This is a genomic window from Nostoc sp. DSM 114167, assembly GCF_052692655.1.
The window spans coordinates 749,731-865,073 of the sequence record NZ_CP195116.1 but is presented as its reverse complement, the minus strand read 5'-3'; the positions used below and the strand labels follow the sequence as shown (position 1 = coordinate 865,073).

Genomic DNA, 115,343 nt, shown 5'->3' with positions numbered 1-115,343 from the left:
GATTTCTGGAAATTTATCAACTATAGGTAACAATGATGCTTTTGTATTTGAACCGAGTAGTAACATAACTCTTGATTCAAATCAGACTACTATTGATAAATCTTTTGGCGGAACACAGGAATATGCTTTGACTAGCTTTAAGGGTAAATATTCCCGTACTTTCGATAAGTTAACTCGTTTAACCTTAATAGAATCTAAAAGTAATCAGGTGAGCGTCTATACTGTCCCAGAACCCTCAACAATTCTAGGTTCGCTGTTTACTTGCACTATGTTTGGTGCTGTCTCGATACGCAAGCGTAAAAGAGCTTCTTCGCTTGCGTTGTTGGTTAATAAGGATTGATTTAAGGTCTGTAAAACTTTCTTTTGTCACTCCGGGAACAGTAAAATCAGAAAGAAGGACTCAAAGCCAGGAGGGGAGAATGACACAGCTAAGAAGCCCCAAACCCAGCATCAAAAGCCAGAATAAACTGCCAGTCCTCGCTCATATAACAATACGGTTCAGTTAAGCCCAAGATCCAGATGTAGAGACGCGATTATCGCGTCTTCAAAGACCAATAATTCTTAACTGAATCGTATTGGACTATATCCGAAAGCGTCCAGAACGCGATCGCTCTTAGTATTTGTTGAACTATATTTCTACAAGAGAGTATGTTGGTCAACTCTAGTATCCTTCCCAGAAATTACCTCAACTGTGCGGAATCCAAGCACCGCCAACAGATTATTTTCAGGGAGCTTGACGGGAGCAGGTTGATCGCCGTGACCTGGAGCGGGGAGGGGATAAGCGGTCGTCGTAGCACTATGGAAGCGAATATTGCCTTCGCTGTGCTCGATCACTTGATGGATGTGCCCCGTTAACACTGTTACCGATGCAAAGCGAGATAGCAGTGAGAGCAACTTAGCAGAATCAGCAGTTGCCCATCCCCATTTGGGATAAAGGTCATATAGAGGAATATGGCTGAAAACAACCAGAGGCGTATCCTGTTTCTGCGCTGCCAAATCTTTGGAGAGCAAGTCCAGTTGCGCCTCACCTAGTTTGCCTGTGCCGGTTGCCCCAAAGTCCAGCACATTGGTTAAGGAGACAAAGTGGATTCCCGCCCAATCCCAAACCTGTAAGCCTTCTTTGGCATCCTTGCGGTTAAAGGCTTCCTCGTAGGCTTTGCCGCGATCGCCAATCGTATCGTGTTCCCCTGGTAAAGTAAACAGTGGGACTTTCAATTGAGAAAGCAGTTGTTTGGCCAGATCGAATTCTTCTGGTTTAGATAAATGGGAGATGTCTCCCGTGTGAATGACAAAGGCGGGTGGAGTGGGTAAGGCATTGATTGCATCGATGGTTTTCTGAAGCGTATCGGTGACATGTTCATTTGCAGGTTTTTTGAAACCGATGTGCGTATCGCTAATTTGAACGAAGGAAAACGGTGAAGTCGTGGATGATTTTTGAGCATTTGGTTCTCCCACCTTACAGGCAGTTAATAAACCATTTGCACCAACAGTCCATACAATGCCGAGTCCTGTCCAGCCCACGTGTTCAAGAAATTTTCTGCGTTGCATTGGTATTCCTCTGGTTAGTTTTTCTTATTTGTTACTGTCAGCGTCCCTTTCATAAAGGGATGAACTGAGCAAATATAGGGATAGGTTCCCGGTTTAGTGGCGGTGTAGTTCCAGGTTTGATTGGTATCCAGTGCTTTAGAGTTGAAAGTACCATCCGTAGCCGTAGCCGTATGGGGTTCTTCATCGACATTGATAAATTGCACAGTTTTACCAACAGCAAGAGCTAAATTTGCTGGCTCAAATTTGAAATTACGAATTTTGACAGTAACATCGGCAGGCTGTTGGCTAATTTGGGGCTGTTCCTTGGGTTGTTTCATCATCATTGGTTGCATAGTCGTTGCCTTATGGTTTGGACTACAGGATGACAACGACAATAGGATTACCAAGAAGGCACTGGCGATCGCGATGAAAAAATAAGAAATGTATTTCATGAGCGTTCTTTTATCCGCTTTGGTTGATGACGTTTAGCAAACAGTCCAGTCATGCTCACTCCGGTAGCCACTAAGCCAATTAGACCTAGCCCATTTAAAACTGGCACAATGGCATCGAGTTTGAAGATTTGCATAGTGTGAACAGCGATCAAAAATCCAGCCAACTCTTCTTGATGCAACCATGTGTCGGCGATCGCAACGCTAATGCCAGTCAGAGCCGTAAAGAGCAACGGCAAACAAAAGAGTGTGGCAATTAGCCGATGGTACTTGCGAAATGTGTTTTTCATCGTTTGAGTATTCTTGTAAGGATATTACTGGAAGGCATCAATATATATTTGATTGGTAGAAGCAAAGCATTGGCTAATCAAGTGCCTGAAAGGATGCTCCCGATGAATTCCCGAATGCTTTGCCATGCCAGTTGAATCGCGGCGTTGTTTCATACCTTGGTCATGATTGATTCAGCAACGCCAGTTTTTTAGTCTGCTGTAAATCCTTGCAGTTGATCTTCAAGGTTATGGCGATAGCCTCGATCGCTTAACGTTTGCTCAGATAGTCGATTCGCTTTGACAGCAGCTTGAATAATGTCTTGAGCCGTGATTGTTCCAGACGCGATCGCATCGATCAATGCACCATTGCTGGGAATACCTTGGTCTTTTAAGTAGCCTTGATATGCAAGAGTTGCCAGATTAAAAGAACCGATCTGGTTTGCCCTGTGTTGATTTCCCACGTATGGATTAAGGCTGATTGGTGCGGTTTGAGCCTGCGCCGCAGCAGGCAAAATGGTGGCAGACAGCAGCAATGTTGTTAACAGCACAGAAATAGAGCGTCGCATAGAATTACCTCTAAGATTGGTTGTTTGGCTACAGCGGTTTTACTGACCTTTAATGCATGGATGCAGCACAAACTTTCAGACAATTTGGTTGAATCCAAACTGCCAAAAAAGAGCGTTACAAATTGACGATATAAATTTCGTCGGGACATTGCAGTGCAATGGCCAGTATTAAAAGCTGTAGGAGTGGGTAGGTAAGCAATTAGCGTGATTTCAGGAATTTAGTTACAACTTATGCCTGCAAAGAATGCTAACTGGGTTACTTACTTGTCTCTACCTTTAAGACGACTGAGAAGCAATTTTGGATTTAAACTTTTCAAATGCCTTTGCTAGACTGATGTTCGCGGTGCGTTCGGTTTGGGGTGCGAGTTAATCAGAACAAAATAACCGACTTCTACAAAATTTCGACACTAGACTCATCCAATTAGCTTCACCAATCGTTTTAGAAATGAAAGTAAGTTTGCTCTATACTCAAAAGTTGTGAAATCAGGATTGGCACTCACGCTGCAAGATACATTAGGCATTTTTGCAGAGAAATTAGCCTCGGTCTATTCACCTGAATCTATGGATCTAAGTTCTCGCGATCGCCATTCATCAGAACCTTCATCGAAGAGCGATGCTGCACTTTTGGATGACCTGAAGGCACATCTGCCAACGGCGTTAAGGTGTCTCTACGAGCGCTACGGCAGCGTGGTGTATGGAGTGGCGCTGAAAGTTTTGCAAAGCCAGCCGGAAGCCGAAGACCTAACCCAGGAAATTTTTCTGTCATTATGGCAGCGTCCGGTTGACCCGGCTCACCACGATCATTTGATGCGCTACCTGATTGTCATGACTCGATCGCGGGCGATCGACAAACTACGATCGCGCAGTCGCACCCTTAATTTGGTGCAACGTTGGGGGCAGAACGTTACTGCTGCACCCCCTGCGCCTACTCCGGTTGAGCAGGCTGTTTTCAATGAGCGATCGCAGCAAGTGCGGCAGGCTTTGGCCCAGCTTTCAGATCGGCAACGACAGGTGATCGAACTGGCGTATGATGCCGGACTGAGCCAATCAGAAATTGCCCAACAACTGCATAAACCCCTGGGAAGCGTCAAAAGCTGGACTCGCCAGGGACTCTTGAAACTGAAGCAACTTTTACAACACTCCATTGACTAAGGTTATGACTGAACCCCTTACTCCTCAAGCAATCGAAACCTTGGCAGCAGGCTATGTTGTGGGCGACCTCGATCGCGCCGAACTAGAAGTTTTCGAGCAACTGCTGGCAGAAAATCCAGCATTAGTGGCAGAAGTGAAGCGGCTTCAGGCAACCTTAGATCGGGTTGTTTACAGCTTAAATAGCGTTGAACCGCCTCCCCATCTCCAATCTGCCATTCTGGCTGCCGCTACCACGACTTTCCAATCCTCCCAGCCCAAACCGTCTCGGCTTTTCTGGTACAACATCATGGGTAGTGTCGCGGCACTCCTAATTCTGTATTTAGGAATGGATAACTATCGCTTGCGACAGGATTTCCGTATGGCTAGTGACATCAATACCCTACTGCAACAGTCACAGACACAACTTTTCTCTCTCAAGGCTGTGAATGCGTCGGATACCGCTACGGGTAGCTTTGTGGTGAATCTAGGACAAAGACAGGGGATTCTAGCCGTGCAAAATCTGCCAGCTCCCCCCACAGGAAAAGTATATCGACTTTGGGCGATCGCTGATGGCGAAAAAATTCCCTGTGGCACTCTGAAAATTAATGCTCAAGGAAAGGTGCTAGATAAATTCTGGATGCCTGCCGACTTTTATGACACAGGTATCTCTGGATTATTCGTGACGTTGGAATTGTCTGAAACTAGTCGTTATCCAACCGGAACTATCGTGATGCAGAGTAACTCATCGACCAATATCTAACCTCAGTAACTCACCCTCTATCCCTAGCCCAAATACTATTACCACAATTAGATCGGATTTTCTCCAAAATCAAAAATCTGCGTTAAAGTCAAGCCATTCGCGCCTATTGGCCTGGAGTGGTAATTAATCCCACACAATACTTGTCGGGTTTTGGGGAAAAGGGGAAGGTGGGGCCCCCTCTGGGGATAAGGGGCGGGGAAAAGGGGAAAGACAAAACCTTTAACCTAAACCCAGTAACCTTTTCCCAAAACCCAATTCCAAGTTAAAAATCCACAAAGCGTGCAGTATTGTAATCCTACACAATTACCCAATCCAGCACTGATAATTGCAGAGGTAGGAGCAAGAGTTGGTTATTTACCAGAGCAATAGCTATTAATTTCATTGACTATTGAACTTTCTTCGTTACTACTCTTTTGCAGAGATACCAGAAAGCCCTTTGCTGCTGGTAGATTCTTTTTATCTATGGCTGTTGCTGCATTATTCAATTCTTTGCTAATGTTCTGATAGAGTGTGATAAAGCGTCCTTGGAAACCTTGCAATTTTTCATCTTTAATTTCTAGTGTTTTCATCTCTTTCGCAAGTGGATCTATCTTAGCCGAAAGTTCAGTTAGAGCTTTGGAACCTTTTGCAGGATTGGGATTTTTAGCGAATTCCTGACCGAGAGTAGATGTCTGATTGGCAACCTTTATGATTTTGTTACATTGAGCAACTTTACTTTCGCCACAACCTGCAAATAATAAAGCGATCGCAGTAGTGGCTGAAAGTATAAAACTTTGCTTAAATACGTGCTGCATAGGTTCTATGATCTCCAACTATGTTTCGTGAAAGTTGGGCAGTAGAAATGAAGGATAGCGAAAATACTTTTTCTAAAAAGAATCTTTATTTTTATTTTTAACTTTCTTGCTGCCCTGTTACTTTATACTTCATTTTTTCGATAATGCGTATGTAATTATACGTAAATCAACATAAATATGGGGAATTCCCCATTTAAGTAAGTCGGTGCAGTAAAACCAAACTGTGTCAACAAAAGTAAATCTGTCCATTTAAAATATGCTTGAGTACACAGCTAAAATTTTGTTTAGCTCCCAGTAGAACAATAGTATCGCTCTCCTATTTTCCAAAGCTGGAGCGCAACTATTAGAAAGATAATCCCTGCGATTGGCGATACATAGCAAAACCACAAAGGCACTAAAAAAGCATCTTCTTTTTCAAGTACTGCAAGCAAAGGAAAATAACTAACGCAAGCAAGTGGTATCAAGAAAGTAAAGAATCGCTGAAACCACTTGCTATAAATTGCAAGAGGGTACTGAGCCGTTTCGACTCCTCCATAAGTGAGGATATTCATAATTTCGAGAGATTCAATAGTCCAGAAGGTGATGGTTGCTTGTATAATAACAATGCCAACAAAGAGCGCAACCCCACCAATAAATGAAGTGCCTAAAAGCCATAAACTTTTAAAAGTTAAAGGGATGTGGAGAGATGAAAGTGACCACCACGTAACAACAATTCCTTGAAAAAGTCTTCCGATTCGTTTTAAAGTAAACTCTTTACCTAACAGTTGAAGTGCTGTGGTGCGTGGACGAACAAGTAAACGGTCAAAGTCTCCACTTTTAATTATTGTTGTAAATGAGTCAAATCCTTTTCCAAGGGCATCAGCACAAGCGAAAGAAATATTAACTATTCCATAAAAGAGAGCAACTTCATTTAAAGTCCACGTACCAATACTATTAAAACGACTAAAAAGTGCCCAGATTCCAAAAAATTCAACAGCAGTTCCTACAAGCTGCCCTATGACTTGCAGCCAGAAAGAAATTTTGTACTGCATTTGCGACTTGAAAGATACAGAAATATATCGAAGGTAAAGCAAAAAATCATTCATAATCGCGTTGTAATTTTCCTATAAAATAAATTACTTAACTTATCTCCTACTTAAAAAATTACGAATTACGTTAGCGTAGCAGTAGCGAGTCCACGTACCCCTACGGGGAAGCAAGCTACGCTTTTAGCGTGTCGTAGAGAGCGTCATTACGAATTACGAATTATTGACCGACATTCCTTGATGGTACAAGCCCCTAGATTTATCTATGGGGGTCAATCCAAAATCCAAAATCTCAAATCCAAAATTGTCTGACCGACATTCCTTGATGGTACAAGTCCCTAGATTCATCTATGGAGTTAATCTAAAATCTAAAATCTAAAATTCCCAAGCCCTAGATTTATCTATGGGGTCAATCCAAAATCCAAAATCTCAAATCCAAAATTGTCTGACTTATCCTCCCTGAATGACAAGCTTTCTGATGCCATATTTCACAAGAACACGCCCAATGATAATAATGACAACTATCCAAAAAGCTTGATGCAGTAATATATTAAACAGGGAATTTGGTTGAAGATTTCCAGTAAAAAGACGAAAAGGTTTGTCGATTAGTCCTGAAAAAGGAAGTGCATTCAAAAAAGGCTTGCTCCACTCAGGGAAAAGTGGCAACGGAACAATCATGCCAGAGAAGATACTAACAAGAGTAGGTAGAATACTATTAATTCCCTCCCCCGAAATTGTCCACATCATTGATACAGTCAGAAGCATAGTTAATGCAGACGAAAGTAAAATTGCACCAATAAAAGAGAGAAAAAAGGCAACAAAAGAAGCAAAGGAGGGTGAAAAAGAAAGCGACCATTCATCAAGCCCCAAAAAGGGAAAAAGAAAAATTGTGACTCCAAGAAGCGGAATGCTACGAAGTATCAGGGGCGTTGTGCGAAGTGCCAAAGCGCGAGTAAACCAAAAATTATAAAGGTCTGTGGGTCGAAGAAGATCGTATCCTACAGCACCAGTTCGGATGAGTTCTTGAATATCTCTATCACCTCCCCAAGGGACAATTGCCATCAAAAACGCCTGTCCCAGCCACACATATCCTACAGCTTGTTGAAAAGTCATAGGTTGAGCAGAGGTTGTATGAGTAAAGAATGCCTGTAAAACCATTACTTTTACTAACCCCCAGAAAAGCTGAGTTCCAATGCCAGCCAAAGCAGCAGCACGGTATTGCAACAGCAGTGTAAATCTAGCAACAAACAGTGACCAATATGCTTTCATGGGATAATTCCTGCTGAAATTGCATAAAGTTCCGCAATTATCTCTTCAATAGGTGGATTTTCTACAAAAAGATCCTCTACTTCGTGTTGTGAGGTAACTTGGCTAATTAAAGACGCAGCAGAAAGCTTTGTGGGATCGAAGGCGAGAGTTACGGTGCGACCTTCTTTAGAGATAATACTGACTCCTTCTAGTTCAAAAAAGAAATCATCGTTTGCTAGGTCGATTCTTAAGTATCGACGCGAGGAAACTTGAGAACGCAGTGCTGCTAGAGTTCCATCACAAAGGATTTCACCTCCACCAATAATAATTATGCGATCGCACAATGCCTCGATATCATCCATATCATGAGTAGTCAGGATGGTGGTTACTTGATGAGTTTTATTTAGCACTTTGATAAATTTTCTGACTGCAAGCTTGGAAACTGCATCAAGCCCAATAGTAGGTTCATCAAGAAAAAGAATTTCCGGTCTGTGAAGCATGGCGGCTGCAAAATCACATCGCATCCTTTGACCAAGGCTTAACTGTCTCACCGGAGTCGAGAGTAAGCTTTCAAGACCAAGCAAATCAATCATTTCTTCGCGTGTCTGGCGATATTCTGATTGGGGAACGCGATAAATATCCCGCAGCAAATCGAAAGACTCAATCACTGGTAAATCCCACCAGAGTTGTGTTCTTTGACCAAACACTACACCGATACGATTAACGTGCTTAATTCGATCTTTCCAAGGAGTTCGTCCGCCAATTAGGCATTTTCCACTAGAAGGTACGAGAATACCGCTTAAAATTTTAATCGTAGTCGATTTCCCGGCTCCATTTGGACCAATGTATCCTACAAGTTCTCCACGTTCTAGGGAGAACGAAACTCCTTTGAGGGCATAAACTTCTTTAGTTTTTCGCTGCACAAGTCCTCGTATTGAACCGAAAAGCCCAGAGGAACGTTCAGACACAAAGAAAGTCTTCCTGAGATTTTCGACCAGAATGTGAGACATATTTGGGCAGGAGGCAAAAAATGAGCTTGGCTGGAGTAAGAATTGTCTTGCTAGAGGTAGCTGGGGCAATCAATGTCGGAGCGATCGCTAGGGGATGAAAAATTTCGAGATATATCATTTAATAATAAGTAAATTGCCAATGCAATCCCCATGCCAAGAATCACCTTAGAAGTATCAGAGGAATTATCTCAACAACTAGCACAAGTAGGCGATCGCTTACCTGAACTACTTGCTTTGAGTCTCCAACAACCAGCTGTACCAGCACAAGTTTATCGATATATCCTAGATTTTTTGGCTAGCAACCCTACTCCTGAACAAATTGCTGAATTTAAACCTACTCCCCAAATGCAAGAACGGTTGCGTACCTTGTTAACACGCAGTAACGCAGGTGAACTCACACCCACGGAGTTGAAAGAACTAGATGAATACGAACGTATTGAACACTTAGTTGTGATAATTAAAGCTGGTAACTTATCTTATTTGACCAGCTGACCGTGAGTGTAACCTATATTCCGATTGTTCTTCGCCGACTTGTAGAAGAACGCGCAAACTACAGATGCGAATATTGCCAGTTACCCGCAGGAGTTGCTTTTTTTGCCCATGAGATCGATCATGTTATTACTCAAAAGCACGGTGGCGCAACAAATGCTGATAATTTAGCCCTCACCTGCTGGCGATGTAACCGTCATAAAGGCACTGACTTAGGATCTTTTGATCCAGAAACAGGGGCTTTTAGCTTTCTCTTTAACCCACGCACCCAGAAATGGGCTGAACACTTCACATTTTCAGAACTGAATCTAGTGGGATTAACACCTATGGGACGTACAACGATTAGATTACTACAAATAAATAGTGACGAACGACTAGCTGAACGGCAAAGATTGCGCTGAACTCTTCAGAACTGACGCAGGCATTCACTTACACCGCTAAAATAATTTCAAGGAAACTCTTCAGCAGAAGCATAACGCTGAAAATTAGCCTGTAAGGATTATCTGGTGCGATCGCAGGAGGCAAAAAATGGGCTTGGCTGGATTAAGAATTGTGTTGGTAGAACCAGCTGGGCCGATCAATATCGGCGCGATCGCCAGAGTAATGAAAAATTTCGGGCTGTATAATTTAGTATTAGTGAACCCCCAATGCGATCCTCTATCGACGGAAGCTTTGATGATGGCTGTTCACGCTCAGGAAATTTTAGAATCTGCGGTATTCGTGGCGACCTTACCAGAAGCATTACATGGATGTGTCAGGGCGATCGCTACTACTGGTCGCGTTCGTAGTTTAGAAACACCTTTAGAAAATCCTCGCACTGCACTACCCTGGTTAGTGGAGGAACCAGAAAAACCCACAGCCCTGATTTTTGGCAGAGAAGACCGGGGATTAAGTAATGAAGAATTAAATTATGCACAGCGGTTTGTTGGCATTCCCACAAGTCAAGATTATGTCGCCCTCAATTTGGCTACTGCTGTCGCAATTTGTTGTTATGAATTGTCACAATCTGCCCAAAAACTTGACACTCAAACTTTACCTCAAACTGAACTCGCACCCTTAGATGTTGTGGAAGGATACTACCAGCAATTAGAATCACTATTACTGAAAATTGGTTATGTATATCCCCATACGGCAGCTAGTCGGATGAGAAAATTTCGCCAATTGTATAATCGCGCTCACTTGAAAACTGGGGAGGTGGCCATGCTACGAGGAATTTTGCAGCAGGTAGAATGGGCCCTGAAAAACCAGAAGAATAGTGAAAACTTGTAATTATTCGTTTAATATATACGCAATCATCTCCCCAAAATAATTAATATGGCTTAAACTAAACACAAAAATGCTACTTAGTGGCAAAGTGGAATTTGAGTATTAATATTGCTTAAAGATTAAGTTTGGGGTCAAGAGTCTGCAAGAAAACACTCAAGTGGGTCACAAGGAGTAACGGTGTCAGAATCAAGTGGCGAACTAACAGCTTTCTCGCGGCGTCAACCCTTAAATCGCCGCCAGCAGCCACAAAAAGTTCAAAAAGTGGTAAAGAAGAAAGTTAAAGCTAACAGTCAGCAGCAAACTACAAATGGACAAGAAGGGGCACTAACACGCCCAAAAAATCAAATTAGTCCTTCCTCCCCAATCTCTGGCGCTACACGTAGGGTAAAATCGGGGTTAGTTATGCCAACGGCAGTAAAACCAATACCTAGTGTCAAGGGAAATCCTCCCTTCCGGCCGGGTGCTGTGATGGTTAAAACAGTGCGGATGGAAAAGCCAAAAACAGGCAGACGCTCATCGCGAAAAACCCAGTTAAAGCCAATGGCCAAAACCGTATTGTATGTTTTGCGGTTATTGATTGTGGGTATTGGCATGGGTGCAATTGTGGGCACTGTATTGTCAGTATTAGACCCAGCCAATCGCATTAGCACGAATTCGGCGTCGCAATCTAATAGTAATGTTAGTAATGTGGCGCGATCGCAGCCACAACCTACCCCAACTCCCCCAGCCGCAGCTTCGAGTCTATACCTATCTCAGGAAATTACCTCTTTGAAAAATGCCGTGCAAAATTTGGCGGCGACCAACCCAAATCTCACACCTGGAATTTTCTTAGTAGATTTAGATACTGGTAATTATGTAGATATCAATGCCTCTACCAGTTTTCCGGCGGCTAGCACGATTAAATTACCGATTTTGATTGCCTTTTTCCAGGATGTGGACGCGGGAAAGATTCGCCTAGATGATATGCTGACCATGCAACAAGATATGGTCGCTGGCGGTTCAGGAAATCTGCAATACAAACCACCAGGAACTCAGTACGCCGCTTTGGAAGTAGTCACTAAAATGATTACAATCAGCGATAACACGGCGACAAATATGCTGATTGCCCGACTAGGAGGAATAGACGCTTTAAACCAGCGTTTCCGTAGTTGGGGATTGACAACCACAACAATTCGTAATCAACTCCCAGATTTGCAAGGGACAAATACCACTAGTCCCAAAGAACTAGGAAATTTGATGGCGATTGTAAGTCAAGGAAATTTAGTCAGTATGCCATCACGCGATCTCATGCTTGATATCTTGCGTCGCACCCAAAAAGACACTCTGCTGCCAGCAGGTTTGGGAACAGGTGCCAGAGCATACCACAAAACGGGTGATATCGGCACAATGTTGGCAGATACAGGTTTAATTGTGGTTCCAACTGGCAAGCGCTACATAGCCTCTGTAATGGTACAACGTCCAGCAAACGATCCCCGCGCCGAAAAATTGATTAGCTCAATTTCTCGTGCAGCCTACCAAGAGTTTAGCCAAAATCCTGTCACACCCAACACGACTACAAACATACCCGCAAATGGTTATCAGCCCCAGGTTGCGAATCCTGCTTTACCTAACAGTACAATAGGCACTGCGCCCATGAGCATTTATCAGCCTCCTGTTGCCACTCCTGTACCTAACGGCATGGGAAGTACAATACCCACAAACGTTTATCAGCCCCAAGTTGCGAATCCTCAATATTATCCTCAAAGATAATTTGTAATTCGTAATACTTTTCAAACAAGTGAAACTATTAAGATTTGATGATATGATTAAGGTCTAAATTACCATTCAAATCTTAAGAGTTCCTATTCCTAATAGCTAGTTTTCCACACCAAACGCAATTTATTTTGAATATTTATAGTCAATTAAATTGTTCTAACAATGTCTCAACACTAGCATTACGATCCAAAAAAGAAAATAAATGCCAGTAACGCAATTTTCCTTCTTTATCTAATACAAACTGCGCTGGCAAAGGCGCTCCCAGTGCTTGTCCTACTTGATATGTACGAAATACTCGACAACTAGGATCGCTCAAGAGTGGCATTTTTAAGCTTAAATCTTTGACAACTATTTGACTTTGCTTTTCATCAGTACTAGTAATCATCAAAACTTCTATTCCGCGATTTTTGAATTGCTCGTAGTTTTTATTCAAAGCTTTGATGTGAGGAAAACAAAGAGGGCAATATTGCTTTTCGGTAAAGATGCGAGTAAAGGCGAGTAACACTGGTTGTTTGCCTTTATAATCAGACAACTTTACTAAAGTTCCGTTGGTAATATCTGGCAATTGAAAATCAGGTGTTCCTACTCCCAATCTGAGTTGATTGCTAGCTGGAACTGGTAAAAAATTACGGAAGAATCGCTCATTTAATAAGCCACTAAAGTCAGTTGAAGTCAACATATTTTTAGCCTTGATTATTTAAATACTATTTTATAAAAAACCACAGATATTGACTGAGGTTGACATTGTTTAATGTGTATCTCTGTTTATCTGTGGTTTTCATTGATTTTGCTTTCAACTCTAAAAGGCTGGATTAGAGTTTTTTAGCTAGCGAAATTTAGACAGCAGAGAAGTAGACTTTAGACTTCACTGGGTCCGGATTCATGGTCTTGTCACCAGGTTGCCAACCAGCTGGGCAAACTTCGTCAGGGTGAGACTGAACATACTGAATTGCTTGTAATGTTCGCAAGGTTTCATCAACGCTACGACCAAAAGCTAGATTGTTAATGGTGGCGTGCTGTATGATACCATCTTTATCGATGATGAATAGACCACGCAAGGCTATGCCTGCTGCTGGGTCAAGAACGTTGTAAGCGGCGCTGATCTCTTTCTTGATGTCGGAGACTAGAGGATAATTCAGGTCGCCGACCCCACCAGATTTACGATCTGTTTGAATCCAAGCGAGGTGAGAAAATTCACTGTCAACGGAAGCCCCAAGGACTTCAGTATTGATTTTCTTGAATTCTTCGTAGCGATCGCTAAATGCTGTAATTTCAGTAGGACAAACAAAGGTAAAGTCTAGTGGGTAGAAAAACAGGATGACATACTTACCGCGATAATCGGAAAGTTTGATTGTCTTAAATTCCTGATCTACCACAGCTGTTGCTGTGAAATCGGGAGCTTGTTGACCAACGCGGAGGCTTCCTTCGGTTCCGTAAGTAAGGGACATTAACCTAATTCTCCTTTATCGGTTTAGTAGCGTTGGAATTTGGGTCAAGTAAAATTTACCCATCCACGCTCTCACAGTTTAATTACGATCTGTTACGACTATATCATACTCATAACGATTTTGAGTAGCAAATGTCTGATTTAGATACAAGAGAATGGTTACTTACCAACGGCTTAGGAAGTTTTGCCAGCGGTACAATTTCTGATGTCCGCACGCGCACATATCATGGTTGGCTGTTTGCCGCGACAAACCCACCTTCTGGAAGGACTCTGCTGCTTTCGCACTTAGAAGCTAGCTTGGAAATATTAGGGCGCGTTGTGGCACTGGGGACAAATGTTTGGGGTAACGGTCAGATTGAGCGAACAGGCTACGAACAGCTACGCTGTTTTGATATTAACCCAGTTCCTAAATGGACTTGGGGTCAAGATAACTGGCAATTAACCAGACAATTGGTGATGCCTTATGGTTTGGTGGGGACTGGAGGATGGGGAGCAGGGGAGCATACAACTCTTGGAGAGGCTACGCCAACGACTACGCTCAGTAACCGAGGAGAAGTTGCAGAAAGTTTTTCCCCTCTGCCTCTTATGCCCAATGCCCAATTTTGCCATCGAATTTTAATCCAGTATCGCTATGAAGGAACTGAAACAGCGATTTTACGGTTGCGACTGTTGATAGCAGAACGTGACTTTCATCACCAGCAGATTGCTAGTCAAGAATTACAGTTTTCACAATTGCTAGGGGAACAGCAAGTCTGTTTACAAGCAATCAATTCTGGGCGCTTCGGCATACCTTGGCACTTGCGTTGGACACAAGGAAATTATCAACCAGATGCAGTTTGGTATTGGGATTATAGATTGTCTGAGGAGACAAAACGCGGATTAGGCGACAAGGAAGACCTCCACAGTCCTGGTTACTTGATAGTCACACTTCAACCAGGAGATACGGTAACTTTAGAAGCACGAGTAGGTTTTCCCGACTCAGTGCCAGGTGTTCTCACCGTCAAAACCTTCACAGAAGCTGTGGAGGCAGAGCAAGAAAGGCTCTCCCAAATTTTTGGATGGAGAGAGGGAGATAGAGGGGCAGGGGGACAGGGGGGCAGAGGAGCAGGGGAGCAGGGGAGAAGTTGCAGTAAGTTTTTCCCCTCTGCCCCTTTTCCCCTTAGCACCTCTGCCTCTTATGCCCAATTCTCAATCTGGCAACAACTACTCAAAGCAAGCGATCGCTTTATCGTCTATCGAGCCTCAATTGCCGGCCCTACGGTTATTGCTGGTTATCACTGGTTTAATGACTGGGGACGCGATACATTAATCGCTTTACCGGGGTTGGCACTAGTTCCACAGCGTTTTGACCTCGCAAAAGGAGTATTGCGAACTTTTGGGCATTATTGTCGCCACGGTTTGATTGCGAATGCATTTCCCGATCTCAATAGCGAACCAATTTATAACAGTATTGATGCGGCATTGTGGTGGATTGAAACTTTAGGACTTTATTTAGAAGCTACCCAAGACTGGGATTTTTTGGCAGAGCAATTTCCTGTAGTACAACAAATCTATAAAGCGTTTGTCGGTGGTACACATTTCAATATCCAGGTGGATGCTACCGATGGGCTAGTTAGTTGGGATGCTCGTGGTGTAGCTCTCACTTGGATGGATGTGATAATTGGGACACACCCCGTCACACCCCGTTATGGGAAGCCGGTGGAAATCAATGCACTGTGGTATTCTGCTTTATGTTGGCTGAGTCAGTGGGCAGAGCGCTTGAGCCAAATGGAATATGGCTCACCAGTGCGTCTTACTAAGCAAGCACAGCGTTATGCTAACCAAGCACAACACGTGAAAACCTCACTGCAAAAATTCTGGAATCCTCAGCTAGGTTATCTGTACGATACTATTGAGCCAGACGATCGCCGGAATTTTCAAATTCGTCCGAATGCCGTTTTGGCGCTGTCGTTACACCATTGTGGGTTTTTTGAACAGCAAGGGTGTCAGATATTAGATTTGGCAACTACCAGCTTGCTCACACCTTATGGTCTTCGCAGTCTCGATCCAGGAGATCCAGAATATCAAGGAAAATATGAGGGCGATCAACAGCAACGCGATCGCGCTTATCATCAAGGCACTGTTTGGACTTGGCTAATTGGGCCGTATATTCGGGCTTGGCAACGTTTTTATCCACAACAATCGTTGCCTTTTGATTGGCAACCCTTGCTAGATCACTTTTTCTTTGATGCTTGTCTTGGTTCTATTTCTGAGATTTTTGATGGCGATTCACCTCACACACCCAGAGGAGCGATCGCTCAGGCTTGGTCAGTTGCCGAAGTAATCCGCTACATTAAATAGTTGTACCGATATAGATGGTCTTGGATAATTATTCTTGATTAATATACATTCACAAATTAACGTTGCTAGTTGGAACCAACAAAACCACTGCTATACAAGCTTTTTATTAATTTATCTGATTATCCAAAAGTTACTAAACATTTTTGATGATTTCACAAATTGAGGCAGCAAAACCAAAAATGTTTATTTTCTTCTGTGAGGAAATATTTTATAAGAAAACTTCGTGAATCAGATGTAGTTTTATTGTATAGTAGCAATGTAGTTAAGGCTTAATTTAGATACTCTACAGGATGTATAATTAATAGCCCAATTACTATTGATCGCATCTAATTTTATATTTCCTTATTATGAAAAGCATCATATTTTAACCTTAAATAAGCCTAAAGAAGTATAGATATAAATTGAGAAATCAATTAATAAAATAAAGTACAAAAAATGAAGTTCACGTAGGAATAATTGTAAATAAAGTGACTCAACCTAATAACAACACTAACCTTCAAGAAGTAACAGATTTAGGGACTTCCATTGCTCTAGCTACTACTACAGATAAATGGCAAGTACTGTCATACAAGGCTCCAATCCTACCTATACATGCCGCTCTACTTCGTACTGGTAAGATATTCTTTTTCTGTGGCTCAGGTAACGATCCCAATCGGTTAAATACTCCCTATGACAGTGTGGTTTGGGATATAAACAAGGGAACCTTTTCGCGTCAAGCGCCTCCATTGGATAGTAACAATCAACCTATGGATCTTTTCTGTGCTGGTCACTCCTTCCGGCCTGATGGTCTGTTATTGGTTGCAGGTGGAACTTTGCGCTATGACCCATTTTATGGTTCCCCCTATGCTCTGATGTTTGATCCCATTGCTGAAAAATGGATCAAGATCCTATCAATGAATAATGGTCGCTGGTATCCTACTGTGTTAACACTAGGCAGCGGTCGAGTCTTAGCAGTGTCCGGGCCAGATAAAGATGGCAAGCTCAATAGACAACCAGAAATTTATTCTGCTTTCTTTCCAAATGGTTGGAACGCTTTTCCAACAACTAGTGCTTTACCGGCATACGCACATCTGTTTCTACTAAGTAGTGGTAAAATTTTTTATTCAGGTGCTCAGATGGGTGTTACTGGAGTGACACCAAGGATATTAACCCTGCCAGAGAAATTTACACAATCCATTACAGAAACAGTGGTTACAGGGCTGCAAGATATAGCTTTTGGCGATCAAGCTGCCAGTGTGCTTTTACCACCTGCACAAGATCAAAAGGTGATGATTCTCGGTGGGGGTAGTGGTAAGACAGCAACAAAGAGAGTAAATATTGTCGATTTAAAAGCTAGTAATCCAACTTACGTAGCAGCAAAGCCTTTAAACTATGCTCGGATGCATCACAGTGCAGTTTTGTTGCCCGATCGCACAGTGTTTGTTTGCAATGGTAGCAAAATGAATGAGGACACAACACAAGCAATGCTGCCAGCAGAAATCTACAATCCAGCGACAAATACCTGGACAGTAGTAGCTAAACAAACTGTCCCCCGCGTATATCACTCGGTGGCTTTGCTGCTACCAGATGGTAGGGTTGCAGCAGCTGGAGGGAACCCTCAACGGACGGTCAATGAACTGCGATTAGAAATCTATAGTCCTGCGTATATGTCGCGATCGCGTCCAGTTATTCAGAGCGCTCCTCAAACAGTGACCTACGGGCAGCAATTTACGATTCAGACACGCCAAGCTGCGAATATTAAATGGGTTAGTTTTATTAGACCAATGGCAACTACCCATTCTTGCGATACGGAACAAAGGTTAGTCGATGCACCGATTATTTCTAGAAACGCTACTTCTCTTAAGGTCACGGTCATAAACAATCGAAATATCGCACCCCCAGGCTGGTACATGCTTTTTATTAGTGACAACAATGGAACACCCTCAGTAGCAACCTGGACGCAAATATATTAGCCTTATCTGTTTAAGTAAGTCGGTGCAATAAAACCAAACTGTGTCAAGAAAAATAAATAAGGCTCAAACTCTTTCTCCCCTGCTCCCTGCTCCCAGCAAGAACTGCCTTAGCCCAACAATAATTATTTAGGCCGACCTACTTATGTTCGCACTGCTACCTAATAAAAGTCATTAATTCTAGGAAGGAAAATATGAATTACAAGCTATCACGTCGACGGTTTGGACAATTGGCACTTGCTGGAACTGTAGTATCTGGACTTAGTTATCTAACCAAGAAAGCCTTGGCAGAAACACCAACTGTAAATATTGTCGGTATAGGTTCTAGCCCGATCGTTACTATTGACCAAACGGCTATTACAGAGGTAAACACCACTGAATTAGTAGAGAACACTGCCCTAAATAATGTAAGCACAGATATTAAGCCTGTAGGACTAGTTTTGCAATCCTTAATGACAGGCAAGGCTCAGGTACTTACGGATAAAACTACACCTCTATTAGAGCCTAATGAGATATTGAGTGGTTTTACCTCTTTAAGCGATGGCACACTTGTTGTAGCCATTACTCCGGTTGCGCTTAGTCGGAGACAGGCGACACCTACTCGCATTACATTTTTGGGTACGCCTGTAAAAACTTTGATCGTCTCAGGACTTAAACCAAATCAACAGCTTGGGAGCTTGCTAGGTACTAATGATGGGCGACTTCTTGGTTTAGTAGGTAAGAAGAACGGTACACCACCAATCAGATTGGTAGATATTAACCTTCAAACAGGAGAGATAAGTTCTATTAGTAAGGTTAAATTCCTGGACGATGAGCGGATCAGCAATCTAGCTGAGTCCCCAGATGGAGTACTTTATAGCTCTGTAGTTGGTGCGTATGGTGAGACAACTCTGGTGCAGCTAGATCCAAATCAAAAAAAGCCCATCAGACTAGGACAATTGAAAGTTAATGGTCAAGCATGGAATAATGGCTTACAGAGCTTAGTTTGCTCTGCAACAGGTCAACTCCTCGCCTTTGGGGCTATGAGATATGAGACACCTAATGCTGTATTTATTGTTGATAAGAACAGCGGAAATATGACTCGGTTACAAGACTTTGATACTGCTCAGATTACGCGTGCTCGTGCTTAGTCAGTTCGGGAAAAGTCGGGTTTATTCACCTCTAGCTAGCTGAAACGACACAAGCACGTTAATATATCCCAAAATAAAGCAACGGTTTCAGAAGGCAGAAGGCAGGAGGCAGAAGGCAGAAGGCAACCCACCCTTAAAAGAGCGGGATTGAAACAAGGACGTTTTATACCTCGCTGCAAGCAGTCTCGGTATAATTATCAGTTTTAACTGGGCTTTATACCCTGCAACTTTAGTTTTAATTGATACTCCTGAACTTCAGCATAGCTGCCCTCTGCCCTCTGCCTTTCTTGTAATGAGGGTTTCAGCTTATCCCGAACTCAGGTTACTTAATTGGTACTGGGCAATTAAAATTATCCAGTAGACCGAAGCGCAAAAAGGGCAGATAATGATTCTGCCCTTTAGACGTTAAAACTTAATTTTTGATCTTAAAGCTTAGTAGCGCGATCTATTGTATCCACCGCCACCGCCGCCGCGACGATCGCCACCACCAAAAGAACCACCTCTATCTTCCTTTGGTTTGGCTTTATTCACTTTGAGATCGCGTCCCATCCATTCAGCTCCATCAAGAGCATCAATGGCAGCTGTTTCTTCAGCTTCTGTGCTCATCTCTACAAAGGCAAAGCCGCGTGGCCGTCCTGTTTCACGGTCAGTAGGTAACTGAACCCGCTTTACAGTACCGTGTTCGGCAAACACAGAATTGAGGTCATCTTGTGTGACTTGGTAGGATAAATTACCTACATAAATTGACATCCATTATCTCCAAAATCATAGGTGTGTAGAGATTTAGATTTCGGAGGCAAGCTTGTTAAGACCAAAAGGAAAAAGCCTGTCAATACTAAAAACAAAGAATGTAACCGAATTTTCTTCTCACTTGATTATCTTAGCATATCATTGAGTTCTTACCCACTGTAACCAAGATTGGGCATGGGGCAGAGGGGAAAAACTTACTGCAACTTCTCCCCTGCTCCCCTGCTCCCCCGGTTACTGAGCGTAGTCGTTGGCGTAGCCTCTCCAAGAGTTGTATGCTCCCCTGCTCCCCCTACCGCTCATGGGCGAACTCCGATACATTAAGTAGCAGAAATTCCCCAAATAATTGCAAAATAAATGCAGTTCGTCATTGTTACTAATTGGAAATGCCGACTACACTTGCTGAGGCACAAAATTTACTTTCTGACCTGATCGCTCGCTATTCTAAGCGTGTAGATTATCTGATGATTCGCCTGGAAGAAGCAGAAGGGACTGATATCTTGTTGCGTGGCGACAAGGTGGAAACTCTCAGTGAAGGCATCTCCATTGGTGGACATATTCGCGCTTGTTATAAAGGCGGATGGGGGTTGAGCTGCTTTAACCAACTGGCAACAATCGAAGAGCGCATAGAAGAAGCGATCGCAGCTGCGCGGATGGTTGGTAATGAAGAAACTTTACTTGCACCCATTGACCCAGTGCAAGCAGTATGCATTCTACCCCTAAAAGGTACCGATCCCCGAAATATCCCACTCTCGCAGAAAAAACAATTGTGCGATCGCTATGCCCAATTGCTTAAAAGCGTCGATCGCCGAATTACCACTACCTCGGTGCGTTACGGTGATAGCGCCCAAAAAGTAATCATTGCTACTTCTGAAGGTACTTTAATCGAGCAATCTTGGGTAGATATGGAAATGCGCTTTGCCGCCACCGCCAGAAATGGCGAAACCGTACAAACTGGACGGGAAACTACTGGCTCTCGCAAAGCTTACGAAGATTTAACTAGTTTGGATGAACAGGTAAAAGATGCTGCTCAAAGAGCGATCGCCGCTTTATCTCTACCACCGGTCAAAGGCAATACTTACACTGTAGTCATTGACCCAATTCTCACGGGTTTATTCGTCCACGAAGCCTTCGGACATCTTTCTGAGGCTGATATGGCTTACGAAAACCCCGATCTGCTGGAAGTTATGACCATCGGACGGCGGTTTGGGCCAGAAGAACTGCAAATTTTTGATGGTGCAGCTCCAGAGGGACATCGCGGTAGCTATTTTTACGACGATGAAGGCACACCAGCTACTACGACTCAACTAATTAAAGATGGAGTTTTAGTAGGACGTTTACATTCTCGTGAAACTGCTGGCAAATTGGAGGAAGCGCCTACGGGTAACGCCCGCTGTCTCAACTATCACTTTACTCCCATTGTGCGGATGACAAATACCTGGATTGAACGGGGTAAAACACCAGTTGCAGACTTATTTACCGATATCAAAGAAGGAGTTTATGCCCGTAATTGGTTGGGTGGGATGACCAATGGAGAAATGTTCACCTTTAGCGCTGGGGAAGCGTGGATGATTAGGAACGGCAAAATTGCTGAACCTGTCCGGGATGTGACGCTTTCGGGAAATGTATTCCAAACTTTAGCGGATATTGAGGCACTTGGTGATGATTTTTATTGGGATGAATCTGGCGGTTGTGGTAAAGGAGGGCAAAATGGCTTGTCAGTGGGTTGTGGTGGCCCTAGCCTCCGAATTCGAGACGTAGTGGTTGGTGGGGAAACATGAACTATCTACTTCAGTCGTAAGAATCATAATCTGTAAAAGAATAGGAATTGGTTTTGCCATAACCTTTAGCAGATGAACACCACAATTGAGTATAGCGATCGCTTTGCACTAATGCTTAACGTGAGTTCGACAGACCTCTCTCGGACAGCCTCCCTCTCCTTACCCAGACGAACGCGAGTGCGTCTAGGTAAGGAGAGGGAAAAGTAACGAGTAAGGAGGGTTTTTGCTCCCCTCTTCTGGTAGGAGAGGGGCTGGGGGAGAGGTCAAAATAGCACTCGTCGAACTCACGTTAATGCTTAACGTGAGCCTCCATTGCAGACTCACGTTAATGCTTAAACTTTTAAGTTGAGCAACATCCCTCCCAAGTATGAAATTAACTCACAACTCTAGGTAGTAGCGCTAGTAGTTAAAAATAGCTAGTCTAGACAAAGTTGATTCATCATACTAATCCTCCGTGGCGCTTGCTGAAGATTTACAATTAGTCTAAATAGTTCAAAATTATTTATAATAGTTTGCTTGCAGACTCGCTACTACTGCGCTAACGTAATTCGTAATTAAAGACTATTTCAGACTCTTATTTAAACACCCAAACTGAAACAAAGCCACGTATATATAAATGGCAATTACATTCAATAATTACGAATTACGAATTACGAATTAGTTAAACGTTCCTTAGCACAGCGACAGATATGAAAGCAGATCAACTCCTGAAAAACTATGCCGCAGGTGTCAGAGACTTTACTGGTGTCAACTTGAGCGAGGCCAACTTAAGGGAAGCCGATCTCAGTGGCGTAATTTTAGATCGAGCAATTTTAGATGGAGCTAATCTAAGTCACGCTAATTTAGCGCACGCCAGTTTAATTGAAGCAGACTTAAATGGAGCAGATTTGAGCAATGCGGATCTCAGTAATAGCAACTTAAGCGGAGCAATTTTGGATGGAGCAATTTTGGATGGAGCAGCTTTGGATGGAGCTAATTTGAGTCAGGCCGATCTGACGGTTGCTAAATTGATTGAAACTAAATTGAGTGAGGCGGATTTGCAGGAAGCAAACTTGATAGCGGCGAATCTAGATGGAGCAGATTTAAGTGGTGCAGATTTAACTGTAGCTGACTTATCCCAGGCAAATCTCACTCAAGCAGATTTGAGCCAGACAAATTTGAGTGGAGCAAATTTGGATGGAGCCAATATAGAAGGAACTATTCTAGATGAGAATGTTTAATCTCGTTTCCATACAGAGCAAGGGTTCTAGGTTGCTGACTCAATACATTAACCAAAACAGTACCTCGGAACACCGAGATTAAAACTCGAAACTTGAGCTTGATTTTATGTTTGTTTGATTACTGAATTAAGCCCGGAGAACCTCACACGCCAGATGCTCCTCTACTTGGGGAAACTCCAGACGCTCGCGGACTCGCTTGCCGTCAGCGCTATCGCTTTTGGAGTCTTCTCTTCTCCCAAAGGGAGATGCTAGCGCCTTTCCTTCGGAACGCTCCGCGAACGCAAAGCGTCTCGTAGAGAAGAGAGAAGACCTCACTGGTTCCCTTAATCTCCTCTTTGCAGACGCGACAGCTTACACACAAGTTTTTTAGAGTTGCAATACGATTGTTTCGACTGACAATGCGATTGTTTCGACTGACAATGCGATTGTTCTGGCTGACAATGCAATTGTTTCGACTGACAATGCGATTGTTCTGGCTAACAATGCTATTGAGATGAGAACTTAGTATATTGCACAAGAGTTTATGACTTTTGTGTACACACGATCTGCTTGCCCGAAAAAGTCAGGTGGATATATTTTCTATACACAAGGATATTACTGTGAAAAAGTTTGCTACAAGTAGTGTTATTTACGATTGTCATAATTAAAACAATTGACCTCAACTATCAATGGTGAACTCTACCCTCGTCGTCACACTTTATGTCAACCCTATGACAGGGAATGATACCAATACTGGTTCACGGTTGAGTCCTTTTAAAAGCCTCACCCGTGCTTTAAAAGTAACCAAAATCCCGACGATAATTCATCTGGAGTCGGGGACTTACAATGCCGCTAGTGGTGAGGTGTTTCCACTAATCATTCTTGGAGGGGTGACAGTGGTGGGTAATGAAGCTAACAAAGGTGTAGGGATTGTAATTTCCGGGAGTGGTGAGTATCAAAGTCCCAGTTTTGGTATACAAAATATTACGCTGCTCTTGGTAGATAATGCCAGTCTTTTAGGTGTAACTGTCACCAATCCCTCAGCTAAAGGTACTGGTATCTGGATTGAATCGGCTGCACCTACTTTAAGTAACAATACTTTGAGCAACTGTGGGCGGGAAGGTGTGTTTACCACTGGTACTGCCAAACCCGCAATTTTAGATAACATATTTGTACAAAATACTGCTAGCGGGTTAGTAATGGCAGGTCATAGCCAGGGAGAAGTACGGCGGAATGTATTTCAAAGAAACCCTTTAGGTATAGCAATTAGTGACTTTGCCGTTCCAACGATCGCCAATAACAAATTATTAGAAAATCGCACGGCGATCGCACTTTCTCGCAACGCCCAACCTGTGCTGCGTCAAAATCTGCTTACTAAAAATACCCAAGGTGGTTTATTAGTCAATGGCAATGCAGTCCCAGATTTAGGTAATACCGAAGATCCAGGCGATAATATTTTTCGCGATCATAGTGAATTTGATTTATATAATGCCACTACACAAAAGCTGATTTCCGTAGGTAATCAATTAAATCCGTCTCTAGTCAAGGGTTTGGTAGAATTACTCCCAACCAATCGACCAGAGGCTTTGACACAATCCCCATCTCCCGAACTAAAGGGACATTGGGCAGAACCATTTATTCAGGCATTAGCGAGGATGGATTTAACTCATGCTTTTGCCGATGGTAGCTATCAGCCAGATAAACCCATGACTCGCGCCCAGTATGCAGCAATGGTTGCGATCGCTTTTAACCCATTTCCCAAAATCCCATCTCCTGATTTTACGGATGTACCCAAGGATTTTTGGGCTTATAGCGCTATCCAAATCGCGGCTAGCGGTGGCTTTGTTGGCGGATTTAGCGATCGCACTTTCCGCCCCGATCGAAGTGTGCAGCGGCTACAGGTGATTGTCTCCTTAGTAAACGGACTGGGATTACCAGCTGTTGATAGCGGTGTTGTAGAAGTATATAGCGATCGTCATACCATTCCCGACTATGCCCGAACAGCCGTTGCTACTGCTACACAAAGGGGAATAGTTGTCAACTATCCAGATCCGAAAGTACTTGCACCTTTACGTTTTGCAACACGCGCCGAAGTTGCAGCGATGGTTTATCAGGCATTAGTTGCCATTGGGCGAACATCTGCGATAAAAATAATTCGTAATACAACTCTTGGAGAGGCTGCGCCAACGGCTACGCTCAGTACAAGTTCGTAATTCGTAATTAAGTTTTGCAAGGAGGATAAAGACAAGAGCCACAAAACTTGCTGCGACTCGACGGCTCGACTGAACATTCGCCGAACGTCTTGTCAGTTGCTATGCAACTTAAACCCTTAGAATTTGTTAAATCAGTCTATGTGGGGTTGCATTCTAGAAGTTGACAAGTAAAATAAGGAACACTGCCTATCGGCTCGGCAACTCTTGGAAAAATAAACCATGTAGTTAAAAGCACGCTAGGCTAATATGCGATGGGTGACAAATCTTAGACCTATTGCCTAAAGCTAATAGCCCCATGTTAACAACACTTCCAGACACCTCTGCCAACTTGGCGATCGCCTTATTAATTAACTATAGTTTCGATCTTGGTGGGTATAGTGCCAATGAGCTAGTTGAGCGTTGGCAAACGCAATACCCCCTTAATTGGCTACACCTGGCAGTGATTGAGGCACTATATCAAGGTCGTTATAAAGCGGTTTCTGTGCAGCAAATTTTAGTATTTTGGCAACGCCGGGATCAGGCTACATATCATTTCAACATGGAATTTGAACGGATGATTTGTAGCAAGTTTCCTCAAAACTTAACGTCATCGACTGCGCCAGCTCTACCGCCAGCCAAGAAAAAACCCACTGTAGAGCAAGTTACGAGTCCTCAATTACCACCAGCTAAGATTCGCAACGGCTATCAACACAGCAATACTGCAATTCTCCAACTGAAAAGTTATCAACCAAAGACATCTTTGAGTGAAGAAGAAGGAAAGCAGGAAGATAGAGACAATAAAACCGTCTTAAAATCTCCCCTTCCTGCGAAATTTACCTCTTCAGCAACCCTTGAGCGATTATCTGCTGTCAGCCAAAAGCAAACTTCACAAGAAAGTCCAGTGCCTTTCGCGTCACCAAACCATCATCAACGACAGCCAAAACTGCTCCCGCCTGCTCCTATTCATGCCCCAATTGGGCAATTTACCCCCGAAACAAGCGATCGCCCTGATTCTTTTACATCTAAACTCAAAGCCATGTCTAGCGAACATAACCCAGGTGTGGGGAGCAGGGGAGCAGGGGAGCATACAACTCTTGGAGAGGCTACGCCAACGACTACGCTCAGTAACCAGGGGAGCAGGGAGCAGGAGAGCAGAGGAGCAGGGGAGCAGGGAGCAGGGAGCAGGGGAGCAGAGGAGCAGAGGAGCAGGGAGCAGGGAGCAGGTGGTCACTGAGCGTAGCCGAAGTGGGAGCAGGGAGCAGGTGGTCACTGAGCGTAGCCGAAGTGGGAGCAGGGAGAGAATACTAATGACAAACGACAAACGACAAATGACAAATGACATTTTATTCTGCAACTAATAGCTTGAAGCGTTCATCGTCGGCAATATCATCAAAATCGAGGTCGGTTGCTGCGTCTTCTTTATACCTGGGATTAAGTTCAATCGCTTGTTGTAGAGTTAACAGAGATCGGTCAACTTGTCTTTGCAGTGCGTAACAGGCTGCTTTGTTGTAATAGGCACTGGCATAATCTGGCTTAATTTCTAAGGCTTTGTTAAAACTAGCGATCGCTTCATCATCGCGTCCTAATCTTACTAATGTATAACCATGTTTATCCCAGATTTTGGGAGAATTGGGTTGGAATTCCAACGCTTTCTCAAAGGAGACTATTGCCTCTTCGTATTGTTCTAATGCTACTAGGGAAAGGCCGCGATTTAACCAGGCAATGGGATCATCAGGTTTGATTTGTGTAGCTTTATCAAATGAGGCAAAGGCTTGCTGATGTTGTTGTAAGTTACCAAAAGCAACGCCGCGATCGCACCAAGCTTGATGATAATCTGGCTGAATCGCAATTGCTCGATCGTAAGATGCGATCGCATCTTGGTAACGTTTCAATCTTCCCAGAGTTAGACCACGTTTTAACCAAGTTACAGGTTCATCAGGTTGGATTTTAACTGCTTGGTTGTAAGCTGCGATCGCATCTTCATAGCGCCTTTGAGAAAACAGATCGTCTCCCTGTTTTACATACTCATCAGCAGTGAATTCCGGTTGTTGCGGCTGTTCCTGTATTTCTTCTTGAACTTCAGAATTTACCATCTCTATAATCGATTCCGGCGTAATTTCAGTTAGTTCTTGAAGAATTAGATCCTTTCTTTCTTCGGCATCCAATTGTAACTCAGAGAGTTGAGAGGCAAACTCAGTTTCTAATCTTTCTAACTTTTCTAAAATGAGAATCTTTTGTTGTTGAGCATTCCATTGGAATTCTGAGAATTGCGAACTAAACTCAGAGCCAGATTTTTCTAAATTCTCAATGATTAGCTCTTTGGATTTTTGAGCATCTGACTGTAATTGAGATAATTGAAATTTAAATTCTGACTGTAATACTTCTAAACTGGCAATAATTTTCTTTTTTTGTTCTTGAGCATCTAGCTGCAATTCAGATAATTGGGATTTAAGTTCCTGCTCAAATATACCTAAACCGTCAACGGCAATCTCTTTTTGCCTTTGAGCATCAACCTGTAATTCGGATAACTTTTCTACAAATTCTGACTGTAATTTTGTTAAACTTTCAAAAATTATATCTTTTTCTTGTTGAGCATCAGACTGCCATCCAAAAAGTTGAGATGTGAACTCAGACTTTGATATTTCTAAATCAGCAACGGCCAGTTCTTGCTGTTGTTGCACACCTAACTTGAACTTAGACAGTTCTTCTGCGATCGCAGATGCTAATTTTCCTAAATTTTCCAGTGCTATATCTTTTTGTTGTTGGGCATCAAACTCTAATTTAGATAACCCCGAAGCAAATTTCAACTCTAAATTTTTTATATTTTCTTGAGATTTTTTTAGTTCCGCTTCCAATCTAGTTAATACCTGCGCCTTCGCTAAATCTAGATCGGATATCAGAATAGATACATTTTCTTGTTCGTTTTTAATTTTTTGTTGCAAAGCAGTCGTTTGCTGTTCTAATTCATAATTTATTTTTTTCGCATCTTGAATAACATTTTCAGCTTCTTGTTTAACAGTGGTTAGCTGATTTTGTAATTTTTCCATTCCCTGGACTTGTTGCATTGCCCTATCAACAATTTCCCTAATTATCACCCGTCGCAACAGCCACAACAAAGCAATGACTGCGACTGGAAAAAGACTTAGTATAACTAGCCAAACATCGAGTAATATGGTTGTGCGACTAAAAGTATTCTTAAAATCAGATTGGACTTGCTGTTGAATTCGTTTTTCTGCTCGTAGTCGTGTTAATTCTTCCCGTTCTGAATTCGATAACACCGGAGTCGGAGTTAGTGCTGGGTTGGATGATGGTGCAGATTGTCCACTGGCGATTCCAACGGATAACAATAAGGGTAAAAATACAATCGTGCTTTTTACAATTAAAGCGAAAACAGCTTGATTTTTGCTCTGCATAACAACCATCTCAGTCTGTTGGTCAGTTTTTGAAGCGGCTTGCCTCTCTCCAATCTATAACAGAATTAAGTAGTTAAATGTTGTAAAGGCAGTGTAAAATTCTGAGCAATCCTTAACTAATCCGTTTTCCCGTCCTGAGTGTACGTACAACTTTAGTTAGAGAGCGCAGTCAAGTTTGTGACGCTTTTTGATGAGATACGTACTATAATATTACTACGTTGTGATTACTGCTAAATATGTTGAAAGTCAAGCAGTACAAATAATAATTTATCAACCAGTAGAAGACAAAATGCGAAAGCATTGAGGCTTTGTTAGACCATCCACCAAACAAGGTTCAGACTTTGTTTTTACAGATAACAGGGCGTTGAAACTGGAAGTTCTACCTGTATGGGAAGTGCCATGTGTGGTTAGTTCAGATTAACATTAGATTATCTCCAGTAAGTAAATTACTTGTTCTCAAATTAACTTAACAAAGGCGGTAGAAAATGGGTCGCATAAATCCTTACACACTACAATTGCAGATTACCCGAATGTTTGAGCAAGGGCAATCATTTTTTGCCACAACCAAGGTACAGGAATGGTTGAAAGAACATAAACACAATCCAGAAGATTATGATATTATTTTCCATAAAAAACCTGCACCTCCTGGTTCCAAAGAAGTGATGGTTGTGGAAATTGAATTACGCCGCAAAGATGGACAACCTGTAGATCCTTGGTTGCAGGAACAAGCAAATCTCCACGCCTGATTTTCGCAACCATAGCAGTCCTAAATTAACCCCAGATTATATCTTGATTAATTGAGATTTATTCTGTAATTAACTAAAGCCTTTATTGTCTATGAAATTTCACAATAATAAGTCACGTTGCATCTCTAAGAGATGCAACGCCTAGCTTTTTCGTTCAAAATTTAACTCGGAATTCTGTCTTGTTAAATAAACTTAGTGCGAGAATTTTTCGGGCAGATACCAATTACAGATGGTCGGGGAACACCTGTTGCTTGCTCCTTACCACCATCAGTTTTCGATATATTACTCGGCCAACTACTGCCACGAGGTAAACTTCGAGTTTGATTGAATGTAGTACCATTCAAATCTAGTAATTCAATGCTGCGACTCAGCATTGTGCCATCGTTAATTGGACAATCTTCACCAGGATGCTGTACTGAAATAATCAGTGTATTTCCGACAAAACTTGGCCCGGTCATTTCGCAACGCACTGGGCCATGAGCAAACGGTATTACCTGTCCAGCATTTGCACCACTGGTAGGGATATAAAACAGCCAGTTATTACCGAATACTCCGGTAAAATCAGAAACATTACCACTAACTGTATGATCGATTTTGGTTTGCTTACCTTCAGCACCTACATTAAAACCGTTGTGAGTGTCGGTAGACATATCCGTGACACCCCAAACATTTCCTTGGTTGTCAAAAACTAGATTATCAACGTTGGCAAAACCAGCACCATTAACTGAACCGGCTTCGCCACCTTGGACAAATCTCTGCCACCGGAAGGTTAAACCTGTAGCATCGGCACTATCTTCAATAATTTTGTACAGTCCTCCTGATTGCTGAGTCGCATTGGCATCTGTGCTTAACTTAGCAACTTGAAAAATCCGCGAATCAGGATAACCATCACTTCCGGGCGCACCATCAGTATAGGCAATGAATACTTCTTTGGTGGTTGGATGCACTTCTATATCTTCGGGACGCGCTGTGGGAGTTCCCCCGACTAAATTTGCAGCTAAAAAGGCGTCAGTGAGTACAGCACCTTGGCTAGAGTAGAAGTCAGAGAGTTTCTTATTTTGATAATCAGGTAGTGCTTTTGCTTCGTTAGTGCGATCGCATTTAAATGTACCACCATTTTTGGTTTCACCTGCAATGCCACTACGTCTCGGTAATGGTAAAAGACCTTCTTTTTGAACTTTCTGCAATGCAGCAAATTCTACAGAAGATAGAACTGTCGGCGTAATTGGATTGGTAGCAGTAGTTAAAAGTAACGGTATCCATTTACCTGTACCATCTGGATTGTAACGGGCAACATACAAAGTTCCCTTTTCCCATAAACTGCTGTTAGTTTTACTGGTGGGTGAAGAAATCGTGTTTGCGCTGACAAATTTCCAAGTGTGTCCCCCACGTCTGTCATCACCCAAGTAAGCAACCAATTTCTTACCTTTTTCAACGCGCAGGGCAACATTTTCATGGCGAAAACGACCTAACGAAGTGTGTTTGCGGGGGCGAAATTTCGGATTTTTGGGGTCAATCTCTACAATCCAGCCGTATTTTTCGCCAACTAATCCAAAAGTCTTGCCAATCGTTTTGTCTGTATAATCTATCTGAGTACCATTAGCTTTGACTCCTTCTGTGAAGCTATTTTGGAAGTTCTCTTCCGCAGATAAAATCGTTCCCCAAGGAGTTTTACCGCCAGAACAATTGAAAGCAGTACCAATAATTTTGTTGCCCAATTCATCAGAGGATAGATTAAAAACTTGGGTTGCAGCTGGCCCAGTTCCAATTAAATAATTTTTGTCACCTTTTTGATGATTGCGACTTCCCCAAGCTGTGATACTTTTGTAGTCATCATTGCGTTGGCTATTGATACCCAACCCAGAAAGACCATGAAGCCGGCGATTTTTAGCATCTTTGACTACAGCAAAACGTTTACTTGCATTTTGGCGAGAGATACGAACGATTGAGCCGCCTTGATTATATAAAAATTCACCTTCAACTTCAATATTTCTGCTGGAGGGTAAAGCCCAACCAATTACGTTTTCAAATGCGTCGGGCAGTCCTTTTAGATCGGATGAATCTTCTACGACTAAACTAGAAAATGGAAAACTAATGTATTCATGATTCACCCATAAATACCCGACATCATTAGTTTTACCAAGGGGAATAAATCCAGTGAAATCGTTGTTGTAACCGAAATAATCATCTTTGTTAGGAAATACGCGATCGCCCCAACTGACAATTACATAACGTTCGTACTCTGGCGGTACTATCACATCATCAATAACGTTATAGTTACTTAACTTAATATCAGCAGATGGATAAACAACTTCTCCCTGATCGATTCTTTTTGGCAAGAAATTTTTATGCTGTTGATAAATTGGTAGGGGATGTGGTAAGCGTACAGGTGTAAAGCTGATACTAGACGTTTTTGCATCTGCCCCACTAGCAAAACTATTTAGAAGTTTGTCTCCCAAAATAGCAGCACCAGCACTGCCAGCAAGAAATATTAAAATTTCTCTACGACTTAATTTAGACATTCAACTTTCCTCTGTGTGGCAGAAAAAATTAGTAAAAATAAACTCTAATTTCTGAAAAATTACTGTATTTGAAATACTTAATAAGTTATTAATAATAAAAGGATATTATTTTATAATTTACTTTAGTTGATAATGATTAAGCTGAGGTTATAAGTTAATTAACTAAAAATTATCACCTCTGACTATTTCCTTAGCTCAAATCAAGTAAGGAACAGTGTCAGCGCCCTATCTGTCCTATCCTGGAGATGGATAAATCAATAGTGTTGTGGGTGAGACTGTGTTTTTCAGCGTTGTGATACCGACTTATAATCGCCAACCGATTTTAGAAAAGTGCCTCCGCGCTTTGGAGTTGCAGGAGTTAAGTCAGCCAAGTGTGGTTACTGATTACGAGATTGTCTTGGTAGATGATGGTTCTACTGATGGCACATTGGAGTGGTTAGCAGCACACAAAGAAGAGTTTCCCCATGTGCGCTGGTTTGAGCAAGATCATGCTGGCCCAGCTGCAGCGCGGAATTTGGGGGTAAAAGAGGCGCTGGGAGACACAATTATCTTTATTGACAGCGATTTAGTAGTGCTGAAGAATTTCCTGCAAGCTCATGCTACTGCATTATTGCAGGGAAAAGAGAAATTGGGGAGCGATCGCTTGTTTACTTACGGCGCAGTTATTAATACTTGCAATTTCGACAATCCAACTGCTGAACCCTACAAAGTCACAGATTTTTCCGCAGCTTTTTTTGCTACCGGAAATGTAGCAATTCCTAAACATTGGTTAGATAAAGCCGGACTTTTTGACACCAGTTTTCAACTCTATGGCTGGGAAGATTTAGAGTTAGGTGTGCGACTAAAAAAACTAGGTTTGACACTAATTAAATGTCCAGAAGCCGTAGGATATCACTGGCATCCAGCATTTAACTTAGAGCAAATTCCCCGATTAATTGACCAAGAAATTCAACGCGGACGTATGGGAGTTTTGTTTTATCAGAAGCATCCCACATGGGAGGTACGAATGATGATTCAAATGACTTGGCTGCATCGCTTACTTTGGGGGATTTTGTCACTTAACGGCACACTGAATGAACGGACAATGGCTCCGTTATTGCAATGGCTAATTAATTTAGGTAAACCACAATTGGCTTTAGAAATTGCCCGAATTTTTCTCAACTGGTACAACGTGAAGGGTGTCTATGAAGCCTATGCTCAAATTCAGTAAAGATCGTAATTTAAACACTTTGAGAAGTAGCACCGTGTAATCAACCTGTTAAAACTTTGTTGGTTATGTCGCGCATTTCAACTCAATACCTGATTCTCTGATAATGAATAGATGCAGGATGTCGGGAAATAGAGGGTTATGCGACATAGGGTAAAAAACTTCTACTTTAAGGTATTTAGCGCTAGATTAAGTTACAAGCGATAGAGTCAGGTAATTTTCGGGAAACATATTTAGGACTTACGCACAGGTAACGGAAAACGAACCACAGAGGCCGCAAAGGTCACGGAGAAATGAGAGTTTGAGAGGGTTTTTGCGTAACTCCTAATATTAACAGACGACTCGTTACACCGGGGAGCCTGACCAATTCTGACGGGGGCGGGTTTCTCCTTTGAAGGGCTTAGTCATGAATCGATTAATTTGTCATACATCAAAATACTGCTAGTGTTTTATTCAAACCCTACCCCTTTCTCCATACACTTGTCTAGACATAAAGAACTGAGAAATTTTTACTTAGTATCCAAAGATAAGGCAATAAACTGTTGTCAACACTTTTGAACAAGTGCTAAAATCTTCCCTATACAGGGAATAATTTATTTTTGTAAGAATTCAGGAGTCAGAATAGTTAAACGATCTGGAGAAAATTTGATTAATCAATATACCAATCATATTAAATTATTTCTAAATTATTATAAGTGCTGAATTCTTACTTATTTAATTAAAATATATGTCAAAAAAAGTTTAAAAAGTAACAACCTGTCTATATTTTTTCTAGGTTAATGTAGAGTTGAAACCTTGGAGTTAATGCGTATGTATATAGAAACTTTTACCCCTACTGAAGCTGCTGCATTTGTTGAATTACCAACAAAGAAGATTTATAAGGAAGTAGAATATAGAATTCTTCCTGAATATAATCCTCCAAGACTTAATTTCGCCGCATTAGTTTATCTACGTTTAATTAAAGAGATAGACTTTATTACTGTTGATTTTCGCTCATCTCTTTATCAAAGCTTAGTTAGAGCTTTGGAGCAAAAGTTACCAACTATTGAAATAGCAAGATTTGTAAAAATAGAAGTTGAGTCTATTGCCAAGGAAGTATTAGAATTTATCAAACGTTTTCAGGCGTGGAAAGAAAATTTAGTTTCCGATCCGAACATAATGGGCGGAGAAACAGTGTTTCCTAATTCTCGGCTTACGGTTCGTCATATTGGGTCAATGCTTGATAGAGGCGAGTCACTAGAGGTTATACACGAAGACTATCCTTATTTGACTGAAGAAGATATAAAATTTGCTCAAGTCTACGTGAAAGCTTACCCAAGTGTTGGACGACCTAAAAAGAATTAAATTCCTAATTGATGAGGATATTTCACCAGCCGTTGCACGTTACTTGTGTAACGAGCTTTTTATTGATGCAATTGCTGTTAGAGATCGGGGGTTACTTGGTGCAAAAGATTATCAAGTTTTAGAATACGCTTTTAATCAAGAGCGTATTCTTGTAACAGCAAATGTTCGGGATTTTGAAAAGTTTGCTCGTACTACAGAAATCCACGCTGGTATTGTATTCATTTGCCAGGGAGATTTATCTCGAAATGAGCAAATTACTATTGTCAAAGAAGCTGTGAATGCAATAAATGCTGAATTAGAAAATGGACGCGATATATTAAATCGTGTCCTATACATGGAAGAAGATGGTACTAAAAGGTTTGAGAATTTGCGGTAAAACTAGCAAAAGTATTAGGCGAGCAAGGTTTATTCGCCCGTCAAACGTCTAATATAACTAAAAAATAAGTCCACTGCTCTGTCAGACTTCAAGGAGAGTTTGTATGACGAATGTATGACAAAATCAGTAACCTTTAGAGGGAGCAACGCGATTTTGTGAGGTCAGACAAAAAAGGTGCGATGCCTGCGGCGGCGTAGCGATCGCTTCCAACCATCTCAAACTACTCAAGCAGCAGAAGCTTCTCAACCAAAACTTTCTGCCCACGGTGAAAATGAGAACAGTCTAATTTAGTCTTCAACCGGAAGTTCAACAAGTCATAGCGAGGTTCACCATCTGGATGACTAGCCCTTGGTGGAATATCGAGTGCTTCGATTGGACAACCGCCAATTGTGGAATCTGGAGTTACCCTAAAACTCAAGCCTGGTAACTCAAGGCGCTTGACTACAATATTCCGCAACCGACGAGAATGGTGAATAACAAGCTCCACCTCAACTTGAAGAGAAATTAGCAACTCCATTATTGTATTTTTTAATATTTTCAACAGCTTTTATCTCTCTTCTATTAGTCTCCGTAAGGGCGATCGCTATTTGTAGAGACGCGATGAATCGCGTCTTTACCCAAAGATATGTTGCAATCATTAATTGAATTGGTATGAGATATATTACGTCAAAATCGCCCCACCCATCAACCGCTCATATCGATACTTCAACTCTTCTTTCATTAAATACCAACGCTCTAAAGTAACATCCATCTCTATTATTTTCTCGGCTGCTTGCCGTGCTAAAAGTAAGACTTCCTCATCATCAACCAAACTCGCTAAGGTAAAATCTGGCACTCCTGATTGACGAGTTCCCAGTACTTGCCCTGGCCCACGAAAACGCATATCCATCTCGGAAATAAAAAAACCATCCTGAGATTGTTCCAACACCTTTAATCGTTGTTGAGCATCAGGACTCCTAGAACTGCTCATCAATAAACAGTAAGACTGAGCCGCGCCACGACCAACACGCCCCCGCAGTTGGTGCAGTTGTGATAAACCAAATCGCTCTGCATTTTCAATGAGCATTACTGTAGCGTTAGGTACGTCTACACCAACCTCAACAACAGTAGTAGAAACCAAAATTTGCGTTTGGTTATCACGGAATTTGGTAATAGATTCATCCTTTTCGGCTGAACTCATACGACCGTGCAGCAGCCCCACCTGAAAGTCGGGAAAAACGCTTTCTTGTAGCTTTTGATGCTCGTCAACAGCCGATCGCAAATCTAATTTTTCTGACTCTTCCACCAATGGCAAAACCACATAAACTTGTCTACCTTGGACAATTTCTCGGCGAATGAGGTCGTAAGCATGGTTGCGTTGCTGACCCGATAGCACTGTTGTCTGAATTTTTTGCCGTCCCGGCGGTAACTCATCAATTTGGCTGACATCCAAATCCCCGTGTATTGTTAGTGCCAACGTTCGGGGAATCGGGGTAGCTGTCATAGTTAACACATGAGGTTGATTGCCTTTTTGCTGCAAACGTGCCCGTTGTTCTACCCCAAAGCGATGCTGTTCATCTATGACTACTAACCCTAATTGCTGAAAGTTTACAGGGTCTTGAATCAACGCATGGGTTCCTACTAACAAAGGTAATTCACCAGTTCCCAACTGAGAATGTATTTGTCTTCGTTTAGCAGCTTTAGTCGAACCTGTAAGTAATTCCACTGGTAAATGCAGCAAGTTAAACCAACTAACTAACTTGCGATAATGTTGTTCTGCCAAAACTTCTGTGGGAGCCATCAGCGCCGCTTGGTAGCCAGATTGAATTGCTGCAAGGATAGCCAGCACGGCGACGACTGTTTTACCAGAACCGACATCACCTTGCACCAAACGATTCATTGGTACAGGTTTTTGTAAATCGTTGAGAATATCGTTGAGAACTCGTTGCTGTGCGCCAGTGAGTTGAAAAGGCAGTATTTCGTGAAATTTCTCTACAAGTTGACCGCGTGGGACAAGGATGGCGCTGGTTTGAATCGCTCTTGCTTGCTGTTGACGTTGCAGTAACCCAAGTTGCAGGTAGAAAAATTCGTCAAAAACTAGGCGACGACGGGCAACTTGTAAGACGGCGCTATCACTAGGAAAATGGATATTAGCGATCGCATCTTTCAATTCCATCAAACCATACTTCTGCCGCAAACCACTTGGCAAAGGGTCTTTCAGGTTAGCCGCAGCAGGCAAAGCAGCAATTACCGCCTGTCGCACTGTATTCGCCACCACACCCTCAGTTAGTCCATAAATTGGCACTACCCGCCCAATATTTAGCGACTCAATCGTATCTCCTGGACTTGCCAAAACCTCTAATTCTGGATTATCCAATGTCAAGCCGTATTTACTTTCTTTCACCAATCCACAGGCTGCCAGAATGCTACCTACTGGATAACGGCGTTTTAAACTTTCTTGCCAAGCGCGACTGCTAAAGCGCGTACCTGCGTAAAAACGGCCAATTTTGATTTGACCGCTGTTATCTTTTACTACCAATTCTAAAATTGATAATTTCTGATTTTTAGGGCTAGTAAAGCAGTTGCAACGCTTTACCGTTGCCACTATTGTCACCGTCTCACCCGCTTGTAACTCGCGGATATTCACCTGACGCGCATAATCAATATGGTCGCGAGGATAGTAGAAAAGCAAGTCACGGACGGTATATAAACCAAGCCGTGCCAAATTATCAGCTTTTTTAAAACCTATTTCTGGTAAATCACTAAGTTTTTGTTCAATTTTTGGTGCAAGTCTCCGACTTACCTCAGTAACAATTGGAGATTTGGGATTTTTAATTTTGGATTTATAAATTCTCCCTTGCTCCTCTGCTCCTCGGTCACTGAGCGACTTGCCTTGAGCGAAGTCGAAAGGAGCCGAAGTGCTGCTCCCCTGCTCGTCCTTCCGCTGCTCCTCTTGCTGTAATTGGGAAAGATACCTACGAGTCTCTGCTACTAAATGCTGCCTTTCTTCCAGTGCTAGATGTGGATAACTAGCAAATTGCACCGCTAATCCTTGCCAACGGCGGCGTTCAGTATGGGGTAAGCCTGTTGGGAATTTGCCCAAAGTTAGGCTCAGAAATTCACTGAAACGGTATTCTCTGCCCATCAAGTCTGTAAAGCCACGTTCAGCTTCTATTGCCAAGGCTTTGTGCAATCGTATCCAATCTGGTTTTTCATTAGTCATTGGTCATTGGTCATTGGTCATTAGTCATTGGTGAGCCAGTGCGGTCTTCTCCCAAAGGGAGAGGCTAGCGCCAAGGGGGTTTCCCCCATGAGCAACTGGCGTTAGCGCAGCGTTAGCGACGCAGGAGCGTCACCCGAAGGGTCATTGGTCATTAGTCATTGGTCATTTGACTCTCGACAAATGACTAATCCTCAAACCAACTAGCGCGCCATGCAGCTTCAGCTTCAGCGATCGCCTTTTCTTTATATCTTTTTTTATACTCTCGTCCTAGTTTGTTTAGCTGAACTAAAATACTGCGGATTCGCTTGCGATCGGAGGAAAGGGTAACATCAGCAAATTCAATTTCTCCTAGCCGCAGGTTAATAGCCATGATTTGAGTCAGTCCCGAATCTTCTGACTGTTGCTCATTTTCAATTTCAATTACTAAGTTTAATAAATTGGGTGGCCCTGGCATGACCTCAGCAGATGCTTCTGATGCTGCCGCCGCTGCTGCTAAAATCGGCTCTGGTAATTTTTTCGGCAATACTCCAGCTTTTTGTAACAAAAGATTAGCATCGTGCGAAAGTTTTTTCAGGATATCTTGCGCAACCTCTTCTAATTTTTGTTGCCATTTTGCCAGTTCTATAGGATCGGAGGTGTTGGCAGTGAGATACTGAGAATTGGAAGTGTCAAGAAATAGTGAAGATGAAGAGGGTGTTACTTCCTCATCCACTTCATGCATTTCATCTCCTTCATCCATCTCATCTACCTCATTTTCCCCTGATTCTTCACTTGTAAGATAAATGAGCAATTGTTCAGCTGCGAGTTCACCCAACTTGCGGATGGCTTGTTGCAATTGTTGGCGCTGATTCAATGATAAATGCAAAAAGTTTTCGGGATATCCTTGAGTGCAGAGGTGGTAACTCGCGAGAATCAATTGTTTGCGTACAGCTAGCCCCAAGGTGTTTAGATAACTAGCATAAGCGCTTTGTAGTTCGATTGCGATCGCCCGGATCGCTTCTTGGAGTGCTGCAATATCCTGCTCAATTCGCTCGATTGCTCTTGCCATATTTTTTCGCTCTTGCCCATCTGAACCATTACATAGTACAAATGTACAAATTTATTTTAAGATAACTTTTCAGAGAATTTTAGATTTTAAATTAAATGCGATATTTCACGTCTTTTACTAAATAAAAGACAGGTCAAGCAAATAACCTGACCTGTTTTTTAAAGAGTCATTAGTCATTCGTCATTTGTCCTTGGTAAAGACTAATGACTAATGACCAATGACCAACGACTAATATTACTTAGTACCCATTTGTGCAGCGACTTCATCGGCAAAGCTGATTTCTTGCTTTTCAATGCCTTCGCCCAGTATATAACGGACAAAGCGAGTCACTTGAATCTCTTCACCTAATTGAGCCTTGACTTGTTTGATCAGGTCTTCTACGGAAATACTCTGATCGCGAATGTAGGGCTGATCGAGCAAAGTTAATTCTTTCAGGCGTTTTTCAATCCGTCCCTGAACAATCTTTTCTTTGATGTTTTCAGGCTTGTTCGCCAAATCATCCTTGCCCATTTCAATGTCTTTTTCCTTTTGGGCAATTTCGGCGGGGATTTGGTCTACGCTCACATACTCGACATTGGGACAAGCCGCAACTTGCATTGCAGTGTTCCGTGCCAAGGTTTGGAACTCTGAATTAGCAGCCACTGACTCAGTTTGGGAACCCAGTTCTACTAATACACCAACTCGACCGCCAGTGTGAATGTAGCTGTCTACTACACCTTGTGTCCCTTCTGCTATTGCAAAATTAACAAAGCGGCGCACTTGGATGTTTTCACCAAGGGTGGCAATGGTTTGCTTGATAAATTCTTCTACAGTCGCACTTTCATTATCAATATAGGGTTGAGCCAGCAAAGACTCAACACTATTAGCTGTCGCTGCTTGCTTTGCTAGATTCTTAACTAAAGCTTTAAAAGCCTCGTTACGAGCAACAAAGTCGGTTTGGCAGTTGACCTCTATGAGTACACCCACTCGACCTTCAGGCTGAATGTAAGTGTCTACTAAACCTTCTGCCGCAATGCGATCGCTTTTTCCCCCCGCCTTAGAGATGCCCTTTTTCCGTAGCCAGTCTATGGCTTCTTCTATATTGCCATTAGTCTCTATCAGCGCTTTTTTGCAGTCCATCATGCCAGCACCAGTTTTTTGGCGTAGCTCTTGGACGAGTTTTGCAGATATTTCCGCCATGTTGCCTCAATTCCTAACTTGACCTCGAGTTGTAATCACTTAATTTAGTACTGAGTACTGAGTTTTGTTAGCGTTAGCGGGGCGTTTAGCCCGTGCTGAGTTTTGAGCGTTCAGTTATCAATTTTATTCTTCATTGACAAATCACAACTTACAACTTCAAAAATCAAGACTCAGCACTATTCAATTTGCTGAGTCTTTCTATCTTACTCAGGACTTAGCACTCAAGACTCAGCACTATTCTTCTGTTTCCTCGTCGGGAATTACGGCATCAGTATATTCGCTTTCTTCGTAGTCATCGTCATACTCACTACCGTCGTAATCTTCGTAATCATCCTCAACATCCAGCTGACCATGACGACCTTCATAAATGGCATCTGCCAATTTTCCGACTATCAGCTTAATTGACCTGATAGCATCGTCGTTTGCGGGGATGGGGATATCTACTACATCGGGGTCACAGTTTGTATCCAACATGGACACAATGGGAATATTCAGCTTTTGGCATTCTTGAACTGCGTTATATTCCCGGCGTTGGTCTACGATTACCACGATATCGGGCACTTTTCGCATTGTCTTAATACCGCCCAAGTATTTCTGAAGCTTCGTCATTTCCCGACGTAGCATTGATGCTTCTTTTTTCGGTAATAAATCTAGTGCGCCAGTTTCCTCACGGCGTTCTAAATCTTTCAGACGGTCAACCCGTGTTTTGATGGTTGCCCAGTTGGTCAACATTCCGCCCAACCAGCGTTGGTTAATGTAGTGGGAACCACAACGGCTAGCTTCTTGGGCAATAATTCCAGCTGCTTGGCGCTTAGTACCGACAAAAAGAAATTTCTTCCCTTGTTCTGCGTGCGATCGCATGTAGTTGTAAGCATTATCCATCAACTGGGCAGTTTGCACCAAGTCGATAATATGTACACCATTGCGGGAAGTATAAATGTAAGGAGACATTTTTGGGTTCCAACGCCGGGTCTGATGCCCAAAGTGAACCCCTGACTCCATCATTTGAGCCAATGAAACTACTGGCATATATTTTTCAACTCCGATTCGGGTTAAACCTCCATCCAAGTGTATTTCCCAATCGGGAAACACCCGAATTCTTAGATGTGCGAGATTAGTTAACCATACTAGGTTAACATATTCTGAAGAGTTGTAGTTGCTGGATCGAGTGAGTCCAAGAAAATAGCGCTGCCTACTCAACAATTGGGCAGCACTATTAATGAAAATCTTGCTGTTTTAAAGGTCTACTAGCGGTCTTCTCAATCTTCGGGTTTAGGTTTTTGTCGCCGTTGTTCGATCTGATCGTCGATGGTTTCTCTCATTTTGCGATCGGCAGCGTCCATCGCAGAATACTTAAAGCGGTTGATTATGCCACTGAACAAGTTGCCAAAGAATCTTTCAATTTCTTGCATAATTTTATACCTCAATATTTAAAGGTAAATTCTTGACTTGACATTGGTCTTGGACTTTTTAGTGGAAGTTAGAAATAAAACACCAATCTCTGCTTCAAGTATCTATTAGTCTCTTAGCGTCTCAGGGTTCTTAAAAGGCTGGCGGTTTATTTATCCTTTGATTCAGTTTTGCTTGCGAATGACTGTATAAAACAGTCTTCTCTATAAAATCAGTATTGTTGAGACTTGCTAGATTGAAACGCGCTAGAGATTCATCTATTGTATTCTGTCTCAAGTAATAAATGTGGCAAACACACAGGTAACAAATTGTCTACTTGTTTATAACACCTAGTACGTCTACGATGCACGTAGCTATAGCAACTTCTGGTGCGTGTTACTCAATAGTATCGGTGTCTACATTGAGCGATGGCTGCGCCAACGCCAAGGGCGAACGCAACCTTACCTTTAACTGTTCTATTTGCAATTCTGCTTGTTCAGCTCGTTGGCGTTCTTGTTCAGCTCGTTGGCGTTCTTGTTCTACCAGTTCTTCTGCTGCTGTCTTGCTAAAACTTCCTGCCTTAAAGCCTGTGCCAGTTCGTCAGGGATCAGTAATTTTTCCCCGGTATCTTCTCGATAAAACCCAATTAGCCTTCCCTCAACTACCAAGCGCAGTTGTAAGGGTTCACTGCGTCCATCCTGTATAGGTTCGTAGATTTCTCCCCGCAGGCGATAGCCACGTAACTGTTGTTCCACCCACTCGCTTTTAGGGTCAAATAGCCAGTATTCTTTGACACCTAGCTGCTCATAGAGGGTCTTTTTGAAGATTTCGTCTTGTCCCTTAGTTCCAAAAGATGTCATTTCAAAAATAACTGTGGGTACTTGACCTTCTTCCCAGATTTTATAGTTGTCTCGACCGCCAGGTGTAACATCAAAAATTACCATTACATCTGGGGCTACCCGCAACTTCGGAAAACCCTGTGCATAGTAAAGAAATTGATTTCCTAATACTGTTGCCTGACGATTTGCCAAATACTGTTTCAGGACTTCTAAGGTAGTTAGTAAAGCATAAAGGTGGTCGTAGGTTTCTGCCACTGGTTGACCATCAGCACTGGGGTAGAAGATTTCTGATTCGACACTAACAGGTAAAGTAGCCGTCATGGTTGTAATTTCAGTGCTACGAGATTATTGTAGAACAACTCTACTTCTCTCTAAGTTGAGATGTGCAAGCTTTTCAAAATATAACTAGATAACTCACAAAATCCTTCCCCTTCGGCAGCAGTGGTAATGTAAGCAGGCTGATATTTCAATTGATTCACATATTCCAGCACGTTAGCCACGCCTACAGAAACAGGAAAATAACGCCGATCGAATAAACTTTCATCATTGGGACTATCGCCAACAGTCACAATTTGTTCTGGTGAGTACTGGGGCAAATATTCGCGCAATACTTGCAATAATCCCACTGCTTTATCTTGTCCTTGAGGTTTAATGTGACACTGCACGTTGCTATAGGTAAATCCCCAACCCATTTGTTGACAGAGATTATCTAGGGTTTGTAGTTCGTCTTCACGCAAACCAGCTACATCAAAAGTCCAGTCGGTGACGCGAAAGCGATTATCAGCAGATTCTTGGATTTGGGGAAATTTAGTTTGTAAATTCTCAAAAGTCGTAGCCAAGTGCTGGCGATGTTGAACTAAATCAGGAATGGGTGTTAAGACTATTGGTTTCTGATTTCCAGGTGGAAAGAACAAACCGCCATTTTCTGCCATCCCACCTGCCACTGGCATCAAACTACTCAATCCACTTACCCATCCAGCCGAACGTCCAGTGACAATTAGAACTTTAATGGCAGCTGCTGCTAAATCCTCTAAAGCTTGTAGCAGTGCGGGAGTAAATTTTCCTCGTCTAGTCAAGGTGCCATCCATATCTGTGGCTATCAGACGAATCTTGCTCAAGTTTGTAGATGAAACCTCAGATAGGGGAGCGAGGCTCAAATCTCTGGACATATACGGTTTGTAAAAGGCTGTAAAAAATATTAATCATACAGCAAGATGACCTTAAAGATTTGGGCATCCTAAACATCAGGAGTCAAGTTTTTCAGTTTCCCACCATGTCCACTTCAATGTTTCTTGCCCAATCCTCTGGGAAAAAGGCTACTAAAAAGGCATCCCAGGAAGTGCCAGCAAGTAATCCTCAAATGCCACCATTATTGTTGGTAACTTCTGGAGGACTGGCTTTAGTGGTGATTGCTTTGATTGTGTATATTAAACTCCAGAAGGATAAGCTGGAGAAAAAACTTAAGTTTGAACAATTCCGCGCACGAGAATTAGAGAAAAAGTTTAAGTTGGCGCTGGAAACAATTCGCAAAATGGAAACTAATCCCGATTTGGTGAACTCACGGGACTTTAACCTGGATTATCTGCGGATGCGGATGTCAGAGGAGGTGTTTCACTTTGCAATTCTTAATCAAATAAAGATTCAGATCAAAGAAAAAATTTCTCAAGCCCTGCGTCCAAGTCAAGCCCAACAGGGATCGGTTGGAATTGCTAATAGTGCTGGACGACAAGTAGATGAAATTTTTGATGTCGAGTATGAAACTGGTAGTCCAGGAAATTCTGCTAAACGGGTGCTGTTTCGGATTCAAATCAAGTTAATGAAATTACCGACGCAAGCAACTTCTGCAACTATTAGTCAAATTATTGATTGTATAGAAACTTATTTAAGCCCGATAGAAGACGAAGATAGTTGGCAACCAATAATTCAAGGTCGGATTGCTACCATGCATTGGGATCAAAAGGCTAAACCTACGCCTTTACTAGTGCTAGAACAATCGAATGAAGGCGTGAATGTAACTTTTCGTACTAGTCGCCAACCAAATACTCCAACTCCACCAAAGTCACCCGGAATTAAAAAATCAGGCTCGGCTAGACAATAAATTATGGTTGTCATTGGTCATTGGTCATTAGTCATTGGTCATTGGTCATTGGTCATTATCGGACACTTGTACTAAGCTTTATCGTTGACGCAGCCTCTCGTAGAAAAGTATTGGTCAATGGTCATTAGTCAAGAGTTACTAGCTAAATGAGCAAAATGACAAAGAACAAAGGACAAATGACTAAAAATCATGACTGAATAACTGTATTGGGGGAATTACGGGTTAAAAGACCATCTTCCATTTCGACGATGCGATCGGCTATGTCTAAAATACGGTTGTCGTGTGTCACCAATAAGATAGTAGTTCCTTGATTTTTGGCTAGACTCTGCATTATTTCCACGACATCGCGTCCTGATTGTTTATCTAATGCTGCTGTTGGTTCGTCTGCTAGTACCAAGGGGGGACGATTCACCAAGGCGCGGGCGATCGCAATTCTTTGCTTTTGTCCACCAGAAAGATTATCTGGGTAGTAATCAACTCGTTCTTCTAGACCAACAGACCCCAGCATAGCTTTAGATTTAGCCATTGCTTCTGCTTGAGAAATATTATCGTTCAATTCTACCGCCATTTGCACATTTTGCTTGGCTGTCAAGAACCCTAGCAAATTGTGAGCTTGGAAAATATAACCAATGTTGCGTCGCATCTGCACTAATTTGTTTTGACTGACGCCAATAAGTTCTTCACCTAAAAATTTTAAACTTCCCTCTTGTACAGACCGCAAACCACCAATTAAGCTCAGTAATGTTGTTTTACCTGAACCTGATGGCCCGGTCATAATCACAATCTCACCTGGATAAATGTTTAGGTTTATATTAAATAATATCTGTTTTCTCAGTGCGCCTTTGCCATAGAAGTGATTGAGATTTTTAATGGCGATTACAGGTTCTTTTTCCATCATGCTTTTGTTAGTTGTAAATTAGTATTTCAAATTTTAACTTTAGTGACTGTCAGAAATTAAATTTGCTAGTTATGAGCATAAGCCCAATTTATTATTAATATTTTTTAATTAAAATTAGATTAGTTAAAAAATATCTGCTGGATCGGCAGAGCGTAATTTTCTAACTGCAATCGCACCAGAAATAATGCACATCAGCATAGTCAAAATCAATACCATTACAGCCCGCTCAAAACTCATAAAAACTGGTAAAAGTGTGGCATTTCTGGCACTGTTATACATAAATAAGGCAAAAACTATTCCAGGAAAATATCCTAAAACTGCTAATAATAAAGCTTCTTGAAGAATAACTGTCAATAAATAGTTTTGTGTATAACCTATCGCCTTAAGGGTAGCGTACTCGGCTAAGTGGTCTGCAACTTCTGTATAAAGAATTTGATAAACAATTACAGTCCCCACAATGAAACCCATAACAGTCCCTAATGTGAAAATAAAGCCAATAGCTGTACTATTCGCCCAGTAACTCCGCTCAAAATCAATAAATTCTTGTTTAGTTAAAACATTTACTTCATTAGGTAAATACTTTCGTAATTGTTGGGCCACAACATTAGCATCTGCTCCCGGCTTTAATCTAATTAGCCCAATATCAATTAATCCTTTTTGGCGATTGCTAAATATTCGCAGAAAGTTGATATCGCTCGTAATTAAATTACCATCTGCACCAAATGATGCACCTAATGTAAAGAGTCCTTCTACTTTAACTCGCCGCCTTCGGACTTCTGCCGTTACAGGCTTTCCTTGGTCATAATTAGCAGCGATCGGCCCATACTCTACCCTAGAAGAACGGTCAAATAGAACTACATCAGGTAGTTTAAGTTTATCTAAATTTTCCTGAACTCCAGGTAAGTTAACTAAGTTAGTTTCTGGGTTCATTCCAAAAACTAGGATACTCCGAGGACGCCCGGTTACAGGATTTTTCCAGATTGTAAAGTCCAAATAGATCGGATGTACAGATTGAACTGCGGGTAATTCTAAGGCTTTATATAATCGTCGCTGAGAAAAGCTTCTCATCGCCAATATAGCGTTAGATTGACTATTAATTAAAACAATATCGCCTTGTAAGCTGTTATGAAATCTAACGTTACTATAATACAGAGCATCTCGAAAGCCGAGTTGCATAAACATTAAAATATCGGCAAAAGCAATTCCTGCTAATGCCACAGCTAGGCGAGTTTTTTCCCTTGTCAGTTGTAGCCACGACAGAGGTATTTTTTGATTCATTTTATAGGCGTCTCAACAAGTGTAGCGATTTTAGATTTTCAACCCATTATGGTGACACCCGTACCGGATTGATAGAATGTTTAAAATTGATTAAACAGACTATTGAATCATATTTTTAATCCAAAATATCAAATTATGGATTGGAATTACTGCTCACCTATAACTTAATTAGTTATTAATATCCACAAGAACTTTGGCGTAAGTTAAACCAGAAACTTTCTGGCTATCTTCTGGAGACAGAGCAATTTTAACTTCTACAACTCTGGCATCTACATCTGCGGCTGGATCTGTATTCAGTACATCTTTTTTACCAATTTTTCTGCCAATTTCAGTGACAGTTCCCTTTAATTCGCCGCTAAATGCGCCGTTATCACTGGTGATAGTAGCATTTTGACCAAGACGCACTTTAGCAATGCTGTCTTCAGCAACTTCAGCAATTACAAACATTTGCTTGGTTTGGCCAAGTTCAGCAATGCCATTTGCGCCGATCGCTTCACCCGATTTGGTGTAAATCTTTAAAATCTCTCCAGCGATTGGTGCTTGAACGTAGCTCAATCTCAGTTCTGCTTCGGCTTTTCTGACATTTGCGATCGCATTACTAACTTGGGCTTGCGCTACTTGCACATCGGTAGGACTAACATCTAAAATTCTGCTTAGTTTGGCCTTTTCTTCATCGATTTGTCTTTGCAAAGTTGCGACAGTTTTATCGCGGTTAACTTTAGCTTCGATTAACTGCTGTTGCAAAGTTGCTAAATTTTGTATTTGGTTGGCTCTAGCCTCAGCAAGTTGCTGTCGCAAAGTTGCTAATGTCTGCTTTAAGGTAGCTTGGCTTTCAGCCACCTGCTGATTAGCAGTTATTGCACTCAAGCGTCTTCTGTCTCGTTCTTGCTGAGAAATAGCACCTTCTTTGTATAAATAATCATAGCGTCCGGCATCGACTTGAGCATTGCGCTGTTCGGCTTGAATACGTACAACCGTTGCTCTTAGAGCATCTCTTTGCCCACTAAGTTCAGCTTCTAGGCGATTCACGGTTGCTTGTTGGACAAGTTTATCACCGCTTAACTGAGCTGCAACCCTTGCGATCGTTGCTTGCGCTGCATTCCTTTCGCCAATTAACTGCGCTTGTAGGCGAGCAATAACTGCTCTTTGAGCTTGAATATCCCTTGGAGAGCCAGCCCTGACTTGCGCTAAATTCGCACGGGCTTCTTGGACTTTCGCTTTTGCTTCTTGTAGTCCGGCTACTTGGGTATCGCGGTTGTCTAAAATTGCCACAATTTGACCTTGCTTTACCTGTTCGCCCTCTTTCACCAGAAGTTGCTGAATTCGTGATGATGGTGCTAATCCTGATGATGGGGCGGACAATTTAACAACTTCGCCTCGCGGTTCCAAACGCCCTACAGCACTAATGCTATTGGTAGATGGCATTACGGGTGCGGATGTAGTTAGTTTTCTTAACTGCTCGATTTTAGCCGTACCTAGTATGCCAGCGGCGATTACTACTGGCACGGCTACAGCGATACCCCACCAAATCTTAGGTTGTTCATGATTTAGTGTTTGTTCACTTGGTTTCGGCTTTTCAGTCACCCTTGACATAATATGTTGCCCATTTACCTGAATTGTGCTAATGGAAGTAATAAATAAAAAGGTTTTTAATCAACAGCCAGCTGTTAGGACAAACAACGTGGTTTCAAGCTGGGTATGGCTTAAAAATCGATTGTGTGATGAACGTTCAACACTATGGCTTAACAAAATGGTGTTTTCTATAACCGCTCATTATGTATGCAATACACTTTGACCTTTCTCCAAACGGCTTTGAGGCTTACTAAGGGGCGGGGTTAGGTCTGTATTGAAACTGAGAAATGCTATAGTAGCTGGTTATTCAATAACTCTGAGTATTATTGAGACATGAGTACAATCGGAGTTAGCAGAATTCACAAGCAGTATGAATCTAGATATAGAGATGCGATATATCGCATCTTTATAAAAAATTCTCAATTGGTATGATGCGGTACTTTACTGCTACATTCACTACAGCTATAGTTAGTCACAAAATTGAAAAGAAACATCAAAAATAGACTGTTGCCTTTGTTAGACACAATCTTGCTACAAAAGTTAGTCTTCCTTAAGTGAATCAACGATTAACTAACTAAAAAATGTCTATCAACTTGAACATTCCTAACATCAGAGTTTCCTTAACTTTCTGGTCGATGAGTTAGCTGTCTCTAGTTGTTTGCACTTACCAAGACAACAAACCATTTTGTGATATTCGCTTCAAAGACCTTGCTATTCTCCCTGTTGCTGTTTTGGAACTCCATAAAACTCTCGTTGAATGAATTCTACATTTATCCGTTAGCTGAAAACGTAGCAGAACCTACAGATGGGGGAGATGAGGGTGATGGAGGAGATGATTAAGTTGGGAGGTCAAATAAAACTGTGGTCATATAATTTTCTGCCCAAGCTGGGCCAAAGGCTTTTTCAAGTACGCGGCGGGTTTTATCGTTTTGCTGCTGTTTGGTGCAGTAGTTGTGTTGTCCGGCGAGATTTTGGGTGACTTGTTCAACTGAAACAGGATGTGAGGCGATCGCTTGGATGCAATGAATGTCTAAAAATTCTCGCACCCGCGAGAGAAACATTGTTTCTTCTTCAGGGGAACTGGGGCGGACAAAGATGCAGAAATCCGAAAAAATATTTCCCCATTCTGGTAATTCACGGGGTTGGGAAAAGTTAAGCACTGTTAGCTGTGTCAGTGCCGAAGTATAAGATTCTGGTAAGGTGCGTTCTACTTGAATAGGAGAAAGGTCTGCGATCGCTGCACTAATTTGACCTCTACCCCCAACTAAATCACAACCAAACATCGGCAGGTTGTATTCTGGACGGGGAAACATGACGCAGTGCAAAATATCCAGCATATTGCCGATTTTTGCCAGTTCCAAGTGCATTTTCCGAAACTGGGGCGTTTGATAGCAACGGTTTTCAATCGTCAGTTTTTCGCCTTCTAATCTACCTTCCACATACCCCAACTCATTAGGCAAATAGTAAGGGGATAAATCTAGGTGCTGATGCCAAGCTGCCTCAATACAATCAGCTAGCTGACGAATTAGGGGATGTTGTTGCTCGCGCAGCGAGGGCATAGAAGTAAATGACATATTCTAGTTGGGAATGCGATCTAATGGCCAGTCTACAACCTGTCGTGCCATACCTGTTGTGGTCTGCAATATAAGCAAACACTTACACTCAGCCAACGTAAATTTATAAGACAGATACTTTTCACAAGGATTATTTATTTTGTAGTCTAGGTTACAGAAATAATTTTAGATTAGCCCATTTGTGAAGGCTAATAGAAAGCTATGAAACTAGATTCTTATAAACCGGATTTTGCTGTATATACAAGAAAGCACAATAATCTCGAAGGCTTACAGAGGTTCAAAGCTTCTACTTGGGTAAACCTTTTGCAACTTCCCAACCCCTTTAGTTTTGACGAAGCACTTTTATTGTGTCCGGTTTCAGCAGATGAGTGGCTAGCCTGGATTCCAGATCATGGAGAGGCAATACTCAATATCAGGCAATTTAGTTATTAGTCATTAGTCATTAGTCATTGGTTATTGACTTTAGACAGATGACTATTCCTGCCAGAAATCAGTGACATCGTATCCCAATTCACTTAACATCTGCCGCAGCAGAGGTAAACTGAGTCCAATTACATTGCTGTGGCAGCCTTCAATTTTTTCTACAAAGAAACTTCCAAAACCCTCAATGGCAAAAGCACCAGCACACTTGAGCGGTTCACCTGTGGCAACATAAGCTTTAATTGCTTTCTCGTTCATTTGAGCAAAGTAAACTCTTGTAACTCTTGACTTGACTAAAGTACGGTTTTGCTGATGGTCAATTAAGGCGTGACCTGTGTACAAGTCGCCAAAGTTATCTTGCATTATCTGCCAACGAGCGATCGCTTCCGAGAAGTCTGCTGGTTTGCCATAAATTTCACCATTGATGGACAAAACTGAATCACAACCCATAATCAAAGCTGATTGAAACTGTGGGGCTACAGTTTCTGCTTTATACTGGGCAAGAGTTTTGACCAATTCTGCTGGTTCACTTAGTTCAATTTGCGACTCATCAAAGTCACTAGGTTGAACTATTGGTTCAATACCAACAGTTTGCAGCAAGCGGCGTCGGGCTGGAGAAGCTGAAGCTAGTACAAAAGGTGGAATTTTCATGAGATTTTAGAAAAATTGTTAATTGGGCATTGGGCATTGGGCATTGTAATTAAGTTTCTTTCTTATTCCCCATTCCCAATTCCCCATTCCCCATTCCCTACTCCCTAATTAATAAACAGAAAAAGAATTAACGACCTCATCAATCATTCGTTTAACTTTCTGCCAGCGTTTTTCAGGAATTGAGGCGTTGAAGGTAAAAAGTTTACCACGACTCACAGCAACGCTGGCGATGTTGTGTCGTTGTTGTTGATTGGGGAGTTTAACCTCATACTCTAAAAGGTAATATGTTTTACCATCTACTTCTCGCTGGGCAGCATTGACTAATTCAGCCGAACGACCAGAATCGGGAGGCGCAAGAGCTGCTTTTCCTAATTTGTATCCTACTTCTGTTGGGGTTCCCAATTCTGACAAAGTTTTGCCTTCAGGAACTGGGCTAATCACAACCGAAACGTTTTCAGACACCTCAATCAAATCGTGGAAAACCACATCTGGGCCATTGGCAACTTTAACTGGCAGCCAGCCGTTAGGATATAAAAACTGATAGCCATCACCACTGTCTACAAAGCTTTTAAGTCCAGCCGCAACCGCTACATCCGAATTACTCAGACTGAAGCTCAACACCAATAGCAAAATTAATACAATTCGTTTCCACATTTCTACAGATTCCTTTGGGCTGGAGATAACACAAGGCTTGCATCATTTCTCGTCTTTATTCTCCCACCAACCGGGACGCTTCGGATAATGTATTAGATGGTAAGTATAAATGCTTATGTTCCCTAACGCCTAATTTTGAAGAAGAATTCAGGAGTCAGAATTGTCATACCAATTTGAAAAAAGAATGTGACAAATAGACCATTTGTAGAGACGCGATTCATCGCGTCTTTACCCAAGGATGTGTTGTAATCATTAATTGAATTGGTATCAGAATCAAGACGTTTCTGGTAGAGAAGCGTCTCCGACAGGAGAAGAGAAGGCTTTACACTATCCGTCAGCGTACAGAATTCCCAACTAAATTCTGGCTCCTGAATTCTGTTCCATAAAAAAGAGAGGCAGATAATTCTACCTCTCCTATACAGGGATAGACAAGTTACTTCAACTATCCCATAATTAATTCCAACTAACTAGACTTAGTATCTGTTGGGTTTGTGAACCAGAAAGCTGAGAACTTGGCACTGCTTGACGTTGTCAAAACCCACAACACGGATATAGCTGTTGTTAAATTGAGAGCGGCATCCTTGAACTTCGCTCAATACTTCTTGAGTAGATTTAGCACCAAACAAAGGCAGCTTCCACATTGTCCAATATAATTCTGTTGGCTCAGAAGTTTCGTTAAATTCGATCGCAGGAATGTAACCTTGATTCAAGATGTACTGGACTTGTTTAGAGATTTGAGCATCAGACAGAGGGGGAAGATAAGAAAGGGTTTCGTAACGACGCTCTTTTGGTAAAGTTTGCATAGCTTTTGATAATGGGTTGCGATTTTTACTAGTAGATTGACCGAACTAATTGGATAAGTTATCCAAATCTCGATCTGAAGGTGTTTGATGTTCTGGTTGCAGACTGGGGTTAGATGTGTCTATTTGTGTGATGCGTTCTAAATGCTGGCGACGCTGCTCCATGTTGGCTTGCTGAATGCCAGTGCGAACCATTTCCGGTAAAAATTCTGCAATTTCTTCCGCAATGTGTTCTCTGACAGTCATGATTCGCAAAGCCAAATCTGGTTTTTCTCGCAACAGTTGCTCAATGAATGACTCACCATTTTGAATTTTGCCAGACGAAAAGTTATGCAACCAAAGTTCTAATGGCGGATTAGTTTCGCCTAGCTGTGCCAATACTGTCCTTAGAGCCTGATAAGTCAGATAGCTTTGGAGAGTTTTGGCTGTGTCCTTCGCAATTTGCTTAAGATTCATGCTTGACCCCAGCCGTGAAGAGTTATGAGTTATGAGTTATGAGTTATGAATTACTGCAAATCCTAACTCTAGTACAGACGCGATGAATCGCGTCTCTACTTCTAACTCTTAACTCTTAACTGTTAACCCAGATCAGACGGTATCCATTGCTTCAAACTCGAACTTGATTTCTTTCCACAGTTCGCAAGCAGCAGCCAGTTCAGGAGACCACTTGGCAGCTTCACGGATGATATCGTTACCTTCACGAGCCAAGTTGCGGCCTTCGTTACGAGCTTGAACAACGGCTTCTAAGGCAACGCGGTTAGCAGTTGCACCAGGAGCGTTACCCCAAGGGTGTCCCAGAGTACCACCACCGAACTGTAGTACGGAGTCATCACCAAAGATTTCTACTAGCGCGGGCATGTGCCATACGTGGATACCACCAGAAGCAACTGCCATTACACCAGGTAGAGAAGCCCAGTCTTGGGTAAAGTAGATACCACGAGACTTGTCTTGCTCAATGTAGTTTTCACGCAACAGGTCAACGAAGCCCATTGTGATGCCGCGCTCACCTTCCAACTTACCAACTACTGTACCAGTGTGGATGTGGTCGCCACCAGACAAACGTAGAGCTTTAGCCAATACACGGAAGTGAATACCGTGGTTCTTTTGACGGTCAATTACAGCGTGCATCGCACGGTGAATGTGCAGCAATAGACCGTTATCGCGGCACCAACGAGCCAATGTAGTGTTGGCGGTGAAACCTGCGGTGAGGTAGTCATGCATGATGATGGGCATTTTGAGTTCTTTAGCGTACTCAGCCCGCTTCAGCATTTCTTCACAGGTAGGAGCGGTGACGTTTAGGTAGTGACCTTTGATTTCACCGGTTTCTGCTTGAGATTTGTTGATAGCTTCAGCGACGAACAAGAAGCGATCGCGCCATCTTTGGAATGGTGCGGAGTTAATGTTTTCGTCGTCTTTGGTGAAGTCCAAACCACCGCGTAAGCACTCGTATACAGCGCGTCCGTAGTTCTTAGCGGAAAGACCCAATTTGGGCTTAATGGTACAACCCAACAAAGGACGACCGTATTTGTTTAACTTATCGCGCTCAACTTGGATACCGTGAGGAGGCCCTTGGAAGGTCTTGATGTAAGCTACTGGAAAACGGATGTCTTCTAGACGCAGTGCCCGTAGAGCTTTGAAACCAAATACGTTACCGACAATTGAGGTCAATACGTTGGTTACAGAGCCTTCTTCAAATAAGTCCAAAGGATAGGCAACGTAACAAATGTACTGGTTGTCTTCGCCCCGAACTGGTTCGATGTCATAGCAACGACCTTTGTAGCGATCGAGGTCGGTGAGCAAATCTGTCCACACAGTTGTCCAAGTACCTGTGGAGGATTCAGCCGCAACAGCCGCACCTGCTTCTTCGGGAGGAACACCAGGCTGAGGTGTCATACGGAACGCAGCTAGAAGATCGGTATCTTTTGGTGTGTAATCTGGTGTGTAATAAGTTAGTCTGTAATCTTTAACCCCGGCTTGATACCCAGATTTGCTCTGAGTCTTCGTTTGAGCGTAAGACATAATTTTATCCTTCCCTGAAATCACTCTTGTTAATTATCAAATCACGTTTTGTGCAACTTCCCCTCACCCCGCTCTTGCCCCCCTGAGCGAGGGGAAGATCGGAAAAATTTTTTGTTAGGAGTTGCCTTTGGCAAAGGTTAGCAGTTTTTTTGCGGCGGACACAATGGATAGCGGTGGTAGCCCTCCTCACCAGTGTTTTCCCCTTCTAGGGGTACACGACCTAGCGCTTCTACTATTCCCTCTTGCTAAAAATCAAAATTCTTTTTTACCTCTTCTTCGCACCCAACTAAACCTTCTCTTCTCAATTTCACCAAAACTTCCGCACTTTGCGGCTTGATTTAGATAATTCCCCCATAAATTCGGGTATTCAGGGGATTGGGCTGGCTGGCACACATTCCCGCCTTTACACTCCTTATATCTTTCCCTTTGACGGAAAAGACACCAGAAAAGAATTTACTTGACAGAGATTTAGCAGAGTGGTGAGCAAAAGATAAAAGAATTGCACACCACGTAATTTGTAACTTGTTTCACAATATATCAAGAATTCGATAAGTTATTCTTTGAAAGTTTTTAACTTATCTATTTAATTTTGTTATTACATAAAGATTTAAACTTTTTGTTACAAATACTTTACAAAATGTCATTAATAACTGTAAAGAACTGAAAAGATGAGGGCGATCGCAAAATCCCCAGTTCCCACCAATACACTGAGTTTCGACTGCGCGGTAATCGAGCGAAGTCGAGATTCAACTACTGCTTGTCGTTGGCATAGCCTCTCCAAGAGTTGTGTTCCCAATCCCCAATGTTTGAAAAATCCCAGCTAGGGGAACACTGAAATTAACCCAAAGCCAGTTGAGGTAAATGCTATGGGTACTGTCTTTAAAGGAAATGTCACCGTGGTATTGTTTTACAAGCGTACTAGTTTATTAATTACTTCTATCTTGCTGGGGTTGATAGCTTTGCCAAATATGGGATGGGCGCAAAAAACCCCTGACATTAATTCATCTGATGTAACCCCTGCTTACCCAGCTTCCGCACCGCCACCGCGAGTAGAATCTTTGCCCGATGAGCGGGGAGTTGAAGAAAATTCGCCAAAAACTGATTATCGTGTCGGTAATTTATTGGGAGATGTTACAGGTAATCTTTGGGTAGGTTCTTGGCGGGGACTCTCGCGGATCGATCCGAAAACCGGCAAGATTATTTCTCGTGTTAGCTTACCGAATGTTGCCATTGGGGCTTTAGCCCAAGACAAAGTAGGACGTTTGTGGGTAGGAAGTTATGAGGGACTAGTTCGAGTTGACCCCCGCACTAACGAAATCACCGCCCAAAATTTATTTTTGCCTTCTAAACGCGTGTTGTCACTGTTACTTGACAAACGGGGTTATTTGTGGACTGGAACTGATAGCGGTTTAGCTCTCATTAGTCCCGACCAAGGCTTGATTATGACAACATTAAAAAATCTGCCTGGTGTCAGTGCTAATGCCCTGACTTTAGATGCTGAAGGTCAATTGTGGGTTGGTACTCTGGATGGGTTGGTGCGGGTAAATACTGCTAGTGCTGCGATTATGAAGCGAATAGCCGATTTACCAGGGACGACTGTACAAGCTTTAGCTATTAGTCCAGAAGGGTTAATTTGGGCGGGAATGCCGAATAATTTGCTAGTTATTAACCCAAAAACTGGTGCAGTGTTGCGGTCTGTAACTCGTCTGCGTGGGCGTGATGTAACGGCGATACGTTTTGCTAAAGATGGTAGTGTCTGGGTCGGGACTAATAATGGTTTGTTACGATTAGATCCAAATACAGGAGCCGTATTAGACCCAGAAGTTGCTGGACTTCCTTCTAGTCGGGTTCTTACCCTTGCACCTGACATCGCCAATAAATTATGGATTGGTACTAGTGAAGGTCTAGCGTGGTTAATGCCCAAAACAGACAGTGCAAAACCCCATATTGCATTCAGTCGCGCCGTTAAATGATTAGTCGTTTGTCCTTTGTCCTTTGTCATTAGTCATTTGCTAAGGACAGAAGACAAAGGACAAAAAATCCAAAATCTAAAATCTAAAATCTAAAATTGGCAATGGCAATCACTACCCAGCAATTAATTCAATGGAAACAACAGGGACGTTCAATTGTGGCGTTGACTGCCTGGGATTATGCGATCGCTCAACTCCTCGACGCAGCTGGTGTAGACTTAATCCTCGTGGGTGACTCTATGGCAGTAGTTTTAGGGTATGAAACAACACTGCCAATTACTTTAGATGAAATTATATATCATGCTAAAGCTGTGCGCCGTGGGGTGAAACGGGCATTAGTAGTAGTAGATTTACCATTCTTGACGTATCAAGAAAGTCTCCAACAAGCGATGCACTCAGCTGGGCGGGTACTAAAGGAAACGGGCGCTCAAGCGGTAAAGTTAGAAGGTGGCTATCCTGCGATCGCTGAAACTGTGACTCGTTTGGTAGAAGCCGGAATTCCGGTCATGGGTCATGTGGGTTTGACACCGCAATCAATACATCAACTGGGTTTGCGACAACAAGGAAAGACGCAAGAAGCCAGTGAGAGGATTTTACAAGAAGCGATCGCTCTCGAACAAGCTGGTGTATTTTCTCTAGTTTTAGAGCATATCCCCGCAGATTTAGCAATGCAGATTTCACAAAAATTGACTATTCCCACAATTGGTATTGGTGCGGGAGTTCACTGCGATGGACAAGTTTTAGTTACTTCAGATGTCCTTGGACTGGCCCAGAAGCATCCACCATTCGCCAAAGTTTACACAAATCTACGCGAGACAATTACCAAAGCCGTCCAAGATTATGCCGCAGAAGTGCGAGACCGGAAGTTTCCTTGACTTCATCATTAACTATGGCTGAAACTGAAGCAACAAATTTCTTAATAGTTCTACTTCAAAAAGAGCCAGAGCAAGTACAAGCTTGGTTGAGAATGGTTTGGGCAGAGCCACAGCAAGTACCAGAAAAATTTAATTGGCTTGGTTTAGCTGAAGTCTCTACTTTCAGAGCGCAAGAACTAGCCAATGAAGAATTTAATGAATCTCATTCAGAAAGCCTTGCTTGGGCAGAGATAGCAACTTCAGTTTACGAATTTTTAGCTGAAAATAATCCTAGTTTTTCTGAGCTATATCTAAATTCTTTAATGGGATTACGAGCTTACATGATTGTAAAATTTGGTGCCTTTCCAGAAAATCCAGTTCTCGATATACAGCAGATTGTTACTTGGTTTTTCGATAATTTACACATTTCCTACCAAGAAGCATTAACTAAAGCAGCAGATTGGAGAGAAGCTTTAGCAGCCAAGAATCAAGAAGAAACTCAAAAAAAGTTTGATAGCGAACTTGAAGATTTCAGAAAACTAAGGTTGATTAAGAATCGGTTATCAATCATTAAATATTTATCTAAGAGTAAAGATTTTGTTCCAAACGAGGAACTCAATATTTGGATTTCACTTTGGGAGAAATTGCCCTGAGTTCTACTGCTGAAGTATTTTTAAATCTTTTTTTAATGTAGTACCGCAACCTAAATAATTAAATCAACAATAACTACTAAATAAAAGTTAAATAAAGGGCTAATCGAGAACATAAAAAACCTCGACTTAATGCCGAGGTAGATGGGAGAAGTCCAAATGTCGATGGGATATTGCAAAACCGAAGTCTGTTTTTCTTAGTTAACACCCAATGCAACCAAAACTATATAGGAAATAGACAAGGTGCAATTTTAGCTATGCAGCTTACTCTAGGGCTTTACTAAGCTATGTAAATAAATATAACAATAATATTACAAATAGTCAACTAGACTTGACAAACAAAGGCTGATATATTTTATAAGGAACACTTATCAAAACAGTACGAGCCGCAAATAAAACGGGTTACTGGGTGAGATAGTCAATGAAAACGAGAACCGATGTTTTGGGGAGTAGAAAAACTAAACGATTAGCTGCACAATTCAGGTAGGTGGAATTAAGCCAGAGATTTGAGAAGCTAGCTACTAGATCGCGAAAGTCTTTACAATTCCCTTGTTGACTCAAAAAGTATTTCTCGACCTATGACGAATCAAGCTCCTATACCGGTTATTGTCAACGGTGCTGCTGGCAAAATGGGCCGTGAGGTGGTTAAGGCGGTGGCACAAGCGCCTGACTTAAACCTAGTGGGTGCAATTGACTACAGTTTAGAACATCAAGATAAAGATGCCGGGGAGTTGGCGGGTTTAAGCGAACCTTTGGAAGTGCCAATTACCAATCAATTAGAACCGATGTTGGGGTATGTGGCTGGTGACAGACAGTCTCCTCCAGGGGTGATTGTAGACTTTACTCATCCCGATTCAGTTTATGACAATATTCGCAGTGCGATCGCTTACGGTATTCGTCCTGTAGTCGGCACTACTGGGTTAAGTCCAGAACAAATTCAAGATTTGGCAGACTTTGCCGACAAAGCTAGCACTGGTTGCCTAATTATTCCTAATTTTTCCATTGGCATGGTACTGTTGCAACAAGCTGCGATCGCAGCTTCTAAATATTTTGACCATGTGGAAATTATCGAACTGCATCACAACCAAAAAGCTGATGCTCCCAGTGGTACTGCCATTCAAACAGCGCAGTTGCTAGGAGAATTGGGTAAAACTTTTAACCCTGCTCTGGTAGAAGAAACAGAAAAATTACCAGGAGCAAGGGGCAGTATCGCAGATGAAGGGATTAGAATTCATAGCGTCCGCTTGCCGGGATTAATTGCCCACCAGGAAGTTATTTTTGGCGCAGCAGGACAGATATATACTTTACGACATGATACGAGCGATCGCGCTTGTTATATGCCAGGAGTGCTACTAGCAATTCGCAAAGTCTTAGGGTTAAAGTCGTTAGTATATGGATTAGAAAAGATACTTTAAACTCACTATTGGGCATTCATTACTTAGCACTCATGTTAGTACCACTGACTCGCCAGAAATTTGAACAAGTTGTCCCCCTAATTGCTACTGGTTTGCAGTACAAATATTACTGGGGGAAGTTCTCAAATTTTTTGCAACGGCTGTTAATTTCTGTAGTTGCGGTAGTTGTTATTTTGCTTGTAACAGTTATTTTCAAGCTTGAGTTTGCTTCAATAGTATTTGTGTTCGGGATAATTAGCGCTTTTTTTTGGCTGTGGTATCCAGTGTTTCAAGCAAGTATGCGGAATTTACAATGCCGCCGTTATAAATACGGCGGCTTTTTCCGTGGTCGAGTCCTAGATTGGTGGATTACAGACCAGTTGATAGGTAAAACCGAAACAGTCAACAACAAAGGCGAATTGGTGATTGTAGAAAACCGAGAAAAACAGATAAATTTAGAGATAGGTGATGATACAGGATTTAGCATTGAGTTTGTAGCGCCATTACGTCCTGCCCACAAAGTTATTACTCGCGGTCAAATTGCAGAAATGGTAGTGATGTCCAATCGCCCAGATTTGAGCAGTATTGATGAATTTAGCGATATATACTTTCCTAATCGTGACCTGTGGGTTAGCGATTATCCTTATCTGCGCCGAGATTTCTTTAACGAAGTCGGTCGTCGCTTGCGTGAAGACCAACAACAAAAGCCGCGTCGGCGGCGTCGTAGAGTAGAGGATTGAAAAGGTAATTAGCTATAGGACAATACAGTTCAGAATGAGCAACAAAATCCAGATGTAGAGACGCGATTTATCGCGTTTTGAAAGACCAATGTCTACACCAATAATCCTTCACCCAAGCGTATTGCAGTATAGACTTCTATTTCACATATCCTGAATTTCCTGCCTGATTGCTAACGAGAGCATCCCACTTTGATGAGTTTTCCTTGCAAGCGATAAGTCACTGTCCCACAGGCAAAACCCGCCGACTTAGATTCTACATAAGGCTGTGTCGGCGGATTTTGTTTATCTAACCGCGATTTCCAATTGCCAGATATTTTTTTTAGAGTGGGATACTTGCTTAAAAATTGTGAGCCTGCAACAATATCGTGAGGCCCTTTAACATTTATCTTAGAACTATTCATGTAGATATTATAATCATAAATAACGTTTTTATTTTTAGTCTTATTATTAATATTTTTTCCAGGATAAGCATAGAGAATGTTCCTGAGAATTCTGACATCAGATGATGTATGAGCAAATATTTGCCCGCCATTAAGTTCTGGACTTTGATTATTTAAAACAGCTGTGTTATTTACAATATCAACATGCTCGCTTAAAAATGCATGAATACCTGACCCACCATTATTAAATGCAAGATTATTTTGAACTAAAGTGTATCCTTTATATGCATCCAATTTGGAGTTATTTTGATCGTTTCTAGAACTATCGATAATAATACCATTACCGTCTGTGATCTTTCCGACTGCAATCCAAGGGATGTACATGCGATTGTTGTAGGTTTTGTTGTTAGTAACAAACATCTTGTATCCCCGCTTATTGTCAGAGTTCCAACTATTCAAAATTGAAATGCCACTGTTACCATAAACACTATACCAGGCATTATCGAACACTTCGTTATTATCTATTGTCACATAATCCGATTCAATCGCTGAAATACCTGCTCCTCCACACTTATGTACCTTGTTGTTGACAATCCGTATATGGCGACTATGACCATTTGTTCGTCCATCCACACTGATGCAGTTTCCATTTGTAAGCGGGTTTTGTTTGTTAGTCTTCTGACTCATTGCATAATCAAGGGTTATATTGCGATTATTTCCTATCACCTCCAGCCCATTTATCTCGATGTATGAAGCTCCATTTGAAATCGAGATACCGTTCCATGTATTGTGCTGAATTTTTGGGAAATGACCGGGATATGCTTTATACTTAATCCATGCATTTGCAGTTCCAGAACGTCTAATACTTACTGCACTACCAGCTTTGCCTAAATTTGTGTACACTCCGTTCATAATCAATACTGTATCGCCAGGGTTAGTCAGATTTGCTGCCTTTTGAATTGTTCTAAAGGCGGATGAAATAGAGAGTCCGCTATTTGTGTCATTTCCAGCACCACTAACATAGTATGTTTTTGGAGTTACCGTAGTGCTAATTAGCTGACGGTTGGATAGGATAATTTCCTTGTTAGTAGATACCTGACGAACGTTTTTAACTAAAGATACTTTTATTCCTTCTCCATCAACCAAAAGACTTAATACCACAGGAATTGTAAGATATGCACTTAAATTGAAAGCTTGAATTACCACAAGAAAAGGCTCCTTGAACGGCACGACTTCAGAAAAATATGAGGATATTCAATGATTGATGAATACTCTTTTGGATACAAAATATAATCATCGAGTCGACTTTCCTAGCTCCCCCGATTTCCATCTTGTCCATAGGCTTGCCAAGCTAAGTCTACCAACCCATCAACGATCGCAGCTGCTACAACTGCATTACCTTTGCGGCCGTCAATTATAATGTGAGGGACTAGAGAGTCTTGTAAACGTTCTTTAGCTTCATCAACATTTACAAATCCCACTGGAGTTGCGATTATTAAAGCAGGTCTAATTTCCTCAACTTCAATTAAATCCACCAGTGCAGTCAAAGCCGTTTGGGCTTGACCCACCACAAAAATTCCCTCTGGATAACGCTTTGCTAAAGTTTCTATTCCCCATGCTGCGCGAGTCTTTTCTTTTTGAGGGCGTGTGAGAGCTTCCATGCTGCAATACACTGGATTCGCAAAGGTATTTTGAATATCGTAGGCAATACCTACTTGTACCATCGGGACATCTACCACAATCGTGGTACGTGCGGCTAGCGCTGCTGCTCCAGCTTGCAAGGCACGCTCAGAAAAGCGAATCAAAGACTTATACTCAAAGTCAGCCGTGGCGTAGATTACCCGACGCACAATCTCATACTCTGCGGGTGAAAAGACATGATCGCCAATTTCACTATCAATGATTGCTAAACTTTGAGCATCAGTTACGTGCCATTCCATTTTTGTTGAGCTTCTCAAATATTAGCTTTCAGCTTATCAGCTTCAGAGAGTTAAGAGTTAAGAGTTAGGAGTTATAAGTTAATTAAACTATTCACTCCTAACTACTCACTCATAACTCATTACTAGAAGACCGATTGAAAATAGGAGATAGGTAGGCAACCAAGACGCCAATGAGAAACCCAGAGATATTGCGAACTAAAGGCAACCAGTCGCTTGTACGTGTCACAACTGGCCCAATGCCGAAGGCAATAAACAAGATTCCCCACAAAGGTGAGAAAATTAAAGCCCATTGCCAAGCAAAAACTTGTCCTTTTTGGCGGGGTTGAGCTGCAAATCCACAAATCACCCCACCAATAACTGAGGTAATCAAGGTGAGAATCCACTGCTCTCGTGGTAGTCCGGGGACAACATTACAACCCCCTTTGAGCAAACAGCCTTTAACCGATTCTAAAGCTTGTAGAATCGCTTGATCTTCACCTTGTTCGCGGACAAAATACAAATTACCGAAGCGAGTTTGCAGTTCTATCCAAAAAGTCCGGGGTAAAAGTTTATAAACAGCATCGCCGACGCTAAAACTGAGGATGTTACCGCCACGAGAATCGGCAACGAGTAGAATGCTTTTGTCATCCAAACCCCAATATTTGATAACTGCGCGACCTGGGGTGCGGTCATACTGGGTTAAGACTCGCAATTTCCAGCCTGTGTCGGCTTCAAACTGCTCTAAATCTTTAACAAGCTTTTCTTCTTGCAGTACAGGCAGAGATTTAGCTAAATCTACAACTGGGGTAAAGGTGTCAGGAAGTAACTCAGGATTGTCATAAGCCAGTGCTGGGGGAGAATGCATCACCCAAATTGACCCAGCCAGGAAAAATATTGCAATAGATACTAGAATTCGTCGCCAAAAACAAGATTGCATGGACGTTTTTATACAAATATTAACGGTAAAAGCGAACAAGTTGTTTTAAAAGAGTACTAGAAAAATGATATGTTCTTTACACTTGTTTACTTTACTCTAATCTAGGGGATCAAAGCAAAAGGTTTTTGAGTATTGGGTATGCCCAATGACGGCAGTTGCTCCACTTGGGGAGACCCCAGACGCTCGCGGACTCGCTAACGCTACGCTATCGCCCTTGGCGTCTCCCCTTGGGAGAAGACCGCACTGCCTCCCCAATGCCCTAATTCAATCTTCATCATCGAAATTGGTTTCCCAGCTAGTGGCATCGTTATAACCGTCATTAACGCGGTACACTTCTGCTTTGATTCGACGATTTTCTTGCCTCAACACTTCTCGTTCTCGCAACGTTAGTGGTGGTTTTTCATTGCTTGGGGTGCGATCGCTCGTCCGCCTTGCGGGTTTTTGGCGCGTGAAGTTTCTCCAAGCAGCTTTCGCGCCCACAAAGATGCTGCGCGTACTTACTTGCAGATTTTGAGCCTGAATTCTTGCACTATCAAGGCTTTGATCGACTTGTTTCACAACCTGACTAGCACTTTTTACGCCCTCACTGACATCATCAGTTAAGTCAGTGATTTCCAAACCAGTCACACGGATAGCTTCTAAAGTCGGTGGTAACTCCCGCGAGAGAGTATCAAATAGCTTTTCTGCACTGCGAGCCGCGCGTGCTAACTCCTGCAAAGCCGGTATCGCCGCCACTAAAACCGCAGTCAAGCTTGTGGCGACTAAAAGTAAGGAAAGTCCCAACCAAAACAGGGGTTCAATCACGGTTATGTCATTTATGAGCGTTCTAATTGCTGTGGAAGCGAATCTGAGTCTTTAACAGATGTTTGTCGCTTCAAGACTTGGCTTTCTCGCTGGCTGGCATCTACACCTGCTGCGATCGCTTCCCGTAATCGATCTAAAGTCTCATCCCAATTTCGTAGTGCGCTAGCAGAGAGACGATCTGCCTGAATTTGCACACTCATTGATAAATCTTCTGCCAATTCTGGGATAGCATTAGCAGATTTTTTCAAAATTTTACGCGTTTCGCGCCCTGTGCGTGGAGCCACGAGTAAACCGGTCAAAGCACCGATTGTAGCTCCCAGCATCAAACCGCCAAAAAATACTCCAGAACGGTTATTAGACATATTATTGTTTCTCTCCTTACACCCATTTTAGGTGGGTTTTCTCTCCTTGTAAGACTCAACCGATTTTATTCAGTTAATCTATGGTGACAAAATATCAGCCAGAAATGTTGCTTTTATTCATTAATACTAAAAGCATTAATTACTTGTAATTCAAAACTCCCCGTATTTCTCAAAGTTTTGATACCTCTGATGGGCATCTTTTTGTGTTATGTCTTGGGTATTCCGTACCCTTCTACTGAAGGAACGCTCTTAATAACAAGCTTTGAGGGTATGGAAAGAGGAAGTGATGCCTGCGGCGGTCACTGAGCTTTGTAGAAGTGCGGGCTATGCCTACGCTAGAAGCCAATGCACCTTATGGGATCTTACTACGGATCTTTCTGTGTGTTCCCCGTCAGCCTTAATATAGACCTCTTGGCATTTGTGCCTTTTGCAAGAGGTTGGGAAATGGGTGCATGTTAAAGGGGAATGTTAATTTTATCCCTTTTCCCTTTAACCCTTACCCTTTACCCGACAAATGCCAAGAAGTCTAATGTTCATGTGAACCTGACATAACTCATTTTGCAACTGTTCTTTTCCGAGATATTAACTCTAGCTTCAGAAAATAACGCTGCCAGATTTGCCGCCCTAGCAAAAGTAAATTGATAATTTGCCGCACTTGTTGAATTTGCATTTGTAGCGCTTGATTTCTCTGCCGTAAGTTATAAATATTCTGTTGGCTGAGATAAATATTTTCGGGTGCTTTATTCAGGGCTGCATTGGTACAACTTTCATAGACGGTTAACCTATCTGCTATATATGCTAGCTGCTGCTTAAGTTGCCACACCCGCCAAGCCACATAAATTAGTATCAGTGAAATCAGGGTGTTAATTATGACAACTAAAATTACCATTATTTATCTTGACCAATATTAGCTTTGAGGAATTGTTCTATATACTTGATTTGGCTCTTATTTAATGATGAAGAAACTAAAGGATAAAATTTATGGCACAAAGTACATCCTGGATTCTGGCAATAAAAAGTAGTTAGATAATGCTCTAAGCGATATTGAAAGGCTTTACTAGGTAAAAATTAGTGTAACAAAGGCTGATGGCTAAAAAATCGCCAATTTGCCAATTTTGTAACAATGATATATCCACACCTTGCAAAACCACAGCTACAATTTCTTTAGATTCACGACTCGGTTTGCGAAATCAACCCGTATGCTCCATAAGCCCCATCATTGCTACCTCCCACTCCTTAACCTGCTAATCCTAGTCAATTTGCGAGCTTTGTGGGATGTAAGCACAATCGTATAGACCCTTCAACAGATGGTGAGAGAACTACACTATACTCCTTGGAGACTCCCCAGCATTGCTTTTATTATTGTGCTTCTACCTCTACCAGTTTTCCAGTCTGTCGTGTGCAGTTAACTAATATTTTGCCTGTAAAAACCTCACTAGTAGTTCGCTTTCCCCAAAATTGCTGGGTGTGGACTTGGGAAACAGATAAGTGATAGAGGAGAAAGTCTCTTAATTCCTCTTCCCTTAACCTTTACCCCTTTCTTTACCGAAGCCTTCTCCCTCAGCCCTTAATCTCTTCTTTGCTGAAGACTTTTCCCTGGTATTTTTCTAATACTTTACCAACAATGATTATCTTTTTTTATACATCCAGTAGGAGTTAAGGATGTCAAAAAAATCACCATTGAATAATTTCTTCTCAGTTATTCTTGCTGGCTTGACAATTGGATTTGTTGGATGTAGAAATCAAGCTGTAAGCACTACATTCACTCAGACTAACACCCAGGTAAATGAGAATCTTCCCCAAGTTGTAGCGACTACAAGCGTACTGTGTGACTTAACCAGGCAGGTTGCTGGCAATACAGTTAACCTCACCTGCTTAATTTCCCCTTCTGCCGACCCCCAATTTTATAAACCAAAACCGGAAGATCGTAAAGCCATTGAGCAAGCTAATCTTATTCTTTATAATGGTTACAATTTTGAACCAAATCTGATTAAGTTAATTAAAGCAACTAAAAACCCTACACCAAAAATAGCCGTTGCTCAACTGGCAGTACCTAAGCCACAAAAATTTCAGGTAGATGGTAAGAATATAACCGATCCTCATGTTTGGCACAATACCAAAAATGCTATCAGAATGGTGGAGGTAATTAATAGTAATTTGAGAAAATTACAATCTAGTGATGCAGAGGCTTATAGCAGTAATACTAAAAAAATTACCAATGAACTCACTCAATTAGATAGCTGGATTAAGTCAAGAATTGCCAGTATTCCTACCAAAGAACGTAAGTTAGTTACAACCTCTGACGCACTGAGTTATTACGCCAAAGCATACCGTATTTCATTGACAGGAGGATTGCAAAGTATTAGTACTAATGAAAATCTGACAACCGAACGAGTCAAAAATTTGGCTACAAACATTAAACGGGCTAAAGTCTCAACAATTTTTGCTGAGGCGGAAATTAATCCTAATTTGATTCAATCTGTAGCCAAAGAAGCTGAAGTGAACGTTTCTGACAGAAAGCTATATGCTGAGGGACTTGGTGAACCAGGAAGCGAAGCGGACACTTATCAGAAAATGATGATTGCCAATACACGCACAATTGTAGAAGGGCTAGGAGGTACGTATTTGATGTTTGAAAGAAAACCTGCTAGATAGCCATAACCTCAATTCAGTAATCCCAGAAACCGGATTTTTTATATTTCATAAAACTTGGTTTATTTAGTAGTAGTAGCACAGCAAGCTTAATTTATTGGGTTGAGTAATTCTGTTAATTATTGAATTTTGGTTTTCGTAAGTTTTTGAAACCCAACATTTTAAGCATATCGCGCTACTACATTGACCAAAGAAAAAAGGATACAAGCTCCTGAATTTATTTATGGAAAATAAAAAATGCAAAGCAACAACATTAATTCAAGCCCTTAGATTTATCCGTGGGGTCTTCAATTTTGAATTTTGAATACTTCTGCTACGCTCAGTACAAGTTTTGAATTTTGAATTCACCGCAGGGTTTGACTCACCACCCCCAAGTACCAGGAGCGCCTTTAAATGGCCCAACAATATCACTGGTTATCCAACCGCCGTAGAAGTTACCTGGTTGTGGTTGCACTTCTTCGCCATTAACGTAGCATTTATCCATTAAATGAGCATAAAAAGCTACATAGTCCTTGATAGATTCAAAGGCTGATGTGGGTTTTGGGTAGAACCAGGCAGCATTATGGACTTGTTTATCACCAACTTGGATTGTGTAGTAACCAGCACTTCCTTTCCACTCACAAAAGCTAGATTGCGGAGTCATCTGTAGATATTCCATTTTGATATCCCCTGGGGGAATGTAGTAAGAAGGAGGATGACTAGTTTCTAAAACACGTTTGGCGCTGTGAGTATCTACAATTACTACTCCGTTAAAGACTATTTGGATATGTTTGGTTGTGTCCTCCAAAAGAGGAGGACGAGGGTAATCCCAAACTGATTCTTGTCCAGAAGCAGGTTCGATGCGTTGAAAATTAACCATCATCAAGAGTGTTGAGTGCTGAGAGAGAAAAAAGTACTCAGTACTAATGTACTTAGTGAAGCAGCAACTCTTCTTGTGAAGTCACTGCGGTTTTTTAACTCAATTCTTTTCATCGTACCTGTTTAAGAGCATCAACTTGCTTGGTAAACAACTCCGTGAATAAACTCAGCACAGTTCGTTCTTCGCGCACTTTTATATTGGCACTGATGGACATACCTGATTGCAAGTTAACTTTTTTGCCCTTAATCACTAGGGATTGTCTATCTAATGAGACTTTTGCCGGAAATCTGTAAAACTGATGGGTTTGGTCTGGCGGTAATGCGTCTGAACCTATCTCATTCACTTTTCCTTTAATATCGCCAAACTCGCTGTAAGGAAAGGAGTCAATTCTGACATCTACTTTCATACCTTTTCGCACAAATCCAATATCTTTGTTAGTGATGAAAACTTCAGCAATATAGTTTTCTTTGGGGACAATTTGCAACAATTTTGTAGTTGGAGTTGCGACAAATCCAGGATTTTTTGCTTGCAAATCGAAAACTGTTCCAGCTACAGGTGCGCGGAGTTCTTGATATTTAACGTTTAACTGTGATTGAGATATTTTACTATTGACATCTGCCAAACGCTGCTCATTTTCCAGCACAACTTTCATGAATTGGCTATCGATTTCGGCAATTCGCTGTTTGTTATCAGCTATCTTATCCAAAATGTTTTTATCAGAAACAGCGACCGTATTGCTTAACTCTTGTTGTCCTTTTTCTATATCAAATTGGAGACGTTTCAGTTCTTCACCTAGTTGCGCTACTTCTGCCGTGCGGTTTTGAACTTCTTGTTGCTGGTTGAGATACTGAAGTTGAGAAATACCACCTTCTTCTGCTAATATCTTCAGCTTATTTAAAATCCCCTCTTGAATAGCTAAACTTGATTTACTATCTTCCAGCTTAATTTGATTTTGAACCAGTTGTTTTTTGGTTTTTTCGACTTCTAATCGGGCTGCGGAAGACCGAGAGTCTAATTCTTGTTTGGCAACTCGTAGAAGTTGTTGTTCATCAATTCCGACTCCAGAATCTTGACCAGAATTTTTTAATTGAGTGCGGAATAATTCATTTTCTGCTACTAATGCTGCCCGACTTTTCAACAGAAAAGCAGTTTCTTGTGGCAAGTTACTACGCAAATATAACAGTTCAGATCCATTGGCAGTACTTGCATTCATCAATCGGCGATAAATCTGGTTTTCTTTCATTAATGCAAGGCGAATTTTATTCAAAGAATTTAATTCGGCAACAGAGGCTATGGAATCAAAAGTTAGCAGTAAATCACCTGGCTTCACTTCTTGTCCATCTTTTACATTAACTGTTTTCACTACTCCACTCACAGGAGCTTGAACTTCTTTGACTGTTCCTTGGGGTTTTAATTGCCCGGTTGCTGGCACTACTTGTTCAATTTTGGCAAAATAAGTCCAACCAATACCAAAGCAGGCTAGCCCCACTAGTGTAATCATGATTGTACGCGACCAAATTGGAGATTGGCGCAAGACAATAGACTGCTCAAATTCCAGATTGTTTAAGTTAGTTAAAGACTCTTGAGCAGCTTTTTGTTGTTTTGTCAGTACCTGTGAATCGTGCTTCACTCCATTTTTGTGATTGCCGTTTTTGTGATTGCCGTTGAGGTGATTCCCATTAAGTTGAGTCATAACGATTTTGGGTTTTGGACTTGTCGTGAGCGTTCAGTCGAACGATTTTGAATTTTTTGTGGGTTGGGCAATGTTTGCCGATGCCAAAAACCTTTGCCCTCAAGAATGACTAATTACAAGTTTACGTCTTGTTGCTGATACAGGTAATAATAATGACCCTTAGTAGCCATTAATTCTTGATGGCTACCTTGTTCTATAACCCTGCTGTTATCCATCACAACAATCATATCTGCATTACTGACGGTATTCAATCGGTGGGTAATAAAAAATACTGTATCGCCCTTGAATGCTTTGGCTAAATTGAGACATATTTGCCGTTCTGTGGGATAGTCTAATGCGCTAGTTGCTTCGTCTAAAACTAATAATTTTGGTCGTTGTAAAACTGAACGAGCGATCGCAATTCTTTGTCGTTGTCCACCGGAAAGTGCAGAACCCCGTTCTCCCACCCGCGTGTTGTAACCGTTTGGTAAGTTCATAATAAACTCGTGGGCGCACGCAACCTGAGCCGCTTCGATAATTTCTTCGGTTGTGGCATCGGGATTGGTTAGGGCAATATTTTCTTGAACGCTGCCGTCAAACAATAATGTCTCTTGGGGAACTACACCAATTTGTCGTCGCAACGAATAAAGTTCTACTTTGGCAATATCATAACCATCAATCAAAATTCTGCCGGACTCAGTTTCGTAAAGTCTCAGCAGTAATTTCATCATCGTACTTTTACCAGACCCACTTTGCCCGACAATGCCGATAAATTTACCTGGCGCAAATTCCAGGTTGACATTAGAAAGTTGTAAAGGGCCACTTGTACCAAACCGGAAGGAAACATTTTCATATTTCACTGCTCCCTTGATTGAAGGTAAAGGTATATTGTAGCGGTCTGTTTCTGCTTCTTGTGGAGTATCGACAATATCGCTCAAACGCTCTAAAGACAAGGCAGTTTCTTGGAAGCTTTGCCAAAGTTGAGCTAAACGTAATATTGGGCTGGTGACATAACCCGATATAATCCTAAAAGCAATTAATTCGCCTAAAGTTAATTGTTGTTGCAGTACTAAATAAGCTCCTACCCACAAAACTAGTAAACTGCTGAGTTTGTTGAGAAAGTTGCTAGTAGAGTTAGCGAGGGTAGAAGTCACAACTGTTTTAAAACCAGCGGCGACAAATCGGGCGTAACGCTCTTGCCAGGAAAAGCGCGATCGCAATTCGATATTTTGCGCTTTTACTGTTTGAATGCCTGACATTACCTCCACTAAATAAGATTGAGTTTCGGCGTTGCGTTCGGCTTTGGCACGTAACTGTCTGCTAATGGTGGGAGAAGCAACTAAGGTGATAATCACAAATATTGGAATTGTGCTTAAGCCGACTAACGTGAGTTGCCAACTGTAAATCAGCATCACACCGATATAGACCAGCGAAAACAAAGCGTCTAATCCGACTGTTAAAGCAGTACCAGTCAAGAATTGGCGGATATTTTCTAGTTCGTTTATGCGAGTGGAAAGTTCACCCACCGGGCGGCGTTCAAAATAGCGCAGTGGTAGGCGTAGTAAGTGGTCAATGATTTGCGACCCTAAACCCATATCGATCCGGTTCGTGGTATCGACAAATAAGTAGGTTCGTAAAGTAGTCAACACTGCTTCAAATAGTCCGACTACTAATAACAAAATCCCCAAAATATGTAGTGTGCCAATACTATTTTGAGTGATAACTTTGTCGATAATTAATTGAACGACTAGAGGATTTGCCAAAGCTGCCAACTGCACGAAAAAGGAAGCGATAAAGACCTCTATCAGAACTCGACGGTGCTTTGACAAATAGGGCAGAAACCACCGTAAACTAAAGCGTTCTTGAGGTGTTTGGTTGGTCGTAGTCAGCAGTAATACCCTAACTTTGGGCGGAAAGTCAGTTGGATCGACATCTAATTGTTCAACCAATTGAGCTACTTTGCAGCGCACAATTCCTTTGGATGGAACACCTACAACCGCAATATTTGCATTTACTTCATATAAAACGGCAAAATTATCACCGTAGTGAATAAGCGCAGGTGTCGGAATGCGCGTTACTGAAGCGACTGGTAACTCTATCAACTGCGCCTTCAGTCCAATTAACTCTGCTAGGTAAGCAGTAACTTGAAACGATATAGTCCCCTGACGTTTGATTTGCTCAGTTAAGATCCGGCGAACCACCTCGCGACGAAACGGCATTTCTAAATGCTTCGCGATCATTTGGAAGCAGGCGAAGGCTGAATTTAGTTCTCCTTTACCGCCAAAAAATGGATATTTTTGTTTTGACGGATTCTTCGAGTTTTGGGGGACTGGCTGTGGAACTATTTCGTCTGATGCGTAGGGAATAATATCTAAGTCGTCAGCGCTATCTCTATCTACTTTGGTTTCAGTTACCGCAAGTTCTATCTCATGACTAGTTTCTAAGATCAAATCTGACGGATGTATACCAAGCAAGCGTGCGGGGTTTTGACCGATGACCTGAATTTTGTCTCTGTCATCGTCTGGTTCTAGGCGATCGCCAGGTGAAAAATTCGTGACTGTACCACCGCCACTCACAAACCAAACGCTTTTGCTATCCAGTTGGTGGAAGGGAGTTTTGCCGGAAGGGAGATAATGTATTTTCGCCTGTGGTAAGGCTTTTTCTGTCAGTTCTCTGAGATTTAAAGTAGCGATCGCTTGCTTTTGCCAATAGGAAGCGAGAATATCGAAAACTTCTACCAAATAACTGCGGTTCTTGCGAGCTTCGGCAAAAGCTGGGTATGAAGCCAGAAAGCTAAAATATGCTGATGCACTCAAGGTTAAACATACTACTTCGGTGGAAGCGATCGCTGTTTCACAGGGGAGATCGCGCAACAAACCAATTTCACCAATAATTTCCCCAGGTTGTAGTAATTTTAGGGTAATTGGCAATTGCGTCTGAGGGTCGTATCCCAACAAGCGCACTTGTCCCTCATAAATGATCGTGATGCGTTCCGGGAGACTTTCTTTACCGATGATTTTCTGGCCTATGCGATAGCGCCAGGCTTGCAGTTGTTCTGATAGATTAGCGATCGCTCCATCTGGCAACTGCTCAAACCCCTCTAGGGCGGTGAGAAATTCGGGAAAAGTGTTCTTAATATAAGTCATATAAAACAAGTTAAAGTGAGGAGTTAAGTTGAAAATATTAGGGGGTATCTCTTGTACTAACAGTAGCAGTGTTTGGTTTTATGCCAGCAGTAACAATACTTCTGTGGGATTCAGGTGTTTAAATGTGTAAAAGCACAGAGGATAAGTTCGTCTAATTGCAGACCTGTATTTATATCACACGGTGACGATTGTTATGTGTTTTTCAAAAGGAAGCATACTATAAATAGATCGAAGACAAGTTATCACTTGGTTAACGCTACATAATTTATACAAAATTAAAATCAATATTTAGTATTGCAATTATGCAAGATGGATACTTATCATCAAACCAAAACACATAAACGTGGTTGTTAAATTTAGCGCTGCATATTTTAGTTTATGATAGTCAACATGAAAATATCACAGATGCTTTTCTAAGTAAATACCCTAATTAAGAATTATGTAATAAAAAAAACTTTAAATTTCTAAATTATTTTTGACAAATTCTTGAATACAGGGATTGACAATATCATTAATAGCGAAAAACAGGAGCTTTCCTCGTTAAACATCGCCTATACTTAATTATGAAAGAATTCTCCATCACTTTTTTGCTAGCTTAATTTAATAAAAATTAACTGGTAAAATAAAGATTTTTTGTCCCCTTAAAGGAGTCAACTATTAAATTTATGAAGGAAAGACAATAACTGCCTTCAGTAAATTTACTAGTTTAATTAATAGCAAGTCCATTTAATCACCATGCATAAAACAACCTCATACTGTAACCGGGATGAGGTTGTTGAATTTTCCTAAGTAATTAAGCTAATGCGCCTACATATTGCACAAACTCCGTTAAGACCGTCATTAGTCATTAGTCACTTGTACTGAGCGACTCGTACCGACTTGTGCCGAGCGAAGTCGAGGTAGCGGAGCCGAGGTAAGCCGAAGTATTAGTCATTTGTGTTTACCAACTGGACTTTGGACAATTGACTTAGGACAACCTTCACCAGTTGATGTGCTTTTCTTTTCGCGTAACAGCTTACTCGCCTTTGATACTAGCCAAGATTGGCACTCAAATTGACCTGCACAATTACATCGTTGTAATCTTTATCACCACCATTTGGTAAATCCTCAAAACCAAAGGTGTTATTTCCCAATAGTCGAATGTGATCTACCTTATCTGAATTAGCACCCAAAAATGTGAAGTAAACATTCTTATTGCCATTGCCATTAAGAATCGCATCAGGTCTGCCATCCACAATAATAAATGGTGCAAACAAAGAATTCGGATCAAAAGTGCCAGTGGAATTTGTAGTGCCTTGGTTGCTTACCGTCAAGTCAATGCCTGCAACACGCCCACGCACAGCAGCTTCGGCGTAGCCAGCCTGACCAACGAGAATATCTGCCGTGCCATCGCCATTGGTGTCAATACCACCATTTTCATCAGCCACCCGATAAAAGCCGACAAAGTTATTGTAAGATGCCTCTCTGTTGACTTGAAACTCAGCTGTTACCGATTGTGTCACACTCCGTAAATCAATCAGTTCGCCTTGATATTCACCTTGCACACCAGTACCTAAAGATACCTCTTGATTGGTTGGCTGAATATCCACAACCAAATTCTGAAAATTAAGAGAAAACCCTTGATTTTCTATGTTGTTATTTGTACCTGAAGAAAAAAGCACACTTGAGGAGGGGGTTTTTCCAGACAGTACAGCTTGAGTAGTACTGTTGGATACCAGATAAAATCTGAGTCTGGTATCAGAGTTGAATTCTAATATGTTTTTCAGGTCGGCGGGATTAAAACCATTAGGCAAATTGGCAAGAGTGGAGAAAACCACCTTTGAACGCAAAAGAGCCGCTTGTGTATAGCCTTCTGCACCAGGGGCTATGCCGTTAATCCTACCTTCTTCATCGTCAACAGTAAATACATTTAGTTCATTCACCTCTTTAGAGGTGTTGTTTTTAATCTTGACTGAGAGTTTTGCTTTATCACCTTCATTGTTCAGCTTAGTCTTGACACTAAAGATATCGCCTGTAATTGTGACTAGAGGAGTATTGTCAGCAACCGTAAGTTGAAACACATCACTGGTTTCCTCTCCAGCAATATCCTTAGCTGTGACTTTGATATTCAAACTACCTACATCCTCATTCTCAGGAGTACCACTGAAGGTAAAGGTAGTAGGATTGAAGTTCAACCAAGTGGGTAGTAGCTCATCATTTTCCAGGGTTGCAGTGTAGGTGAGGATGTCTCCAACATCCACATCGCTAAAGGTGTCATCTGGGACGGTGAAGTTAAAGAGTGTGTCTTCGGTGACTTCTTGGTCTGCAATTTCTTTTACCAAGACAGGAGGATCGTTGACATTATTAATCGTGATTTTAAACACATCACTGGCTTGCTCTCCTGCAAAATCTTGAGCGGTAACTTTGATGTTTATACTACCTACGTCTTCATTTTCAGGAGTGCCACTGAAAGTCCTGGTAGCAGCATCGAACTTCAACCCTGTCGGTAAAGGCGTATCGTCGGGCAGAGTTGCAGTGTAGGTAAGGGTATTTCCGACATCTGGGTCAGTGAAAGTGTCATCTGGTACAGTGAAGCTGAAGAGAACACCTTGAGTGGCTTGTTGGTCTGCGATCGCCTTGGACAAGACTGGAGGAGTATCAACAGTAAGTTTAAACACATCACTAGTTGTTTCTCCACCAACATCCTTAGCGGTAACTTTGATGTTTAGACTACCTACGTCCGTATTCTCAGGAGTACCACTGAAAGTCTTGGTAGTAGCATTGAACTTCAACCCTGTCGGCAAAGGCGTATCGTTGTCCAGAGTTGCAGTGTAGGTGAGGCTATCTCCGACATCTGGATCGGTGAAAATGTCATCTGGTACAGTGAAGCTGAAGAGAATACCTGGGGTGGCTTTTTGGTCTACGATCGCTTTGGACAAGACTGGAGCAGTTAGTACTGAAGCGTAAACTGCCATTACTTCTGGCTGAAATGCCAGAGTAGGAACAATTGCGCCCGTAGAAACTTCCAGTTCCCAGTCACCACCTAATGCAGTACTCCCCGTTAAGTTATCAGACGCCGCTACTACTGCACCTGTGAATTCACTCAGACGTTGTACAAATGCTTTACCTTGCTCTGTTTGCCCAACTTCGCAACCATACAATAGTAGTTGTGCATCTGTACTCAAAACATTTGCCCAGTCCATGAGTTGCCAAGCATAATGGTTGAGGGTTTCGTAGCTGAGTTGACTGTTTCCCAGGTAGACTTGCCCTGGTGCGCCGTGAGAAACAATGTGTAGAGTATTGATTTCCCGATGAGTTGCCAGCACTTGGCTAATTTGTTCAATGCCATTCTGGTCAGGATCTAAGACTACAACAGAGGTATTCGGCAATACACCTGCTACTAGACTTTGGTAGTTCTCAACCTGTGGGTCTATGAAAACTAGGTGAGTAGCAGGTATTTGCTCATACAAGTCTTGAGTTGATTGGGTAGCGATCGCGATCGGGATGGTGTCTGACATAATTACTCTTATTAATTAATAGTTTTTTCGTTGCAGCCGTTGCGTGCTATATCCTGGAAATCACGTAGAAGCAGGATTTTTTTGGCATAGCCAAGGAGTCAATTATTAAACTGATATAAGAATCATATTTGATTTATGGACAAGATTTTAGATAAAATCCCGATCGAATGGGCTTTTCAGTCTCAGGATGTTTTCAAAAGTTAAATCGGAATTCTAATATAAATATAAAAAGCTAATAGTAAACTTCAGTAAATATACTGGCTAAACCTTCGGACCGGTATTACCATACCATCAATAATAATAAATGGCGCAAACAGAGAATCAGCTTTGAAAGTCGCGGTGTAATTAACTGTCCCTTGGTTATTCACCGTCAAAAAATACCTGTAACACGCTGATGCACAGGTTCAAGACTGATGCAAAGGTTTTATTGGCGATCGCATTTATACATATATGAGTCCATATAATCGCCATGCAGAAAACAACCTCACCCCGCAACCGGGATGAGGTTGTATTATTTTTATAAGTAATTACTCGCCTTCGATCTAGGCAAGATTGACATTCAAATTGATCTGCACAATCATATCGTTGTAATCTTTATCACCACCATTGGCTAAATCCTCAAAACCAAAGGTGTTATTTCCCAACAGTCGAATGTGATCTAGCTTATCTGAGTTAGCACCCAAAAATGTGAAGTAAATCTTTGGATCGTTATTGGCATTATTATCGAGAAACTTATCCGCTTTACCATTGATAATAATAAAGGGTGCAAATAACGAATCAGTTCCGAAAGTGCTGGTAGATGTTGCCGAACCTTGATTGCTCACCGTCAAGTCAACGCCTGTAACACGCCCACGCACAGCGGCTTCGGCATAACCTGCTTGTCCAACGAGAATATCTGCTTTACCATCGCTATTGGTGTCAATGCCACCATTTTCATCAGCCACCCGATAAAAACCGACAAAGTTGTTCAATGCAGCTTCTCTATAAACTTTAAAGTCAGCCTTTACCGGTTTTCCTACACCCCGTAAATCAATCAGTTCGCCTTCCTTTTTGCCTTGCAAATTTGTACCCAAAGATATTTCTTGATTTGTTGCCTGAACCGTTACAGCGAAATCTTGGAAGTTAAGAGAAAAGCCTTCCTCTGCTGTGTTGGTATTTGTGGCTGAGGAAAAAACCACACTTGAAAAAGATGCTTTTCCAGACAGTACAGCCTGAGTAGTACTGTTGGATACGCTATAGAATCGGAGTTTGGTATCAGAGTCAAATTCTAAGACGTTATTCACATCGTCATGCTTGAAACCCTTGGGCATATTAGCAAGGGAGAAGAAAATCACCTTGGAGCGTAGAAGAGCAGCTTGTGTATAGCCTTCTGCACCAGGAGCTATGCCATCAATCTTACCTTCATCATCATCAACATTAAATACACACAGCTCATTCACCTCTTTAACAGTGCTGGTTTTAATTTTGATGGAGATTTTTGCTTTATTGCCTTTAGTCTTCAGCTTAGTCTTGACACTAAAGATATCGCCTGTAATTAATGTGAAAAGAGTAGTAGGAGTATTTTTATCGGCAACCCCAAGCGTAAATGTATCACTAGCTTGCTCTCCAGCAATATCTGTAGCAGTGACTTTGATGTTTAGATTACCTACATCCTTTTTTGTGGGAGTCCCACTGAAGGTAAGGGTAGCAGGATCGAACTTCAACCAAGTAGGCAGTAGGTCATCATTTTCTAGAGTTGCAGTGTAAGTCAGGGTATCTTCAACATCTGCATCGCTAAAGGTTTCAACTGGAAGGGTGAAGTTGAAGACACTATCTTCGGTGGTTTCTTGGTCAAGAATTTCATTTGTCACCTCTGGCGCATGATTCAAAGAGGCACTAAACACCGCCACAGCAGAGTCATCAGATCCAGCAGTATAAAGGTATTTGCCATCGGAGCTGAGAGTTACAGAAACCGCACCACCAAGTCCATCAACACCATCTGTATCATCTTTTTGAACTTCTACAAAACTTAGTTTGCCTGTGGTTGTATCCCGCTCAAACACAGCTACAGCTGAGTCATCATATCCAGCAGCATAGAGGTATTTTCCATCGGAACTGACAGTAATGGAAGAGACACCACCAAGCCCATCGACACTACTGATACCATCTTTTTGAACTTCCACAAAACTTAGTTTGCCTGTGGTTGTATCCCGCTCAAACACAGCTACAGCCGAGTCATCATATCCAGCAGCATAGAGGAATTTGCCATCGGGGCTGACTATGAGGGATTTAGCACCAGCAAGTCCATCGACACCATTTGTATCATCTTTTTGAACTTCCACAAAACTCAGTGCGCCTGTGGTTGTATCCCGCTCAAACACAGCTACAGCCGAGTCATCATATCCAGCAGCATAGAGGTATTTTCCATCGGGGCTGACTGTGAGAGATTCAGCACCAGCAAGCCCATCAACACCATTTGTATCATCTTGTTGAACTTCTACAAAACTCAGTGCGCCTGTGGTTGTATCCCGCTCAAACACAGCTACAGCCGAGTCATCATATCCAGCAGCATAGAGGAATTTGCCATCGGGGCTGACGATGAGGGATTTAGCACCAGCAAGCCCATCGACACCATTTGTATCATCTTTTTGAAATTCTACAAAACTCAGTGCGCCTGTGGTTGTATCTCGCTTAAATACCGCTACAGCCGAGTCACTATATCCAGATGCATAGAGGAATTTTCCATCAGGGCTGACAGTGAGGGATTCAGCACCAGCAAGCCCATCGACACCATTTGTATCATCTTTTTGAAATTCTACAAAACTCAGCGCGCCTGTGGTTGTATCTCGCTTAAATACCGCTACAGCCGAGTCATCATATCCAGATGCATAGAGGAATTTGCCATCGGGGCTGACTGTGAGGGATTTAGCACCAGCAAGTCCATCGACACCATTTGTATTATCTTTTTGAACTTCTACAAAATTCAGGATTTTCTGTGTCATATTTTCCTTGAGATTGCAAAATAGTTTGTAAAAGTAATCTTCTTTTCTAGCAAAGTGAAGAATGTACTATATAGCTTATTGTCTGATTTTTATTCAAGCCTCAGTATATATACTACGTATTTTCCAGCTTCTAACTGATACAAGGGCTTTAATGGCATCAAATTTATACATGTATAGTTAAAGTTATTACCCACAAATAAAACAACCCCATCCCGCAAGCGAGATGAGGTTGAAAGCTATAACTATTTCTGTAAATTTAGATGTCTACAATAGCTCGATCTATACAAGCCCTCATTTTTTCAGCTAGAGTTCGAGCATGGGGTTCTCTAAAAATAGAGTCGTGGTTTCCTGGGACATTTTGAATATCCAAATCTCCTAATACCATTTCACTCCAACCCATTTTGGGGTCAACCTCCCGTTTTTCTAATGCATTGCGCTCTTCTGCTCGGAATACAGTAACTCGACCTGGATAAGCTTTTAGAACGTATTCTCTGGCTGCCTGTTTATTGGCCTCTTCGATTGTTAATTTACGGTAGTTATAAGGTACAGTCCGCCAGATTCTTAAGGAAAACTTAAAGATCAATTTTCGGAACTTTTCTTGAAATTTATACTTCAGCCAAGAACTTTTGTTCCTGATTTGCTCAAGCACGTAATTAGTTCCAAGTTTTGTCAGGTTGTCCCAATGCTGAGAAACTCGCTTTTCTAATGGCGCTTGTTTAATGTAATTTGGGCCAGTAGTATCAAATAAAGCTAACAGAGCTACTTTTTGACCTTGTTTGACTAGTTGTTGAGCCATTTCCCAAGCTACTAATCCGCCAAAAGAAGAGCCACCCAAAAAATAAGGGCCTTCAGGTTGAATAGTTTGTATCTCTTTGATGTAATGAGCCGCCATTTCTGCAAGCTTGGTAAAGGGAGCTTCTTTTCCACTTAATCCTCGTGCTTGTAGTGCATAAAATGGCTGATTTTCACCTAAATGAAGTGATAAATCTCGATAGTAGAGGACACTTAAACCAATTGCATGGATACAAAATAGAGGTGGCTTAGAACCGTTGGGCTGCATTGGTACTAGTGATGACCAAGGTATCGATTTTCCTGAGTTGGGAGTAGTACTACTTTTAACTTTATTATGGCTTTCTGGGAAAAACCCTTGCTGGCGAATAAAATTAGTTAATTGCTCAATAGTTGAATATTGCAAGAGAATAGCTAAGGGCAGGTTTAGTTCAAATGTTTTTTCAATCTGAGAAAACAAGTGTACTGCAAGTAGTGAGTTTCCACCTAAATCAAAAAAGTTGTCTTTTATGCCAATGGGATGCATACCTAAAAGGTCTTCCCAAATTTTAGTTAACTGAAGTTGTAATGGATCTTCTGCTGTGGCAAATATTTTTTCTGTTTTAGAATTAGTTGGATTCAGTGCAGATAAAGCTTTGCGATCGACTTGACCATTAGCATTCAATGGCAGAGAATCGACTATGAAAAAGGCAGAAGGCAACAAATATTTAGGCAGCTTTTGCTGGAGAAAACTCAGCAGTTGCTCACTCCCAAAAGTTTCTCCTTGTTTGGGAACAATATAAGCAACTAAACTTTTATCCCCAGGAACATCTTCTTTGGCAATCACCACAGTTTTTTGTACGCCTGGATATTGCTCTAAAATTGTTTCAATTTCAGCCAACTCAATGCGAAAGCCGCGAATTTTTACCTGATTGTCTAAGCGGTCTAAAAGCTCAATGTTGCCGTCATTTAAGTAGCGTCCTAAATCACCAGTTCTGTAAAGGTATGCCCCAGATTCGCTGCTAAAGGGATTGGGGATAAATTTCGCAGATGTTAATTCGGGACGATTAAAGTGGCCTTGGGTAACACCGATACCGCTGATGTAAATTTCACCAGTTACACCAATAGGGAGGAGTTGCGATCGCCCATCAAGAATGTAGACTTGGGTATTGGCGATCGCTTTTCCTATGGGAATTTCTGACCGAGTGTTACTGGCTTCAGTGGCAGTCTTAGGATCGTAAACTGTGGCGGTTAAGGTTGTTTCTAGCGAGCCATAAGCATTCAGCCAGCGTACTTGCTTGCCAACTTTTTCTACCCAAGTTAGATAAGCATGGCGTGAAACTTTTTCACCACCAACCATCACTAAGCGCAAGCTAGCTGGCAAGGTTTGGGGAGATAGAGATGGCTCTTTAACTAACTCATACCAAAAAGAAGTAGGTAAATTGACAACAGTAATCTGTTGTTGAGCAATGAATAGGAAAAATTGTGCTGTCGAGTTTTGTAGCTTTTGAGGCTGGAGAATTGCGGTAGCACCAGTAATCCAACAGGGGAAAAGTGATTCAATAAAAGTATCGCAGCTGATACTAGGTATAAGTAATAGGCGATCGCTCTGGGTCAACTCCCAAGTTTCACTTATTGCCAAGCTGTGGCTGACAAGATTATGGTGGGTAATAGCTATACCGTTTGGTTTTCCATTGGAGCCGGACACATACATTACACAGGCGAGAGTCCGATATGTGCCATAACTTTCTGGATTTTCAGTCACGTGTACGGCAATAACTTCCCACTCACTATCCAAACAGATAGCTTGTGCTTGATGCTCAGAGAGTTTGTCAACTAATGAGCTTTGGGTTAACACCAAAGATATTTGGGCATCTTCTAAAATCACAGCCAGACTATCTTGCCCAGATGTCGGAGCGATCGGTACGTAAGTTCCACCGACTTTTAAAATACCCAACAGCCCGACAATCATCTCTAGGGAAGGCTCTAGATAAAGACCGATGAGTACCCCCGATTCTACCCCTAAAGTTTGCAAATAGTAGGCTAGTTGATTTGCCCGTTGGTTAAGTTCTTGATAAGTTAGTTGCTGATTTTCAAACCTGACTGCAATCTTATTTGGAGTTGCTTTAGTTTGAGTTTCAAACCACTGATGGATACAAGTATCCTGGGGATAATCAGCTTGTTTGCTATTCCACTCAACTAACAATTGATGTTGTTCCGGTGCTGTCAACAGGGGTAATTCAGCGATCGGGCGATCGGGATTAGCAACAATACCTTCAAGTAAAGTTTTGAAGTGTCCCAACATCCGCTCTATGGTACTGGCATCAAACATCTCGGCATTGTAATCAAATACCATACCTAGACCATTATCCTGTTCCCGCAAGACCAATGTCAGATCGTATTTGGTCTTGCCATGATAGATGTAGCCAAATAAAGAAGTGATAGTCAAATCAGGTAGTTGCACTGATGCCATACCACGACCATTCGACCAAGGAGGATTGAGGGAGAATTTTACCTGCAACAGGGGCGAGCTATTGCGACTTCGCTGTTCTGGTCTAAGTTCTTCAATTAGCTTCTCAAAGGGTAGGTCTTGATGGGTGTAAGCTTCTAAGCAATCCTTACGCACGCGGTCTAATAATTCTCGGAAAGTTGGGTTTCCTGCAAAATTACTCCGCAGTACAAGAGTATTAGAAAAAAATCCAATCAGCCCCTCGGTTTCAACTTGTCCTCGACCTGCACTTGCAAAGCTAATTAGTAAGTCTTCTTGTCCAGAATAACGGTAGAGCAATAGCTCAAATGCTGCCAGTAGAGTCATGAACAGGGTGACACCCCATTTTTGACTCAAGTCTGTTAGGGCATGGTTCAGCGTCTTTGATAGCAGCAGGGCCCCGCGATCGCCTCGATAGGTTTGCACTCCTTGAGGACGGGGGCGATCGTAAGGTAACTCAATGATCGGTAAATTGCCTTCTAGCTTTTGCTTCCAGTAGTTTACCTGTGACTCTAAAACTTCTCCTTGGAGCCATTGATATTGCCAATTGGTAAAATCAGCATACTGTACTGGTAAGGGAGTTAAAGGAGAAACTTGACCTGCTGATAATGCTTTATAGATGGTAGTGAGGTCTTGATAGAACAGATCGGACGAAGCACCATCACAAACTATGCAGTGCATATTCCAGATTAGCAGATGTTCGCGATCGCTCAATCGCAGCAATAACACCCGCAAAATCGGCCCATTAGCTAAATCAAAGGGTTGATGAGCTTCTTTTGTTGCCAGTAGGTGAGCTTCTGCCTCTCGTTGTTCATCAGGTACTTGCCGCAAGTCAATTATTGGCAATGTCAAGGAAACATCGGTGGCAATGACTTGAGTGGGTTTTCCATTCACTGCTGGAAAAGTTGTCCGCAGAACTTCATGGCGACGGACGACTTCTCTTAAACTTTCCTCTAAGACAGCAACATTGAGATTCCCCGTAAAACGCACCACAACCGGCATATTATTTGAGGAACTATCAGGCTCAAACTGATGCAGGAACCATATCCGTTGCTGACCAAAGGAAAGCGGCAAGTTGCCATTCCGTTCACAAGCGACAATTGGGGGAATCTGTGAACTGGCGGCTGTAGTAATTTGTCGGAGAAAGTTGATGATTTCGGCTTTTTGAGTTTTTAACTCCGTCAGCAATTCTGGTGTGAGACTATCTTTTGCCGCCCGATAACGTAAGCGATCGCCTTCTAGCCAAAGTTTAACATCGCGCTGACGTAGCTCAGATAGTAGTTCATCTAATGTTTTCATAGCTCACCTTCCTCGTAATCATCAGCCGTTTCACTCTCAGCAGCTTGAACACCTTGGGTTGCCCAACGCAGAGTTTCCACTCGTTCAGCCAAATCTGCTACTGTTGGTAATTCAAATAAATTCGACATCAGAATTTCTGCTTGCAAAGCTTGGCGCATTCGAGAAATCACTTGAATTCCTAGTAGAGAATATCCACCCAATTCAAAAAAGTTGTCGTAAATCCCGACTCGCTTGACATTTAAAACCTGCGTCCAGATATCTGCAATCTGCTGCTCAATGGAAGTGCGAGGCGCTACATAATTTGCCTCCAGTTCTGGGCGGGAAGCATCTGGTTTTGGCAATGCCTTGCGATCGACTTTGCCATTGGGGGTTAACGGCATAGCTTCTAGTGCCATAAAGATCGTTGGCACCATAAAGTCAGGAAGCTGTTGTTTCAAGAATCGACGCAACTGTGAAATCACTTGCAAGCTATCTTGACCAGTTTCGGCAACAATATAACCGACTAGACTAGTCTCATTAGGAGTGTCTTCTCGAACAATGACAACGGCTTCTTTTACTTCTGGATGTTGCAAGAGTGCGGTTTCAATTTCACCCAATTCTATGCGGAAACCACGTAATTTTACCTGATAGTCGATACGACCCAAGTATTCAATATGCCCATCTAGTAAATAGCGAGCCAAATCTCCAGTTTTGTATAAACGCGATTCCGGGTTTGGGCTGAAGGGATTAGAAATAAATCTTTCAGCAGTCAGTTCGGGACGATTCAGATATCCCCTTGCTAGTCCTTCGCCACCAATATACAACTCACCTGATATACCAATGGGAACGGGTTGTAAATGGGAGTCTAAAATGTAGATTTGCGTATTAGCTAGAGGGCAACCAATGTTTATTGCTTTATTTGCCGTTGTCACCTTATAGCCTGTTGACCAAATCGTTGTTTCTGTGGGCCCGTAGAGGTTCCACAGACAAGCTCCTTTTGGTAATAATTGATTTGCGAGGTCTCTAGGTAAGGCTTCACCTGTGGAAATCATCTTCAATTGAGGACTACCTTGCCATCCGGCTGCCAGTAATAGCCGCCAAGTAACTGGCGTCGGTTGCATAAAGGTTGCGCCGGAGGTGGTTAGGGTTTTTAACAGTTGAGTACCATCAGCCGCAACTTCACGACTCACCAATACTAACTTCGCACCTACAGACAGAGGTAGAAAAATTTCTGAAACGGCAATATCAAAAGATAGGCTAGTAACAGAGAGGAGAGTATCTTCAGCAGTTAAACCGGGTTCTTTTGCGATCGCATTCAAGAGATTAACAGCACTCTGATGTTGAATTTGAACGCCTTTCGGTTGACCTGTGGAGCCAGATGTATAGATGACGTAGGCTAAGTTATTGGCAGTGACGTTATGTGTTGGGTTATCTAACCCGGAATTATTTATGGATTGCCAATTGCTATCAAGGCAAACAATCTTTGCCTGATGGTTGGGTAGTCCCGATTTTAGCTTCTCCTGCGTTAGTAGCACTGACACCTGAGCATCTTGCAGCATGAAAGCTAAACGTTCTTGAGGATAAGCATAATCTAACGGTACATAAGCTCCCCCGGCTTTGAGAATGCCTAAAACTCCTATAACCATTTCCAAGCTGCGCTCGACACACAGACCAACCAGAACTTCTGGCCCGACTCCTAAGCTTTGGAGGTAATGGGCTAGCTGATTGGCTTGCTGATTCAGTTCGCGGTAGCTAATTTGTTCATTTTCAAAAACTACAGCGATCGCATCTGGAGTCTTCTCCACTTGAGTTTCAAACAGTTGGTGAATGCAGATATCTTGGGGATAAGCTGTTTGAGTATTGTTCCATCTTGCTAATAACTGTTGCTCAACTGCTGGCAAAATTGGCAATTTAGCAATAATTTGATTAGGGTTAGCAACTATACCAAATAACAAAGTTTCAAACTCTGCCATCCGGCGGCGGATAGTATCAGCGTCAAATAAGTTAGTGTTGTACTGGCATTCCAGAATAAGTTCACCATGCGATTCTGTAGCATTGATAAACAGTTCAAAATTCTCGAATGCGCGAGGATTGGAGAAAAATTCTACCTCTAAATCAATAAACGGAAGCCGATCGCTGTCTAAGGCTTGATCGACATTAAATATAATTGGTACTAAGGGAATGCGGCTAGAATCCCGTGGCAATACTAATTTTTTGACCAGACTACCAAAGGTAAATTGTTGATGGTCATAAGCATCTAAGACAGCCGATCGCCGCGTTTGCAAGTAGTCACTGAACGATTTTTCCCCATTAATCTGGCTACGCAATGGTAGTAAATTTACACAGTGACCTACAAGATTATATTGCCCTAAAGCAGCTTGTCCGGCGGCTGGAATACCTACAACTAAGTCGTTTTGTCCTGTCAGACGGTGCAGCCAGACCTCGAATCCTCCCAGAATCGTAGTCATAAAGCTACAACCGAGTTTTGTTCCTAGTTGTTTCAGGTTAGTAACTAATTCGGAATTTAAATGCCAATCTTCGCGGGCGGCGTTAAAGGTTCTGAGTGGAGGACGGGGGCGATCGCAGGGGAAATCGAGTACAGGTACAGAGTCAGCGAATTGTTGTAACCAGTATTGTTCTGTGGCGATCGCTTCTGGACTATCCGCCTCTTCTTCCTGCAAAATCGCATATTCACTTAAGTAGTCTGGTTCTTCTAATTCAGGAACAATACCCTGTTGCAAGCCAGAATAAAATTTACCCAAATCTGGTATCAGCACAGCCCAAGACCAACCATCACAAATAATATGATGGGCTGTCAAAATAGCTAGATGCTCCTGCGGCTGCAATTTGACAATTTTTGCCCGAAATAGAGGACCATGTTCTAAATCAAAAGGTTGCTCTACCTCTTGTCGCAAGATACTAGCTAATTTTTCCTGTTTTTCCTGTGGTTCTAGGTTAGACAATTCAATAATAGGAATTTCAATTTGCCGAGAAGCAACAATGCAGAGTGTATTGCCATCGGTACTAAAAGTTGTCCGTAGTGCTTCATGACGTTGTACTAACTTTTCTACCGCAGATTGGAAAAGTTTAACATCAAGTTCGCCTTTTAGTCGCAGAGATTGAGACTCATTATAAGCACAATTAGCAGCATCGCCCATTTGCACAGAAGCCCAAATTTCTTTTTGTGATTCTGTAGCGGGGGCGGTTAGAAGTAATTCTCCATCTGCAAATGGATCAAAATCAACCGCAGTTAATGTCGATTGGTAATCTACAGGTGATAAGGTCATAAAACTCTATTATTTTCTCAGTTTATTGAATGTGGATAAATCTCAATCTTTTTTAGATTACTGACTTTAAATACCTTGTTTAGCCAAAATTGTAGACTTTAAATAATTACGTGCCGGGACTTCTACATATTTATATGTCAATGATGCAGCCAATAAGACAATCATAAGAAATACCCCTAAAGATGTCAACGATTGATATTCTGTGAACTCTTTACCAAAAACATCATGAAATTTATAAAGCCAGAATGATTTTAACAATTCTTGAACAAACCAATGAACCATATAAATTGAGTAAGAGATAGTTCCGATGTATAGCATTAACTGTGAATTGAGGAACTTTGATATTAAAATTTTGTTGTTGATAGATACAGATAAAATTAGTAGAGAAAAAGCTGGTAAAACTAGCCAATCATGAATGTTACGGAAATGATGCCAGTAGTAATGCATAATCAAAATTATCCAAGTTATAGCTATAACTGCCAGAAAATTAAGATTAAAATACTTTTGATAATTACCTATATGATAAATTTTGTAAGTTATAATACCAAGGATGCATTCTAGCCCACATCTAGCTATCGAAGGTATACCAATAATCGTATCTAAATTTCCACGGGTAAAGGTGATTAGTAGTAATATACAAAAAAGAGTAGAACTATAAATTATCAAATCATTTTTGAATTTATTTTTTAATAAAAGTAATAATAAAAATGGAAATATACAGTAAATTAAAAACTCTACACTTATTGACCAAGCTGGCTCATTCCAATAGGTATTACACCATAATAAAGGTAGGCACTTTAGGTCAAATGCTTGGAGAAGAAAAATATTGGAAAAAAGAGCCGTTAAGTTAAATTTACCAGTAAAAGCAGAAGTGTTTAAGAAAAGTAATTTTACAACCTCTAATCCAAAAAATAGAAAAATAATAAATATATGCAAAGGATAAATTCTCGCAAAACGTGAGAATAAATATGAACGATAGTTCTTTAAACTAACTTTTAAACCAAAAGTATCGGCATAAACGTGGGTCATGATAAAACCACTTAGAATAAAGAAAAAATCAACCCATAAATATCCATTTTGAAAAAAATTAGTATAGGCTGACAAAGTTGAACCTGTTTTCGGTAAACCGTAGTAAGAAAAATGGTGTACAACAACAACCAAGGCTGCAATACCGCGTAAAGAAGTGAGCGATTTGATGTGTTTATACATTGAGATTTTGGGTTTTAATTTCTATCTATAGCAATCCTATTTAAATTGTAAATTCTTTTTTTAAATTAGATGCGTAGTTGATTTATTTTGGCTAAAAGAGGATGTACAAAAACACTTATTTAAGTATAAAAGAAGCTACGCAAAGTATCTAGAAGAGAAGATTTCACAAACGATTTAGAATTGCTATAGAACACCGATTCAGTATTCAGGCTAATTAATAATTAGTCATTTGAGAAAAATTAGATTTTTTTCACAATCTTGTTGATAAATTCCTTTAACTTTCCCTCAATAGATTTTAGTTTTAATACACCAGAGCGCAGGATCATAAATTTACTTTTCGGTTGGCGATCGGATAGAAGACCCAGAGCAAAAATTTTGAGCCGATCTTTCAAAGCAGATTTATCTGGTGGAGTGGGTTTTAATCCCAGTCTGCGTAAGTAGCTGTTGACTTGATATATTCTGGCTTTGAGATCGTAAGGTCGCAGATAAAAGAGGATACTCAAAGCTACAGAGACATTATTACCATTTTTAGCCCAATGGGGTGCCAATATCGGATGATGGAGTCCTTTGCCTGGTTGCAAGTGGTAAACTCTTGCTTTACTCTGATTTTCCTCTTTATAATTTGCTACGTTCAGGTCGCCTACATAAAATTTTTCAATTTCCTCTTCGCTCAGTACAGAACGATCGCTTTGATTGAAGAGGCTCATATCTTTCTCGCCCTGAATTTGAAACAGAAAATTCAACTCACTATCGATATGGTAAGGTGTAATAGAATTTGGGGAACCAATAAAGATGTAAGCACCTAGCCAGGTCATCTGCTGCCGAAGGGGTTTACCTGTAAGAGTTTCGAGTTCAGTTATAATCTGGTTGACCAAGGCAGCATATTCTGGATCTACTTGAACATCTTCAAGCATGACCCAAGAATCCGATTCCCCAATATGTGCGATCGCTTCGTTAATTTGCTTGATTCCAGGTCGCTGATTCCACTTTTGCTCAACAGGAACTTTGCTGATATAAGACTGGATTTTATTTGTTCTACCCTGACTTAGCATGGTATTTGCAAGCTCAACTAAGCGAGGGATCTCAAATAAAGGATGTCCTGCAAGGTTGTGCGAAAACATGAAGTGAGAAGAGTTGAAGTTTTCCCGAAAGTTTGAAAAATCGGTTTCAATGATTTGTTCGGGAATTTTTAGATCGGACTTAATAGAACTCGGTTCAAGTAGATTATCAACTGACATACAAAACCTGGATGGATGAGTATTTACTATTTGCAAAAATTACTGACGCTCGCTACACTTTCTATACACTTGATTTTTTAAAGCACTTCAGAAAACACTTGCGACTTGTAAATATTTCCCAGGACGCTCGGTATCGGGGATATACCAAGCGGGGTTTCCTTGGGGATCTCGTCCTAATTTGGCATCAGGTTGCGGAGGACGATTACGTAAACTGTTATTGGTTTGGCGGTTTGTTACTTCTATAGGCGGTGCAGACAAGAAGCCAGCAGACTGCATTTCGGCAATACTTTCTTTAAAGGCTGCCATTACTAAAGCCAGATCGGCTTCGGAATGGGCTGTTGTCAAAAAGCAAGGACGGTGATCCCAAGTATGCACTCCCTTATCCCGCAGCAAGTAAAACAGTAAATCTCCGTAGGGAAACTCTGGTAAAGACTTCACCATAAACAAGGAGCCGAAATTATAAGCTGTAAACGGAGCCTGAACTTGCTGGAAATAGCCCATGAGTTCCGCTACAAACTTATCGGTTCTGGCATTGAGATTTTGCTGCAAGCTGGGGCCACTCTGTTTTAAATGTTGAAGTACTGCTTTGGCTGCGGCTAGTGCTAAAGGATGGCGGACGAAAGTGCCGGCGAAGTAAGTCACACCTACTTCTGGAACGGAGTCATCGCCAAACTGCCAAAACCCACCATCCAAAGCATCCATATATTGTGATTTGCCAGCAATGACTCCAATTGGTAGCCCACCGCCCACAATCTTACCGTAGGTTGCTATGTCCGCCTTGATACCGAAATGCGCTTGAGCGCCACCTGGATGAATTCTAAATCCGGTAACGATTTCATCAAAAATTAGGGCAATACCAGCTTCTTGTGTGAAATCACGCAATTGCTGGAGGAATTCTTTAGGTTGGTATTCAGGGCGACGGCTTTGCACAGATTCCACCATCACTGCTGCTAACTCATCAGCCCGACTTCTGAGGATTTCTAGAGACTCAGGCGAATCATAGTCCACCACCAAAATGTTCTCTACCATTTCCGGTGGGATACCAGGAGCAGCAGGAATTGACCGGAGTTTCTTTGTACCTCGAACAATTACTTCATCCAAAATTCCGTGATAAGCTCCAGAAAAGATGGCAATTAAGTTACGCCCTGTGATAGTACGTGCCATCCGCATCGCTCCCAGCACCGCTTCCGAACCTGTGTTGCAAAAAGCTGCTCGGTCAAAGTTGGTCAACTCACACATTAGCTTTGCCACTTCTCCAACGAGGGGAGTTTGCGGCCCAATTTCCATGCCGAGTTTGAGTTGTGCTTCAATAGCTTCAGTAATGAAAGCTGGCGACCAACCAAACAAATTCAAGCCAAAGCCATTGCTTAAATCGACATATTCATTGCCATCAACATCCCAAAGTTTAGAACCTGAAGAACGAGACGCCACGATGGGGTAAACCATCTCTTTCATCGTCGGATTAAACCCAGAAACAGTTCTTGGGTCTGCCAAATAAGGGCGATGAGTTTGAGTATATTCTTTGGATTTTTGAGTCCGTTTTGTATATCTTTGGATAATTTTATCTAGATGAGTGCGTTGTTGGGCTGTCAAAGTTTTAGTCTGGGTCTTTTCAATTCGAGCAGCCGCACCAAATGCCTTTTTAGCACCATTTGACTCTGTTTCTACTGATGCTGATTCTTTGCTGGTTTGGGTTGGGGGGACAGATACAGCATTTTGTGGCTTGACACCATTATTTTGAGATGTTGCCGCAGGTACAACTGGGACTGTTACAGATTGACTGCTATTCCCCAATAGCGCCAATTGCTGGCTCATAATTTGTAGCTGCTGATTAATCACACCTTCTAGGATGCTACTAGATGCAGCAGGTTGGAGGGAAATCTTAGGTGCAGATCCATTCGATCCATTTGTATGAAGTTCATGAACTACCAAGGTAGGTGATGTGGTTACAGGTGCAGGTTCTGGCAATGGGGCTTCGGGAACGATATCTGCAACGGTTTCTGTTAATCCTAATGCGGATAAAGTTTCGGGAGACAAGGCTGAATTGATAAAGTCAGCCAGTGTTCCTAAATTGGGGTAAATTTCTAGTAACTGCCTAAGTGTGACTTTGACTTGAAATTTTTTCTTTAACGCTAGCCCGACTTGTGTCAGAGATAAGGAATCTAATCCCATTTCTAAAAATGTTATCGAGTCGTCAACACTAGCAATTTCCAATCCTGATGTTTCTTCGATAATTTGTTTGAGCAGAGGAATAAGTTTTTGCTGAGGGGATGTTGTCATAGTTTGGGTCTTTTCTAATAATTGGGGATTTGGAAGTTTGGAAGTTGCTGCCCGATTGGGATGAGGTGGAGGATCGATCCAGAAGCGTTGGCGTTCAAAGGGATAAGTCGGTAGAGGAATTCGTTGTCGCGTTTCCCTTTGATAGAAGTTGCTCCAGTCAATTGATACTCCTGCTAACCACAGTTGTCCTACTGCCTTGAGTAATGCCGTCCATTCGGCTTCGTTTTCGGCGTTATCACCCAAAGAAGGAATCGCAATCTGTTGTTTAATGTCTTTTGCTTGTTGGCGGGCTAGGGTTGTAGTTGTGATTCGCGGCCCTACCTCTAACAGTAGGCGTTCTGGCTGCTGCCATAAGGTTTGTACGCCCTCTGCAAATCGCACAGTCTGACGCAGATGTGTAGCCCAATACATCGGATCGGTTGCTTGTTGGGCTGTAATCCAGTCGGCGGTAACTGTGGATACAAAGGGAATTTGGGGTGGCGATAATTTAACTGTCCCAACTACCTCAGCAAAGGGGGCTATGATGCTATCCATCATTGGGGAGTGGAAAGCGTGGGAAGTGTGTAAATGGCGACAGATAACTTCTTCGTTTTCTAGTTGTTTTTGCAGAGATGCGATCGCCTCTATGGGACCAGAAACTACACACAGAGAAGGGCCATTAATTGCAGCGATCGCTAGTTCTGCACTCAATCGCGGCTCTATCTCTTTGGCTGGTAAGCGCACTGAAAGCATAGCCCCTGCCGGTAATTCCCACATGAAGCGGCCGCGAGTTGCAACCAACATCAGCGCATCTTCTAAGGTGAATACACCTGCAATACAGGCGGCGACAAATTCGCCAATGCTGTGACCAATCATGGCTTGGGGCTTGACTCCCCAACTTTGCCATAGTTGTGCTAAAGCGTATTCAATGACGAATAGTGCTGGTTGGGTAAAGCAGGTTTGTCGCAATAAGATAGCCGCAGTTTCGCGCTCGCTCGGTGCTGGATAGATGATTTCTCGTAAATCCCTGCCCAGTAAAGGCTTAAGGATTTCAGCACATTCATCTACTGCTTCCTGAAACACAGGTTCGTAGTTGTAGAGATTCAATCCCATGTTCACATATTGCGATCCTTGTCCGGGGAACATGAAGACAACGGCTGGATTGCGGATTTCTATGTGACGGGTATTTACTTGATTTGAATCTAAAGATTGCAGGGCTGCGATCGCATCTGTAATATCGTGACAAACTATACTGCGTCGGTAGTTAAAAGCTTTGCGCCCTCGCTGTAGGGTATAAGCTACATCAGCTAAGTTAATTTCGGCATTATATTGTAAATGTTGCTGCAAATTCGCTGTTGCAGCCTCTAAAGCTTGACTAGTTTTTGCCGAAAGCAACAATAGCTGCTGCGGGCGAGAAGATCCGGAACTTTGAATTTGTGGCGCTTCTTCTAGCACAATATGAGCATTAGTCCCGCCGACACCAAAAGAACTCACACCTGCTCGTCGCAAAGTTTCACCTTCTGACCATTCAGCTAGTTTGGTATTTACATAGAAGGGGCTGTTGGCAAAGTCAATTTTGGGATTGGGAGCCTCAAAATTTAAACTAGGCGGAATCTTTTTATAATGCAGAGCCAGAGCAGTTTTAATTAACCCTGCTACTCCAGCCGCTGCAACTAAATGTCCGACATTGCTTTTAAGAGAGCCGATCGCACAAAATTGTTTAGCATCTGTATGCACCCGGAATGCTTGCGTCAGCGCTTCAATTTCAATCGGGTCGCCTAAGGGTGTAGCTGTGCCGTGAGCTTCAATATAAGAGATGGTTTCTGGGTGGAAGTTAGCATAAGCTTGCGCCATTGCAATGGCTTCTGCTTGTCCGTCTACGCTGGGAGCGGTAAAGCTCACCTTATCAGCGCCGTCATTATTGATACCAGAACCTCGAATTACGGCATAGATGCGATCGCCATCATTGAGTGCATCTTCTAAACGCTTGAGGACAACTACTCCTGCGCCATTATTGAACATCGTACCCTGAGCGCTGGCATCAAAGGGACGACAATGCCCATCCCCAGACAACATACTGCCTTCTTGAGCTATGTAACCACTATTTTGGGGTGTAGTCATAGATACACCACCAGACAAAGCCAAATCGCACTGATAGCTGGTTAAGGCTTGACAAGCCTGAATGACTGCTACTAAAGAAGTGGAACAGGCTGTATTGACGCTAACAGCTGGGCCTTTGAGGTTGAGTTTGTAAGCCGCACGGGTGGTTAAAAAGTCTTTTTCATTGGCTAACATCGTTTGAAATTCACCGATGCGATCGACAATTTCCATACGACCAGCAATATGGTTAGCAAAATAAGTATTTTGACCACAACCAGCGTATAAACCAATCAAACCCTCAAAAGACTCTGATTCATAACCAGCATTTTCTAGGGCTTCATAAACCAACTCTAGGAAAACTCTAGCCTGTGGGTCCATAACCACAGCTTCAAGTGGATTAATGCCAAAGAAAGCGGCATCAAAGGTTTCTCCCCCAGGAATTATCCCTCTAGCTTTTACATAGCTAGGATCTTTGCAAAGGTTCGGATCGATACTAGGATCTAGTTCTTCATCTTGAAAGAAAGTCGTTGATTCTAATCCCTCGCACAGATTGCGCCAAAATTCATCGACATTTCCAGCGCCAGGAAATCTTCCTACCATGCCAATAATGGCAACACCATCACTAGGATCTTGGTTATCGGATGCTTGCATATTTACCATTGCTTAAACACCTTGTTGATGATTACGGCGACGAGCACGAGCTGCTTGTTGGCGTTGGGCGCGATTTTGCAGCTTGTCAGAAGACGGTTGGCTGTTCTGGTTTGAATTTAAATAGTTTGCTAAAGAGCCAATTGTTGAATACTGAAATAGCTTCACAGCAGGTAGCTCAATACCAAGTTCTTGTTTTATTCGCGCAGCAACTTGGAGAATTGAGATTGAAGTTGCTCCCAAATCAAAGAAATTATCATCAATCCCAACGCGATCGATTTTGAGCAGTTCCGATAAAATACCTGCAAGCAGACGTTCTAAATCGGTTTGCGCAGCAATGTACGCTTGTTCCAGTTGCGGACGTTCTCTACTTGGTGCTGGCAATTTATGTCTATCTACTTTGCCATTTGCAGTCAAAGGCAGTGACTCTAACATCACAAATGCTGATGGCATCATGTAATTAGGTAGTCGCTGTTGTAAGAAACTACGTAATTTATTGTGCCTATATTCACTGTTATAGTGAGGAACAATATAAGCCGTTAACTGTTTTTCACCTGCTTCATCTTGACGAGCTAAGACGACAATTTCCCGAACGTCTGGATGTTGGGCAATTTCTCGCTCAATTTCCCCTAGTTCAATTCGGAAACCGCGAATTTTTACCTGATTGTCAATCCGACCTAAGAACTCGATATTGCCATCTGGAAGATAACGAGCTAAATCTCCAGTTTTGTAAAGGCGTGTTGCCAAATTGCAATCAAATGAGTGAGAAATGAATTTTTCGGCAGTTAGGTCTGGGCGGTTTAAATAGCCTCTAGCTAATCCATCACCACCAATGTACAATTCACCAGCTTCTCCAATTGATACTGATTGGAGGTTTTTATTTAATATATAAACTTGGGTGTTAGCAATTGGACGACCAATAGGAATCGAAACATCTAGTTGTAGTGGTGCTGTTATCGGATGGCAGCAGGTAAAAGTTGTATTCTCAGTAGGTCCATAACCATTAATTAGTTGACAGTTCTCTACTGTTTGGAGAAACTTCTGTACATGGGGAACAGATAAGACATCACCACCCGCTAAAAGTTGACGTAAGGATTTTAAAGCATCAATTTTTTCATCTACTATCAGGTGAAATAAACCGGCTGTCAGCCAAAGAGTAGTAACTTGGTATTGCTGAATAATCTGCCCTAATTCCTCTAAAGATGGTGTATTAGGAGGGTAAATTACTAGTCGCCCGCCATTAAGTAAACAACCCCAAATTTCAAAAGTGGAAGCATCAAAGGAAATAGGAGCAAGTTGCAGGATTACTTCTTCAGATGTGAGGTGAGCATAATTAGTTTCTTTGACTAACCTAACTACACCACGATGGATAACGCTAACACCTTTGGGTGTACCTGTAGAACCTGATGTATACATAACATAAGCCAAGTTCTCAGCAGTGACACTAGTGCTTAAGTTATCTTTGCTATTTTGGGCGATTGTGTTCCAATCTGCATCTAGGCAAATTACAAATGCTGTGTGAGTAGGTAATTTGGCAACTAGTTCTTTTTGAGTTAATAGTACAGATACCTGGGTATCTGATAGCATGAAAGCTAAACGTTCTTGTGGGTAGCCTGGATCTAATGGTACATAAGCTCCACCTGCTTTAAGGATAGCTAAGAGTGCTACAACCATTTCAAAGGAGCGCTCTATGCAGATTCCTACAAGAATTTCTGTTCCTACCCCTAGCGATTGTAGATGTTTTGCTAGTTGATTAGCACGATTATTCAAATCTCTATAAGTAAGATGCTGATTATTAAAAATTAGTGCTACAGCATCAGGTGTTTTCTCGACTTGTGTTTCAAACAACTGATGAATAGACGCTTGTTGAGGATAATCAGTTTGAGGATGATTCAACTCTATTAGTAGGTTATTTTCAGATTTCAAAATAGGTAATCTTAAATTATCTCGTTCTAAGTTGCTTTCTGATGATGAAGGTTGACCATTAGTCATCAGTAATTCATTTTTATTTTGAGCCAATGAATTAGTTATTGGTTTCATTTTTAACTTGAAGCAGAAATATTTGTGTCAATGAATAACAAAAAATTGGGTATATTTAAATTTAAGAAGAGATGTTTATTTTTCGTATTTAGATAAACAGATAAAATCAAAAGTGGAAAAGCGTTTTTATATTTTTTTATTAGTGTTTACACGTAGAATATATGGTTACATTGTTAGCTTTAAAATTAGATTAAAAGATTAATTTCACAAAAAATTATGCCGCAATCCTACAATATTTGTGTGAAAGGGCATTGACTCTAAGATTTAGTTCTCTCATTCTGACCTATTTCCTCAAAATCGTAGTTAGTTTCAGTACATCTTCACTGAAAATTAAAACTTTAGAGATGTTTGCAATGGGAATATTAACTGTACGCAGGCTGATTTCGAGATAACAAGAAGAATTAATACCTTGAGGAACAAGGAATACTGCGATTTTAGCAACTGATAAGTAATGTAAACTCTTCGAGGTAGGTTGAACTCCAGCAAAACGAGAATAGGGTGAGCATTACAATGCCCACCCCACAATAACCAACTATTTGCTGTAGTCTATGTAATTGAAAACCGCTGTTTCAACTGATAGTTATTTCTGCCGTGCTGCACTAGGCCAACAGACTAAGCCACAACACTAGCAGAGAAAACGAAGTCATTTGCTGTCAGGTTAGTTGAGGTAATTTGTAGTAATGAAGCCAACTCGGTATTTCCGAGTTTTACGATAGTGTCAGCACCCTGTTGCAATAGGGTTAAAGCACTAAATTGAGTGACGCCAATCCCGCCCAGCCCGATTTTATCAATACCGATCGCAAAATCAGTCACAATGTTCTTACTAGATGGCAGACTGGCGTTAACAATCCAGAACTGGTCAGCACCAGCACCACCAGCAAGGCTATTACCACCCTTTTGTCCAGCAAATAGCACATCATCACCATCACCACCAAATAGTGAATCATTGAAATTGGAGAATAATTTGTCATCTCCAGAGCCACCATAGAGACGGTTATTGCTACCATTACTGGTGAGGGTGTCGTTACCTGAGCCACCGAAGGATAATTGACGAGTACCTTCAACTACTGCGATCGTGTCAGCACCTGCGCCTCCAAACAAATTATTATTACCACTAGCTTCGACTACGGTAACTTCATCATTACCATTGCCACCATCAGCATTAGTGTTGTTAGCAGGGCCATTTGCGCCAATCAAGACTCGATCGTTACCATCCCCAGTGGATACAGAGGAGTTACTACCAACTACCACCGTGTCATCACCGCTTCCAGTCAAGATTGTATTACCTTTATTACCTTGTACAAAGTCTGCTCCGTCACCTGTAAATAAGGTTTGATTTGGCTTGAGGGTGACATCATCACTACTGGTAGAACCAAATTGAAGGTCTAGTGTTGTTAGTCCAACAGTACCACCATCAAACCCTGCGGCTGTAAAGTAATGAGTATTGCCTACACTTTGAGAATCGAGAATTGTAGCTTGACCATTAGCAGTTTCTTCTGAAGTCAAGACTTCTTTAGTGGAGAAAACTGTATCCGGGCCTCCCACCAAGGCTTCTGTAATAGCACGACCTTTCAAATCGCCATTACTGGGAATATCTAACCCTAAAATCCGAGCAAGTGTAGGCGTTACATCAGCATTACTGACGGGCGCATAGTCCACATAGCCTTGTTTAAAGTCGGGACCAATAGCCTCCATATTATTGAAGGTATCACCTCGACCAAAGCTGCCATGCATCCCCTGCCCTTGCTGCAAAGTTGTGTCAGCAATTTCTACTTGAGCTTGAGGATTGTTTGGGTTATTTGGGTCGCTGCTAAAGGTTTTGAAGTTGATAACTATAGATGGAACTGGTGTTTTAGCATCACCTTTTAGCCCGATCGCACTCAGTGGTAAAGCACCTGGAATAGTTCCGTAGGCATCGTCTACAAAAATACCACTGATGTAGTCTTTTTGTGAAAGCAAATTCACTACCTGTTTGGCTAAGTCAGCATTGCCATTAGGTAGATAAATCAAGTCAGAACCACCATTGGCAGCTACAACTATCTTTGTACCTGGGTCAAGCTGGCCATTAATTACCTCACCTGTGCCACCAATTACACCATTCCCAGAAATAGGACGTTGACCTTTTGTGGCATCAACAGTTGCATACTGGATGTGGTTGAGGTCTGGGGGAAGGGTTGTAGGGTTAGGATCGTATAAGGGTAGACCTAGATCGTGAGCTAAATCAATTGCCACAAAACCTGCTGGTAGAAATCCCGGATTTACGCCTTCATAAGTTTGGGTGGCAGCATAACTTGTAGTTTTTGTCCCTTGGCTATCAATAGCTTGTTTGCTGATGGTAGAAAAACCGTGGTCGGAAGTAATAAAGACATCAGTAGTCTTGTCCAAGCCTGTGCTTTTAAGATAGTCAAGAAGCTGCTTTAAATTATCATCAGCATTTTTGACCCCAGCTTTTGAAGTCGGGCCATTGATACCTGGTGTCAAGGTGTTTAAACTATCACCCTGATTGTGTTGACTACCATCAGGATCTCTTGACCAGTAAACCAATGCGAATGGTTTACCATCTTCTTGAAACTTAGGTAAAATTACTTTGGTAGTGGCATCTGCAAAGTATTGTTGTTGAGCCACATTGGCATTGAGAGTACCTGGAGTTGTGTTGGTACCAGCTGGTTGGACTCGCGGTGTCGGTTTTACATCTAAACCAGCAGCTTGTAAGCGACTAACAATATCTGGATCGAGTGGAACAGCAGAAGGCGAACCTGCGGCTGTAGGCGGCGGGGTTGCACCATTTGTAGTGTCATCAATAATAATTGTATCGGGAGTAGGAATAGTACCTGTAGTACCACCTTCTCGGTTAACTTGGGTAACATCTTGAATCGCAACAGGCCCTAATTTACCAACTGCTGCTGTGTTGAAACCCTGCGATCGCGCGTAAGCTAAGAGCGACTCTTCATCTAAAAAGTTGTTACCGGGGAATTTTTCATCAATATCCCCCAAAACTGCATCATTTTCGATGAATGGCGTCACACTACCATTGGCATTAGGACTAGGAAAACCAGTGTAGATAGTGTTGCTAAAATCACCTGTATCACCAAGATAATGCCCGGTGGCGATCGCAGAAGCATTTGGGGTGGTGAATGTCGGAAAGATCGAATGACTATTGGCGAAAGTAACTCCCTGCTGACGAATGCTATATAAAGTCGGGGTATCAATTGGGTTTACAGAACCGTTACGCAATCCATCTGCAACAAAAATAATGACATTTCTACCGTTGCCATTTGTATCAGTCATGCCGACTACTCCTTAAGTATTATGAGCTACGAGCGATGCCTACGACTGGCTACCTCTACGCAGCAATTGTGTGTTTATATGAGCGATTAATTACACTCAACCCAAGCAAAAAATTTTTGGCTACAGAAACCCAAGTAGTATTTGGCGACAAAATGCTTAAAGTCTACAAAAATTAGTGGAGATAAATTAATGAACTTAAATCTGGTTACTGTTTCAAAAGATAGTTGTTTAATGTTTAAGGAAAGTTATAAACAAGTTAAGATTTGGGACAAGAAGCAGAAAGATTCTTAAAGGCAAAATTACTATAGAAGATATAAAAAGCGAGGGAATATCATTCCCCCGCATTAGCAAAATCGCTACAGCTTAACTAATGAATGAATATTGAATCTAAGCTGTAATTATCTTTTGGCTAAACTATACTGGCAGAAAAAACGAAATCATTTGCTGTGAGGCTAGTTGATGTAATTCCCAGCAATGAAGCCAACTCTGTATTTCCAGTTTTTACCAAAGTATCACTACCTTGTTGCAACAGTGTTAAAGCACTAAATTGACTAATGCCAGTGCCACCAAGCCCGATTTTATCAGTGCCGATCGCAAAATCAGCCACGATATTCTTACTAGATGGCAGACCGGCGTTAGCAATCCAGAACTGGTCAGCACCAGTACCACCAGCAAGGCTATTACCACCCTGTTTACCAGCAAATAGCACATCATCACCATCACCACCAAACAGAGAATCATTGACATTAGAGAAGAGTTTGTCATCTCCAGAACCACCATAGAGACGGTTATTGCTACCATTACTGGTGAGGGTGTCGTTACCTGAGCCACCGAAGGATAATTGACGCGAACCTTCAACTACTGTCAAAGTATCATTACCTGCTGCTCCAAGTAAATTATTAGTACCATTGGCTTCTACTACGGTAACTTCGTCATCACCAACGCCACCATCAGCATTAGTGTTGTTAGCAGGACCATTTGCGCCAATTAAGACTCGATCGTTACCATCCCCAGTGGACACCAAGGAGTCACTACCGACTACCACAGTGTCTTCACCGTTTCCAGTCTGGATTGTGTTGCCTTTAGTACCCTGTACAAAGTCTGCTGCGTCACCTGTGAGTAAGGTTTGATTTGGCTCAACGGTAATATCATCACTGCTATTAGAGCCAAATTTAATTTCTTCAGCTTGAGGTTGACCTAAACCAGGAGCAAGGTTAAGGGGCTTCTCTAACTTCAGCAGTAGAATTTCATTGTTATCTATGACTGGATTTTGAGGATCGTTTCCAGGACGACCTGTAGAGAAGGGATAATTGTTGTCATTAGCGACCAAAATGGTGTTTTTGTCAACAACTAAAACATTTTCAATTGTTTGAAAGGGGAAGTCAAAGTTAGTTTTGCCATCTCCATTGAGGTCATTGGGGTCTTGAATATTTAACAAGTCTGCAACTTCTTCTTTCGCTACATAGCCATTAGAATCTGTTTTAGACAAGTCTACTTTGTAGATTCTCTTAAATTTAGCCGCAGCTCCTTGATTGTTATCCCGTTCAATGACTAAGTATTCATTATCATTGATAACTGCTAAATCCCCAATCGAATTTGAGGGATTGTCCAGTCTGTAGTAAAGTTTTCTATCACTATACTTGTGACTAGCTAAATCAAATTCGTTAATCCGCAAAGCACCAGGAGTATCACCTTGAACCGTACCTTCTAGGAGGAAATAAAGCTTGGTTTTGCTGGCGTTTATTGCTCCACCTTCAAAACCTTTGGAACCAGCCAAGTTAGCAAAAGCATCTCCTGAAAGCACATCAGGATTTTGTGGCGATCGCACAACATTATACTGAGGATCGTCTCTAAGTTTATCCCGTACTTTATCGGCAATATCTGGGAAATCTGAAAAGAGTGCATCTACCCCTAATTGATAGAACTGCTGAATTTCTGACTCTAGCTTGCCTTTGTAATCTGCTGCTAAGAATTGATCTTCTGCCCGGAAAGTGTAAGGATGAACCTGCAATCCGGCATTGTGAGCATCTTGAATTAAGGTAGAAGGAGGTAATGTTGTTTTATCAGCATCATTGACTGCTCCATCCCCATTCACATCATCAGCTTTGCCATCACCATTAGCATCAGTACCTTTGACGCTAACAATCATCCGTTTCCAAGGGCCAATGCCATCAGCATAAGTAGCAACTTCAGCCAAACCTTCTGGAGTTCGTAAGTCGCCATAGGTGCGAGTGTCACCACTGACTTTCAAATCATAAGGCTGACTTTCAATAATTTTACCGTTGATGTCAATATCACTGGCATCTAGAAGTTGGATGAGTGGAATATCTACGCCTGCCGCAGGCATAATGCGATCGTGCAGTTCTTTAAGGTTACTCACTTCAAAGGACTGGATGAAAATCCGACTGGGGTCAGTAAAGTTATTTGCTTTGAGCGTATCAATGAGTAACTGACTGATGTTTCTGTGTATTTTGTCCGTAGTGCCTACATAGGTGGCTTCATCAGCAAAATAGGTCGGATGCTTAGTTTCCGGGTAAATGCCAATCTTTTTACCTGTCTTGGCTTCCACATCCTTGACCAAATTGATGATTTCCGTGAAGGTAGGAATCTCAAATTTATCGTCAAAGGAACGATCGCGGAAAGGTAAACGTTCTTCTGCTCTTAGAGTCTTGATTTCAGCTAAGGTGAAGTCTTCAGCAAACCAACCTGTAATTGTGTTTCCATCTAAGCTTACTGTTTTTTTGCGATCGGCAAACTCTGGATGTTTGTAAACATCTGTGGTTGTATTGTTGAAATTGACAGTACCATCAGCGTTCAAAACTGCTAAAGCTGGCTCATGGCGAGCAATTAGCACACCATCTTTTGTCACAACCAAATCAGGCTCAATGAAGTCAGCACCGCGCTCAATCGCTTGCTTATAAGACTCTAAGGTGTGTTCTGGACGATAGCCACTTGCACCTCTGTGACCAATAACTTTAGGTGCTTCTCCATTTAATGTTTTGAATTGGTCGGGTGTAGCAATGGGAGCCTCTAATAACTTACCAGTGGCATCAAAATGCAGTAGGTAAGGGCCAAACTCGTCTCCCACCCAGATTGTCCCGTCTTTATCAAAGACGAATGACTCTACATCAAAGTCTGCACCAGTCAGCAATCTTTGAGTAGTTCTCTCATTCACAATTTCAAAAGGAACTTTATTGTTAGGGTCAGACAATTGAATGTAGTCTAAAACTTTAACGCTACCGTCGCCATTCTCTGTTCCCTTAAAATTCGGGTCTAAACGATTAATCCGCAGTAGGAAATCTGCACTATTGTCTTTGCTACCGTAACCATTGTCTGACAGGAAGTAGAAAGAGTTGCTGTTAGCAAATTGAACACCGCTAAAGCCTTGAATTGGCTGTCCTGGGAAAGGCCCGGTTCTGCCATTGGCTGAAATGTCTGCACCAGAAGCTGGCCCATCACTAAAGGTATCAGCAGGTAAAGAGGCAAAACCGACTAACTCAACTTTTGGCACTATTGAAGCAAACATTGTTTGGTAGATGTGGGTTTGATCGTTTAAACCCGCAATCCCTGGAATATCAGAACCGTAGGCGTTATAACCTTTACCTACCAAGCTATTTAACACTTCAGAACCAGCACCTTGGTAGTAAACAGGTACGGGACGGTTGGTGTGAGTTCCCCAACCATACTTGACATTCGGATCGGACCCCCAGTAATGTCCAACTTCTGCTGGAGTATCCAAATTGGTTAATGCTTCAGCACCTTGATTTTTTACTAAAGTCGGAAAATTACCGTCGAGAGTCAGGTAGTGATCGTGGTCAGCAGTAACGATTAGTAGATTTTCATCCCAACCACCATTTTTTTCGATCCAGTCAATCGTAGATCCAACTGCCTTATCGAAGTCCAAGGTGGTGCCGATCAAGTTGTCTATATTGTTATCATGGGCAGACCAATCGATATCGCCACCTTCAACCATTAACCAGAAACCATCGGGATCTTTACCCAATACATCTAATGCAGCACTTGTCAAGTCTTTGAGGGTTGGGTTTTCGTTAACCTCTTTGGCGATGAAAGATGCATCTGTCTCTCCCGGAAGCAGTGGACGTGTGGTGTCCACTTTGGTGTTATCACCTTGGTTAGTGAAAACGCTGAACATATCTAAACCAGTGGTGCTGTAGTCGCCGTTGGCAGAACTGACAGGCAAGTTACCATTTTGACCACGCGCACCGTATAGACCGAAGAGGCGATCGCCTTTTTCTGGATCGATTGTCGCCGCAGTTTGGGCTAGTTTCTGGGCGGCATTCTCGCCCCGCTCTAAAAAGGTGTAATCGTAGATGTTATTAGTTGGTTTAGTGCTAAGTTCTGTGTAAGTTGATTGACTAATGTATTCATTGCTCCTATTTGGCTCAACCCCGTTTGGTAGTAAATCTCCAGGAGCAGAGAGTGGGTGTCCACCACCAAGTAATACTGTTGGTTGATAGACACGGAGTTGCTGTTGCAAGATGTTGTCTAATGCCGGATAGTCAGCATCATACTTGCTGCGACGATTAACGTTGGCAGCAGCAGCAGCAGGTGTTGCATGGTCAATGGGAACTGAAGTTACCAAACCAGTAGATTTACCAACTTCGTTTGCAGTTTTGAGAATTGTTTCTAGAGGATTCTCGAAAATATCAACGCCAACAGCGTTGTTGTAGCTCTTGACGCCAGTGTACAGAGTTGTTGCAGTGTTTGCAGAGTCAGGATAGCTGTACTTAATATATTCAGGATCGTTACCAGGAGTCCAAGGATTAACGCCGCCTCTGGTAGGGTCATAACCTACTAGGTTTCCAACAGCACCATCACTGACTTTTGCACCACCTGTTGGGGTATTACCTTGGTTAAAAGTTGGATCGAAGGTGAAACCAGGGCGAACCGGGCTTTCTCCTGTGATCGGATTAGTCCCGTCAAGGGCGGAATTACCAGTATTAAAAACTCCATTACTATCGGCGATCGTTGTCCCATAAGTGGTTGCCAAACCGTAGCCTTGGAGTGTTTGAAAGTTGAGTCCTTGACCCTTACCTTGTGTATAAAAATCGCTCAGATTAGCACCTGTCTTACCATTTTGAATCTCTTTGTAGATGGACGCAGCACGAGCCATTTCCCAGCCCATACCATCCCCAATCATAATGATGACGTTCTTAGCCATGAAAGAGAATCTCCCTGTGTTTAATTGTTGAGATGGTCTTCGCTCTAGTGGAATCAAAAAAGTAGTACAGCAGAATTCAGAATTCAGGAGTAAAACACGCTTTATACCTGAGTAACAGACTTTACTTGTGTACTTCAAAAACTTGAAATCTGCTGTGTTATTAGGGCAAAATGTGTAGTTCTAGACATCTAGAGATGTAGTTGAGTTGTAAACTTGTTGATTCTGAACTATTAAATATCAACCGCTATAATTGACATCTCACTAGAGGGTTAAGGTATCAAAATTAACAAATTTAATTGCATATTAATTAACATACATAGCAAAAGTTGTGAAAAAATTGTGGACTGGTTAAGAAATGTTGTATTGCAATCTTTTGCTTAATATGTTGTCAAAAATTTTGTGTATATTTCTGCTCGTATAATTTTTTTTGCATTTTTGTGTTAGTGATGAAATTGCCCAAGTATTTAGTTTTTAATAAAAAGCCGACTTTGCGATGTTTTTGTGAAAAGCTTTAGTCAGTGCGAAATAATAAGGAGACTATTTCCATGACATCAAAGGGCAGGAAAAAGACTTCACGACGTAGTTTCCTCCAAGGAGTAGCCATTAGCACAGCTGCGGTTACTGGAGTTGAGTTACTAAAAAAAGATGTGGCAGATGCAGCAGATGCTACAAGTGAAGGGCAGTGCGGGGAGATTCCTTCTCAAAACACTGAATTTGACTTTACCGAGAAATCAGCAGCCTTACAGCCAGACAAGATTGTTAATAGTGCTTGCCAATTTTGTAATTCTCTGTGTCGTCTGAAAGTTCATGTCAAAGACGGACGGATCGTAGATGTCTTAGGTGAGCCGGACGATCCAGTACAGGCTGGTGGTTTTTGCATCAAGGGGCCAATGATGACTGAGCTAGTCTACAATCGCTTTCGGCTAAAATATCCGATGAAGCGGGTTGCAGGAGAGAAAGGTTCACCAGATTCACAATTTGAGCAGATTTCTTGGGATGAAGCTCTTTCAATCATCGCCAGCAAGTTCTTGGCACTTAGAGATGCTGGAGAAGCTAGAGCGATCGCGAATAAAACTTCTGGTAGATTACCACGGGGAACAGGTTCTTTGGTCGGACGCTATTTCAATTTGTTGGGCAGTCCCAACGATACTGATGTCGGGCCTGTATGTAATGATGCTGGTGGCAATGCCTTGGCTTGGACATTTGGATTAGACAATTTTACCAATGGTTATGGGATTGATGGCGCGACTAAAAAAGAAGACTTAGGCTCGGCTAAATTTTTCCTGTTTTTGGGTACGAATCAAGCAGAAACTCATCCTGTTACCTTTACTTACCTTTTGAGAAGCCGAGCGAAAACCAAAGCCAAATTAGTAGTCATCGACCCACGCTTAACTCCCACAGGAGCGCAAGCTGATGAGTGGATTGCACCCAAACCACACACAGACTTGGCTTTAGTCTTAGCAATGCTTTACCACATAGTTACTCATAACTTATATGATGCTGCTTTTGTACAAAAGTGGGTGCTGGGTTTTGAAGAACTCAAAAAACACCTCAAGAGCAATAATTACACACCAGAATGGGCGGCAGAAATTACGGATGTTCCAGTATCAAAAATCAAATTTATAGCTGAAACTTATGCTAAAACCAAGCCTGCTGCCATTTTCTGCAATGCAGGCATTTCTCATCAACTGAATGCTTTTGATACTTACCGCTGTCTGGCATTCTTGGCGGCGATTACGGGCAATATTGGTATTCCTGGTGGTGGCTGCAATTTCATGCACAACACTTGGCCAGGGGGATTAAATCTACCACCGATTCAAGGCAAGATACCTAAAAAAGATATAGCTTTACCAGTTGGGCCGGATTATCTTAGCGAAGCTATCATCTCCGGTCAACCTTATCAACTCAAAGCACTCATAACTCAAGGCAATCCTCTGCTAGCTTGTTCCAACACAACTAAAGTACAACAAGCTTACCGCCAATTAGAATTTTATGTTTACACGGGATTATTTATGGAGGAATCGGCTTATTATGCCGACATCATCTTGCCCGTTACCAGTGGTTTTGAGATGGAAACTGTTTATATGCGACGAGACGATCGGGCAATTCGTTGGCAACAACAAGTAGTTGCGCCTGTAGGTGAATCAAAACCAGATTGGCACATTTGGATTGAATTAGCACACGCCACAGCTAAATTAGACAAACGTAATCCACCGCAATACTGGCAGGACAACTTTCCTTCTTCTTGGAAAGACTACCGCCATCTGTGGGCAACTTTTGTGGCGAACACTCCAGGCATGGCTGGTATGACTCAACAAAGGCTGAGTGAACGCACCGAACCCTTACGTTGGCCTTGCCCAACTGTAGATCATCCTGGTGTCAGCACTCTTTATCTGGATTGTTCGTCTTGGTATCAGGCCGCAGAAAGCCTGAATATTGATAATATTGGTAAGCGATTTCTAACTCCTAGTGGAAAAGTGGAAATCTACACTTCAGAGTTACAAAAGCAGTTGACAAAAGCAGGACACTCTGCATTACCTATTTTCTATACCCACCCAGAGGTTACAGGTAGAAATCCGACAATCGAGTATCTAGCAGAACTAGTAAAAAATCCGGTGAATCCCCACGCACTGACTCACAATGTGAAGTTGGGAAAACTTTCGACTAATGAAATACATAAAAAGTACCCACTAATGGGGACTACTGGCAGGTCTAGTATAGTTCATTTTCATTCTGTTACTCACTGGACTTACACAGGCAAGCAAAAAAATGGTGTTCGCTTAGTACAAATTCACCCAAAAACCGCGCAAACTGCTGGTATTGAAAATGGTGACGAGATTATTGTTGAAAGTCCCAGAGGATCGATCAAAGGCACAGCATTGCTTTGGCAGGGAATTCGAGAAGATACTATTTTTGTACCTAATTGGTTTGGTTCCCAACAACAAATGGCTCAAGATTTAGGCACACCATACTATGAAGCAGCTAATGTCTTGATTGACCAAAAGTACTATGACAATCTTTCAGGACAGCAAGCTTTTAAATGTTTTGCGTGCCGAATAACAAAAGCATAATGGAAATTTAAAAGCACCAATCGAAGCATTATTGAAATCTTTGGGAAGTTGAAGCGATCGCATTTGACCTGATTTGAGAACAGACTGTTGAGTTTGATTGAGCAGAAATATGGGATGGTAGACTAAAAAAAATTGAGTAATTACGCCAAAGGCGAACGCGTCTTGGCATTTGTAGGCTGCGGGAGAACTTTATAAATAAGGGTTTTTGCAATCATTGAGTACAGCTTCATTAACTTTTGCTGTGTAATGAAGCTGTAACAATCATACTAGTAGTCTATCAAGCAAACTTTGATGGGTAGAGGTTGGGTAAAGGGTAAAGGGAAAAGGGTAAGGGATAAAAAACCTTTTCCCTTTTCCCCTTGCCCTTTACCCCGCCAAGTTGCCTTGGCGTACTACTAGTAGTCTGGCAAGCCAACTTTGATGGGTAGAGGTTGGGTAAAGGGTAAAGGGAAAAGGGTAAGGGATAAAAACCTTTTCCCTTTTCCCCTTGCCCTTTACCCCGCCAAGTTGCCTTGGCGTACTACTAGGCGAACAAATTAACCTACAACACTGCTAGAGAAAACAAAGTCATTTGCTGTGAGCCTAGTTGATGTAATTCCTAGCAATGAAACTAACTCGGTATTTCCGATTTTCACGATAGTATCACTACCCTGTTGCAATAGTGTCAGGGTATTAAACTGAGTAACACCAATACCGCCCAGCCCGATTTTATCAATGCCAACTGTAAAATCAGTCACAATGTTCTTGCTAGTTGGCAGACTGGCGTTAGCAATCCAGAATTGGTCAGTACCAGCACCACCACTCAAGCGATCACTACCCCCTTGACCAGCAAATAGCAGATCGTCACCATCGCCACCAAACAGAGAATCATTGACATTAGAGAAGAGTTTGTCATCGCCAGAACCACCGTAGAGACGGTTATTGCTACCGTGACTTGTGAGGGTGTCGTTACCTGAGCCACCGAATAATGATTGACGAGAACCTTCAATTACTGTGAGATTATCATCACCTGCCGCCCCAAACAAATTATTACTACCATTTGCTTCCACCACAGTAATAACATCATCACCACTGCCACCATCGACACTGGTATTTTGAGCCGAGCCATTTTGACCGATAAATATGCGATCGCTACCATCTTCCCCGAAAACTGAAGAGTTATTTCCTGCAAGCACTGTGTCATCTCCGTTTCCAGCTAGGATTGTGTTACCTTCAGCACCTTCTACAAAGTCTGCTCCATCACCTGCATTAAAGAATTGTTCTGGCTCAAGATTGACAGTATCGCTGTTGCTAGAACCAAAACCGTTCGGGAAAGTAGGCTCTACACCTGTTAGGTTATTGGGTAATTCGAGAATACCCAGTTTTTCAGCAGCCGTATTACCTGTAATATTGAAATCGTTGTCGTTAATTAAGGCTAGAGTATTGGGTGCTACCAATGCTAGACCTTCTAATTTTTCCACCCCGGTGTAACCCAACTGAGCAGCATTAGCAATCAAACTCTTGCTGACAGGGGTAATATTGGCAGCAGCTAACTCTGTAGAGGTAAGTTGTTCAATAGTTTTACCAACTGGCAAGGTAAAGTTAGCAGAGTTGTTGATGTTGGTCGCCCCAGCTAAATCAATTTGGTAAATTAGTTTATTGCCAGCAGATGTAGCATTATCATCTCGTTCAACTACTGCAAGTTTGCCGTTACCCAAAGAAACTGCATCGCCAATCTTATCGGTTCCTGGTAGACCTTCTAGGCGATATAAATACTCTCCTGTTACCTGCTTGGTGGCAATATCAAACTCTAGAATTCGCAGGTTGAGAGAAGCTTTGGAAGTCGCATCATTGGCGACATCTGGATTATCGATCGCACTCTGAATAAAGGCATATAATTTATTACCTTCTAGGGCGACAGCTTCAAATCCTCGGTTATTGCGGCGTTGGGCATAAACTGCTGGCAATACCTCAGTGCCAAAAGTTCCAGCCGATCGATCTGGGTTGGGTGCTGTGGCAGTTCCTTGAGGAATAAAGCGGTCAATCAGCTTTCCATTAGTGTTAAAGTGGTAAATTGCCGGACGGTACTCATCCACCAACCAGTAATCTCCATTTTCCGCAACTACAATGCCTTCTAAGTCAGCACCCAAAGGATCGTTAGGTAGAACATTGTTGTCTAAGTCAACGGCAATTTCATCTGTGTAGGCTAAACCGTTTCCTACAGCTTGCAAGTTAGGCAATCCCGTTAATGGGGTCGTTCCATCTTGACGGAATAGTTCTGTTCTGTTGGTAATGCTGATTTCACCTGTGGTGCGGTTGAGTTCAAAACTGACTATTTCTGGTTGGAAGTCGGGTAATAAAAATGGTCTTTTGACACCATCAGGTTCTCCATTGGGGCCACGATCTGTGTTGGTGACAAATTTCAGGTTGCCATTGGCTGCAAACCCTTGGAAATACAAGCCAGAAAAACCACCCAAGAAAATATCTTGATTTTTAGAGGTCGTGCCTAACTTCGGTAGATTTTCAAATTCATAGATAGTCAACTTGGGTTGGGCAACAGGATTGCGAGGATCGTAACTAGTGGTATCGATATTTAGAGAATTGGGGAAGGCATTGGCTATATTCTCCCAAGGCACCAGTTTAAAGTTAGAACTGACGTTTTCGCCATCGATTGTCTTGGCAGGTTCATTAGAACCATCTTGGGTGACAAATAAACCAAATGGGAAGTTAGGCCCCAGTGGCACATTAATTACATCAGCCCCATCTGACTCTTGCACGCTGTCAATTGACCCATTGTTACCAATGGCAAAGTTACCCACGTATTCGTTGTTACCTTCACGTGTGTAGGCAACAAAGGTGCTATCGCCTTGGCTGGATGCTAACAAGTAGCCTGTGCCATTTTTGCCGTAATAAATAGTCAACCCTTCGGCATCATCGGTAAGGTGAGAACCACCCTCAAAACGGACGCGATCGATCAACTTGCCCGTTGTGCCACCGTCCGGTTCTGCCTGGAATTTCCAGATGCCCACATCTTCTTGGGCTATGTAGAGAAAGCCGGTTTCTTGGTCAACTACCATACCTTCTGTTTGAGGAGAACGCCCTTCTGTGGTAGGTGAGGGGATGGTAAACTCCCGCACCAGTTCAGCGCCAATTTTGCCATTCCCTTTGTCAATCAATTTGAACTGAGCTATATCTCCAGTTTCTCGCCGACTGGTAAAGACATAGTAATCATTAGTTATGGGGCTACGGTATAAGGTAACTCCGTAAGAACTGCGAGTTGATGCAGAATAGGGAGGTTCAAAAGGTGCTGCTTGGAAGATAGTACCAATATTGCTATAAGTGATATCTTCCAAATATTGTCCGGGGGTAGTGGGGTTGGGGTTGATTTTGAAGATTGCTAGTTTATCATTGTTGCGATCGCTAGCTACGGCAATATCAATAGATTGATTGCCTAATTTAAAACCGTATTGCAGGTCAATGTTATTGTAACGAATGCCACCAGGATTAACTGTTTGTAACAAATTACCAGACAAGTCATAAACCCGCAGTCCGGCATTTTTGACTGAGGTTAATATTAGGCTCTCGGAAGCATTTGTGGCGTTCACATAGATAGCAGGATCGTCAGCATCAGCACGTCGATCTACTGGTAGGGTTTCATCGTCCAATAAATCGGGACGAGTTTCTAATATGGGTGCAGCAGTGGGAACTAAGTCTGCATTCAAAGTGAGGATTTGGGTAAATTGGCTTTGGTTGAAGTTGTTATCACTTACCAGCACAATCGACTGACTACCATCTGCTAATTTGGGGCCAAAGGTAATACCTTCGATATTATCTGTACCGTTAGGCAGGTTTAAGTCATTTAAATTCAACAGCAGACGTTTTTGAGCGGGTTTGATAGCCGCTAGTTGTTCAGTACTCAAATTCTTGAGAGAATCGTAGAAACTAATGTCAGTTGCACCTTGTAAAGAAACTTCGTAGATTTTAATGGTGTTGCCTACACCTTGGATAAAGGAACGTTCTAGTGCCAGTAGTGTGCCACGATTATCTATTGCTAATAAATCTGTCAAACCATTGTCAGCCGAGCCTGTGCTAGGGTTGGGTGCTTGGGAAATCGCATCAGTAATGTAAAGGTATTCTTTTTCTGGTTGTCCAGTAACCAGATTGTATTGCAGAATTCGGGAAGGGCTACCACTAGTGAGTGAAGCCTTTAATCCATCTTGGGACAGGGCGTTTTCGGTGGCGGTAAATAAGGTTTTCTGGTCGGGTGTAATGGTGAGGCTTTCAAAAGCTAAGTTATTGTAAACACCTGATGTCTGCGTATCCCCGGCATCGACAATACCGTTGTTATTGGTATCTTCTACCATTGGCAAGAACTTTTTGAGGACAAATAGAGTTCGCACTTCTTGACCTGTTGTCAAAGAAAATTCTTTAATAAAGGGATTAGTAACGCGACCAGCAGCAGGGTTTACTTCGCCCTCGGAAGAGATAAAAACTGTACCATTGTTGGTTAAAGCAATGCCTTCTGGGTCAAGGCTATTGAGTGCAAAGAATTTGCCACTGGTATCTTTCAGGGGCGTGACATTAGTAAAATTCACCCCGGAATCAGTGGCAGTGAAGGTATAAAAACGGGCAGGGGCAACTTGGGAGCGATCGTCTGAGATTGCATAGTAGCGGTTGTTAACTGCATCGTAAGTCACACCAGATAGTCCGCCTAGTGGAGTTTGTACCCCATTCACCGTTCCCGCCGCGCCAGCAGGAATAAAGCCTGTGGCAAAAGTATTCTGCCCTACAAATCCAACATTGGGAATGGTTTTACCTGGTTCGGTTGCTCCGGTTTGCACATCTGCGAACACCAAGCGATGGTCAGAACTGGGGAAGGGAAAAGTACCTACCAAAGGAAATGTTGAATCAGTATTTAGAGGCCAAAATACTCCTGAGTTGGCAATTGTCAGGTTAGCGGAAGGTAGCACATAGTCAGTCCGCAGGTTTCCGGGAGTCGTATCGGCAAAGTCTGCGGTGTCAAAGCTAGGATTACCCTTTTGGCTAGCGTTTGCACCAGCTTGTAAGTCTGCTTGTTGGCGCGCACCCAGACTGGTAGGGATGACATTAGTATTGATATTGGGATTTTGCAACAGTTGACGAATAGAGTTGTCAAAACTATCACCATCCAACGGATCTGCATTTTGATCGCCCACAATCACAAAGCTCGACCCAGTAGCAATACCGCCAGTTTTACCCTCATCATCGTAAATGTAATTACCATTACCAGGGGTAATATAGTCTGCCCAAAAGCGGATCTCGTCGTGGTTGCGCTTACCGTTGCGGTCTTCCACACCATCAAAGGTTGGGGGTGTGGGGTGGCTGGCGAGGATATGAATTGTCTCACCGTTTACCTGGATGGGTACATCCCAGTGACTTTTAGAAGAAAGGCGTAGAACTGCCAATTCCTCCTGAGAATACCAGTCATTTGGCTGTGGTGTTGTCGGATCGTCAGGAAGTAAAGCATTGGGCATATCCTTCCATAGAAAATTTTGAAAGGTGCGGATGTTGGCAGTATCAATAGGATATTTGGACAACAGCAACATCCCATATTGACCAGGGAAATTCCCGAATCCGAAAGCATCATCGCCATATCCCAATTCGCCTGGGGTTGTAACTGCTGTGCCATTGTTGTTCAGGTCAAAACCAGAGGCAATACCTGTATTGGAAGGAGCGATGTAGAAGTAGGGGTAGTCAACGGGTGTTGTACCATTCTGGCTAACGGCTAGGTAATTTTGCCGGAATAATTGAACTGCCTCCGGGGAGTAGTCAAACTCGTTAATTAGCAACACATCCGGGTTATTACGCTGGATAATTTCTGCAACTGCCTTTGCTTGAGCGTTGTCAGGGGTAGACAAATCGCTGACTAACTGACCTTCGGCATTACGATTCAAAGAAGCGTTGAATTGAGAAAAGCGAATTGTATTAGTAGTTACCATGTTTAATTCTGAGATAGATTCTAGATATGAGACTGCTTTGAAAATTGGGAATAAGGAACCGCAGAGGCGCAGAGTACACAGAGAAATCGGAGTTTGATTAAATCTGCGTTAAATAAAGACGAAACGAGTAACAGCCACTGTCGAATATCTGATTGCTGCTAGCATTCCAACATTCCGTATTCCATACAAACGAAGATTCAGTACTACCAATGGTGGTTGGACTCGAAACTGTGCCGTCACTGAAATAAATAGTTGTATTCGGATCTATATTTACAAATGTGACAATAGACCAGCCATTTTCATTAGCATTGAAAGAGATAAAAGCAATATCGCCTTGTGTCAAAGCCATGAATAACGTCTCCTTCAATTTATTTTGTATTGTTTGAAAATTGCCTGAAAAGCTGATGTTCAGTAATAATTTGCCAACATAATCAAGTCACATTAGCAATCGCAAGATCGCTATTAAAAAAACTATTTTTTAGTCAAAAAAGCTACGGTTTTTACTAGTATTAATCCCTATTCAGCAACCTCAAGTTATCTCAGCAACGTTAAGAAACTGCTAGCAAAAGGTTAAAAGAATAAATAATATACAGTTGGATTTAGATCCCCGACATTTTGAATAAGTCCGAGGGACAGCAATTTTATGTCCATAAAAAAAGGCAGACATCTTGTCCGCCCCACAATAAGTAGTTGGATATTTTTTATTTGAAAGTCATTTTGTATTAAAAGCCACTCTTGCTTACCGGAATTTACCAGGGTTGAGACGAACACCGTTAGGTTGAGACTGACGACGAATTGCAACTCCACTCCGCAAATTGTTTCCAGTACCACCATCTTGACGATCAAGGAAAGGTTTCAGATTAATCCCACTTCTAGATGAGCTAATCCGATTATTGCCACCGCCTAGAAGTGTGCGTCCTAAATTATATAATTCGTTGCCTCCACTACTGCGATCGCCATAAGTGTTAACGGCAATAGTTTGTTGTCCACTGTCAGCAGTAGTCAAGTTTTGGAAAATGCTATTGCGGATAACGTAGGGATCTTTGCCACGAGGGACTGTCAACACAATTCTACAGGTTGGGTTAGCTTCTGTTGTGACGCAGACAATATTTTCGTTATTTTCTACGGCTGTCTGGAGTTCTTGTAAACCATCTGGGCGATAAAGTTCCAAACGACTGGCAATTGCTGTACAACGCCTTTGTGCGTCCCAACCACCACCTAAAGCCGCAGGTGCTGCCCAAGGAAAGAATTGTCCTGGTTGACTTTGTGGCTGGTACATAACAGTATACTGTCCATTATAAGTCTGACAGGTAAACCGAGTTGTACCATCAGCAGAGGGTGAAGGTGGTACACCTGTGGATGTGTCTATTGGGACTGGTGCTGATGTGCCACCTGATGGTACTGTTGGTA

The 115,343-nt window shown here is 42.0% G+C and carries 79 protein-coding genes and 2 pseudogenes (2 of these 81 only partly in view); 29 read left to right on the top strand and 52 right to left on the bottom strand.

The features are described from left to right. A protein-coding gene (locus NSTC731_RS03545) for a PEP-CTERM sorting domain-containing protein (protein WP_445629657.1) crosses the window boundary here: on the top strand, window positions 1-340 show its final stretch. 506 nt of this gene lie to the left of the window's left edge; 340 of the gene's 846 nt are visible here — the last part of the coding sequence; its start codon lies off the left edge, out of view; its stop codon occupies window positions 338-340. Window positions 341-636: 296 nt separating this feature from the next. Here the strand turns inward: NSTC731_RS03545 and NSTC731_RS03540 are convergent, their stop codons facing one another. From NSTC731_RS03540 to NSTC731_RS03525, 4 genes are all read right to left on the bottom strand, one after another. Beyond that, a complete protein-coding gene (locus tag NSTC731_RS03540; protein ID WP_445629656.1) occupies window positions 637-1,521 on the bottom strand; it encodes a metallophosphoesterase family protein in 885 nt (294 codons plus the stop codon). 41 nt (window positions 1,522-1,562) lie between these two features. Further along, window positions 1,563-1,979, bottom strand: coding sequence for a cupredoxin domain-containing protein (locus tag NSTC731_RS03535; RefSeq protein ID WP_445629655.1), 417 nt, complete (start codon window positions 1,977-1,979; stop codon window positions 1,563-1,565). Then, window positions 1,976-2,266: a peptidase gene (locus NSTC731_RS03530; RefSeq protein WP_445629654.1), complete on the bottom strand. Its 291-nt coding sequence runs from the start codon at window positions 2,264-2,266 to the stop codon at window positions 1,976-1,978. The genes NSTC731_RS03535 and NSTC731_RS03530 overlap by 4 nt, the downstream gene beginning before the upstream one ends. A gap of 188 nt (window positions 2,267-2,454) precedes the next feature. Next, window positions 2,455-2,811 carry a hypothetical protein gene (locus tag NSTC731_RS03525; protein WP_445629653.1) on the bottom strand — a complete coding sequence of 119 codons (357 nt, stop codon included), beginning with the start codon at window positions 2,809-2,811 and terminating at the stop codon, window positions 2,455-2,457. Between the two features lie 477 nt (window positions 2,812-3,288). Between NSTC731_RS03525 and NSTC731_RS03520 the strand changes: the two genes are divergently transcribed. Then, window positions 3,289-3,963: a sigma-70 family RNA polymerase sigma factor gene (locus NSTC731_RS03520; protein ID WP_445629652.1), complete on the top strand. Its 675-nt coding sequence runs from the start codon at window positions 3,289-3,291 to the stop codon at window positions 3,961-3,963. A 4-nt stretch (window positions 3,964-3,967) separates the two neighbouring features. Beyond that, complete coding sequence (locus tag NSTC731_RS03515) at window positions 3,968-4,702, top strand: anti-sigma factor (protein ID WP_445629651.1); 735 nt, start codon at window positions 3,968-3,970, stop codon at window positions 4,700-4,702. Between the two features lie 350 nt (window positions 4,703-5,052). Here NSTC731_RS03515 and NSTC731_RS03510 read toward each other — a convergent pair whose 3' ends face one another. From NSTC731_RS03510 to NSTC731_RS03495, 4 genes are all read right to left on the bottom strand, one after another. Then, the gene (locus tag NSTC731_RS03510) at window positions 5,053-5,496 is read right to left on the bottom strand and encodes a hypothetical protein (RefSeq protein WP_445629650.1); all 444 of its coding nucleotides are present in this window, start codon (window positions 5,494-5,496) and stop codon (window positions 5,053-5,055) included. A 284-nt stretch (window positions 5,497-5,780) separates the two neighbouring features. Beyond that, window positions 5,781-6,527, bottom strand: a complete 747-nt coding sequence (locus NSTC731_RS03505; RefSeq protein WP_445629649.1) for an ABC transporter permease — start codon at window positions 6,525-6,527, stop codon at window positions 5,781-5,783. A gap of 444 nt (window positions 6,528-6,971) precedes the next feature. Further along, a complete protein-coding gene (locus tag NSTC731_RS03500; RefSeq protein WP_445629648.1) occupies window positions 6,972-7,790 on the bottom strand; it encodes an ABC transporter permease in 819 nt (272 codons plus the stop codon). Beyond that, window positions 7,787-8,737, bottom strand: a complete 951-nt coding sequence (locus NSTC731_RS03495; RefSeq protein ID WP_445629647.1) for an ABC transporter ATP-binding protein — start codon at window positions 8,735-8,737, stop codon at window positions 7,787-7,789. Before NSTC731_RS03495 ends, NSTC731_RS03500 begins: the two co-directional genes overlap by 4 nt. A 192-nt stretch (window positions 8,738-8,929) precedes the next feature. Between NSTC731_RS03495 and NSTC731_RS03490 the strand changes: the two genes are divergently transcribed. The 4 genes from NSTC731_RS03490 to NSTC731_RS03475 all read left to right on the top strand — a co-directional run bounded on the left by NSTC731_RS03490 (window position 8,930) and on the right by NSTC731_RS03475 (window position 12,283). Further along, a complete protein-coding gene (locus NSTC731_RS03490; RefSeq protein ID WP_445629646.1) occupies window positions 8,930-9,271 on the top strand; it encodes a hypothetical protein in 342 nt (113 codons plus the stop codon). 2 nt (window positions 9,272-9,273) lie between these two features. Then, window positions 9,274-9,669: an HNH endonuclease gene (locus tag NSTC731_RS03485; RefSeq protein ID WP_445629645.1), complete on the top strand. Its 396-nt coding sequence runs from the start codon at window positions 9,274-9,276 to the stop codon at window positions 9,667-9,669. 127 nt (window positions 9,670-9,796) lie between these two features. Further along, window positions 9,797-10,537, top strand: coding sequence for an RNA methyltransferase (locus NSTC731_RS03480; RefSeq protein ID WP_445629644.1), 741 nt, complete (start codon window positions 9,797-9,799; stop codon window positions 10,535-10,537). A 174-nt stretch (window positions 10,538-10,711) separates the two neighbouring features. Then, the gene (locus NSTC731_RS03475; protein WP_445629643.1) at window positions 10,712-12,283 is read left to right on the top strand and encodes a serine hydrolase; all 1,572 of its coding nucleotides are present in this window, start codon (window positions 10,712-10,714) and stop codon (window positions 12,281-12,283) included. 148 nt (window positions 12,284-12,431) lie between these two features. Here the strand turns inward: NSTC731_RS03475 and NSTC731_RS03470 are convergent, their stop codons facing one another. Continuing rightward, complete coding sequence (locus NSTC731_RS03470; RefSeq protein WP_445629642.1) at window positions 12,432-12,968, bottom strand: peroxiredoxin family protein; 537 nt, start codon at window positions 12,966-12,968, stop codon at window positions 12,432-12,434. Between the two features lie 157 nt (window positions 12,969-13,125). Then, the gene (locus tag NSTC731_RS03465) at window positions 13,126-13,737 is read right to left on the bottom strand and encodes a peroxiredoxin (RefSeq protein ID WP_322651784.1); all 612 of its coding nucleotides are present in this window, start codon (window positions 13,735-13,737) and stop codon (window positions 13,126-13,128) included. Window positions 13,738-13,868: 131 nt separating this feature from the next. Between NSTC731_RS03465 and NSTC731_RS03460 the strand changes: the two genes are divergently transcribed. The 3 genes from NSTC731_RS03460 (at window position 13,869) to NSTC731_RS03450 (ending at window position 19,155) form a co-directional block, all read left to right on the top strand. Continuing rightward, complete coding sequence (locus tag NSTC731_RS03460) at window positions 13,869-16,076, top strand: amylo-alpha-1,6-glucosidase (RefSeq protein ID WP_445629641.1); 2,208 nt, start codon at window positions 13,869-13,871, stop codon at window positions 16,074-16,076. A 467-nt stretch (window positions 16,077-16,543) separates the two neighbouring features. Beyond that, window positions 16,544-18,028: a galactose oxidase-like domain-containing protein gene (locus tag NSTC731_RS03455; protein ID WP_445629640.1), complete on the top strand. Its 1,485-nt coding sequence runs from the start codon at window positions 16,544-16,546 to the stop codon at window positions 18,026-18,028. 191 nt (window positions 18,029-18,219) lie between these two features. Further along, window positions 18,220-19,155, top strand: coding sequence for a hypothetical protein (locus tag NSTC731_RS03450; protein ID WP_445629639.1), 936 nt, complete (start codon window positions 18,220-18,222; stop codon window positions 19,153-19,155). A gap of 432 nt (window positions 19,156-19,587) precedes the next feature. Here NSTC731_RS03450 and NSTC731_RS03445 read toward each other — a convergent pair whose 3' ends face one another. Beyond that, window positions 19,588-19,905: an RNA recognition motif domain-containing protein gene (locus NSTC731_RS03445; RefSeq protein ID WP_445629638.1), complete on the bottom strand. Its 318-nt coding sequence runs from the start codon at window positions 19,903-19,905 to the stop codon at window positions 19,588-19,590. 383 nt (window positions 19,906-20,288) lie between these two features. Here NSTC731_RS03445 and NSTC731_RS03440 point away from each other — a divergent pair, with 383 nt between their 5' ends. From NSTC731_RS03440 to NSTC731_RS03420, 5 genes are all read left to right on the top strand, one after another. After that, the gene (locus tag NSTC731_RS03440; protein ID WP_445629637.1) at window positions 20,289-21,683 is read left to right on the top strand and encodes a TldD/PmbA family protein; all 1,395 of its coding nucleotides are present in this window, start codon (window positions 20,289-20,291) and stop codon (window positions 21,681-21,683) included. A gap of 72 nt (window positions 21,684-21,755) precedes the next feature. Continuing rightward, on the top strand, window positions 21,756-21,890 hold the full coding sequence (locus NSTC731_RS03435; protein ID WP_445629636.1) for a hypothetical protein: 135 nt from the start codon (window positions 21,756-21,758) through the stop codon (window positions 21,888-21,890). 482 nt (window positions 21,891-22,372) lie between these two features. Continuing rightward, a complete protein-coding gene (locus tag NSTC731_RS03430; RefSeq protein WP_445629635.1) occupies window positions 22,373-22,903 on the top strand; it encodes a pentapeptide repeat-containing protein in 531 nt (176 codons plus the stop codon). Window positions 22,904-23,571: 668 nt separating this feature from the next. Continuing rightward, the gene (locus NSTC731_RS03425; RefSeq protein WP_445629634.1) at window positions 23,572-25,095 is read left to right on the top strand and encodes a DUF1565 domain-containing protein; all 1,524 of its coding nucleotides are present in this window, start codon (window positions 23,572-23,574) and stop codon (window positions 25,093-25,095) included. 295 nt (window positions 25,096-25,390) lie between these two features. Then, window positions 25,391-26,308, top strand: coding sequence for a hypothetical protein (locus tag NSTC731_RS03420; RefSeq protein ID WP_445629633.1), 918 nt, complete (start codon window positions 25,391-25,393; stop codon window positions 26,306-26,308). Between the two features lie 109 nt (window positions 26,309-26,417). On the opposite strand, the gene NSTC731_RS03415 is transcribed toward NSTC731_RS03420, so the two are convergent. After that, complete coding sequence (locus tag NSTC731_RS03415) at window positions 26,418-28,487, bottom strand: tetratricopeptide repeat protein (RefSeq protein WP_445629632.1); 2,070 nt, start codon at window positions 28,485-28,487, stop codon at window positions 26,418-26,420. A 485-nt stretch (window positions 28,488-28,972) separates the two neighbouring features. Here NSTC731_RS03415 and NSTC731_RS03410 point away from each other — a divergent pair, with 485 nt between their 5' ends. Further along, entirely contained in the window at window positions 28,973-29,233 is a 261-nt protein-coding gene (locus tag NSTC731_RS03410; RefSeq protein ID WP_179068682.1) for a hypothetical protein, read from the top strand. A gap of 182 nt (window positions 29,234-29,415) precedes the next feature. On the opposite strand, the gene NSTC731_RS03405 is transcribed toward NSTC731_RS03410, so the two are convergent. Next, window positions 29,416-31,755 carry a PhoX family protein gene (locus NSTC731_RS03405; RefSeq protein ID WP_445629631.1) on the bottom strand — a complete coding sequence of 780 codons (2,340 nt, stop codon included), beginning with the start codon at window positions 31,753-31,755 and terminating at the stop codon, window positions 29,416-29,418. A gap of 265 nt (window positions 31,756-32,020) precedes the next feature. Between NSTC731_RS03405 and NSTC731_RS03400 the strand changes: the two genes are divergently transcribed. The 3 genes from NSTC731_RS03400 (at window position 32,021) to NSTC731_RS03390 (ending at window position 34,682) form a co-directional block, all read left to right on the top strand. Further along, a complete protein-coding gene (locus tag NSTC731_RS03400) occupies window positions 32,021-32,965 on the top strand; it encodes a glycosyltransferase family 2 protein (RefSeq protein ID WP_445629630.1) in 945 nt (314 codons plus the stop codon). An 807-nt stretch (window positions 32,966-33,772) separates the two neighbouring features. Further along, window positions 33,773-34,306 carry a DUF433 domain-containing protein gene (locus NSTC731_RS03395; protein ID WP_445629629.1) on the top strand — a complete coding sequence of 178 codons (534 nt, stop codon included), beginning with the start codon at window positions 33,773-33,775 and terminating at the stop codon, window positions 34,304-34,306. Next, complete coding sequence (locus tag NSTC731_RS03390) at window positions 34,281-34,682, top strand: DUF5615 family PIN-like protein (RefSeq protein WP_445629628.1); 402 nt, start codon at window positions 34,281-34,283, stop codon at window positions 34,680-34,682. The genes NSTC731_RS03395 and NSTC731_RS03390 overlap by 26 nt, the downstream gene beginning before the upstream one ends. 220 nt (window positions 34,683-34,902) lie before the next feature. Here NSTC731_RS03390 and NSTC731_RS03385 read toward each other — a convergent pair whose 3' ends face one another. The 8 genes and pseudogenes from NSTC731_RS03385 to NSTC731_RS03350 form a co-directional block, all read right to left on the bottom strand. Beyond that, on the bottom strand, window positions 34,903-35,199 hold the full coding sequence (locus NSTC731_RS03385; RefSeq protein WP_445629627.1) for a hypothetical protein: 297 nt from the start codon (window positions 35,197-35,199) through the stop codon (window positions 34,903-34,905). 144 nt (window positions 35,200-35,343) lie between these two features. Continuing rightward, window positions 35,344-37,884, bottom strand: a complete 2,541-nt coding sequence (recG, locus tag NSTC731_RS03380; protein WP_445629626.1) for an ATP-dependent DNA helicase RecG — start codon at window positions 37,882-37,884, stop codon at window positions 35,344-35,346. Window positions 37,885-38,068: 184 nt separating this feature from the next. After that, window positions 38,069-38,932 (bottom strand): hypothetical protein, encoded by an 864-nt coding sequence (locus NSTC731_RS03375; RefSeq protein ID WP_445629625.1) that lies wholly within the window; start codon window positions 38,930-38,932, stop codon window positions 38,069-38,071. A gap of 234 nt (window positions 38,933-39,166) precedes the next feature. Continuing rightward, on the bottom strand, window positions 39,167-40,111 hold the full coding sequence (tsf, locus tag NSTC731_RS03370) for a translation elongation factor Ts (RefSeq protein WP_445629624.1): 945 nt from the start codon (window positions 40,109-40,111) through the stop codon (window positions 39,167-39,169). A gap of 234 nt (window positions 40,112-40,345) precedes the next feature. Next, a complete protein-coding gene (gene rpsB, locus NSTC731_RS03365) occupies window positions 40,346-41,140 on the bottom strand; it encodes a 30S ribosomal protein S2 (protein WP_445629623.1) in 795 nt (264 codons plus the stop codon). 230 nt (window positions 41,141-41,370) lie between these two features. Then, entirely contained in the window at window positions 41,371-41,523 is a 153-nt protein-coding gene (locus NSTC731_RS03360) for a hypothetical protein (RefSeq protein ID WP_445629622.1), read from the bottom strand. A gap of 373 nt (window positions 41,524-41,896) precedes the next feature. Further along, window positions 41,897-42,660: pseudogene (locus NSTC731_RS03355) on the bottom strand (Uma2 family endonuclease). A 50-nt stretch (window positions 42,661-42,710) separates the two neighbouring features. Then, window positions 42,711-43,508 (bottom strand): HAD-IIB family hydrolase, encoded by a 798-nt coding sequence (locus tag NSTC731_RS03350; protein ID WP_445629621.1) that lies wholly within the window; start codon window positions 43,506-43,508, stop codon window positions 42,711-42,713. 104 nt (window positions 43,509-43,612) lie between these two features. On the opposite strand from NSTC731_RS03350, the gene NSTC731_RS03345 reads away from it, so the two are divergent. Next, window positions 43,613-44,437: a hypothetical protein gene (locus tag NSTC731_RS03345; protein ID WP_445629620.1), complete on the top strand. Its 825-nt coding sequence runs from the start codon at window positions 43,613-43,615 to the stop codon at window positions 44,435-44,437. Between the two features lie 187 nt (window positions 44,438-44,624). Here NSTC731_RS03345 and NSTC731_RS03340 read toward each other — a convergent pair whose 3' ends face one another. The 4 genes from NSTC731_RS03340 to NSTC731_RS03325 form a co-directional block, all read right to left on the bottom strand. Next, window positions 44,625-45,332 carry a DevA family ABC transporter ATP-binding protein gene (locus NSTC731_RS03340; protein WP_445632266.1) on the bottom strand — a complete coding sequence of 236 codons (708 nt, stop codon included), beginning with the start codon at window positions 45,330-45,332 and terminating at the stop codon, window positions 44,625-44,627. A gap of 126 nt (window positions 45,333-45,458) precedes the next feature. Further along, window positions 45,459-46,613 (bottom strand): ABC transporter permease DevC, encoded by a 1,155-nt coding sequence (gene devC / locus NSTC731_RS03335; protein WP_445629619.1) that lies wholly within the window; start codon window positions 46,611-46,613, stop codon window positions 45,459-45,461. A gap of 168 nt (window positions 46,614-46,781) precedes the next feature. Continuing rightward, window positions 46,782-48,206: an HlyD family efflux transporter periplasmic adaptor subunit gene (locus NSTC731_RS03330; RefSeq protein ID WP_445629618.1), complete on the bottom strand. Its 1,425-nt coding sequence runs from the start codon at window positions 48,204-48,206 to the stop codon at window positions 46,782-46,784. An 815-nt stretch (window positions 48,207-49,021) separates the two neighbouring features. Then, window positions 49,022-49,759: a phycocyanobilin:ferredoxin oxidoreductase gene (locus NSTC731_RS03325; RefSeq protein WP_445629617.1), complete on the bottom strand. Its 738-nt coding sequence runs from the start codon at window positions 49,757-49,759 to the stop codon at window positions 49,022-49,024. A gap of 201 nt (window positions 49,760-49,960) precedes the next feature. On the opposite strand from NSTC731_RS03325, the gene NSTC731_RS03320 reads away from it, so the two are divergent. Next, a complete protein-coding gene (locus tag NSTC731_RS03320; protein WP_445629616.1) occupies window positions 49,961-50,191 on the top strand; it encodes a hypothetical protein in 231 nt (76 codons plus the stop codon). 42 nt (window positions 50,192-50,233) lie between these two features. On the opposite strand, the gene NSTC731_RS03315 is transcribed toward NSTC731_RS03320, so the two are convergent. The 5 genes from NSTC731_RS03315 to NSTC731_RS03295 all read right to left on the bottom strand — a co-directional run bounded on the left by NSTC731_RS03315 (window position 50,234) and on the right by NSTC731_RS03295 (window position 54,303). Continuing rightward, window positions 50,234-50,830 carry a Maf family protein gene (locus NSTC731_RS03315; RefSeq protein WP_445629615.1) on the bottom strand — a complete coding sequence of 199 codons (597 nt, stop codon included), beginning with the start codon at window positions 50,828-50,830 and terminating at the stop codon, window positions 50,234-50,236. 108 nt (window positions 50,831-50,938) lie between these two features. Next, on the bottom strand, window positions 50,939-51,484 hold the full coding sequence (gene psbP / locus NSTC731_RS03310) for a photosystem II reaction center PsbP (RefSeq protein WP_445629614.1): 546 nt from the start codon (window positions 51,482-51,484) through the stop codon (window positions 50,939-50,941). A gap of 473 nt (window positions 51,485-51,957) precedes the next feature. Continuing rightward, on the bottom strand, window positions 51,958-52,287 hold the full coding sequence (locus NSTC731_RS03305; protein ID WP_445629613.1) for a ribulose bisphosphate carboxylase small subunit: 330 nt from the start codon (window positions 52,285-52,287) through the stop codon (window positions 51,958-51,960). Window positions 52,288-52,332: 45 nt separating this feature from the next. Next, window positions 52,333-52,740 (bottom strand): RuBisCO chaperone RbcX, encoded by a 408-nt coding sequence (rcbX, locus tag NSTC731_RS03300; protein ID WP_445629612.1) that lies wholly within the window; start codon window positions 52,738-52,740, stop codon window positions 52,333-52,335. Between the two features lie 132 nt (window positions 52,741-52,872). Further along, window positions 52,873-54,303: a form I ribulose bisphosphate carboxylase large subunit gene (locus NSTC731_RS03295; RefSeq protein ID WP_445629611.1), complete on the bottom strand. Its 1,431-nt coding sequence runs from the start codon at window positions 54,301-54,303 to the stop codon at window positions 52,873-52,875. Between the two features lie 866 nt (window positions 54,304-55,169). On the opposite strand from NSTC731_RS03295, the gene NSTC731_RS03290 reads away from it, so the two are divergent. From NSTC731_RS03290 to NSTC731_RS03270, 5 genes are all read left to right on the top strand, one after another. Next, the gene (locus NSTC731_RS03290) at window positions 55,170-56,276 is read left to right on the top strand and encodes a ligand-binding sensor domain-containing protein (RefSeq protein WP_322696507.1); all 1,107 of its coding nucleotides are present in this window, start codon (window positions 55,170-55,172) and stop codon (window positions 56,274-56,276) included. Window positions 56,277-56,377: 101 nt separating this feature from the next. Beyond that, window positions 56,378-57,148 (top strand): 3-methyl-2-oxobutanoate hydroxymethyltransferase, encoded by a 771-nt coding sequence (gene panB / locus NSTC731_RS03285; RefSeq protein WP_445629610.1) that lies wholly within the window; start codon window positions 56,378-56,380, stop codon window positions 57,146-57,148. Next, window positions 57,145-57,780, top strand: coding sequence for a hypothetical protein (locus tag NSTC731_RS03280; protein WP_445629609.1), 636 nt, complete (start codon window positions 57,145-57,147; stop codon window positions 57,778-57,780). The genes panB and NSTC731_RS03280 overlap by 4 nt, the downstream gene beginning before the upstream one ends. 575 nt (window positions 57,781-58,355) lie before the next feature. Next, window positions 58,356-59,192 carry a 4-hydroxy-tetrahydrodipicolinate reductase gene (gene dapB, locus NSTC731_RS03275; protein WP_445629608.1) on the top strand — a complete coding sequence of 279 codons (837 nt, stop codon included), beginning with the start codon at window positions 58,356-58,358 and terminating at the stop codon, window positions 59,190-59,192. Window positions 59,193-59,224: 32 nt separating this feature from the next. Then, the gene (locus NSTC731_RS03270; RefSeq protein WP_322709300.1) at window positions 59,225-59,911 is read left to right on the top strand and encodes a phosphate ABC transporter permease; all 687 of its coding nucleotides are present in this window, start codon (window positions 59,225-59,227) and stop codon (window positions 59,909-59,911) included. Window positions 59,912-60,081: 170 nt separating this feature from the next. Here the strand turns inward: NSTC731_RS03270 and NSTC731_RS03265 are convergent, their stop codons facing one another. From NSTC731_RS03265 to NSTC731_RS03240, 6 genes are all read right to left on the bottom strand, one after another. Beyond that, on the bottom strand, window positions 60,082-61,497 hold the full coding sequence (locus NSTC731_RS03265; protein ID WP_445629607.1) for a right-handed parallel beta-helix repeat-containing protein: 1,416 nt from the start codon (window positions 61,495-61,497) through the stop codon (window positions 60,082-60,084). 104 nt (window positions 61,498-61,601) lie between these two features. Further along, window positions 61,602-62,231, bottom strand: coding sequence for a precorrin-8X methylmutase (locus NSTC731_RS03260; RefSeq protein ID WP_289799093.1), 630 nt, complete (start codon window positions 62,229-62,231; stop codon window positions 61,602-61,604). A gap of 109 nt (window positions 62,232-62,340) precedes the next feature. Continuing rightward, on the bottom strand, window positions 62,341-63,147 hold the full coding sequence (locus tag NSTC731_RS03255) for a TPM domain-containing protein (protein WP_445629606.1): 807 nt from the start codon (window positions 63,145-63,147) through the stop codon (window positions 62,341-62,343). 264 nt (window positions 63,148-63,411) lie between these two features. Next, window positions 63,412-63,951 carry a DUF948 domain-containing protein gene (locus tag NSTC731_RS03250; protein ID WP_445629605.1) on the bottom strand — a complete coding sequence of 180 codons (540 nt, stop codon included), beginning with the start codon at window positions 63,949-63,951 and terminating at the stop codon, window positions 63,412-63,414. 11 nt (window positions 63,952-63,962) lie between these two features. Then, entirely contained in the window at window positions 63,963-64,313 is a 351-nt protein-coding gene (locus NSTC731_RS03245; protein ID WP_445629604.1) for a YtxH domain-containing protein, read from the bottom strand. A 553-nt stretch (window positions 64,314-64,866) separates the two neighbouring features. Then, window positions 64,867-65,202 (bottom strand): hypothetical protein, encoded by a 336-nt coding sequence (locus tag NSTC731_RS03240; protein WP_445629603.1) that lies wholly within the window; start codon window positions 65,200-65,202, stop codon window positions 64,867-64,869. Between the two features lie 773 nt (window positions 65,203-65,975). Here NSTC731_RS03240 and NSTC731_RS03235 point away from each other — a divergent pair. Continuing rightward, on the top strand, window positions 65,976-66,968 hold the full coding sequence (locus tag NSTC731_RS03235) for a metal ABC transporter solute-binding protein, Zn/Mn family (protein WP_445629602.1): 993 nt from the start codon (window positions 65,976-65,978) through the stop codon (window positions 66,966-66,968). A gap of 358 nt (window positions 66,969-67,326) precedes the next feature. On the opposite strand, the gene NSTC731_RS03230 is transcribed toward NSTC731_RS03235, so the two are convergent. The 12 genes and pseudogenes from NSTC731_RS03230 to NSTC731_RS03175 form a co-directional block, all read right to left on the bottom strand. Beyond that, window positions 67,327-67,824 (bottom strand): DUF427 domain-containing protein, encoded by a 498-nt coding sequence (locus NSTC731_RS03230; protein ID WP_445632265.1) that lies wholly within the window; start codon window positions 67,822-67,824, stop codon window positions 67,327-67,329. A 109-nt stretch (window positions 67,825-67,933) separates the two neighbouring features. Continuing rightward, window positions 67,934-69,517 carry an HlyD family efflux transporter periplasmic adaptor subunit gene (locus NSTC731_RS03225; RefSeq protein ID WP_445629601.1) on the bottom strand — a complete coding sequence of 528 codons (1,584 nt, stop codon included), beginning with the start codon at window positions 69,515-69,517 and terminating at the stop codon, window positions 67,934-67,936. A gap of 113 nt (window positions 69,518-69,630) precedes the next feature. Continuing rightward, window positions 69,631-72,642: a peptidase domain-containing ABC transporter gene (locus NSTC731_RS03220; protein ID WP_445629600.1), complete on the bottom strand. Its 3,012-nt coding sequence runs from the start codon at window positions 72,640-72,642 to the stop codon at window positions 69,631-69,633. A 1,031-nt stretch (window positions 72,643-73,673) separates the two neighbouring features. Beyond that, on the bottom strand, window positions 73,674-76,139 hold the full coding sequence (locus NSTC731_RS03215) for a putative Ig domain-containing protein (protein WP_445629599.1): 2,466 nt from the start codon (window positions 76,137-76,139) through the stop codon (window positions 73,674-73,676). Between the two features lie 542 nt (window positions 76,140-76,681). Then, window positions 76,682-79,120: a beta-propeller fold lactonase family protein gene (locus tag NSTC731_RS03210; RefSeq protein ID WP_445629598.1), complete on the bottom strand. Its 2,439-nt coding sequence runs from the start codon at window positions 79,118-79,120 to the stop codon at window positions 76,682-76,684. Window positions 79,121-79,376: 256 nt separating this feature from the next. Then, on the bottom strand, window positions 79,377-83,675 hold the full coding sequence (locus tag NSTC731_RS03205) for an amino acid adenylation domain-containing protein (protein WP_445629597.1): 4,299 nt from the start codon (window positions 83,673-83,675) through the stop codon (window positions 79,377-79,379). Then, window positions 83,675-86,941, bottom strand: a pseudogene (locus tag NSTC731_RS03200) (non-ribosomal peptide synthetase); the annotation flags it as partial. The pseudogene NSTC731_RS03200 and the gene NSTC731_RS03205, both read right to left, overlap by 1 nt. Window positions 86,942-87,007: 66 nt before the next feature. Continuing rightward, window positions 87,008-88,150, bottom strand: coding sequence for an acyltransferase family protein (locus NSTC731_RS03195; RefSeq protein WP_445629596.1), 1,143 nt, complete (start codon window positions 88,148-88,150; stop codon window positions 87,008-87,010). Window positions 88,151-88,389: 239 nt separating this feature from the next. Beyond that, the gene (locus NSTC731_RS03190) at window positions 88,390-89,388 is read right to left on the bottom strand and encodes a cupin-like domain-containing protein (RefSeq protein ID WP_445629595.1); all 999 of its coding nucleotides are present in this window, start codon (window positions 89,386-89,388) and stop codon (window positions 88,390-88,392) included. An 87-nt stretch (window positions 89,389-89,475) separates the two neighbouring features. After that, the gene (locus NSTC731_RS03185) at window positions 89,476-94,407 is read right to left on the bottom strand and encodes an aminotransferase class III-fold pyridoxal phosphate-dependent enzyme (RefSeq protein WP_445629594.1); all 4,932 of its coding nucleotides are present in this window, start codon (window positions 94,405-94,407) and stop codon (window positions 89,476-89,478) included. A gap of 3 nt (window positions 94,408-94,410) precedes the next feature. After that, window positions 94,411-96,435: a non-ribosomal peptide synthetase gene (locus NSTC731_RS03180; protein WP_445629593.1), complete on the bottom strand. Its 2,025-nt coding sequence runs from the start codon at window positions 96,433-96,435 to the stop codon at window positions 94,411-94,413. Between the two features lie 612 nt (window positions 96,436-97,047). Further along, the gene (locus NSTC731_RS03175; RefSeq protein WP_445629592.1) at window positions 97,048-99,723 is read right to left on the bottom strand and encodes an alkaline phosphatase family protein; all 2,676 of its coding nucleotides are present in this window, start codon (window positions 99,721-99,723) and stop codon (window positions 97,048-97,050) included. Between the two features lie 35 nt (window positions 99,724-99,758). Between NSTC731_RS03175 and NSTC731_RS03170 the strand changes: the two genes are divergently transcribed. Then, entirely contained in the window at window positions 99,759-99,899 is a 141-nt protein-coding gene (locus tag NSTC731_RS03170) for a hypothetical protein (RefSeq protein WP_445629591.1), read from the top strand. 233 nt (window positions 99,900-100,132) lie between these two features. Here NSTC731_RS03170 and NSTC731_RS03165 read toward each other — a convergent pair whose 3' ends face one another. Continuing rightward, complete coding sequence (locus NSTC731_RS03165; RefSeq protein ID WP_445629590.1) at window positions 100,133-104,905, bottom strand: esterase-like activity of phytase family protein; 4,773 nt, start codon at window positions 104,903-104,905, stop codon at window positions 100,133-100,135. 545 nt (window positions 104,906-105,450) lie between these two features. Between NSTC731_RS03165 and NSTC731_RS03160 the strand changes: the two genes are divergently transcribed. Then, on the top strand, window positions 105,451-107,976 hold the full coding sequence (locus NSTC731_RS03160; protein WP_445629589.1) for a molybdopterin-containing oxidoreductase family protein: 2,526 nt from the start codon (window positions 105,451-105,453) through the stop codon (window positions 107,974-107,976). A 536-nt stretch (window positions 107,977-108,512) separates the two neighbouring features. Here the strand turns inward: NSTC731_RS03160 and NSTC731_RS03155 are convergent. The 3 genes from NSTC731_RS03155 to NSTC731_RS03145 form a co-directional block, all read right to left on the bottom strand. Next, complete coding sequence (locus tag NSTC731_RS03155; protein WP_445629588.1) at window positions 108,513-113,933, bottom strand: phytase; 5,421 nt, start codon at window positions 113,931-113,933, stop codon at window positions 108,513-108,515. Window positions 113,934-114,030: 97 nt separating this feature from the next. Beyond that, window positions 114,031-114,282 (bottom strand): hypothetical protein, encoded by a 252-nt coding sequence (locus NSTC731_RS03150; RefSeq protein WP_445629587.1) that lies wholly within the window; start codon window positions 114,280-114,282, stop codon window positions 114,031-114,033. Window positions 114,283-114,672: 390 nt separating this feature from the next. Then, window positions 114,673-115,343 carry the 3' portion of a COP23 domain-containing protein gene (locus NSTC731_RS03145; RefSeq protein WP_445629586.1) on the bottom strand. Its footprint extends 112 nt past the window's final position, so the window shows 671 of its 783 coding nt (coding positions 113-783); its start codon lies off the right edge, out of view; it ends in the stop codon at window positions 114,673-114,675.

Bases quoted from the DNA above. Each gene is read 5' to 3' on its own strand.
- rpsB (WP_445629623.1), bottom strand. From the start codon at position 41,140: ATGCCAGTAGTTTCATTGGCTCAAATGATGGAGTCAGGGGTTCACTTT.
- NSTC731_RS03165 (WP_445629590.1), bottom strand. From the start codon at position 104,905: ATGGCTAAGAACGTCATCATTATGATTGGGGATGGTATGGGCTGGGAA.
- devC (WP_445629619.1), bottom strand. From the start codon at position 46,613: ATGAATCAAAAAATACCTCTGTCGTGGCTACAACTGACAAGGGAAAAA.
- NSTC731_RS03225 (WP_445629601.1), bottom strand. From the start codon at position 69,517: ATGACTCAACTTAATGGGAATCACCTCAACGGCAATCACAAAAACGGC.
- NSTC731_RS03185 (WP_445629594.1), bottom strand. From the start codon at position 94,407: ATGGTAAATATGCAAGCATCCGATAACCAAGATCCTAGTGATGGTGTT.
- NSTC731_RS03160 (WP_445629589.1), top strand. From the start codon at position 105,451: ATGACATCAAAGGGCAGGAAAAAGACTTCACGACGTAGTTTCCTCCAA.
- NSTC731_RS03320 (WP_445629616.1), top strand. From the start codon at position 49,961: ATGAAACTAGATTCTTATAAACCGGATTTTGCTGTATATACAAGAAAG.
- NSTC731_RS03245 (WP_445629604.1), bottom strand. From the start codon at position 64,313: ATGTCTAATAACCGTTCTGGAGTATTTTTTGGCGGTTTGATGCTGGGA.
- NSTC731_RS03170 (WP_445629591.1), top strand. From the start codon at position 99,759: ATGCCTACGACTGGCTACCTCTACGCAGCAATTGTGTGTTTATATGAG.
- NSTC731_RS03375 (WP_445629625.1), bottom strand. From the start codon at position 38,932: ATGGCAAGAGCAATCGAGCGAATTGAGCAGGATATTGCAGCACTCCAA.
- NSTC731_RS03210 (WP_445629598.1), bottom strand. From the start codon at position 79,120: ATGACACAGAAAATCCTGAATTTTGTAGAAGTTCAAAAAGATAATACA.
- NSTC731_RS03445 (WP_445629638.1), bottom strand. From the start codon at position 19,905: ATGTCAATTTATGTAGGTAATTTATCCTACCAAGTCACACAAGATGAC.
- NSTC731_RS03350 (WP_445629621.1), bottom strand. From the start codon at position 43,508: ATGTCCAGAGATTTGAGCCTCGCTCCCCTATCTGAGGTTTCATCTACA.
- NSTC731_RS03530 (WP_445629654.1), bottom strand. From the start codon at position 2,266: ATGAAAAACACATTTCGCAAGTACCATCGGCTAATTGCCACACTCTTT.
- NSTC731_RS03395 (WP_445629629.1), top strand. From the start codon at position 33,773: ATGTATATAGAAACTTTTACCCCTACTGAAGCTGCTGCATTTGTTGAA.
- NSTC731_RS03420 (WP_445629633.1), top strand. From the start codon at position 25,391: ATGTTAACAACACTTCCAGACACCTCTGCCAACTTGGCGATCGCCTTA.
- NSTC731_RS03260 (WP_289799093.1), bottom strand. From the start codon at position 62,231: ATGGAATGGCACGTAACTGATGCTCAAAGTTTAGCAATCATTGATAGT.
- NSTC731_RS03155 (WP_445629588.1), bottom strand. From the start codon at position 113,933: ATGGTAACTACTAATACAATTCGCTTTTCTCAATTCAACGCTTCTTTG.
- NSTC731_RS03290 (WP_322696507.1), top strand. From the start codon at position 55,170: ATGGGTACTGTCTTTAAAGGAAATGTCACCGTGGTATTGTTTTACAAG.
- NSTC731_RS03405 (WP_445629631.1), bottom strand. From the start codon at position 31,755: ATGTCTAAATTAAGTCGTAGAGAAATTTTAATATTTCTTGCTGGCAGT.
- NSTC731_RS03345 (WP_445629620.1), top strand. From the start codon at position 43,613: ATGTCCACTTCAATGTTTCTTGCCCAATCCTCTGGGAAAAAGGCTACT.
- NSTC731_RS03235 (WP_445629602.1), top strand. From the start codon at position 65,976: ATGTCAAAAAAATCACCATTGAATAATTTCTTCTCAGTTATTCTTGCT.
- tsf (WP_445629624.1), bottom strand. From the start codon at position 40,111: ATGGCGGAAATATCTGCAAAACTCGTCCAAGAGCTACGCCAAAAAACT.
- NSTC731_RS03435 (WP_445629636.1), top strand. From the start codon at position 21,756: ATGAACACCACAATTGAGTATAGCGATCGCTTTGCACTAATGCTTAAC.
- NSTC731_RS03385 (WP_445629627.1), bottom strand. From the start codon at position 35,199: ATGGAGTTGCTAATTTCTCTTCAAGTTGAGGTGGAGCTTGTTATTCAC.
- NSTC731_RS03220 (WP_445629600.1), bottom strand. From the start codon at position 72,642: ATGACTTATATTAAGAACACTTTTCCCGAATTTCTCACCGCCCTAGAG.
- NSTC731_RS03500 (WP_445629648.1), bottom strand. From the start codon at position 7,790: ATGAAAGCATATTGGTCACTGTTTGTTGCTAGATTTACACTGCTGTTG.
- NSTC731_RS03525 (WP_445629653.1), bottom strand. From the start codon at position 2,811: ATGCGACGCTCTATTTCTGTGCTGTTAACAACATTGCTGCTGTCTGCC.
- NSTC731_RS03205 (WP_445629597.1), bottom strand. From the start codon at position 83,675: ATGAAAACATTAGATGAACTACTATCTGAGCTACGTCAGCGCGATGTT.
- NSTC731_RS03230 (WP_445632265.1), bottom strand. From the start codon at position 67,824: ATGGTTAATTTTCAACGCATCGAACCTGCTTCTGGACAAGAATCAGTT.
- panB (WP_445629610.1), top strand. From the start codon at position 56,378: ATGGCAATCACTACCCAGCAATTAATTCAATGGAAACAACAGGGACGT.
- NSTC731_RS03415 (WP_445629632.1), bottom strand. From the start codon at position 28,487: ATGCAGAGCAAAAATCAAGCTGTTTTCGCTTTAATTGTAAAAAGCACG.
- NSTC731_RS03360 (WP_445629622.1), bottom strand. From the start codon at position 41,523: ATGCAAGAAATTGAAAGATTCTTTGGCAACTTGTTCAGTGGCATAATC.
- NSTC731_RS03190 (WP_445629595.1), bottom strand. From the start codon at position 89,388: ATGTCAGTTGATAATCTACTTGAACCGAGTTCTATTAAGTCCGATCTA.
- NSTC731_RS03180 (WP_445629593.1), bottom strand. From the start codon at position 96,435: ATGAAACCAATAACTAATTCATTGGCTCAAAATAAAAATGAATTACTG.
- psbP (WP_445629614.1), bottom strand. From the start codon at position 51,484: ATGTGGAAACGAATTGTATTAATTTTGCTATTGGTGTTGAGCTTCAGT.
- NSTC731_RS03480 (WP_445629644.1), top strand. From the start codon at position 9,797: ATGGGCTTGGCTGGATTAAGAATTGTGTTGGTAGAACCAGCTGGGCCG.
- rcbX (WP_445629612.1), bottom strand. From the start codon at position 52,740: ATGAATCTTAAGCAAATTGCGAAGGACACAGCCAAAACTCTCCAAAGC.
- NSTC731_RS03325 (WP_445629617.1), bottom strand. From the start codon at position 49,759: ATGTCATTTACTTCTATGCCCTCGCTGCGCGAGCAACAACATCCCCTA.
- dapB (WP_445629608.1), top strand. From the start codon at position 58,356: ATGACGAATCAAGCTCCTATACCGGTTATTGTCAACGGTGCTGCTGGC.
- NSTC731_RS03255 (WP_445629606.1), bottom strand. From the start codon at position 63,147: ATGCAATCTTGTTTTTGGCGACGAATTCTAGTATCTATTGCAATATTT.
- NSTC731_RS03450 (WP_445629639.1), top strand. From the start codon at position 18,220: ATGAATTACAAGCTATCACGTCGACGGTTTGGACAATTGGCACTTGCT.
- NSTC731_RS03315 (WP_445629615.1), bottom strand. From the start codon at position 50,830: ATGAAAATTCCACCTTTTGTACTAGCTTCAGCTTCTCCAGCCCGACGC.
- NSTC731_RS03150 (WP_445629587.1), bottom strand. From the start codon at position 114,282: ATGGCTTTGACACAAGGCGATATTGCTTTTATCTCTTTCAATGCTAAT.
- NSTC731_RS03490 (WP_445629646.1), top strand. From the start codon at position 8,930: ATGCCAAGAATCACCTTAGAAGTATCAGAGGAATTATCTCAACAACTA.
- NSTC731_RS03470 (WP_445629642.1), bottom strand. From the start codon at position 12,968: ATGTTGACTTCAACTGACTTTAGTGGCTTATTAAATGAGCGATTCTTC.
- NSTC731_RS03305 (WP_445629613.1), bottom strand. From the start codon at position 52,287: ATGCAAACTTTACCAAAAGAGCGTCGTTACGAAACCCTTTCTTATCTT.
- NSTC731_RS03175 (WP_445629592.1), bottom strand. From the start codon at position 99,723: ATGACTGATACAAATGGCAACGGTAGAAATGTCATTATTTTTGTTGCA.
- NSTC731_RS03460 (WP_445629641.1), top strand. From the start codon at position 13,869: ATGTCTGATTTAGATACAAGAGAATGGTTACTTACCAACGGCTTAGGA.
- NSTC731_RS03505 (WP_445629649.1), bottom strand. From the start codon at position 6,527: ATGCAGTACAAAATTTCTTTCTGGCTGCAAGTCATAGGGCAGCTTGTA.
- NSTC731_RS03240 (WP_445629603.1), bottom strand. From the start codon at position 65,202: ATGGTAATTTTAGTTGTCATAATTAACACCCTGATTTCACTGATACTA.
- NSTC731_RS03430 (WP_445629635.1), top strand. From the start codon at position 22,373: ATGAAAGCAGATCAACTCCTGAAAAACTATGCCGCAGGTGTCAGAGAC.
- NSTC731_RS03410 (WP_179068682.1), top strand. From the start codon at position 28,973: ATGGGTCGCATAAATCCTTACACACTACAATTGCAGATTACCCGAATG.
- NSTC731_RS03340 (WP_445632266.1), bottom strand. From the start codon at position 45,332: ATGGAAAAAGAACCTGTAATCGCCATTAAAAATCTCAATCACTTCTAT.
- NSTC731_RS03270 (WP_322709300.1), top strand. From the start codon at position 59,225: ATGTTAGTACCACTGACTCGCCAGAAATTTGAACAAGTTGTCCCCCTA.
- NSTC731_RS03535 (WP_445629655.1), bottom strand. From the start codon at position 1,979: ATGAAATACATTTCTTATTTTTTCATCGCGATCGCCAGTGCCTTCTTG.
- NSTC731_RS03510 (WP_445629650.1), bottom strand. From the start codon at position 5,496: ATGCAGCACGTATTTAAGCAAAGTTTTATACTTTCAGCCACTACTGCG.
- NSTC731_RS03465 (WP_322651784.1), bottom strand. From the start codon at position 13,737: ATGTCCCTTACTTACGGAACCGAAGGAAGCCTCCGCGTTGGTCAACAA.
- NSTC731_RS03330 (WP_445629618.1), bottom strand. From the start codon at position 48,206: ATGTCAAGGGTGACTGAAAAGCCGAAACCAAGTGAACAAACACTAAAT.
- NSTC731_RS03515 (WP_445629651.1), top strand. From the start codon at position 3,968: ATGACTGAACCCCTTACTCCTCAAGCAATCGAAACCTTGGCAGCAGGC.
- NSTC731_RS03440 (WP_445629637.1), top strand. From the start codon at position 20,289: ATGCCGACTACACTTGCTGAGGCACAAAATTTACTTTCTGACCTGATC.
- NSTC731_RS03215 (WP_445629599.1), bottom strand. From the start codon at position 76,139: ATGTCAGACACCATCCCGATCGCGATCGCTACCCAATCAACTCAAGAC.
- NSTC731_RS03195 (WP_445629596.1), bottom strand. From the start codon at position 88,150: ATGTATAAACACATCAAATCGCTCACTTCTTTACGCGGTATTGCAGCC.
- NSTC731_RS03425 (WP_445629634.1), top strand. From the start codon at position 23,572: ATGGTGAACTCTACCCTCGTCGTCACACTTTATGTCAACCCTATGACA.
- recG (WP_445629626.1), bottom strand. From the start codon at position 37,884: ATGACTAATGAAAAACCAGATTGGATACGATTGCACAAAGCCTTGGCA.
- NSTC731_RS03295 (WP_445629611.1), bottom strand. From the start codon at position 54,303: ATGTCTTACGCTCAAACGAAGACTCAGAGCAAATCTGGGTATCAAGCC.